Source organism: Curvibacter sp. PAE-UM, assembly GCF_001432305.1.
Classification (GTDB): domain Bacteria; phylum Pseudomonadota; class Gammaproteobacteria; order Burkholderiales; family Burkholderiaceae_C; genus Hylemonella.
Window position 1 is genome coordinate 2413200 of the sequence record NZ_KQ483358.1, and the last position, 112234, is coordinate 2525433.

Below are 112234 nucleotides of genomic sequence, written 5' to 3' on the forward strand. Positions count from 1 at the left end.
CATAGATGGTCTGGTTGCCCAGCGTCATGCGTCCGGCCGTGGGCTCGATGATGGCGCCCAGGCACTTGAGCAGGGTGCTCTTGCCCGAGCCCGAGGGGCCGATCAGGCCCACCACCTCGCCCGGTGCCACGCTCATGTTGACGTCCTTGAGCGCGTGCACGGCGGCGTCGCCTTCGCCGTAGCGCTTGCTCAGGCCTTCGATGCGGATACCCAGTTCACTCATGGTCTGTCCTTATCCAATCGCTGCGCCAGGGTCGACCCGCAGCGCCACGCGGATGGCCAGCGTGCTGGCCAGGGCGCAGATCACCATCACGGCGATCAGGCCGCGCACGGCGTCGCCGGTCTCCAGCAGCACGTACTTGGGGAAGAAGGGTGCCCAGACCGTGGCCGCCGTCTTGCCCACGATGAAGCCGATCAGGCCCAGGCCCAGGGCCTGCTGCAGGATCATGCCGGCGATGGTGCGGTTGCGCGTGCCGATGAGCTTGAGCACGGCGATCTCGCGCAGCTTGCCCAGCGTCATGGTGTAGATGATGAAGGCCACGATGGCCGCGCTCACGATGGCCAGGATCACCAGAAACATGCCGATCTGCTTGGCCGAGGTGGCGATCAGCTTGGCCACCAGGATCTCCTCCATCTGCTCGCGCGTGTAGGCCTCCAGGTGCTTCCAGCGGCGGATCGGTTCGGCCACCTGCTCCGGGTGGAAGCCCGGCTGGAGCTGCACCAGCACCGCGTTCACGTTGTGGTTGCTGCTTTGCGCGGCCTGCACGGCTTCCAGCAGGCCCGGCACGGCCGGGCGGTTCAAGGCAGGGTTGGCGGCGGTGCGGGCGCGATCGTTGAGGATGGCCTCGTTGTCTTTCAGGAACTGGGCTTCCTGCGCGTCGGCCAGCGGGATGAAGACCATGGGGTCGCCGCCGGAAGACACCATGCGCTGCGTCAGGCCGACCACGCGGTAGTCGTGGCGGCGGATGCGGATCTGGTCGCCCAGGCGAAACCCTGTCTTCACATCGGCCACGGCCTCGTAGTGGTTGCGCGTGAGGTGCCGGCCGGCCACCAGGTAACCGGCTTCGCCCGGCTGGCCGGGCACCATGCCCACCACCATGGCGCGCACGTCATTGCCGTCCCGCCGCACTTGCATGGTGAAGTAGGTCACGTTGGCCGCGCGGGCCACGCCGGGCATGCCCAGGATCGAGCGATAGACGTCGTCGCGCAGGCTGGACGACTCCGCATACGGCCCCTGCGTGTCTTTCTGCACCACCCAGAGCTCGGCGCCGCTGTTGTTGAGCAGGGCGCGCGCGTCGTCCACCATGCCGCGGTAGACCCCGGCCATGGTCAGCGTGACGCCGATCAGCAGGCCCAGGCCGATGCCGGTGAAGACGAACTTGGCCCAGGAGTGCAGCACATCCCGGCCGGCCAGGCTGATCATCGCGCTGGCTCCATGAGTGTCGGCACCACCTTGATGCGGCTGTCGGCACCGATCTCCTTCTCGCTGTACACGACGACCGCCGCGCCGGGCTGCAGACCGTCGAGCACACGCACCTGCCCATCGAGGCTGGTCTCGCCCAGCTGCAGCGGTGCGAAGCGCAGCTGGTCGTCCACCATCAGCCAGGCACCGGCCTGGCCCTGGTGACGGCGGATGGCGGCATTGGGCAGCACCAGTGCGCGTGGTGTTGCGGGCAGGCGCAAGGTGACCTCGGCCAGTTCGCCGACCGACAGGCCGGGGACCGGCTGGTCGAAGCTGATCTGCGCAATGCGCTCCTCCGTCACGCTGTCGCCCTGCAGCTCCACGCGGCTGACCTTGCCCGCCAGCGGGCTGTGTGGCTGCGAACGCAGCACGATCCCGGCGGCCAGACCCGGCGCCAGCCCGGCTGAACGGCCCTGATCGAAACGCGCCTTGATCCACAGGCTGGCCGGATCGATGAGCTTGAGCACGGCCTGGCCGGCCACCACGGTGGAGCCGGGCTCGGCATCACGCGACAGCACCACACCGTCCTGCGTGGCCAGCAGGCGCGTGTTGCGGCGCTGCTGCTGCAGGGCGGAGCGTTCGGCCTGCAGGCGGGTCAGGTCCTGCGCGGCAGCAGACAGATTGGCCTGGGCGGCGCGCACCTGCGCCTCGGCCGAGAGCAGTTCCTGCTGCCGGCCTTCCACCACACCCGGGCTGACGAAGTTCTGCTGTCCCAAGTCCTGGTAACGCCGTGCATTGGCCCGGGCCAGCTCGCGCCGGGCGCTGGTATCCGCCACCTGGGCCTGGGCCGCTTCATGCATGCTGGCCGCGCGGGCCAGCGAGGCCTCAATCCCTTCCACGCGCTGCTGCAGGTCCACCGGGTCCATCTCGGCCAGCAATTGCCCGGCCTTCACGCGCTCACCGGCGTCCACCAGCACTCGCAGCACCCGGCCGGCGCTGGTGGGGCCGATCAGGTAGCTGCGGCGGGCTTCCACCGTGCCGATGCCGTACAGCGCCGGGATGATGGATGCTTCAGCCGCGGTGACGACGGTTACGCGCACCGGGGCCAGCGGCCCGGAGCGGCGGATGATGAAGACCAGCGCCGCCAGCAGCAGCAGGCCCATGACGAGCAGCACCAGCAGCCGCGGCGGGAGTGACTTGAGTTTTTTCATACGGGGGTGCGCAGGCTGCGCAGGTAGAGATCGAAGACACGGGGCGCTTCGGAGCGCAGGGTGGAGACATGGCCACTGAGCATGGACTGCATGACCAGGCCCTGCATGATGCCGACGAACATCGTTGCCGCCGCCGGGGCATCCAGATCGGGGTCGCACTGCCCCGCCTGGATCGCCTGCTTGATCAGGTTCAGCAGCAACTGGCGGTAGCTTTTCATCAGGCCGCGCACGCTCTCCTTGAGGGGCGAGTCCGCCGGCTGCTGCAGTTCATGGAAGATCAACCGCGGCACGCCGGGATGGTGCGACACAAAACCCACATGCGCGTCGAACACCTTGCGCAGGGCCTGCAGCGGCTCCGGGCTGGCGGCTGCCGCCGTCTGGATTTCGTGCATCAGGTTCTCGCGCACCCACTCCATGGCGGCCAGCCAGATCGCCTCCTTGTTCTCGAAGTGCTTGAACAGGGCCCCCTGGGTCACGCCGACGGATTGCGCAATGTCCGTGGTGGTGATCAGGGCCGGGCTGCGCTCCTGGGCCAGGCGCAAGGCGGCCGAGACGATCTCGGCCTGCCGGGAAGCCGTTGCCAGTCGAGGGGTGGGAGAAGCCATGGAATGGTTTGGTAAGTAATAGACTACTTACCAAGTATACATGAGCGACAGGCCGACACGCAAGCCAGGGATAAACTGGGCCGATGCGCGCCCGTGTACACCCCAAGAAGCCTCAGCGCAGCCCCTGGCGGCGGCGCATGGACCTGACGCGGCACCGCGCGGGCCGGCTCGACCCGACGGTGCAGGGCCTGCTCTGGTCCGTGGCGGCCGGTCTGTGTTTTGTGCTGCTCAACACCATGACGCGTTACCTCACCACGCAGATCCCGCCGCTGCAGTCGCAGTTCCTGCGTTACCTCTGCGGGGTCATCGTGCTGCTGCCCCTGGTGCTGCGCAGCGGCATGGCGGCGTGGATGCCCCAGAACATACGCGGGCAGTTCGTGCGCGGTTTTGTCCACGCCACGGGCCTGGGCATCTGGTTCACGGCCATCCCGCACATCTCCCTGTCCGACACCACGGCCATGGGCTTCACCACCCCCATCTTCATCATGCTCGGTGCCTGGCTCTTCCTGCGCGAACCCATGCACTGGGAGCGCTGGCTGGCGGCGGGCATCGGCTTTGCGGGGGTGCTCATCGTCGTGGGGCCCAACCTGAGCGGCCAGGGCGGCTGGTGGAACCTGGTCATGCTGTCCTCGGCGCCCATGTTTGCGGCCTCCTTCCTGATCAGCAAGGCGCTCACGCGTTATGAGTCGGCCGGTGTCATCGTGCTCTGGCAGTCCATCACCGTCACCATCCTGAGCCTGCCGCTGGCCCTGCTCAACTGGCAGCCCGTCACGGCGGTGCAATGGGCGGGCTACATGCTCTGCGGTGTGCTGGGCAGTGGCGCGCACTACCTGCTGATGCGCTCCTACGTCGTGGCCGACATCTCGGCCACCCAGTCCGTCAAGTTCCTGGACCTGCTCTGGGCCGCGCTGATGGGCTGGCTGGTGTTTGCCGACGTGCCCACCAGCCACTCGCTGATCGGCGGCATCATCATCGCCGGCGCCACGCTCTGGATCGCGCGACGCGAAGCGCGCCGGGGTACCTGAGCGCTTGACAGGGGAAGGCGGCCCCAGATAAATTGGGCCGCATCCGGCCATCCCGCCGGTCGCTGCCCGAGGAGCGCCCATGGACCGTCGCCAGTTCGTCGAGACCTGTTCCACCAGCGTGGCCTGCCTCACGGCGGCTGTGGCCCTGCCGGCCTTCGGCGCCGACGCCAAACCCAAAGCCTACGCCCGCGTGCTGCTCACCGATGAGTTCGGCGACCCGATCAAGGCCAGCCAGCTCAAGCCCCAGACCAACTACGTCTTCCACTACCCCTTCGAGGCCACGCCGGTTTTCCTGCTCAATCTGGGCAAACCCGCACAGCCGCAGCCGCTGAGCACCAAGACCAAGGAGAGTTATGTCTGGCCCGGTGGCGTGGGGCCGCAACGCAACCTCGTGGCCTTCAGCGCCATCTGCGCACACCAGCTGGTCTACCCCACGCAGCAGGTGAGTTTCATCAGCTTTCGCAAGAGCAAGGCCAAGAAGGGCGTGGCCGACAACCTCATCCACTGCTGCGCCGAACACAGCCAGTACGACCCGGCCCAGGGCGCGCGTGTGCTCAACGGCCCGGCCGAGCAGCCCCTGTGCGCCGTGCTGCTGGAGCACGACGCCAAGGCCGACACACTGACGGCTTACGCCACGCTGGGCGGCGAACTGTTCGACGATTTCTTCCGCAAGTACGAGTTCAAGCTGAGCCTGGATGTGGGCCCGAAGGCGAAGAACGCGGTGGCCGGCAAGGCGGCGGTGCGGGAGCTGGAGAAGTTTTGCCGGAATCCGATTCAGTGTTAAGTGGCGCAGAACAAAGAGTCGTAGATTGCGAAAAACGAAGCGTGCTTAGCATCGGTGTCGAAGTGCATGGTTGGCATCATTTCGAAAGACCTGCCGATATTGCTGCGATAACAGCAATTCCAAAAACGGGGATAAGCATGTACGAGAGAGCCAATATCCGTTCGGCGCCCTTGGAGAGTCCATATGCGACTAGCAAAAAGATTGGATAAAAAAACCAGCTGCTCATCTCTCTTTGGGCAGGGCGATCAATGGCAAATGCATAGAGCATTAGCGCATATGCACCAATGAAAAATGCGACTTCGGCGACAAGCCGGACTCGCGGCAGATTGCGCAACAAGTGGCCACGAATCAGGCCTCCAAAGAACAACCCCATGACGATGGCATTGTCTACAAAGTTGGGAGGCAGAGGACGGCCGACGAGACCTTGAATAAGTTCGACTAGCGGGTGACTGATCCACGTCTGGTAGAACGTCAGTGCGTCAAGAATGAAGCCTTTCCATTTGAATACAGCTTCGGAAAGCGACGCTAGGGACGTCGTCGTAAGAAAGAGTGCTATGACGAGAAAGACCTTAATGCGCCACGGAGAACGATCCCAGTGCTGCACAGCCTCATCGATATCTGCTTTCAGTCCCATATTGGTCTGGAATGAATCAGTGCTGATCGGGTCGCTCTGGATCAATACACCCAAGGCACAAACCGCTTGGTCTGCTCCCGGTAGTGCACATACCCCGGGTGCTGCGCCAGCATCCAGCGTTCTTCCAGCGTGGACTTGAACCACAGTACCAGCGACAGTGTCCACCAGGCCAGCCAGGCTTCCTCGCTGGCGGCTGTCCATGCCAGGGCCCAGGTGCCGAGCAGGAAGGCGGTGTACATGGGGTGGCGTATCCAGCCGTAGGGGCCGCTGGTGACCAACGTGCCGCCCACGCGCGGGCGGGGGTGGATGTTGAAGTTGCCCAGCCGGTTGGCGCGCAGGGTCCAGCCGAAGAGCAGCAAGGCCCCCGCGGCCGCGGCCCAGGCGGCCAGCGGGATGGCCCCGTTCTCTGCGGCGGGCCAGGCCATCAGGGCCAGCACGGCCAGCAGGCCGAACTGCAGGAGCACCAGCCCCGAACCGAGCCATACACGTTGACGTTCGTTCATGTTCAATCTCACGGTTGGGCCAGGCACGCCCGTGCCGTGGTCAGGTTCTTGACAGTCAGGCGAACAGTTTAAGCCTGCTGTGCGGCAGAGACGCTGGGGTTTTGCGGCCGGCCACCGGTGCAAATATTTTTTCAGGCCCCTGCATCCATACGCCAATTCGCTCCGTTCTAAAGGTGGGACGCAATGGTGCGGCCCATCCATCCAACCTTTCAGGACGAGGACATCATGAAAAAAAGCTCTCTTTTTGCCGCCTTTGCGTTTTCCGTTTTGCTCGCCGGTGCGGCCCAGGCGCAGCCGGTCATGCGTGACGGTGTGCTGGCGGACGCGGCAGGCCGCACGGTCTACATCTTCGACAAGGACAGCGTGGGCAAGAGCAACTGCAGCGGTGGTTGCCTGGTGAATTGGCCGGCCTTCGTCGCCAAGCCCGGTGCGGCTGCCAAGGGCGAGTTCGGCCTGATCGACGCCAACGGCGCACGCCAATGGACGGTGAACGGCAAGCCGCTCTACTACTTCGCGGGGGACAGCAAGGCCGGTGACCGCAATGGCAACGGCATGGGCGGTGTGTGGCACGTGATTTCCGAGAAGCCGGTGGCCGTGCCCCAAGCGGCGTATTGAGAAGGCCGGGGGCGTGGCTGGAGCGCATACGGGTCGGGTATGCTCTCCAGCGCCACGTCACCCTGGAGAGTGCCCCTGATGGACGACCGTGATGAAGTAGCTTCGCTGCTGGCACGTATCGCCCTGCGTGATGCCAGGGCGTTTGAAGCCCTCTACCGTCTGGTGGCCAGCCGGCTGATGGCGGTGGCCTTGCGCGTGACGCAAGAGCGCGCCATGGCCGAGGACGTGCTGCAAGAGGTGTTCGTCACGGTCTGGAACCAGTCCGCGGCGGCAGCACCCGGGCAACAGCTGACGCTGGCCTGGTTGTGCGTGGTCACGCGCCACCGGGCCATCGATCTGCTGCGCAAACGCAAACCCGAACAGCCCTTGCACTGGCAGGACGAGAACGGCGACGAGCAGATGCACGACCTGCAGGATGAAAGCGGCTCCCCCATGGAGCAGTTGCTGGCGCATGAAGACGGCGCGCAACTGGGGCATTGCATGGAGACCCTGGAGCCCGAACCCCGGCGGGCGCTGCTGCTGTCTTTCTACGATGGCCTGACCCAGGCCGAGATTGCCCTGCGCATGCAGCGGCCCCTGGGGACCGTCAAGGCCTGGACACGGCGCAGTCTGATGCGACTCAAGGGCTGCATGGAGGCACTGGCATGAACTGGTACCGGAACCCGTCGGCCATCGAGCCACTGGCCGCGGCCTATGTGGCGGGCAGCTTGCGCGGCCGGGCGCGCCAGCGCTTCGAAGCCGTCATGCGGCACCAGCCTGCGTTGGTGGCCGCGGTGAACGAATGGACGCAACGCCTGGCGCCGCTGCACCGTGCCTTGCCGGCCCAGGCGCCCAGCACAGAGCTGTGGCGCCGGATAACACGGGCGACAGATACCGCGCCCGCGGCTGGGGCCACTTCCTGGTGGCGTCGCCTGCTGGCCCCGGCGCCTGCGGGCGCCCTGGCCCTGGGGCTGTTGATGGGCACCCTGGTGCCGGTCCTGTGGCAAGCCCACGGCGATAGACAGCGTGACATGGCCTTGCCCGACAGCTATGTGGGCGTGCTGGCGACCGCGCAGGGGCAGCCGGGCCTGATCATTTCCAGCTTGCGGCGGGGCAAGGTGGTGGACATCAAGCAGGTCACGCCGGTGGCCGTGCCGCAGGGGCAGACGCTGTACCTGTGGCGCATCGACAAGGCGGGCGTGGTGGAGGCGGTTGGGCCGCTGCCCGACGGCAAGTTCACGCACCTGGCACTGAGGGAAACCGCCGAGCAGGTGTTTTTCCCGGCGGTGGAACTGGCTGTGTCGCTGGAGCCTGTGGGCACACAACCCGGCGCACCCACACAGCCCTTTGTGTACCGCGGGCTCTGCGGCAAGCTCTGGCGTTGAGCGCCGCGGCCGCCCGGTTTTACAGGCGGGACTGAACGATTCAATCCGTATGCCAGTTCGCGTACTGCAGGCCCGGTACTCTGGAAAACTCGCGGACATTGCGTGTGATGAGGGTGGACTGATGACGCAGGGCCGTGGCGGCGATCAGCGTGTCGTGCGGGCCGATGGGGGTGCCTGCCGCTTCCAGATCAGCGCGGATGCGGGCTGCATGCTCGGCACATTCAGCATCAAATGGCAATTTCTGCATGGCTTGCAGAAATTGCGCCAAGGCCGTCAAACGCGGCGCGGCTGCAGCTTGAGGCAGGCGTAGCAGGCCGTAGCGCAGTTCGTATTCCACAATGGCCGGCACACCGAGATCAGCCGGCCGCATGGCTTGCAGACGCGGCACGATCTGCGGGTCGCCCCGGAAGTAGTAGCTGATGGTGTTGGTATCCAGGACCAGCATGGCTCAAAACCCGAGGCGCGGCGTATCGGGGGTCGTTGCGACGGGGTTTTCTTCGCGCAAGGGAAAGTCGGGAAAACGGCCAGCCAAGGCCAGGCAATCCGCCGTCCATTCATGGGACGCGTATTTACGGATGATGTCCGCCACCCAGCGGCTTTTCGAGACGCCATGGGCTTGCGCCGCCTGTTCCACCAGGGCCTGGGTGGCATCGTCCAGATACAGAGTGATTTGGGACATGGCTTGAACTCCTGCAGTGCTTATCAGGTCAACAAGTATACGTCCAAGTATATTTTCTTTCTGCCTGCAGTCAAGCTTGGCTGACAACCCGGGCTGAACGCTGATGGGGAAGGGCTACAGCTGCGCCAGGCGCTCCAGCGCGGTGTTCAGCGTCTCGTCCTTCTTCGCAAAACAGAAGCGCACCACCTTCTGGTCGAAGCCGTTGCCGTAGAAGGCCGAGAGCGGAATGGCGGCCACGCCAATCTCGCTGGTGAGCCACTTGCAGAAATCCGCCTCGTTCAGATCGCTCACGGCCGAGATGTCCACGCACTGGAAATAGGTTCCCTGGCCGGGCAGCATCTTGAAGCGCGTTTTCTTCAAACCTTCGCGGAACAGGTCGCGCTTGCGCTGGTAGAAGGCGGGCAGTTCCAGATAAGGTTTCGGGTCGGCCATGTAGGCGGCCAGGCCGTGCTGTACCGGGGTGTTGACGGTGAAGACGTTGAACTGGTGCACCTTGCGGAACTCTGCGGAGAGCGGCGCGGGCGCGGCGACGTAACCCACCTTCCAGCCGGTGACGTGGTAGGTCTTGCCGAAGCTGCTGACGATGAAGCTGCGCGCGGCCAGCGCGGGGAAACGCGCCGCGCTTTCGTGTTGTTTGCCGTCGAACACCATGTGTTCGTAGACCTCGTCGGAAATCACCAGGATGTCGGTCGGGTCCAGCAGCTCCTGCAGCTGCAGCATTTCCTCTTTCGTCCAGACCATGCCGCTGGGGTTGTGCGGGCTGTTGATGAGGATGGCGCGGGTCTTGGGCGTGATGGCCGCAGCGATCTTGCCGAAATCGGGGCGGAAGGTGCCGGGCGTGAGCGGCACGCGCACCACCACGCCGCCGGCCAGTTCGATATTGGGCACGTAGCTGTCGTAGCAGGGCTCCAGCACGATGACCTCGTCACCCGGGTGCACGATGGCCAGGATGATGGTCAGGATGGCCTGGGTGGCGCCGGCGGTGATGGTGATCTCGGTGTTGGCGTCGTACGTGTGGCCGTAGATCGCCTGGTTCTTTTTCGCGACGGCCTCGCGCAGGGCGGGCACGCCGGTCATGGGCGGGTACTGGTTCAGGCCGCTTTTCATGGCCTGGGTGACCGCGTCCACCAGGCGCGGGTCGCCCTCGAAATCCGGGAAACCCTGGCCCAGGTTGACGGCGCCTTTTTCGGTGGCCAGCGCGGACATGACGGTGAAGATGGTGGTGCCCACGTTGGGCAGGCGGCTCTTGAGGGCGGGTGTTCTGATGGTCATGATGAAAGGATACTCAAAGCTCGTAGTCGGTGTGTTCGCCGCGCATGACACGCGCCACCAGATCGCGCTGCAGGCGGTCGCTAAGCAGCTGGGCGAATTCGTAGACGAAGTTGCGCAGGTAGGCGCCTTTCTTGAAGGCCACGCGTGTGACGTTCTTGCCGAAGAGCGTGCCCAGCGGGCGCACCACCAGCTCGTCGCCCGTGCCCTGTGCCGGCAGGTTGCGCACGGCCATCTCGGCCACCAGGCCCAGGCCCATGCCCAGCTTGACGTAGGTAGTGATCACGTCCGAGTCGATGGCTTCGAGCACGATGCGCGGCTCCAGCTTGCGCTGGGCAAAGGCCTGGTCGATGCGGGTGCGGCCGGTGAAGGTGGGGTGGTAGGTGATGAGCGGTTCGCTGGCCAGGTCTTCCAGGCTGAGCCGCTCCTTGGCCGCCAGAGGGTGGTTGGCCGGCAGCACCAGCACGTGCTCCCATTCGTAGCAGGGCAGGGTGACCAGCTCGTCGTAATTGGCCAGCGACTCGGTAGCGATGCCGATCTCGGCGATCTCGTCGATGAGCATGCGCGCCACCTGGTCCGGGTTGCCCTGGTGCAGCGAGAGGTTGACCTTGGGCCAGGCCGCGCGCAGTTTGGCCACGGGCTCGGGCAGCACGTAACGCGCCTGGGTGTGGGTGGTGGCGATGGAGAGAGTGCCGCTGTCCTGCGCGCTGTACTGTTCGCCGATGCGCTTGAGATTGCCCACCTCGCGCATGATGAGTTCGATGCTCTTGAGCACCTGCTGCCCCGGCTCGGTGATGCGCTTGAGGCGCTTGCCGTGGCGGGCAAAGATGTCGATGCCCAGCTCTTCTTCCAGTTCGATGATGGCCTTGGACACGCCCGGCTGCGAGGTGTGCAGGGCCTTGGCCGCCTCGGTCAGGTTCAGGTTGTGGCGCGCCGCTTCCTGGACAAAGCGGAACTGGTGCAGGTTCATGGTGGATTCCGGATAAAACCGGGTTTTATTATGCCTTGCGGGTCTAAGTGCTGGCAGCTGCTTGCCAGTTGCCAGCCTGCACAATTGGAGGCGCAAACCATCTGTCAGGGAGCCGATCATGCTGAAAACCTACCGAGGCAGCTGCCACTGCGGGGCCATCCAGTTCGAGGCCGAGCTGGACCTCACGCAGAGCACCTACCGCTGCAACTGCTCGATCTGCCGGCGCACGCGTTTCTGGCCGGCCGTGGCCAGGGAGGGCGGTTTCCGCCTGCTGGCCGGCGAAGGCGAACTCACCCAGTACCTGTTCAACACCCGCAAGAACCAGCATTACTTCTGCCGGCACTGCGGCGTGCGTGCCTTCGGCATCGGCACCGAGACGCCCATCGGCAAGATGTACGGCGTGAACCTGGGCTGCATCGACGAGCTCGACGACGAGGCGCTCTCGCGCCTGTCCATCACCTATGTGGACGGCCGCGCGGACCGGTGGGGCAGCGCACCGGCCTTCTGCAGCCATCTCTGAGCGGCTGCGCCGGGCCGGCGCAGGCCCGGGCGGGATTTACTGCACGAAGCGGTTGCCGCGCGAGAGGATGGTCAGTTCCACCCAGGTGCTGCCGTGGCGCTGGTTGGGGCCGAAGGTGAGCGTGTAGCCGTGCAGGTCCATCCGGCCCAGCGTGCCCATGGCCTGCAGCACGCTTTCGCGCGTGGGCTGGGGGCCGGCCTTCTTGAGGGCCGTCACCAGCACCTTGGCGGCGATGCAGGATTCCAGCGAGGTGTAGTTCAGCCGGGCACCGTTGAGCGCCTTGAGCGCCTCGGCGCATTCCTTCACCAGCGGCATGGAGATCTGGTTGGAAGCGCGTGGCGAGGGAATGATCTGCGACACCACGGTACCGCGCGCCAGGTTGCCCACCGATTCGATCAACTCGTCGGGGTTGACGAAGGACAGCGCCGCCACCGGCACCGCCGCGCCCTTGTCGTTGGCGATCTTCAGGTAATCGCCGACCACGCTGAACTGCGTGGTGGCCAGCACGTAGTGGGGCCCGTCCTTGGTAAGCGCCTCGACGGCGGCCGCATCGAGCGCCGCGCCGCGCTTGACGGCCACGCCGCGCGGTTTTTCTGCGCCGGCGTCGGCAAAGACACCGGCCACGGCTTCGTAGTTGCTGCGGCCCACCTCGTCGTCGTAGTAGAGCACCACCGTCCTGCTCGCCCCGACGCCGCGCTTGGACTCCATGATCTTGAGCGTCTCGTCCTTGTAGGAGGCGCGGATGGTGTAGACGTTGGGGTGGCCGCGCAGGCTCAGCGAGCCGCTGAAGGGGGCGAAGAACAGCATGTTGTTCTGTGTCACCAGCGGCAGCGCGTCCACGCTGTTGGTGGCCGAGTTGTAGCCGAAGAGCACCATGGCGTTGTGCTGGCCCAGCAACTGCTGGGTGTTTTCGGCGGCGCGCTGGCGGTTGTTGGCGTTGTCCAGCGTCACGAGCTGGATCTTGCGGCCACCCAGCTGGTTGCCGGCGTTGACCCTGGCGAAAATGGCCTGTGCGCCGTCGCGCATGTCGCGCCCGATGTCGGCATTGGAACCGCTGAGCGGCACCGACTGGCCGATCACGATGTCCTGGCCCCAGGCGGCCGGGGTGAGGGCCAGGGTCAGCAGGGCCGTGGAAAGCAGCTTTCTCATCTTGTCTCCTTCGTAAACGATGGGATTCATGAGGCTGCCTCTGACGGGCGGCTCCCAACGCAACCCATTCTAGGGAGACAAGCGTGCCTGGCGCTGATGCAATGCCTGCGTGGCGCTTATGGGTTCAGCCGTGTTGCCAGGGTTTTTCGCGGTACCAGGCCACGCTGGCCAGGTGCAGCATGGGCCGGTCGCCCGAGGTGTCGCCATAGGCGTGCAGCACGGGCTGTGCCGCGCCGAACTCGGTCGCCAGCCAGGTCTGCAGCCGGTGCACTTTCTCCTCGCCGTGGCAGTTGGGCGTGGCCATGCGGCCGGTGTAGCGGCCGTCCACCACTTCCATCTCCGTGCAGAGCACGGCGTCCACGCCCAGGCTGGCGCCGGCCAGATGCATGTAGAGGCTGGTGGAGGCGCTGACGATGATGCAGCGGTGGCCCTGCTGCTGGTGCTCCACCAGATGGTGCATGGCCCAGGGACGCCACTGCAGGGGCAGATACTCGCGCACGAAAGCCTGGGCGCAGCGCTGCACCTCGGCTTGCGTGCGGCCGGCCAGGCTGGCCTGCAGCAGCACCGCCTTGGCGCGGTGGTTGCTGGTGAAGCGCAGGGCGTAGGCGGCCAGCCAGGGGCTGCAGATGAAGAGCACCCACAGCAGGGTGGGCGTGCCCAGCAGACGGCGCAGGAAGGGCAGCAGGGTGTCGCGCCAGGTCAGGGTGCCGTCGAAGTCGAAGGCTGCGACGATGGTCCCTGGCGCTGCTTCGCTCACGGTTTCGGACATGAGACCTGGCCGCAGTAGCGCACGCAGTAGGGGCAGCCGGTCATGGGCAGCCAGGTGGGGATGTTGTAGTAGCGCCGGAAGACCTCGGCCAGCACGCCCTGGCGATAGGCCTCGAAATTGAAGTTGCGGCCTTCGACGTAGTGGAAGGTGATGCCGCTTTGCACCGCGGTGTAGGCCTGCACGCTGTCGAAATAAGGGGTGAAGTCACCCATCACCGGCGGGTCGGACAGCAGCACGCGGATGGTCTTGCCCTGGTAGACGGAATAGTCGACCAGCAGGTCGTCCTGGCGTGCGTGGAACTTGCCGGGGCCGAAGACGGGCACGTACTGCCCGCTCACGTAGCCGTAGACGGCGGCGGGTGAATAACCGTCGGCCATGAGCACGGAATCCGGTGTGCGGACCTGGGCCAGCAGCTCGGGCGTCTTGAAGGCGCGCACGATGGCAAAGTAGCGTGGTTTGCCCGCCCATTGCTCCACATGGGTCAGCGCGATGCCGCCCAGGGGCAGCACATGCAGGGCGGTGAAGGCAGCCAGGCCCAGGGCGCAGTGGCGCAGCGCGGCCTGGGGCAGCGCGAAGGCCAGCAGCACGAAGACGAAGGGGTAGAAGGACAGCACCCAGTGCAGGCCCACCACCTTCTTGAGCGAGAGCAGCGCGAAGAACAGCAGGGGCACCACGATGAGCACGCTGACCAGGGGCAGCTGGCGCGCCGTGGCCGCGAGCACGCCGCGGTGCTTGAGACCCAGCCACAGCACGGCCGGCGTGAGCAGGTAGGCCAGCATGCCCAGGTAGGTCAGCGGCTTGCGCAGTTCGAAGACGGCGTCTTCGTTGCGATTGATGGCGTTGAACATGATGTTGGACCAGCCATGGCTCATGTTCCACAGGAGATTGATCAGGGGGCCGGGCAGCGCGCACAGCACCAGCAGCAGCAGGGCGGGCCAGCGCTCGCGGCGGAAGGCAGCGAAATAGACCAGGTAGGCCAGGCCCAGCACCACCGAGAAATACTTGGAGAGGAAGGCGCAGCCGATGAAGAAGCCCGAGAGGGCGTACAGGCCCCAGGCGCGGCCGTCCATCTGTGTGCGCCGTTCGGCGCGCAGCAGCATGGCGACCGACAGCACCGACCAGAAGAGCAGCGGGGTGTCGGTGGTGATCAGCGCGTTGAGCCAGTTGATCGGCGCCAGCCAGAACAGCAGCACGCCCCAGGCCGCGCGCTCGCGGTTCATCGGCTTGAAGGTCCACCACAGCAGGCCGCCCAGGGCCAGGGGCAGGAGCACCACCGGCAGGCGGATGGCCCAGGTGGCTTCGCCGAAGAGCGTGCGCATGAGCCAGATCAGCCAGCCCACCATGGGCGGGTGGTCGTAGTAGCCCCAGTCGGGGTAGACGCCCCACCAGTAGAAGAAGGCTTCGTCGCCCGTGATGGGCAGGGCGGCGGCGAGCCACAGGCGCACGGCCAGCGCGGCCAATGCGGTGACGAGCAGCCAGCGCGGCAGGTTGAAGGAGGCGTCGGTGGAAGAGGAGGACATCAGCGCAGGGAAATATCGCGGGAGACGGCCGCACTATATAGGAGGGCCAGCGCGCCGATGGCCACCGCCAGCCAGAGCGTGAGCAGGCGCACCAGCACGGTGATGGCGACGGCCGTGGCCAGCGCGCTGCCCTGCAGCACCAGCAGGCCGGTCAGCAGGGCTTCGGTGCCGCCCAGGCCGGCCGGCAGCAGCGAGAGCGCGCCGCCCACCATGGCCAGGGCGTAGAAGCCGGTGGCCAGCAGCGGATCGATGGTCAGCCCGAGTTCACGACAGACCAGCCAGGTGGCCAGGCCTTGCGCGGCCCAGGCCACGAGCGTGAGGCCCAGCCAGGTCCAGGGACGCGTGGCCAGGCAGCGCCAGGCGGCGTGCAGCCAGGGCAGGCGGGTGAACAGGACCTGCCTGAACTTGAAGAGCAGGATCAGCACGAACAGGCCCACAGTGGCAAGGACGGCCACGAGCTGCAGCTGCCAGGCCGCCGCGCCGGGCAGTTGCGCCAGCCACCACAGGCCCGGTAGCGTGAGCAGCAGCAGGGCCAGCAGGTCGGCCACGCGCTCGGCACCGAAGATGGCCAGGCTGTCGGCCGCGCCCAGCGGCTGGCGCAGCAGCAGGCCGCGCGCGGCTTCGCCCACATTGCCGGGGGTGGGCGTGAAGGTGTAGCCGGCGAGATAAAGGCGCAGGCCCTGGAGCGGCGGCAGCGGGCGGCCGTAGTGCGCCATCCACAGGCGCCAGCGCTGGCCGCGCAGGAGGTAGTTGAGCATGCACAGGGCTGCCGCCAGCGCGCCGGCCGGCGACCACAGCACGGAGAGCCGGGCGCCGGTGGCGGTGTCGCCGCTGAGCAGCAGCACCAGGGCGTAGACGGTGGCGGCGCCACCGATGATCAGCAGCAGGGACTTGAGTGGCAGTTTCAAGCGGGATGCCTGTTCGTGCTCAAGTGTGAACCGGCCCTAGCGCCAGAACCGCGAGCCCAGGAACAGCGCCAGCCAGGCGATGCCGGCGGCCAGGATCCAGGGGTCGCGCAGCAGGTCGCGCGAGACGTCCTCGCCGCGGCCGCGGTGCACCTGGTAGGCATAACGCAGCAGGCCGAAGACCACTACCGGCACGGTGTAGACCAGGCGCTCGCCGTGCTGCTGCAGCGCTTCGATGCTGGTGGCATACAAGCCGTAGGTGATGACGGTGGCCGTCATGGTGGCGGCGATGTAGGTGTCGAGCAGGGCAGGCGGGTAGTGTTCCAGCACGGCGCGCTGTTGCTCCGGTTCGTGGAAGGTTTCGGCCTTGCGTTTGGAGAAACCCAGGAAGAGCGCGATGAAGAGGCCGGTGAGCAGCAGCCAGCGCGAAGGCGGGATGCCCACGGCTACCGTGCCGGCCAGCAGGCGCAGCATGAAGCCGCTGGCGATGATGGAGACATCCACCACCGGCACGTGCTTGAGGCGCCAGCTGTAGGCCAGGTTGAGCACGACGTAGAGCGTCAGGATGAGCAGCAACGCACGGCTGCCCCAGGCCAGGCCCACGCCGGTCAGCAGCAGCACGGTGGCGAGGATCAGCGCCTGGCGCGGGCTGACGACACCGCTGGCCAGCGGGCGCAGGCGCTTGCTTGGGTGCTGGGCATCGGCGGCGCGGTCGCGCCAGTCGTTGAGGATGTAGACCAGGCTGGAGAAGCAGCAGAAGGCCAGGAAGGCGTACAGCACGCGCGAGACCAGCGGGCCGTTGTTCCAGGCCTGGCTGAACATCAGGCCGGCGAAGACGAAGACGTTCTTGAGCCACTGGTGCGGGCGCATCAGGCGGATCAGGGGGTGCAGGGCAGCCATGGGCTCACACCTTTCCGGGCGGCTGCCCGTATTTGTAGACGTAACTCAGGACCACCCAGACCAGCCCGCTGGCGAGCAGCGTGATGGGCAGGGCCCAGAGCGCATCACTGAGCCAGTGCGCCCCGACCGACATGCGCGCCACGCTCACCAGCGCGCCGGCGACCAGGCCGCCGGCGATCCAGCGCCAGCGGCGGCGCGGGTCGAGCAGCATGAGCGAGACGAAAAAGAAGCCGCAGGCCACGTGGCCGCTGGTGAAGGCGCAGTTGTCGCTGCACTGCTGGGCCTGCGTCAGGGCCGGGGTGAACTGGCGGTCGCCGCCGAACTGGACCACGTCGAAAGGACGTGCGCGCAGGGTGTGCTCCTTGACCGCCCAGGTGGAGAAGCCGGGGCCCAGCGTCAGGGCGATGCCCACGAAGGCCAGGGCGATGCCGGCGCGGCGCGAACGCCGCAGCAGGCTGATGACGATCCAGCCCGCGATGCTCAGCAGGGCCAGGCTGCGGAAGATGTCCGGGACGTATTCGTTGACCAGTTCAACCCACAGCCACTTGGCTGGGTTGATCGGCGGCGCGGCTTGCAGGAAATAGGCGGCGACGGCGATGTCGAGCTGCGGCCAGATCACGGGCAGCAGGGCTACGGCAAGGGAGGCGCCCAGGACGAGCAGGAAGACGGTGCGGTTGCGTAGAGGAGGTCGGGTCATGGGCGGCGCTTGAGTCCCGGCCGATTGTACGTAGGGCCGGCAGGCCCTTAGCTGTCGGCTAGTGCGATGCGTGCGAGCATGTCGACCACCCGCTCGTCCTCGCCGATGGCCGGACGCAATTCGAAGCCCACCTGCGGGTACAGGCGCCGCAATTCGGCCACCAGCAGGGGCAGGTCTTCGCGGGCATGACGGCCCACGCCGAGGAACATGGGCACGATGGTGATGGCCGTGACGCCCTGCGCCACCATCCCGGCGGCGCAGGCGGGGAGGTCAGGCTCCATGAGCTCCAGGTAGGCGCAGCGCACGATGGCAGCGGATTCGAGCGCTGCGGCGCGTACGGCCACGGCTTCCATGGGAGCGCGCCACTGCGGGTCGCGCGAGCCGTGCGCGAAGAGGATGAGGCCGCGTGACGGCACCGGGTGTTGCATGAAAGTTACCTTCTGAGCACCAGCCAACCGAAGGCGGTGAGGGAGATCAGCATGTAGATCATGCCGGGGGCGGCGGCCGTGAGCCAGGGAATCCAGTGCTGCAGCTCGCCGATGTAGCCGAACACGTTGTTGAGGAAGAAGAAGCTGATGCCGGCCATCACGCCGCCGAAGACGTAGAGGGAGATGCCCTCGTTGCGGAAGTGCAGGTAGGCAAAGGGCAGGGCCAGCATGACCATCACCAGGCAGCTCAGCGGGTAGAACACCTTTTTCCAGAACTCGATCTCGTAGCGCTCGGCGGTCTGGGCGTTTTCCTTGAGGTGGCGGATGTACTGGAACAGGTCGATGGTGCTCATGCGCTCGGGTCGCAGCACGGCGGCCGAGACCATCTCGGCCGAGATGCCCGTGGGCCAGCGGAACGCCGGCACGCGGGTGCGTTCGACCCGGCTGAGGGCCAGGCCGGGCGCGTTGAACTCGGTACGCTCGGCATTTTCGAGCTGCCAGGCGTCGTCGGGCATGAAGCGCGCCAGCGGCGCGTGTGTCATCGAGACCAGGGCACTCTGGTTGTCGAATTCAAAGATGCGCACATCGCGCATATCGCCGTCGGAGTTCAGCGAGCCGACGTTGACGGCGAACTGGGCATAGGGCTCGCGCTCGCGCAGCCAGGCGCCGGTCTGGCCCACGCTGAGCTTGCCTTCGTAGCGCGCCTTGAGCAGCTGGGCCGTGCGGTCGGCCCAGGGGGCCAGGTAGTCGCCGATGACGAAGGTCAGCAGGGCGAAGGTGAAGCCGGCGATGAGCAGCATGCGCAGCGCGCGCCAGGGGCCCAGCCCGCTGGTGCGCAGGATGGTGAATTCAGAACTCTGCGCCAGCCGCGTCATGACGTAGATGGTGCCGATCAGCACGGTGATGGGCAGCAGCTCGTAGAGGTGGTTGGGCACCAGCAGGGCCACGTAGCTGGCGGCCTGCGGCACCTGATACCCGGCGGACAGGCCCGGGCGGCCGATGGTGGGCAGCTGGTCAACGAAGTCGAAGAAGGCGAAGAGCGCCAGGAAGCCCAGCGTGACGAAGACCACGGCCGTGAACATCTCTGCGTGGATCAGGCGGCGGATGGTGTTCATGGGGTTGCCGCCTTGCGCTGGGGCAGGCGCAGGCGCCAGCCCCAGTTGTACTGGCGCTTGGCCAGCCAGAGCAGGCCGGCGGCCAGCATGCCGCCGTGCAACAGCACGTTGTAGGCCAGGAAACCGAACTTGCCGGAGGCGATCCAGGTCTGCCCCAGGGTCAGCAGGTTCAGATAGACCTGAAACAGCAGCAGCGAAAACATCAGGTTGCCCGAGCGCCCCACGCGCGGGTTGACGCGCGTGGCAGCCAGCGCGAGCACGGACAGGTTGAGCGCGGCCAGCACGAAACCCAGGCGCATCGAGATCTCGCCCAGGTAGGCCGGGGAGGTCGGGTTGCGGATCAGCGCCAGCGTGGAGATGTTGCCCAGCGGGACATCGATCTTGCCACCCAGCGGGTCCTGCGCCACACGCAGTTTGTAGCGTTCGAACTCGCCGATCTTCACCTCGCCTTTGCCCTGGGTGCTCTCCAGGCGCTGGCCGTTTTCCAGCACCAGGAAACGGTCGTTGCCGATCAGCTCGGTGTAGCCGCTGCGCGCCGAGGTCACCGTCTCCTTGCCGTTTTCGGTGGTGGCGACAAAGACGTTCCTGGCGCTGTACTCGTTAAGCAGGCTTTTCTCGACGAAGAAGACACGGGTGCCGCCAGCCGATTCCTGGAACTGGCCGGGCTGCACGCGTTCCAGGTCGCCGCGGCTTTCGTACTGGGCGCGCATGTTCTCAACCTGCTGGTTGGACCAGGGCAGCACGAACATGGCCAGGGTGGCGATGGCCAGCAGGATGGGCCAGGCGAAACGCAGCAGGGGACGCAGCAGGTTGAACAGGCCCATGCCGCTGGAGAACCAGATGACCATCTCGCTGTCGGTGTACAGGCGCGACAGCGTCATGACGATGGCGACGAACAGGCCCATGGTCATGATGTTGGGCAGGAAGGACAGCAGCGTGTAGCCCATGACCAGCATCACGTCCGACGGATTGAAGCTGCCGCGCGAGGCCATGCCCAGTGTGCGGATCAGCGTCATGGTCATGACAACGGTGACCAGAACGATCAGCGTGGCGCCAAAGCTGCGTGCCAGCTCCTTGCGGATGGAGGAATCGAATAACATTGCTCGTCAGGAAAACGCCATTATGAACTTCGAACTCAAGTCCCTGGACCTCGCCGGTGCATCCGCGCAGGTCTGCGATGCCCTCATCCTCCTGGTTCCCGCCGGTTTCAAGCCGGGCCGGGACCCCTTGGCGGCCCTGATCGGCCAGGCCCTCAAGGCCGGCGACCTCGATACCAAGGCCGGCAAGCTGCTGGCCCTGTACCGCCCGGCCCAGGCCAAGGCCGGCCGCGTGCTGCTGGTAGGTGCCGGCGACGGGACACCGCGCCAGGTCAGGCTGGCCGTCCATGCCGCGCTCGGGGCCCTGCGCTGCGGCACCCCGGCCGTGAAGAAGCTGGTGCTGGGTTTCACGCTGGCGCCGCAGGCCGGTGCTGTCCGGGCAGCCGTGCAGACCGTGGCCGACAACAGTTATGTCTACACGACGACCAAATCCAAGGCCGAAGGTCGCAGCCTGGCGCGCGTGACCCTGGGCGTGCCCAAGGCAGTTGAGGCCAAGGCCGAGTTTGCCCAGGCCAGTGCCGCCGTGGCCGGCATCGAGCTGGCCAAGGAGTGGGCCAACCGCCCGGCCAACCACGCCACGCCGACCGACCTGGCCCAGGCCGCTCGTGCGCTGGCCAAGTTCCCCAAGATCAGCTGCCAGGTGCTGGGCCCGCGCGAGGTGGCCAAGCTGAAGATGGGCGCCTTCATGGCCGTGGCGCAGGGCTCGGAGCAGCCGCTGCGTTTCATCGTGCTGCAGTACAAGGGCGCGCCGGCAGCCCAGGCCCCCACCGTCCTCGTGGGCAAGGGCATTTCCTTCGACACCGGTGGCATCTCCATCAAGCCGGCGGCCGAGATGGACGAGATGAAGTTCGACATGGGCGGCGCGGCCAGCGTGCTGGGGGTGTTCCGTGCCCTGGGCGAGCTCAAGCCGGCCATCAATGTGGTCGGTCTCATCCCGAGTTGCGAGAACATGCCCGACGGCCGCGCCGTCAAACCCGGTGACGTGGTGACCAGCATGAGCGGGCAGACCATCGAGATCCTCAACACCGACGCCGAAGGGCGCCTGGTCCTGTGCGACGCCCTGAGCTACGCCGAGCGCTACCAGCCCCAGGCCGTGGTGGACATCGCCACGCTGACCGGCGCCTGCGTGATCGCCCTGGGCGCGGTGCGCAGCGGCCTGTTCAGCCCCAGCGACGAGCTGGCGCAAAAGCTGTTGAAGGCCGGCGAGACTGCGCAGGATCTGTGCTGGCGCATGCCGCTGGACGACGATTACGCCGAGGGGTTGAAGAGCAACTTTGCCGACGTGGGCAATGTGGCCGGCCGCGCGGGCGGCGCCATCACGGCGGCCAAGTTCCTGCAGCGCTTCACGGCCAAGTTCCCCTGGGCGCACCTGGACATCGCCGGCACCGCCTGGAAGAGCGGCGCGGCCAAGGGCTCGACCGGTCGCCCCGTGGGCCTGTTGCTGGAGTTCCTGCTGGCCCAGCAGACGCCCGTCAAATCCGCGCGGCGCAAGGCCTGAAACACCGGGCGGACGCAGCAGCATGACCGAAGTGGCCTTTCATTTCAACGCGCCGGACAAGCTGGCCTACGCCTGCCGTCTGTTGCGCAAGGCGGTGGCGGCCGGTTCGCGCGTGGTGGTCACGGCGCCGGCCGATGCGCTGGCCCGGCTCGATACCCTGCTGTGGACCTTTTCCCAGACCGATTTCATCGCCCATGTGCGCCAGCCGGCCGAGCCCGGCCAGCTGGCCGTCTCGCCGATCGTGCTCACGGACAGTCCGGCCCAGGAGCTGCCGCATCGTCAGGTGCTGCTCAACCTGGGCACGCAGTTGCCTGCGGGCTTCGAGCGCTACGAGCGCCTGATCGAGGTCGTCAGCCTGGACGACGAGGACCGGCAGCTGGCGCGCGGGCGCTGGAAGCAGTACACCGAACTCGGTTACGACATCGTTCGCCATGATCTGAACCTGAAAGGCGCCAGCTGATGGCCGCGCTCTCCAAGAAGCTGCTGCGCACCCTGCCGACCCTGACCGAGGTGGTGGATGTGCCGGCACAGCCGACGGCCGCCTCCGGCGATTTCGAGGAGGCGCTGATCGAGCGCGTGCTCCAGCGGCTGGAGCTGACGCTCGATGCCCAGGTGCAGAAGGTGGTGGCCGATGCCCTGCAGGAACAGATGAAGGATCTGGCCCCGCGCATCCGCCAGCGTGTGGACAACGCCGTACGCAAGGCCGTGACCCAGGCCGTGACCGCAGAAACCAAGCCGCCGGTCGGCCGCCGCGCAGCTTGAGTGGTCACCAGCAGCATGGGGGTATGCAGCCGCACCGCAGAATTTGAGGTAGTCTTGCGTTCGTCAGTTTTTTTCACCAGCCCGTTTCTATATTGGAGATCGTCATGCCCGTGAATCAAGTGAATCGTGTACTGCTCGTTGTTGCCGCCGCGGCCCTGCTGGTCGCCTGTGGCAAGAAGGAGGAGGCGGCTTCCGGCGCCGCCGCGCTGCCCGTGGTGAAGATCGGCCATGTCGGCCCGGTCAGCGGTGCCATTGCCCACCTGGGCAAGGACAATGAATACGGCGCACGCATGGCGATCGACGAGCTCAATGCCGCCGGTGTCACCATCAACGGCCAGAAGGTCAAGCTCGAGCTGATGGCCGAGGACGACGGCGCCGATCCCAAGCAGGGCACGGCCGTGGCGCAGAAGCTGGCCGATGCCAAGGTGGTTGGCGTGATCGGCCACCTGAATTCGGGCACCACCATCCCGGCCTCCAAGATCTACAGCGACGCCGGCATCCCGCAGATCTCGCCCTCCGCCACCAACCCCAAGTACACCCGCCAGGGTTACAAGACGACCTTCCGCGTGGTGGCCGATGACGTGCACCTGGGCAGCACCCTGGGCAAGTACGCCGTGGGCACCCTCAAGGCCAAGAACGTGGCCGTGATCGACGACCGCACCGCCTACGGCCAGGGCGTGGCCGAGGAGTTCACCAAGGCCGCCGAGGCCGCTGGCGCCAAGGTTGTGGCCAAGGAGTTCACCACCGACAAGGCCACCGACTTCAACGCCATCCTGACCAGCATCAAGGGCAAGAAGCCCGACGTGGTCTTCTTCGGCGGCATGGACGCCGTGGGCGGCCCTATGCTCAAGCAGATGAAGTCCCTGGGCATCACGGCCAAGTTCATGGGCGGCGACGGCATCTGCACCGCCGAGCTGCTCAAGCTGGCGGGCGACGCGATCGGCCAGGAGCAGGTGTTCTGCGCCGAAGCCGGCGGTGTCGAGGGCGAGGGCAAGGCCGGCATGGACAAGTTCCGCGCCGACTTCAAGACCAAGTTCAACGTCGACGTGCAGCTCTATTCGCCCTACGTCTACGACGCCACCAAGGTGCTGGTCGCCGCCATGGTCAAGGCCAACTCCTCCGATCCGGCCAAGTACCTGCCGGTGCTGGCGGCGACGGCCGATTACAAGGGCGTGACCGGCCCGATCGCTTTCGACGAGAAGGGCGACATCAAGAACGGCGCGCTGACCCTGTTCACCTACAAGGCCGGCAAGCGCGAGCAGCTGGCCGTGGTCCGCTGATTCAGCGTTCCGCACCCCCGAAAAGCGCCTGCGGGCGCTTTTTCTTTGTCCGTCCCGGCCCCTTCCTGCCAGAGGCGACGCCAGGCTCGGCTACAATAGCGGGCTTCGGAGGGGTGGATGAGCGGTTTAAGTCACACGCCTGGAAAGCGTGCGTGGGGTAAAACCCACCGCGGGTTCGAATCCCGCCTCCTCCGCCAAAATGCAAAGGCCCACGCAGTGCGTGGGCCTTTTGTTTTGGCGGGGCAGGGTAGGTGAGAACAGAGGGACGTCCTCTCGCCTTTGCGCCTTGCGCGGGGGCGCAGCCCCGGGAAATTCGCGCCAGACGAATTTCGAGCCATCCCGCCCGCTGCTCGTCAACCCGTGCCGAACCCTTCTGCCTCGTGACTTTTTCCTGTTCTGCAATGGCGTGGGAGCGGTCCACAAGGCGAAATCGATTAACCTGTGCACAGCAAGGAAGCTCGTCTTTGCCATCCCCATCGACAAGAAACATGAGGAGACACGATGCGTGAAATGAAATCAACCCTTCGCTGCTGGACCCTGGCCCTGACGCTGGCACTGGGTGCCGGCCAGGTTCTGGCCGCCGGTGCGCTGGCCATCGACAGCAACCAGGGTGACCAGTACGGCTTTGCCTACAACCATCCGAGTTCGGGCCAGGCCGAGCAGCGCGCCCTGCAGGAGTGCGGAGGTGGCTGCCAGATTGTGCTGCGCTTCAGCAACAGCTGCGCGGCCTACGCGACTGACCAGTCGCGTGGCTCGAACGCTTACGGCTGGGGCTATGCCTCGTCGGCCGGGGCAGCCCAGAACCGCGCCCTCTCGGAATGTCGTGCGCGTGGGAATTCCTGCATGGTCCGGGTCTGGGGCTGCGATAACCAGTAGGCCTCACAGTCGGCGTTATTCAGCCTGAAGGCCTGCCATCTGGATGGCCTTGCGGCTGAGTTCGATGTCGCGCGTCAGATAGGCCTGGAATTCCTGGGGAGTCGTGGCGGATGCGACAGCGCCGTTGGTCTCAAACGCGGTGCGCAGTCGGGGCTGCTGCAGTGCGGCCGTCAGCGCACGGTTCAGTTTCTCCGTGACCTGTGGTGGCAGCCCTTTGGGTGCCATCAGGCCAATCCAGCCTGAGAATTCGAATCCAGGCACGGTGGTCGCCAGGGAGGGCGTATCGCCCACCGGCTTGCTCGTCGGGCCCATGCTGTGACCCAGCAGCCGCAAACGGCCTGCGTTCACCAGGCCCATTGCAGCGGGTGCGGGTGTCAATACCCAGTCGGTCTCGCCGGAAACGACGGAGGCCACACCCTGGCTGCCGCCCTTGTAGGGCACATGCAGCGATTTGAAGCCGGCGGCGGACTGGAACGCCACGCCGGCCAGGTGACTGGCCGAGCCGATGCCCGCCGAGGCCATGTTGCTCGACTCGCCTTTGGACCTGGCATAGGCGATCAGGTCAGCGGTGCTGCGCACGGGCAGGTTCATGTTGCACACCAGGACGTTGGGCAGCAGCGCGATCAGCGAGACAAAATCGAAGTCTTCCAGCGGCCGGTAGGTCACGCCTTTTTGCAGCAGGGGCGCGCCCGTGATGGCGCTGCTGGACGCAACAATCAGGGTATAGCCATCGGCGACCGCATTGCGGCCCATCTGGACGCCAATGGCGCCCGCCGCACCGGCCTTGTTATCGACGATCAGAGATTGGCCCAGCAGTGGCCCCATCTCATTGGCGACGATCCGGCCGACGGTATCGAGCGAGCTGCCGGGGGCGTTGGGCAGGATCAGGGTGATGGCGCGGCGCGGGTACGGATCCGTTTGCGGGAAGGCTGGAGCCGACCAGAACAGGGCGCTTGCAGAGCCGGTGGCGAGCAGTTGACGCCGGGAAATCCCGTGGCGGATGTCTTGCATGTGGTCCCCTCTGTTCAGTTGATTGATTCCGGCATTGAATCTATGTCAATTCGTCGATTGCCGCACTAGGGTCATTGCCGATGCCATCAGCGCCGGCACTTCGGACTATTTCCCGGAGCCATGAGCCGGCTTGTCATGCCTGCTGTCTGAACTGGCGTTGCACCGGGCGCCAGCTTGCGACTCAGGACGCTGGCGCGCGGTCGGGGCGCAGTTTGAGCAGCCCCTCGAGGACCAGCAGGCCGACGGCCAGCCAGACCGGCCCGTAGGTCCACCACTGGGTGGGTGCGATGCGTTCACCCAGCAGCAGCGCCACACCCACCAGCAGCACCGGCTCGACATACCCCAGCAGGCCGAACAGGCCCAGGGGGAGCAGGCGGCTTGAGAGGATGTAGCTGACCAGGGCCGTGGTGCTGATCAGGCCCATCACCGGGACCAATCCCCACAGGGCGGGACGCTGCGCATAGACGTCCAGGCCCGGTGCCACGCCCAGGGCGAACCAGGCCGCCAGTGGCAGCATGAGCAGCATGTCGAACCAGAGGCCGCCCAGATGGTCGGTACGGTAGCGCCGGCGCAGCATGAAGTACAGCGGATAGCCCAGGGCCACGACCGCGGCGGTCCAGCTGAAGCTGCCCACGCGCCAGAGCTCATGCAGCACGCCGGTGCCGGCGCAGAGGACGGCCAGGCGCTGCAGCGGGGTGAGGCGTTCACCGTAGACCAGGCGGCCGGTCAGCACCATGGCCAGCGGCAGCATGAAGTAGCCCAGGGAGACGTCGAGCGCGCGGCCGTTGGGTGGCGCCCAGAGGAAGAGCCAGAGCTGCACGCCCAGCAGGGCCGCCGAGAGCGGCAGCACCAGCCACAGCAGGGGCTCGGTACGAAGGCGGTGGCGGGTGGCCCGCACCAGCTGCCAATCGCCGCCAGCCAGCAGGAAGGCCGCCATCAACGGCACGGTCAGCAGCATGCGCCAGCCGAAGATCTGCTCGCCGTCCAGAGGCGAGAGCCAGGAGGTGTAGTAGTACATCACCCCGAACAGGGTCGAGGCGAGCACGGAGAGCGCCACCCCCTGGGTCGTGGGTGTCAAGGCGCCCGACCTATTTCTGCTGGCGCACCATGGCCATGGCCGAGGTGATCAGGGCCGAGACCTCGGTCATGTTGCTCGGCACGATCAGCGTGGTCGTCGCATCCGATGCCACCTTGCCATAGGCCTCGACAGCCTTCTCGGCCACCTTGAGCTGCACGGCCAGTTCGCCGCCGGGCTGGCGGATGGCGGCGGCCACACGCTCGATGGCGCCGGCCGTGGCGTCGGCCACGGCGGTGATGGCGGCGGCCTCACCCTGGGCCTGATTGATGGCCGCCTGCTTCTCGCCTTCGGAGCGGGCGATGAAGGCCTCGCGTTCGCCGGTGGCGATGTTGATCTGTTCCTGGCGCCGGCCCTCGGAAGCGGCGATCAGGGCGCGTTTCTCGCGCTCGGCCGTGATCTGGGCCTGCATGGCGTGCAGGATTTCCTTCGGGGGCGTCAGGTCCTTGATCTCGTAACGCAGCACCTTGACGCCCCAGTTCAGCGCGGCCTCGTCGATGGCCTGGACCACCTGGGCGTTGATGATGTCGCGCTCCTCGAAGGTCTTGTCCAGTTCGAGCTTGCCGATCACGCTGCGCAGCGAGGTCTGGGCCAGCTGGGTGACGGCCACGATGTAGTTGGACGAGCCGTAGCTGGCGCGCATGGGGTCGGTGACCTGGAAGTAGAGGATGCCGTCGACCTGCAACTGGGTGTTGTCGCGCGTGATGCAGACCTGGCTGGGCACGTCCAGCGGCACTTCCTTCAGGCTGTGCTTGTAGGCCACCTTGTCGATGAAGGGGAAGATGAAGTTCAGGCCGGGCGTGAGCGCGCCGTGGTATTTGCCCAGGCGCTCGACCACCCAGGCGTTCTGCTGCGGCACGATCTTGACCGAGCGGCTGACAAAGATGACGGCGATGACAAAAACGAGGATGGCGATTTCCATGGTGGTTCTCCCTGCTTCAGTTGGCGATTTTTTCGAGGATCAATTGGCTGCCACGCACCTCGACGATGCGGTGCGCACCGGTGGCACGGCTGCTGACATCCCGCGGCACGGCCAGCCACTGGGCACCACGGTACTTGATATGGGTGTTGCCGTCGGGCAGCCAGGACTCGACCTGCACGGTCTCACCGATGTCCAGGTTGACGTCCGGGTTGGTCCCGGCGTCCTGGCCGGCTGCCGCGCGCGGGCGCCAGAAGTGCCAGGCCAGCACGGCGCCACCGCCGACCAGCGCGGCGATCACCACCTGCGGCGTGGCCGCCAGCCCGGTGTGGGCCGCCACGGCCCCGGCCGCCAGGCCCCCGGCCAGCATGAGCAGGTAGAAGGTACCGGTCGTCAACTCGGCGGCCACCAGGATGCCGGCGGCCAGCCACCAGAGGGTCGAATCAGCCATGACTTGCTTTGCTCCTATCGGTGGGTGTGATTCAATTGCGACATTCTGCGGCAAATCCCATGACAGATTCGGGTCAGCCGCCAATTAATCCTTACACTTCGCGCTCGTTTTTCTTTTTTGTCAGCCCGGCTGGAGTCCACCGTCCATGAAGTTTCGCTTTCCCATCGTCATCATCGACGAAGACTTCCGTTCCGAGAACACCTCGGGCCTGGGCATCCGGGCCATGGCGCAGGCCATCGAGGCCGAAGGCTTCGAGGTGCTGGGTGTCACCAGTTACGGTGATCTTTCACAGTTCGCCCAGCAGCAGTCGCGTGCCAGCGCCTTCATCCTGTCGATCGACGACGAGGAGTTCACCCCCGGCCCGGACCTGGACCCGGCCGTGCTGAACCTGCGCACCTTCATCGAGGAAGTGCGTCGCAAGAACGCCGACGTGCCGATCTACGTCTACGGCGAGACCAAGACCAGCCGCCACCTGCCCAACGACATCCTGCGCGAGCTGCACGGTTTCATCCACATGTACGAGGACACACCCGAGTTCATGGCGCGCCACATCATCCGCGAGGCCAAGAGCTACCTGGAAGGCATCCAGCCGCCGTTTTTCAAGGCGCTGCTCGACTATGCCGAGGACGGCTCCTACTCCTGGCACTGCCCGGGGCACTCGGGCGGCGTGGCGTTCCTCAAGAGCCCGGTGGGCCAGATGTACCACCAGTTCTACGGCGAGAACATGCTGCGCGCCGACGTCTGCAACGCGGTGGAAGAGCTGGGCCAGCTGCTGGATCACGATGGCGCCATCGGCGAGAGCGAGCGCAATGCCGCGCGCATCTTCAACGCCGACCACTGCTATTTCGTCACCAACGGCACCAGCACCTCCAACAAGATCGTGTGGCACCACACGGTGGCGCCGGGCGACGTGGTGGTGGTGGACCGCAATTGCCACAAGTCCATCCTGCACGCCATCATCATGACGGGGGCGATTCCGGTCTTCCTCAAGCCCACGCGCAACCACTTCGGCATCATCGGCCCGATCCCGCAAAGCGAGTTCGAGCCGGCCACCATCCAGGCCAAGATCAAGGCCAACCCGCTGCTCAAGGGCGTGGACGCCAAGAAGGTCAAGCCGCGCGTGCTGACGCTGACGCAGTCCACCTACGACGGCGTGCTCTACAACACCGAGACCATCAAGAGCCTGCTCGACGGCTACGTCGACAACCTGCACTTCGACGAAGCCTGGCTGCCGCACGCGGCCTTCCATCCCTTCTATGGCCGTTACCACGCCATGGGCAAGAAGCGCGGGCGGCCGAAGAATTCCATGGTCTACGCCACCCAGTCCATCCACAAGCTGCTGGCCGGCATCAGCCAGGCCAGCCACGTGCTGGTGCAGGATGCCGAGAACACCAAGCTGGACCATCACCTCTTCAACGAGGCCTACCTGATGCACACCAGCACCAGCCCGCAGTACAGCATCATCGCCAGCTGCGATGTGGCGGCGGCCATGATGGAGCCGCCCGGCGGCACCGCGCTGGTGGAGGAAAGCATTCTCGAGTCGCTCAACTTCCGCCGCGCCATGCGCAAGGTGGACGAGGAATACGGCAAGGACTGGTGGTTCAAGGTCTGGGGCCCGGAGAAACTGACGGAAGAGGGCATCGGAAGCGCCGAGGACTGGATCATCCGCAGCGACGGCCGCAGCACCAAGAACGGCAGCAAGTGGCACGGCTTCGGCCAGCTGGCCGACGGCTTCAACATGCTGGACCCGATCAAGTCCACCATCGTCACGCCCGGCCTGAACTTGGACGGCAAGTTCGACAAGACCGGCCTGCCGGCTTCCATCGTGACCAAGTACCTGGCCGAGCACGGCGTGGTGGTGGAGAAGACCGGCCTGTACAGCTTCTTCATCATGTTCACCATCGGCATCACCAAGGGCCGCTGGAACACCCTGCTGACCGCTCTGCAGCAGTTCAAGGACGATTACGACAAGAACCAGCCCATGTGGCGTGTCATGCCGGATTTCTGCAAGAAGCAGCCCAAATACGAGCGCATGGGCCTGCGCGACCTGTGCCAGTTCATCCACGAGATGTACGCCAAGTACGACATCGCGCGCCTGACCACCGAGATGTACCTGAGCGACCTGACGCCGGCCATGAACCCGAGCGACGCCTATTCCCATATCGCCCATCGCAAGACCGAGCGGGTGGAGATCGACCAGCTCGAAGGCCGCATCACCGTGGGCCTGGTGACGCCCTACCCGCCGGGCATCCCGTTGCTGATCCCGGGCGAGGTCTTCAACAAGAAGATCGTGGACTACCTCAAGTTCGCGCGCGAGTTCAACGGCCAGTGCCCGGGTTTCGAGACCGACATCCACGGCCTGGTGGAAGAAACCGGCCCGGACGGCAAGCAGCACTACTACGCGGATTGCGTGAAGGCCTGAGCCAGCGCAGGGGTCTCACGGCCCAAAGAAAACGCCCCGCAGTGCGGGGCGTTTTTCATGGCGGAGCGCGGTGGCGCGAGGCTCAGGATTCCAATACCGCCACGGCGGATTGGCTGAAACCGCCGTCCACGTAGCTGATTTCAGAGGTCATGCCGCTGGCCAGGTCGCTCATCAGGAAGGCGGCCACGTTGCCGACATCCTCGATGGTCACGTTGCGCCGCAGGGGCGAACCATTGGCCGCAATGCCGAGCAGTTTGCCGAAGTCCTTGATGCCGCTGGCGGCCAGGGTCTTGATGGGGCCGGCGCTGATGCCGTTCACGCGGATGCTACGGCCGTCCGGCAGGTGGCCCACGGCCTCGGCCAGGTAACGCACCGAGGCTTCCAGGCTGGCCTTGGCCAGGCCCATGGTGTTGTAGTTCGGGATGGCGCGCAGGGCGCCCAGGTAGCTCAGCGTCAGCAGGGCCGATTTGTCCTTGAGGAAGGGCAGGGCCGCCTTGGCCATGGCCGGGAAACTGTAGGCGCTGATGTCGTGCGCGATGCGGAAGTTTTCCCGGGTCAGGCCGTCGAGGAAGTTGCCGGTGATCGCCTCGCGCGGGGCGAAGCCGATGCTGTGCACGAAACCGTCGAATTGGGGCCAGTGGGCCGACAGGTCCTTGAAGAGATTGTCGATCTGGGCGTCGTCACCGACGTCGCAGTCGAAGATCAGCTTGGAGTCGAAGTCGGCGGCGAACTCGGTGATGCGGTCCTTGAAGCGCTCGCCCACGTAGCTGAAGGCCAGTTCGGCCCCCTGTTCATGGCAGGCCTTGGCGATGCCATACGCGATGGAGCGGTTGCTCAGCACGCCAGTGATCAGAAATTTCTTGCCGGTCAGGAAGCCCATATTTTTTCTCGGTTAACCAAGGAAGGAAAGATTTGTGTGCAGAATTGTCGCATGCGGATGCGCCATTTTCTGCTTGCCCTGATTTCGCTGATCTTCTGCCTGCCGGGCTGGGCCGCGCATGCTTATGCCCAGTTCGGCGATATCAAGTATGCGCCGGGCTTTGCCCATTTCGACTACGTGAACCCGGCGGCGCCCAAGGGTGGCGAGATCACGCTGGTGCCACCCACCCGCCTGTCCAACTTCGACAAGTACAACCCCTTCACCCTCAAGGGCAGTGCCCCGCCCGGTCTCAATGGCCTGGTGTTCGAAAGCCTGCTGACCGGCACCCTGGACGAGCCGACCACGGCCTACGGCCTGCTGGCACAGGAGGTCACGGTGGCGCAGGACAAGCTCTCGGCGGTTTTTACGCTCAACCCGCTGGCGCGCTTTCAAAATGGCGATCCGGTGCTGGCGGCCGACGTCAAGCATTCCTTCGACCGGCTGACGTCCAAGGAGGCGGCGCCCCAGTTCCGCACCATCTTCGGCGAGATCCGGGGCGTGACCGTGGTGGCGGAGCGGGCGGTACGCTTCGACTTCAAGCGCGTCAACGCCGAGCTGCCGCTGATTGCCGGCAGCCTGCCCGTGTTCAGCCGCAAGTGGGGCCTGGACAACGGCAAGCTCAAACCCCTGGACCAGATCGTCACCGATCTGCCTATCGGCTCCGGCCCCTACCGCATCGGCAAGGTCAACTTCGGCAAGGACATCAGCTACGAGCGCGACCCGGCCTACTGGGCCCGTGATCTCAACGTGCGCCGCGGCCTGTTCAACTTCGATCGCATCACCTACAAGATCTACAAGGACAACACCGCGCAGCTGGAGGCCTTCAAGGCCGGCGAGTTCGACTACATCCAGGCCTTCATCGCGCGCGAATGGGCGCGGGCCTACACCGGCAAGCCCTTCGAGCGCGGCCAGCTCATCAAGAAGGAGCTGCAGCACGGCAATGCCGGCGACTTCCAGGGTTTCCTTTTTAATATGCGGCGCGACAAGTTCAAGGACGTGCGCGTGCGCCAGGCCATCGCCCTGGCCATGGACTACGAGTGGATGAACCGCCAGCTCTTCTACAACGCCTACACACGAGTGCGTGGTTATTTCGTCGGCAGCGACTTCGAGGCCAAGGGCAAACCCACGCCCGAGGAACTGGCCGTGCTGGCGCCGCTGCGCCGACTGCTGCCGCCCGAAGTCTTCAGCGAGGATGTGCCGCTGCCGCCGGTGGCCAGCCTGGACCCGGCCTCTGGCCACACCCTGCGCGACAACCTGCGCCGCGCGCGTGACCTGCTGGCCGCCGCCGGCTGGACCTACCGCGACGGTGCGCTGCGCAACGGCAAAGGCGAACCCTTCACGATCGAGTTCCTCGACAACTCGGGTTCCATGGGCCGCGTGGTCACGCCTTATGCGCGCAACCTGGAAAAGCTGGGCATGCAGGTCAACTACAAGGTGATCGACTTCGCCATCCTGCAAAAACGCATGGACGTGTTCGATTTCGAGATCATCAGCAACCGCCTGATTGGCAGCGAGGCGCCGGGCACCGAGCTGCTGGAGCGCTACGGCTCCAAGGCCGCCGATATCGAGGGATCGAGCAACGTCATCGGCCTCAAGGACCCGGCGGTCGATGCCCTGCTGGACCAGGTGATCTCGGCTCAGACCCGGCCGCAACTGGTGGCACGTGTGCGTGCGCTGGACCGCGTGCTGCGGCACGGCCACTACGCCGTGCCGCACTGGTACAGCGGCGTGCATCGCGTGGCCTGGCGCGCCGGCCGCTTCGAACAGCCGGCCGTGACGCCGCGTTATTACCAGCCCGAGGCCTGGGTCACCTCGGTCTGGTGGGCAACACCGGCCAATCTTGCGGCCAGCCTGGCCGCGAACGGGGGAGGGAAGTAAGCCATGCTTGCCTACATCCTCAAGCGCCTGCTGCTCATGATCCCGACGCTGTTCGGCATCCTGCTGCTGACCTTTGTCGTCATCCAGTTCGTGCCGGGCGGCCCGGTGGAGCAGATGGTGGCGCAGCTGCAGGGGCGCGATACGGGCGGCGAGGGCGCAGCGGCCAGTGGTGCGGGCTATCGCGGCCGCCAGGGTGTGGATGCCGCGCGCATCGCCGAGATCCGCACCTTCTACGGCTTCGACAAGCCGGCCCACGAGCGTTTCTGGCAGATGCTGGGGCAGTACGCACGCTTCGACCTGGGCAAGAGCTTCTTCTATCCCAAGAGTGTGTGGGAACTGGTCAAGGACAAGCTCCCGGTGTCGATCAGCCTGGGGCTGTGGACCTTCTTCCTGAGTTATCTCATCTCCATTCCGCTGGGCATCGCCAAGGCCGTGCGCGCCGGCACGCGTTTCGACACGCTGACCAGCCTGGTCGTGCTCATCGGTTACGCCATCCCCGGTTTCGTGCTGGGCGTGGCGCTGCTGGTGATCTTCGGCGGCCAGCTGCAGTGGTTCCCGTTGCGCGGCCTGACCTCGAGCAACTGGGAGACGCTGAGCTGGGGCGCGAAGATCGTGGACTACCTCTGGCACATCACGTTGCCGGTGACGGCCAGCGTGCTGGGCGCCTTTGCCGTGACCACCATGCTGACCAAAAACGCCTTCCTCGAAGAGATCCGCAAGCAATACGTGCTGACGGCCCGCGCCAAGGGCCTGGGCGAGAGGCGCGTGCTGTGGACACATGTGTTCCGCAACGCGCTGATCCCCATCGTCACGGGTTTCCCGGCGGCCTTCATCGGCGCCTTTTTCGCCGGCTCCCTGCTGATCGAGACCCTGTTCTCGCTCGACGGCCTGGGCCTGCTGTCCTATGAATCGGTGATGCGACGCGACTATCCCGTCGTGCTGGGCACGCTCTACCTGTTCACGCTGATCGGCCTGGTGACCAAGCTGATCTCCGACCTCTGCTACGTCTGGGTCGATCCCCGGGTGAAGTTCGACTGATGGCTGGCGTTTCCCTTTCCCCCTCACGGCGCGCCTGGCTGCGCTTCCGGCGCAACCGCCTGGGCTACTGGAGCCTGCTGGTCTTCTGCACGCTGTTCGTGCTGAGCCTGGGCGCCGAACTCATCTCCAACGACAAGCCGCTGCTGGCACGGCACCACGGCCAGTGGTACCTGCCCATCCTGCACAACGTGCCGGAGACGGCGTTCGGTGGGGATTTCGCGACGCCGACCGACTACCTGGACCCCTTCATCCAGCAGCAGTTCGCGAAAGAGGGCAACTTCGCGCTCTACCCGCCCAATCCCTACCACCACAGCACCATCAACTACTTCGCCAAGGAGCCCAACCCCTCGGGGCCCTCGGCCGACAACTGGCTGGGCACCGACGACCGCGGACGTGACGTGGTGGCCCGCCTGCTCTACGGTTTTCGCATCTCGGTGCTGTTCGCCCTGGCGCTGACCTTCATCGGCGTGCTGCTGGGGGTGATCACCGGGGCCGTGCAGGGTTATTTCGGCGGCAAGATCGACCTGGGGTTCCAGCGTTTCATCGAGATCTGGGGCTCCATGCCCGAGCTCTACCTGCTCATCATCTTCTCGGCCATGTTCGACCCCAGTGTGGCCCTGCTGCTGATCCTGCTCAGTCTCTTTGGCTGGATGGGCCTGTCGGACTACGTGCGGGCCGAATTCCTGCGCAACCGCCAGCTCGACTACGTGCGCGCGGCGCGCGCCATGGGCCTGTCCAACGGGCAGATCATCTGGCGCCACATCCTGCCCAACAGCCTCACGCCCGTGGTGACCTTCCTGCCCTTTCGCATGAGCGCAGCCATTTTGGCGCTGACCTCGCTGGACTTCCTGGGCCTGGGCGTGCCGCCGGGCACACCCTCGCTGGGCGAACTGCTGGCCCAGGGCAAGAACAACATCGACGCCTGGTGGATCTCGCTGTCCACCTTCGGCGTGCTGGTCATCACCCTGCTGCTGCTGACCTTCATGGGCGATGCGCTGCGCGATGCGCTGGACCCCAGGAAGGCTGAAAAATGAGCGGGTTCCTGTTGGAGGTGAAAGACTTGCGCGTCGCCTTCGGCGGCAAGGAAGTGGTGCGCGGCCTCGATTTCCAGATCGCCCCGGGCGAGAAAGTGGCCCTGGTGGGCGAGTCCGGCTCGGGCAAAACCGTCACGGCGCTGAGCCTGTTGCGCCTGCTGCCCGAGGCTGCCGTCAGCGGGACCGCCGGCTTCGCCGGCAGCGATGGCCAGGCCGACCTGCTGTCCCTGTCCGAGCGCGAGTTGCGCGGCATCCGCGGCCGCGACATTGCGATGATCTTCCAGGAGCCGATGACGGCCTTGAACCCGCTGTTCACCATCGGCGACCAGATTGTCGAAGTGCTGCAGCTCAAGCTGGGCCTGGGCCGCGCACCGGCTCTGGCGCGCGCCATCCAGTTGCTGGCCGACACCGGCATTGCCCAGCCCGAAGAGCGTGTCAAGGCTTTCCCACACCAGTTGAGCGGCGGCCAGCGCCAGCGCGCCATGATCGCCATGGCCCTGGCCTGTCAGCCCAGATTGCTGCTGGCCGACGAGCCGACCACGGCGCTGGACGTGGCCCTGCGCGGCCAGATCCTGGACCTGCTGGACGGCCTGCAGCAAAAACACGGCATGGCCGTGCTGATGATCACCCACGACCTGAACCTCGTACGGCGTTTTGCCAGCCGGGTGGTCGTGATGGAAAACGGGTGCATCGTGGAGCAGGGGCCGGTGGCCGAAGTGTTTGCGCGGCCGCAACACCCCTATACCCGCAGCCTGATCGACAGCCGACCGGTGCGCGACGTGCAGGAGCTGCCCCAGCAGGCCGGCGCGCCGGCACTGCTGCAGGCCCGGGGCCTGCGCGTGGGCTACCCCGTGCCGCTGCCCGGCCTGCGCGGCTGGTTCCGACGCGGCGAGTTCGTGGCGGTGCAGGGCGCAGACTTCAGCATTCCGCCCGGCCACACCCTGGGGGTGATCGGCGAATCGGGTTCGGGCAAGTCGACCCTCGCGCTGGCTGCCCTGGGCCTGCTGCCCTTCACAGGGGAATTGCAGGTGGACGGCCGGGCCTGGAGCCGCGACCAGGTGCGCAACAAGGCGCTGCGCCGGGTGGTTCAGGTGGTGTTCCAGGACCCGTTTTCCTCGCTCTCGCCGCGCCTGACGGTGGAGGAGATCGTGGGGGAGGGCTTGACGATCCATACGCCTGAGCTATCAAAAGAGGAGCGATCGGCCAAGGTCGAGCGGGCGTTGGAGGAGGTGGGCCTGACCGAGGCCCAGTTCCCTGGCCTGTTGCAGCGTTACCCCCATGAGTTTTCCGGTGGCCAGCGCCAGCGCCTGGCCATCGCCCGGGCGCTGATCGTCGAGCCGCGCCTGATCGTGCTGGACGAACCCACCAGTGCCCTGGACGTGACCATCCAGAAGCAGGTGCTGCAGCTGCTGCAGCGCCTGCAGCGTGAACGGGCCCTGAGCTACCTGCTGATCACCCACGACGTGGACGTGATCCGGGCCATGGCGCACGAGGTGCTGGTCATGAAAGGCGGGGAAATCGTCGAGTCCGGCCCGGTGGCGGCCCTGCTGGACGCTCCGGCCCATCCCTACACCCGGACCCTGGTGCAGGCGGCCACCTGAAAACCGCGGGGTTCGACAAGACCTGCGGTTTCAACAAAATCGGCCCACACGGGCTGGAATTTCCTTGAAAATCAAGGCTCTAGTCCCGATTTTCGAGTACAATTCGGCAATTCTCGACCAAACGGGCGGATTACCAACCGCCCTTTTTTTATGGTCGAACGCTTTTTGATGGCCAGGGAAGGGCAACGTTGACACTGCAGCAGATCGTCGAACAAACCGTGACCGGATTCGGTTACGACCTGGTGGAGATCGACCGCTCCGCCGGGGGCTTGCTGCGCGTGACAATCGACCTGCCCTGGGATCCGCAACTCGGTGAGCGTTTCATCAACGTCGAGGACTGCGAGAAGGTCACGCGCCAGTTGCAGTATGCGCTGGAAGTCGATGGCATCGAGTACAAGCGGCTCGAGGTGTCTTCGCCGGGCATCGATCGCCCGCTGCGACATGAAAAGGATTTCGAGCGTTTCGTCGGCCAGGTGGTCGACATCACGCTCAAGGCGCCGATGGGCGCGGCTGCGGCCGGCCAGGTCAGTGCCAGCCGCAAGAAATTCCGCGGCACGCTCGAACGCGTGAGCGCTGCCGACGGCAGCACGGGCTGGCAGATCGTCTGGAGCGATGCGCCAGCGCCCAAGCCGGGACAGAAGGTGAGCAAGAAGCGTGAGCCGGTGCCGCTGCAGGCACTGGGTTTCACGCTGGACGAATTGCGCGAGGCGCGTCTGGCGCCGATCGTGAGTTTCAAGGGCCGCAGCGATATGCACGCTGGGGCCACGGGTCTTTGAGGGTATTGGAGGTTAGAGGCATGAATCGCGAACTGTTGATGCTGGTGGAAGCCATTTCCCGCGAAAAGAACGTCGAGCGCGACGTGGTCTTTGGTGCGGTGGAATCCGCCCTGGCGCAAGCCACCAAGAAGCTGTACGAAGGCGACGTGGACATCCGCGTGGCGATCGACCGTGACACGGGCGTCTACGAGACGTTCCGCCGCTGGCATGTCGTCCCCGACGAGGCCGGCCTGCAACTGCCCGACCAGGAAATCCTGCTGTTTGAAGCCAAGGAACAGATCCCCGACATCGAAGTCGACGAGTACATCGAAGAGGGTGTCGAGTCGGTGCCGATCGGCCGCATCGGCGCCATGGCCGCCAAGCAGGTCATCCTGCAGAAGATCCGTGACGCCGAGCGCGAGATGCTGCTCAACGACTTCATGTCGCGCGGCGAGAAGATCTTCGTGGGCACCGTCAAGCGGATGGACAAGGGCGACATCATCGTGGAGTCCGGCCGGGTCGAAGGTCGTCTGCGCCGCGGCGAGATGATCCCCAAGGAAAACCTGCGCACCGGCGACCGCGTGCGCGCCATGATCATGGATGTGGACCTGACGCTGCGTGGCGCCCCCATCATCCTGTCGCGCTCGGCTCCCGAGTTCATGATCGAGCTGTTCCGCCAGGAAGTGCCCGAGATCGAGCAGGGCCTGCTGGAGATCAAGTCCTGCGCCCGTGATGCCGGTTCGCGCGCCAAGATCGCCGTGCTCTCGCACGACAAGCGCGTCGACCCCATCGGCACCTGCGTCGGCGTGCGCGGCACCCGCGTCAACGCCGTGACCAACGAGCTCGCCGGCGAGCGTGTGGACATCGTGCTGTGGAGCGAAGACCCCGCCCAGTTCGTGATCGGCGCGCTGGCCCCGGCCAATGTGCAGTCCATCGTGGTGGACGAAGAGAAGCACGCCATGGACGTGGTGGTTGACGAGGAAAACCTCGCCATCGCCATCGGCCGCGGCGGCCAGAACGTGCGTCTGGCGTCCGACCTGACCGGCTGGAAGATCAACATCATGGATGCCGCTGAATCGGCCGAGAAGCAGGCCACCGAGACTGGCTCGCTGCGCTCGCTGTTCATGGCCAAGCTCGACGTGGACGAGGAGATCGCCGACATCCTGATCGCCGAGGGCTTCACCAGCCTGGAAGAAGTTGCCTACGTGCCGCTGCAGGAGATGCTGGAGATCGAGTCCTTCGACGAAGACACCGTCAACGAGTTGCGTGCCCGTGCCAAGGACGCCCTGCTGACGATGGAGATCGCGCGCGAGGAGAGCGTCGAGGAAGTGTCGCAGGACCTGCGCGACCTCGAAGGCCTCACGCCCGAGCTGATCGCCAAGCTGGCCGACGGCGGCGTGCATACGCTGGATGACCTGGCCGACCTCGCGGTCGACGAGCTCACCGAGATCACCGGCCAGTCCGAGGACGAAGCCAAAGCCCTGATCATGAAGGCGCGCGAACATTGGTTCACCAATGAAGCCGCCGCTCAAGAGTCATCGTCATGAAAAAATAAGTTCAGTCAAGGCTGGCCATTGCCCTCCGGGCTGGTCATGCCGTAGCTAAAGGCCCCATCACAAATGTCCAGTACGACCGTCGCCGAGTTTGCAACCGAACTCAAGAAGTCAACCGATACCCTGCTTGAGCAGCTCAAGGCCGCAGGCGTGGCTAAATCCTCCGCCGCCGACACCCTGACCGATGCCGACAAGCAACGCCTGCTGGGTTTCCTGCAGGCCAGCCATGGCACAGCCACGGCTGAGCGCAAGAAGATCACCCTGACCAAGAAGTCGACCACCGAAATCAAGCAGGCCGACGCCAGTGGCAAGGCCCGCACCATCCAGGTGGAAGTCCGCAAGAAGCGCACCTTCATCCGTCGCGATGATGGCAGCGATGTGGCCGAGGGGGGCGTAGCCGAGCCGGTTGAAGAAGCTCCGGTGGCAAGCCAGGCGGCCCCTGCGGTCGACAATGCCGAACTCATGCGCCGCGAGGAAGAGGCTCGACGTCAGGCCGAGCTGATCCGTCGTCAGGAAGAAGATCTGGCAGAGAAGCGCCGCCAGCGCGAAGCGGCCGAGCAGCGCGAGCGTGAAGCCGCAGAACGTGCCGCCAGCTACGCGGCGACGGAGGACGAGAAAAAGGTTCAGGCATCGACCAGCAAGGCTGAAGCCACGGCCGAAGCCGCGGACGCTGCTGCAGCGCGTGCTGCGGCGCAGGCCGAGCTGCGCGAAAAGGCGGCCGCCGAATCCAAGGCCCGTGCCGACGAAGAGGCTGCGCGTGCACTGGACTTGAATGACCGCCGCCGCAAGGCCGAGGCGGAAGCTGCGGCCATCCGCTCCATGATGGCAACCCCGGCCAAGAAGGCCCCGCCACCGCCGCCGCCGCCCAAGAAGGAAGAGCCGAAGACGGCCATGAAGGGCACCCTGCACAAGCCGGCAGCCGGCAGCACGGTTGCCAGACCGGCCAAGCCGGCAGGTTCCGGTGCCGCTGCGCCTGCTGGTGCCGGCAAGGAAGTCAAGTCGGCCAAGCTCTCGAGCAGCTGGGCCGGTGATCCGGCCAAGAAGAAGGCCATTCCCACCCGCGGCGACACCAGTGGTGGCGTCGGCCGCAGCAGCTGGCGCGGTGGTCCGCGCGGCAAGCGCGGTCACGACCGTGATGACCAGCATACCCAGGCCGCACCGGTCGAGGCCCGCATCGTCGAGGTGCACGTGCCCGAGACCATCACCGTGGCCGAACTGGCACACAAGATGGCCGTGAAGGCTTCCGAGGTGATCAAGCACCTGATGAAGCTGGGCCAGATGGTCACCATCAACCAGCCGCTGGACCAGGACACGGCCATGATCGTGGTCGAGGAAATGGGCCACAAGGCCATCGTGGCGGCCCTGGACGACCCCGAAGCCTTCACCGACGAGGAAGTGTCGGAGCAGCACGGCGAATCGCTGCCGCGCGCCCCGGTCGTGACCGTCATGGGCCACGTCGACCACGGCAAGACCTCGCTGCTGGACTACATCCGCCGCGCCAAGGTGGCCGCGGGCGAAGCCGGCGGCATCACGCAGCACATCGGCGCCTACCACGTGGAAACGCCGCGCGGCATGATCTCCTTCCTGGACACCCCGGGTCACGAGGCTTTCACGGCCATGCGTGCCCGTGGCGCCCAGGCGACCGATATCGTGATCCTGGTCGTGGCTGCCGACGACGGCGTCATGCCGCAGACCCGGGAAGCCATCAAGCACGCCAAGGCGGCGGGGGTTCCCATCGTCGTTGCCATCAACAAGATCGACAAGCCCGATGCCAACGCCGACCGCGTGAAGCAGGAACTGGTGGTGGAAGAGGTGGTGCCGGAAGAATTCGGCGGTGACTCGCCCTTCGTGCCCGTGTCGGCCAAGACCGGCCAGGGCATCGATGCGTTGCTGGAGCAGGTGCTGCTGCAGGCCGAGGTGCTGGAACTCAGGGCCCCGATCGACGCCATGGCCAAGGGCCTGGTCATCGAGGCCAAGCTGGACAAGGGCCGCGGCCCGGTGGCTACCGTGCTGGTGCAGACCGGCACGCTCAAGACCGGCGACGTGGTGCTGGCCGGCCAGACCTATGGCCGCGTGCGCGCCATGCTGGACGAAAACGGCAAGCCGATCAAGTCGGCCGGGCCGTCCATTCCGGTGGAAATCCAGGGCCTGACCGAGGTCCCGCAGGCGGGCGACGAGTTCATGGTGCTGTCCGACGAGCGTCGGGCTCGCGAGATTGCAACCTACCGTGCCGGCAAGTTCCGCAATACCAAGCTGGCCAAGCAGCAGGCCGCCAAGCTGGAAAACATGTTCACCGACATCTCCGCCGGCGAAGTCAAGATGGTGCCCATCATCGTCAAGGCCGACGTGCAGGGTTCGCAGGAAGCCCTGGCCGCCTCGCTGCTCAAACTGTCCACCGACGAGGTCAAGGTGCAGCTGGTCTATGCGGCCGTCGGTGGCATCAGCGAGTCCGACGTCAACCTGGCAATTGCCTCCAAGGCCATCATCATCGGCTTCAACACCCGGGCTGACGCCGGGGCGCGCAAGCTGGCCGAGAACAACGATGTCGAGATCCGCTACTACAACATCATCTACGACGCCGTTGATGAGCTGAAGGCGGCGATGTCGGGCATGCTGGCACCGGAGAAACGCGAAGAGGTCATCGGCATGGCCGAGATCCGTACCGTTTTCGTGGCCTCCAAGATCGGCACGGTCGCCGGCTGTATGGTCACCGCCGGCTTCGTCACCCGCAGCGCGCATTTCCGCCTGCTGCGCGACAACGTGGTCATCTACACCGGCGAGCTGGACTCCCTCAAACGCATGAAGGACGATGTGCGCGAGGTCAAGGAAGGCTTCGAGTGCGGTATCAAGCTCAAGAACTACAACGACATCAAGGAAAACGATCAGCTGGAGTTCTTCGAGGTCAAAGAAATCGCCCGTACGCTGTAAACCATGCCGGCCAAGAAGTCATCCACTCCGAACCGCGGCTTCAAGGTCGCCGATCAGATCCAGCGCGATCTGACGGAGTTGATCGCGCGCGAGTTGAAAGACCCGCGCGTGGGCATGGTGACGCTGCAAAGCGTCGAGGTCACACCCGACTACGCGCATGCCAAGGTGTATTTCAGCGTGCTGATCGGTGACCCGCAGGAAACGCAGGACGCGCTGAACCAGGCCGCCGGCTTCCTGCGCAACGGCCTCTTCAAGCGCCTGCACATCCATACCGTGCCGACCCTGCACTTCCTCTTCGACCGCACCACCGAGCGGGCTGCTGACATGAATGCGCTGATCGCGCAGGCTGTCGCATCGCGTTCCAAAGACGAGGGATAAGCATGCAAGCGCCACGCACCAGGGTGCAACGGCGCCCTGTGCATGGGGTGCTCTTGCTGGACAAACCGCTCGGAATTTCGAGCAACAACGCTTTGCAGAAAGCCAAGTGGCTCCTGCGTGCCGAAAAAGCCGGCCACACCGGCACGCTCGACCCGCTGGCCACCGGCGTGCTGCCCATCTGCTTCGGCGCCGCCACCAAGTTCAGCCAACTGCACCTGGATGCCGACAAGACCTACGAGACCACGGTGCGACTGGGCGTGCGCACCAGCACGGCCGACGCCGAAGGTGAGGTCGTCGAAACCCGTCCGGTGACCTGCACCCTGGGCCAGGTGGTCGAGGTGCTGGACCAGTTCATGGGGCCGATCCGCCAGGTGCCGCCCATGCACAGCGCGCTCAAGAAGGACGGCAAGGCACTGTACGAATATGCCCGCGAGGGTGAGACCGTCGAGCGCGAGCCGCGCGACGTGGTGATCCACGAGCTGGAACTGCTGGAGGTCCAGTTGCAGGGCGATGAGCCGTTTCTGCGCCTGCACGTGAAATGCAGCAAGGGCACCTACATCCGCACGCTCGGTGAGGACATCGGCGAGGCCCTGGGCTGCGGCGGCCACCTGGTGGCACTGCGACGCATCGCGACCGGCCCCTTCGACCAGGCCCAGTGCGTGACCCTGGAAGGGCTGGAGAGCATGGACGAGGCGCAGCGCCCCGTGCAGCTCAAACCGGTCGATGCGCTGCTGGACGGTCACACCGCCGTCACCCTGGACACGGAGAATGCCGGTCGTTTCCTCAGCGGTCTGCGCCGGCGCGGCAGCTGGCCCGATACCGAACAAGTGGCTGTCTACGGCAGCCAACCCCATGCCTTGCTGGGCACCGCCCATGTCAAGGCGGGGGAACTCATACCCGGGCGTCTGTTGAGCCCGATCGAAATCCAACAAATCCTGGAAAGCCAACCATGAGCCATAAACAGATCCGCAACATCGCCATCATCGCCCACGTCGACCACGGCAAGACCACCATGGTGGACCAGCTGCTGCGTCAGTCCGGCACCTTTGCCGAACACGAGAAGGTCGTCGACACCGTGATGGACAACAACGCCATCGAAAAAGAGCGCGGCATCACCATCCTGGCCAAGAACTGCGCCGTGACCTGGGAAGGCACGCACATCAACATCGTCGACACCCCCGGCCACGCCGACTTCGGCGGCGAGGTGGAGCGCGCACTAAGCATGGTGGACGGCGTGGTGCTGCTGATCGACGCGCAGGAAGGCCCGATGCCGCAGACGCGCTTCGTGACCAAGAAGGCACTGGCCCTCGGCCTCAAGCCCATCGTGGTGGTGAACAAGGTGGACAAGCCGGGCGCCAATCCCGACAAGGTGGTCAACGCGGCTTTCGACCTGTTCGACAAGCTGGGCGCCAATGACGAGCAGCTCGATTTCCCGGTGGTCTACGCCTCCGGCATCAATGGCTGGTCCTCGCTGGAAGAGGGCGCACCGGGTGAGCAGTGGGGCCCCGACATGTCGGCCCTGTTCAACACCATCCTCAAGCACGTGCCCTCGCAGAAGGGTGACCCGGCTGCGCCGCTGCAGTTGCAGATTTCCGCGCTGGACTTCTCGACCTTCGTGGGCCGCATCGGCGTGGGCCGCATCAGCCAGGGCACGATCAAGCCCGCCATGGACGTGGTGGTGATGGAAGGGCCGGACGGCAAGGCCGTCAAGGGCCGTATCAACCAGGTGCTGACCTTCCAGGGCCTGGAGCGCGTGCAGGCCACGGAAGCCGGCCCGGGTGAGATCGTGCTGATCAACGGCATCGATGAAATCGGTATCGGCGTGACCATCACCGACCCGTCCAATCCGGCGCCGCTGCCCATGCTCAAGGTCGACGAGCCGACCTTGACCATGAACTTCTGCGTCAACACCAGCCCGCTGGCCGGCCGTGAGGGCAAGTTCGTGACCAGCCGTCAGATCTGGGACCGCCTGCAAAAAGAGTTGCAGCACAACGTGGCCCTGCGCGTCAAGGAAACCGACGAAGAGGGTATCTTCGAAGTGATGGGCCGCGGCGAACTGCACCTGACCATCCTGCTGGAAAACATGCGCCGTGAAGGCTACGAGCTGGCTGTGTCCAAGCCGCGCGTGATGTTCAAGGAGATCAAGGGCGAGAAGTGCGAGCCGATCGAGCTGGTCACCGCCGACATCGAAGAGCAGCACCAGGGTGGCGTGATGCAGGCCCTGGGCGAGCGCAAGGGCGAGCTGGTGAACATGGAGCCGGACGGCCGTGGCCGCGTCCGCCTGGAATACCGCATCCCGGCGCGGGGCCTGATCGGTTTCTCCAACGAGTTCCTGAACCTGACGCGTGGTTCCGGCCTGATCTCCAACATCTTCGACGGCTACGAACCGCACAAGGGCGACATCGGCGGCCGCAAGAACGGCGTGCTGATCTCCATGGACGCCGGTGAAATCTTCACCTACGCCCTGGGCAAGCTTGACGACCGCGGCCGCATGTTCGTCAAGGCCAACGATCCGGTGTACGAAGGCATGATCGTCGGTATCCACAACCGCGACAACGATCTGGTGGTCAACGCCACCCGTACCAAGCAGCTGACCAACTTCCGTGTCAGCGGCAAGGAAGACGCCATCAAGGTCACGCCCCCGATCGATTGCACGCTGGAATACGGCGTGGAATTCATCGAGGACGACGAACTGGTCGAAATCACGCCCAAGTCGATCCGGCTGCGCAAGCGTTACCTGACCGAGAACGAGCGCAAGCGCTTCGGCAAGAGCTTCTGAGCTTCGGGGCGGTCTGAGGGGTGATGAAGCTCACGCACCGGCGTGCCGTGTGGGTGATGGTGGCGGTGGCCCTGATGTGGTCCATCGCCGGTGTCGTCACGCGGCAGCTGGAGGCCGCGCGCAGCTTTGAAGTCACCTTCTGGCGCAGTTTTTTCACGGCACTCTCGCTGCTCGTGATCCTGCCGCTGTGGCACGGTCCGCACGCCGTCTGGTGTCAGCTGCGCAGCGCGCCGGCGGCCCTCTGGTGGTCCGGCCTGTGCTGGAGCGCCATGTTCACCTCCTTCATGCTGGCCCTGACCATGACCAGCGTGGCCGGGGTGCTGGTCATCTCCTCGCTCAATCCCCTGTTCACCGCGCTGCTGGCCTGGCTCTTCCTGCGCCAGCGCATCGCCTGGTTCACCTGGGCGGCCATCACGCTGGCTGGCGCCGGCATGGCCTGGATGTTCGGTGGGCAGCTGGGGAGCGACAGTGGCCTGGGCCTGTTCGTCGCGCTTTTTGTGCCGCTGAGCGCGGCGATCAACTGGATCGTGGTGCAGCACGCCCATGCCAAAGGCGAGGACGTGGACCTGGTGCCGTCGGTGCTGGTCGGTGGCATTCTTTCGGCCCTGGCCACCTTGCCGCTGGCGCTGCCCCTGCAAGCCACCGCGCACGACATCGGCCTGCTGGCAGTCCTGGGTCTGGTCCAGTTGGCCATCCCGTGCACGCTGCTGGTGATCTGCGCGCGCGTGCTCAAGGCACCCGAAATTTCCCTGCTGGCGCAGCTGGAAATCATTTTCGGCATCCTGCTGGTCTGGCTCGGTGCCGGTGAGCGGCCGGCTGCAACCGTGCTGCAGGGCGGTGCCTTGGTGCTGTTTGCTCTGGTCTCCAATGAGTTGATGGTCTGGAAGAAAAAACGATGACATTCCCCATTGCCTACACCTGTCCCGAGGTGCAAACCGAAGTTCGCGGGCATCTCGGCTGCATCACCCTGAACCGCCCACGCGCGCTCAACGCCTTGTCCCTGCCCATGATCCGGGCCCTGGCCGCGGCGCTGCTGGCCTGGCGCGAGGACCCGCAAGTGCAGGCGGTGGCGATCCGCGGCATGGGCAAGGAGGGCGCTTTTGCTGCCTTCTGCGCCGGTGGCGACATCCGCTTCTTCCATCAGGCCGTGCTGCGCGGCGATGCCGAACTGGAGGACTTCTTCACCGAGGAATACGCCCTCAACCACCTGATCCACCACTATCCCAAGCCCTATATCGCCTTCATGGATGGTGTCGTGATGGGTGGCGGTATGGGTCTTAGCCAGGGCGGTGCCCTGGCAGACCCTGCGGGTGAATGTGAAGGCACGGGCCGGGCGAGCCCGTCCGTGCGTGCCAAGGCGCCAAGGCTGCGCATCGTGACGCCGCGTACGAAGATGGCCATGCCGGAAACGAACATAGGCCTGTTCCCCGATGTGGGCGGCGGCTGGTTCCTGGCGCGTTGCCCGCGCCATGGTGGCGAGTGGCTGGCCCTGACCAGCGAAGTCATCGGTGCCGGCGACGCGCTGGCGCTGCAACTGGCCGATGCCTGCTTCGATGCGGCGCACATTGCTGAGGCCTGGGAGGCGTTGGCCGGCCTGGCGAGTTTTGATGCCACCAGCCTGCAGGGTTGGCAGCGCAACTACATCACCGCGGCACCCGCCGCGGCCCTGCCGCTGGACACCATCGCGCGCTGCTTCGAGCAGCCTGACGTGTTGCACATCGTGTTGGCGCTGGAAAAGGAGCCTGGCGAGTGGGCTGCGGCCACCGCGCGCGCACTGCGCACGCATTCACCGCTGATGTTGCAGGTGACGCTGGAGCAGATCCGCCGTGGCGCCGGCATGAGCCTGGCTGACGAACTGCGCATGGAGCGTGACATGGTGCGCCACTGCTTCAACACGCGCCACCTGGAACGTTACATGACAGCGACCGACACCATGGAAGGCATACGTGCCCTGGTGATCGACAAGGACCGGGCGCCGAAATGGAGCCCGCCGCGCCTGGAGGAGGTCACGCCCGCCATGGTGGACGGTTTCTTCGCCTCGCCCTGGCCGGCGCACGCGCACCCCCTGCGCGAACTGGACTGAGTCCCCTGTGTCAGAGCTGGTGGTAGACCGCCTGCGCCAGCTGCAGCAATTGGGGGCGCGTCAGCGTGCCTGACAGCGCGTAGGCAAAACCTTCTTCCACCCAGTAGAAGCCCGGGACCGGGCCATCCGCGCTGTAACGGAATTCCGTGCTGGCACCGCCGCCGCTTACCTTTCCAGGCGTGCTGCCCAGATAAAGCGTCACACGCTCGCCGCGCGCATTCTGGTACATGAACTGGGCGCGGGCGCCTTCGTCGCCTGGCAGCAGGCGGCCGCCGACCAGCTCGTACCCCTGTTCGTTCAGCCGGGGCAGCTTGAGCGGACGGCCCAGGCGTTTGGACAACCACTGCACCAGGTGATCTTCCTGCGCTGAACTCACCTCGACCGGATGGCGGACTTCAGGCACATAGACCGCATGTGCCAGCGCCGCCTGGTGCACGAATTCGCGCGCCGGCTGCTGGCGGGCCAGCAACGCTGCCGATGATCCCTGCTGCTGCCCATGCGTGAACCAGCCCAGGCCAAACGCCAGGGCCACGCTGGCGGCCATGCCCCCCCAGCGCCACCACTGCTGCACCTGCTGGCGGGCGTGCTGGGCCTGGCCAGCGGCGGCCAGCAAGGAGGCCGGGACCGGTTCAGCCAGCACGTCCCCATGCAGGCAACGCAAGGCGTCGCGCTGGCGCTGCCAGGCTTGCAGCGTGGCGCTGGCCTGCGGATCCTGCGCCAGCCGGCGTTGGATGTCGGCACGCTCGCCGGCATCGAGCCGGCCGTCGAGCAGGGCGTGCAATTCGGCTTCGGGGACGGGGTGCTCGGGGCGCTTATCCATGGCGGTCTTCAGTTTCTCATTTCAGGCGCCGCAGGGGCGGCGCCAGGGATTCGGTGGCCGCAACGCTGCGGGCCGGTGGGGGTGCCGATGCGTCCATCAGTTCCTGCAGCCGGCTGCGCGCCCGCGACAGGCGCGACATCACGGTGCCCACCGGCACGCCCGTGATCTTCGCGACTTCGGCATAGGACAGGTCTTCCAGGGTGACCAGCAGCAACACCACGCGCTGTTCCTCGGGCAGGCGCAGCAGGCAGCGTTGCAGGTCGATGGCGCTGTCCGTGGAGGACGCGGGTGCCGCGGGTTCCTGGTCCAGTTCAGCCAGGTCCAGAGGATGGGCCAGGTCACCCTGGCGCACGCGGTGGCGGACCTGGCTCACATACAGGTTGTGCATGATCGTGAACAGCCAGGCCCGCAGATCCGAGCCGACCAGCCACAGCCGCCATTTGGCGCAGGCACGCTCCAGCGTGTCCTGCACCAGGTCGTCGCAGGCCCAGGCCTCCCCGGTCAGCGCGCGGGCGTAGCGACGCAAGGCGGGGATGTGTGCGATCAGGGGTTGCCGGTTCATCGATGGACGAACTTTATACCGCTCACCGGGTCACCGGCCGATCAGGCTCAGGGACGGGCCAGTTGCCAGACCTTGTTGAAGCCGTCGCCGGTGCGGTCGCCCGGTTTCATGTCCTTGGCCCAGAAGTACAAGGGCTTGCCCTTGAGGGCCCACTGCTTCTTGCCGTCGTCGCGGGTGATGATGGTGTAGTCACCGCTGGCCTGGTCTGTGTCGCCGGCCATCAGGGGCGGCCAGTTGGTGGCGCACGGGCCGTTGCAGACGGATTTGCCGCTGCCGGCGGTATCACGGTCGAAGGTGTAGAGCGTCATGCCGTTGGGGCCGGTCAGCACGCCGTCGACCACCTTGGCCGGGCCGGCGGCCATCGAGGCACAGCCAGCGAAAAGGGAAGCGGACAGGGTCAGAAGCAGGAAGGCGCGCTTGGCGCGGGGAGCGGTCAATGCCATGGTCATCTCCGTCGGGTTGCGGCACAAAAGCGTGCTCAACGGGATAAACGCCGGCTGGCCCCGGTTTATTCCATACGCCAGAAAATAAATGAAATCAGCGGCTGCGGCTTTTCATGGCGCGCTCCACCTCGCGCTTGCCCTCGCGATCCTTGATGGTGTCGCGCTTGTCGTGCTCGGCCTTGCCCTTGGCCAGACCGATCTCGCACTTGATCTTGTTGTTTTTCCAGTGCAGGTTCAGCGGCACCAGGGTGTAGCCCTTCTGCTCGACCTTGCCAATCAGGCGACGGATCTCGTCCTTCTTGAGCAGCAGCTTCTTGGTCCGGACGGCGTCGGGCCGGACGTGGGTGGAGGCGGTCTGGAGCGCGTTGATCTGGCAGCCGATGATGTACATCTCGCCGTCGCGGATCACCACGTAGCCGTCGGTCAGCTGGACCTTGCCTTCACGCACGGCCTTGACCTCCCAGCCCTCCAGCACCATGCCGGCCTCGAAGCGTTCCTCGATGAAATAATTGAAGACGGCCTTCTTGTTGTCGGCAATGCGGGCGGGCGTTTCGGGTTTTTTGGCCATGGAGTCTCAAATGGGGGCGGGCAGCAAACTTACAATTCCGTTTGGGCCTGCGGGTCCAGCATTCTATGAAAACCGTCCACAAGTCCGTTCTGATCTGGTACAGCCCACAGGAAATGTACGCGCTGGTCGTCGGCGTGGCCGACTATCCGGAGTTCCTGCCCTGGTGCGATCACGCTCGCATCGTGGAGGCTCATGAGGGCGGCGCCACGGCCGAGGTCGGCATTGCGTTCAGCGGCATCCATCAGAGCTTCACCACCCGCAATACCCACGTGCCGGGCAGCGAAGTGCGGATGGAACTGGTCAAGGGGCCGTTCTCGCAGCTTGAAGGCCGGTGGAATTTCCTGCCTGTGGGTGAGGGCGGCCAGCGCGCCTGCAAGGTCGAGCTGACCTTGAATTACGGTTTTTCCAACGCGCTGCTGGGCAGGCTGGTCGGCCCGGTGTTCGACAAGATTGCCGCCAGCCTGGTCGATGCTTTCGTCAAGCGCGCCGAGCAGGTCTATGGGGCCTGAGATGGACATCGAGATACTGGTCGCCTATGCACCGGCCGCGCGCCAGGTGTGCGAGATCCCCCTGCGCCTGCCGGCTGGGAGCACCGTGGCACAGGCCCTGCAGGCCAGCGGCCTTGCCGGCAGGTATCCGGAACTCGACCTGTTGCATGCGCCGGTGGGGGTCTGGGGACGCAAGGCGACGCGTGAACAGGTGCTGCGTGCGCAGGACCGGGTCGAGGTCTATCGCCCCTTGCGCATCGATCCCAAGGTGGCGCGGCGCGAGCGTTTTGCCAAGCAGGGTGCCGGCAGGGCCGGCCTGTTCGCCCAAAAGCGGGCCGGTGCCAAGTCGGGCTACTGACTACTTGCAGTTCTCATTGATGATGCCCTGCAGGCGTTCGCCTTCGGCGGCGCGGGCGGCTTCGTCCATGAACTCGCGTTCGCCTTTTTCGTTCGTGCGTGCCATGCGCGCGCCGGAATCCAGACCGGTTTTGGCTTGCTGGGCACGGCTACATGTGTCGGCCATGGCGCGGGCGTTGCGCTCTTCATCGGCCTTGCGTTTGGCGGCTTCGGCATCCTCGGTCTGCTTCTTCCTCTCCTGCAGGGATTTGTCGACGCCAGCCGGGGCTGCTGCCGCACCAGGGGCCGCTGCGGGTGCCACTGCCGGCGTCGCGGCGGATCCGCGACCACCGGGGCGCTTGAGGATGCTTTTCTCCGGGATATCGGACGGCGGAGGACGGTCGCTGAAGACCTTGCGGCCGTCCTTGTCCATCCATTGCCATTGGGCGCTGGCCGCGAGCGCATAGAGGCACAGGGCCATGCAGATCAGGGGGCGGATCGGTTTCATGACAGCAGTGTAGCGCCGCCGGGCCGAGTTTTTGATTCCAGGGTGTGCTGGCTGTGGTGTCCCTGCAGCGGGCCAGCGGGGAAACCGGTCGCGAGGCGGGTACAATTCTTCTTTTGGAGCTTAGACATGCGCCTTCTAGGTAAAGCGCTCACCTTCGACGATGTGTTGTTGGTGCCGGCGTATTCCCAGGTCCTGCCCAAGGACACCTCTCTCGCGACCCGTTTCTCACGCAACATCTCCCTGAACCTGCCCCTGGTCTCTGCGGCCATGGACACGGTGACAGAAGCCCGCCTGGCGATTGCCATCGCCCAGGAGGGCGGCATTGGCATCGTCCACAAGAACCTCAGTGTGGCCGAGCAGGCCGCCCAGGTGGCCAAGGTCAAACGTTACGAATCGGGCGTACTGCGTGACCCGGTGGTCATCCCCCCCGAGACCACAGTGCGTGAGGTGATGAAACTCTCCGACGAGCTGGGCGTCTCCGGCTTCCCGGTGGTCGTCGCAGGCAAGGTGGTGGGCATCGTGACGGGCCGAGACCTGCGCTTCGAAACCCGCTACGAGCTGCCAGTGCGCGAGATCATGACCCCGCGCGAGCGTCTGATCACCGTGCCCGATGGCACCACCCCGGCCGAGGCCAAGGCCCTGCTGAACAAGCACAAGCTGGAACGCCTGCTGGTGGTCAACGATGCCTTCGAGCTCAAGGGCCTGATCACCGTCAAGGACATCACCAAGCAGCTCAATTTCCCGAACGCCGCGCGCGATGCCGCTGGCCGCCTGCGTGTGGGCGCGGCGGTGGGTGTGGGCGAGGGCACGGAAGAGCGTGTCGAGGCTCTGGTCAAGGCCGGCGTGGACGCCATCGTGGTGGACACGGCCCACGGCCACAGCAAGGGCGTGATCGATCGTGTGCGCTGGGTCAAGCAGAACTACCCGCAGATCGACGTGATCGGCGGCAACATCGCCACCGGCGCGGCTGCGCTGGCCCTGGTGGAAGCCGGTGCCGACGCGGTCAAGGTCGGCATTGGTCCCGGCTCCATCTGCACCACCCGCATCGTGGCGGGGGTGGGCGTGCCCCAGATCATGGCCATCGACAACGTGGCCACGGCGCTCAAGGGCACGGGTGTGCCTCTGATCGCCGACGGCGGCATCCGCTACAGCGGTGACATTGCCAAGGCCATCGCGGCCGGTGCCGGCACCGTCATGATGGGCGGCATGTTCGCCGGCACCGAAGAGGCGCCGGGCGAGATCGTGCTGTTCCAGGGCCGCAGCTACAAGAGCTACCGCGGCATGGGCTCCATCGGCGCCATGCAGCAGGGCAGCGCCGACCGCTACTTCCAGGAATCGACCGCCGGCAACCCGCAGGCCGACAAGCTGGTGCCCGAAGGCATCGAAGGTCGCGTGCCCTACAAGGGCTCGGTGGTCGCCATCATCTTCCAGATGGCTGGCGGTCTGCGCGCCAGCATGGGTTATTGCGGTTGCGCCACGGTCGAGGACATGCGCAACAAGGCCGAGTTCGTGGAAATCACCTCGGCTGGTATCCGCGAGAGCCATGTGCACGACGTGCAGATCACCAAGGAAGCGCCGAACTACCGCGCTGACTGAGACAAGCACAGCCCAGGCCCGAACCCCCATTCACGGCGTTCGGGCCTTTGCTATTCAGATGGACCGAACCGTTCCTGTACCGCCATGCAACACCAGAAGATCCTCATCCTCGATTTCGGCTCCCAGGTCACGCAGCTGATCGCGCGCCGTGTGCGTGAAGCGCATGTGTACTGCGAGGTCCATCCCTGCGATGTCACGGATGACTGGGTGCGGCAGTTCGCAGCCGACGGCCAGCTCAAGGGGGTGATCCTCTCTGGCAGCCATGCCAGCGTCTACGAGGAAAGCACTGACAAGGCACCGCAGGCTGTGTTCGAGCTGGGCGTGCCGGTGCTGGGCATCTGCTACGGCATGCAGACCATGGCGCAGCAGCTGGGCGGCAAGGTGGAAAGCGGCCACCAGCGCGAGTTCGGTTACGCCGAGGTGCGGGCCCATGGCCACACCGCCTTGCTCAAGGACATCGCCGACTTCACGACGCCCGAAGGCCACGGCATGCTCAAGGTCTGGATGAGCCACGGCGACAAGGTCACGGCCTTTCCGCCCGGCTTCAAGCTCATGGCGTCCACGCCCAGCTGCCCCATCGCCGGCATGGCCGACGAGCAGCGCCGCTTTTATGCCGTGCAGTTCCACCCCGAAGTCACGCACACCGTGCAGGGCAGGGCGATCCTGGAGCGCTTCGTGCTGGAGATCTGCGGCACCCGCGCCGACTGGGTCATGCGCGACCACGTCAAGGAGGCGGTGGAGGCCATCCGCCAGCAGGTGGGCGACGAGGAGGTCATCCTGGGCCTGTCCGGCGGCGTCGACTCGTCGGTGGCCGCGGCCCTGATCCACCGTGCCATCGGTGACCAGCTGACCTGCGTCTTCGTGGACCACGGCCTGCTGCGCCTGAACGAGGGCGACATGGTCATGGACATGTTCGCCGGCAAGCTGCACGCCAAGGTGATCCGGGTCGACGCCAGCGAGCTCTTTCTGGGCAAGCTGGTCGGGGTCAGCGATCCCGAACAGAAGCGCAAGATCATCGGCGGCCTGTTCGTCGACGTCTTCAAGGCCGAAGCCGCCAAACTCAAGGGTGAAGGCGCCAAGGGCGCCAAATGGCTGGCCCAGGGCACCATCTATCCCGACGTCATCGAATCGGGTGGCGCCAAGAGCAAGAAGGCCGTCACCATCAAGAGCCACCACAACGTGGGCGGCCTGCCGGAACAGCTGGGCCTCAAGCTGCTGGAGCCGCTGCGTGACCTGTTCAAGGACGAGGTGCGCGAACTCGGCGTGGCCCTGGGTCTGCCGCATGACATGGTCTACCGCCATCCCTTCCCGGGCCCGGGACTGGGCGTGCGCATCCTGGGTGAAGTGAAGAAGGATTACGCCGACCTGCTGCGCCGGGCCGACGCCATCTTCATCGAGGAATTGCGCTCGACCATCGACCCGATTTCCGGCAAGACCTGGTACGAGCTGACCAGCCAGGCCTTCACGGTCTTCCTGCCGGTCAAGAGCGTGGGCGTGATGGGCGACGGCCGCACCTACGACTACGTGGTCGCGCTGCGCGCCGTGCAGACCAGCGACTTCATGACCGCCGACTGGGCCGAACTGCCCTATGCACTGCTCAAGAAGGTCTCGAGCCGCATCATCAACGAGGTGCGTGGCATCAACCGCGTCACCTACGACATCAGCTCCAAGCCGCCGGCCACCATCGAGTGGGAGTGATCTCCCGCGGGCCCGCGCGGTGAACCGGCCCTAGCCAGTCCAGTACTCCTGTTGCGGCACCAGCAGCGAGGGCGACAGCGAGCCGCTCGACGGCTGCCGCTCGCGAACCCTGGCGAATTCCACGCGCTCGCGCGCCTGCGCGGCTTCCGAATAGGCCCGTGTCAGCTGGCCCGCCGCGTCCAGGAGGGCCGGGTCATGTATCGCCGTGTTGGCCTTGCCACGGATCTGGACCATGTGCCAGGAGCCGTCATGGCCGCGTTGCAGTTCGATGGTTGCGGCGCGCCGGCCGTTGTGGCGCAAGGAGAAAACCCGGGTGGCGCCGCTGGCACAGGCATTGGCATAGGTGCCGATGCAGTGGCGCTGTTCCAGACCTTCCTCGGCCAGCAAAAAACCTGAATCAAGTTCCACGGCGAGGAAGGGTCCCGTGGCATACACCGGTAGCAGGGCGGGCCAGCGCACATCCTTGTCGGGATCGACCGTGATCAACAGCGCCCGGTGCCACTCGTCCGAGCGGCGGCACAGCGAGCGCCAGGTCACCCCCTTGAGCACCGCTGTGTGGGCGTAGACGAAATCGGACACATCCTGCGCCTCATGGGCCAGATTAGCCTCCTCTTCCATGGACAGCCGGGCCCGCATGATGGCACGCAGGAAAATACGTGCATTGTCTTCGCGCAGCGGGCCAGGACGGCCGCGCGTACGGTCGAGGATGCGTTCGACGCCGCGCAAGGCTGGCTGGCAGCGCTCGATCCGCAGCGGTTCGCTTTGCAAGGCGCTCGCCAGCAGATTGATGAAATGGGTGAAAGATCCCAGGATACGGGCCGAAGGCGGGAAGAACTGCAGCACGAAACGCAGCACGGCGTTGTCCTGCTTGATCAGGAAACGCCAGCCTTGCGTGCTCATGCCGGCGGCCAGAAAGCGCGAGCGCACCGTGTCGAAGAAGCCGAACCCCAAGGCCAGCTTCAGCCCGGAGGCCGTGCTCAGGCCGAGGTCGAGCAGGGGCAGGCCGCCGTCGTCCGGCGCGTAGGGCAAGGCCGGCAGATGCGCCGCCACGTGGGCAACCTGCCCGAGATTCGCGTCCGGCCCGTAAATGGCTTGTGCCATCGCCAGCACGGGCGGGGCCAGCGCTTCGCGCAGCAGCGCTCCGCAGTGGGCATCGTCCAGCCTCAGCTCGCCGACCTGCCTGAGCTTGGCCCTGAGGGGGCCGCGCTCCAGCAACAGCCGGGCACGGCCGTGGGCCAGCTTGAGCCTGGACTGCCACGGCCCCGGCCCGGGAAAAGGCGCCGACACGGCATCCTGCAGGGGCAGGACCGGATCGATGCCGTCGGAGTAGGAATGCTGGTGCAGCAAGCCATGCAGGGCCGAGAGATCGTGCGAGGTCAACTGGCGTGCATGGGCCAGGGGCAGGGTGCAGTAGGCGGGCTGGGTGTCGGCCATGTCGCTCCATTGGAAGCGCGCGTGGCGGTTGACAAAGATCTGCAGCGTGCCGGTATCGAGGTCGATCAGAAAACCCCAGGACACGTCACCGCAACTCTTGATGGCCGCCGCCGGCATGAAAGGAAAGCCGGCATGCCAGCCCTCCAGTTCGGGCAGGGCATCAAAGGTCTCCGCCCAGGTGTGAAACGGGCAGGTTTCGCCGAAATGGTCTTCGAAGAAAGCCTGGATCACGGTCTGGTCGGTTTCCCCCGGAAAGGGGCCGTGTTCCGGCCCGACCAGCTTCAGCGTGCGGGCATAGGTGTCCAGACGGGCATCGCTGACGCGGTGCAGGTAGGCCAGCAATTCGGTGAGCACGCTTTCACAGCTGCGCTCGCCGTGCAGTCGGTGCAGCTTTTTCTCGCCGTCTATCCTGAATCCCACCAGCGCGCCGCTCATGCCTGTGCCTGTGTCGTGTCCTGAATTTGTCCCCGTTCCCGGTAAAGGTATCAGAAAACACGCATCGTGTGGCCTCCGCCGGCGCCGTCGGCTCAGGTGCGAGGCTAAACTAGCCGCAACATGTACCTGCCGCCCCAGTTCAAATCCGAGGAACGCGCGCATGCCCAGTCGCTGATGCGTGCGCATCCCTTTGCCAGCCTCATCAGCCCGGATGACGACGGCCTGCCCTATGTGACGCACCTGCCGCTGCACGTGCAGGAGGAGGGCGCCGAGCTCGTGCTGCTTGGCCATGTGGCCAAACCGAACCCGCACTGGCGCCATTTGCAGGCCCGGCCTCAGGCCGTGGTGACCTTCATGGGCCCTCACGCCTATATGTCACCCAGTGTCTACCCGGATCTTGCGCGGGTGCCGACCTGGAACTACCTGGCCGTGCATTGCACCGTGCAGGCCACCCTGGTCGAGAGCGCCGAGGCCAAGGACGGGCTGCTGAAGAAGCTCATCGGTGACCACGAGCCGGCCTACGCTGCGCAGTGGCGCAGCCTGGGCGAGGACTATGCGCACAAGATGCTGGCCGGCATCGTGGCCTTCGAGTTGCGGGTGACGGCGCTGCAGTGCAAGCTCAAGCTGAACCAGCACCGTCCCGAGGCGCATGCGGCGATGAAAGCAGCCTACGCCAAGGGCAACGCGAATGAACGCGAACTGGCGGCCTGGATGGAGCGCCTGGGGCTGCATGGCAACTGAAGCCGACTTCATGGAACAGGCCCTGGCGCTGGCACGCCAGGCCGCCGACGCCGGTGAGGTGCCGGTGGGCGCTGTGCTGGTGCACCAGGGCGTCGTGATCGCGACCGGCCACAACGCGCCCATCGGCAGCCACGACCCCACGGCGCATGCCGAGATCCGGGCCTTGCGCGATGCTGCATCCCGGCTTGGCAACTACCGGCTGGAGGACTGCGAGCTCTACGTCACGCTGGAGCCTTGCCCCATGTGTGCCGGGGCCCTGCTGCACGCGCGGCTCAAACGCGTGGTGTTCGGCGCACCCGATCCCAAGACCGGCGCGGCCGGCTCGGTGCTGGACCTGTTTGCCAACCAGCAGCTCAACCACCAGACGCAGGTGCGGGGCGGGGTGCTGGCCACCGAATGCGGCGCGCTCTTGCAGGAGTTCTTTCAGCGCAAGCGCCAGGACCATAGGCGCGCCAGCCAGCCGGTGCGCGAAGATACATTGCGTACCCCGGAGGAGCGTTTTGTCGACTTGCCTGGCTATCCCTGGCCGCCGCATTACCTCAGTGAATTGCCGGCCCTGGCCGGGCTGCGCCTGCATTACCTGGACGAAGGTCCGCATGATGCCCCGCTCACCTGGCTGTGCCTGCACGGCAACCCGAGCTGGAGCTATCTCTACCGCAAGATGCTGCCTGTTTTTCTGGCCGCCGGCCATCGGGTGGTGGCGCCGGACCTGATCGGCTTCGGTCGCAGCGACAAGCCCAAGAAGGAGTCTGCCCACAGCTTCAGCTGGCATCGCCAGGTGCTGCTGGAGTTCGTTGAACAGCTCGACCTGAACAACATCGTCCTGGTGGTGCAGGACTGGGGCGGACTGCTGGGCCTGACCCTGCCCCTGGCCGCACCGCAGCGCTACGACGGCCTGCTGGCCATGAACACCATGTTGGCCACGGGAGATCAAGCCCTGTCAGCGGGTTTCCTGGCCTGGCGCGAGATGTGTGCCAAAAAACCGGACTACGACGTCGGTCGTCTGCTGGCGCGCGGCAACCCGCAGTTGAGTGATGCGGAGTGCGCGGCCTACAACGCGCCCTTTCCCGATCGTGGGCACCGCGCGGCTTTGCGCGCCTTTCCGCCCATGGTGCCGGAAACCGAAGATGCCGATGGCGCCGCGATTTCACGCCAGGCCCGCGCCTTCTGGCAAAACGATTGGCAGGGCCGCAGCCTGATGGCCGTGGGCATGCAGGACCCGGTGCTGGGCTGGCCGGCCATGCAGAAGCTGCAGAAGACGATACGCGACTGCCCCGAGCCCATGCGCGTGGCGCAGGGCGGGCATTTTGTCCAGGAGCAGGGCGAGTCCATCGCACAGGCTGCGCTGCGCCATTTCCCGCCCCGATAATCAGCGCTTCATGAAGAAACACATCTACATCTTTTCCCCCTCGGGCGCCGTGCGCGACAAAGCCGCCTTCCGGCGCGGCGTCAAGCGCCTGCAGGCCCTGGGCCATGAGGTCGAGATCGACGAAGCAGCCCTGGCCAGCCATCAGCGCTTTGCCGGTGATGACGCCACCCGGCTGGCTGCCATCGACCGGGCGGCTGCCAGTGGTGCCGATGTGGCGATGATTTCACGTGGGGGCTACGGCCTGACCCGTATCCTCCCGGGGATCCACTACAAGCGCGTGGCCAAGGCGATTGAAAAAGGCACGCAGTTCGTCGGCCTGAGCGATTTCACGGCCTTCCAGCTGGCCGTGCTGGCCCGGTCAGGTTCGGTGACCTGGGCCGGTCCCTCGCTGTGCGAAGGCTTCGGGGTGAGTGACCGGGCGGACGTGGCCGATGGGCATGGTGCCGGTGGCCAGAACGGGCCGGACGACATCATGGAGGCCTGTTTCGACGACATGATCCAGGGGCAGGGGGAGGGCGCCGGCTGGCGTCAGGCCAAGGAGCGTGAATCCGATCTGGCCCAGGTCAGTGCTTTTCACGCCCGGCGTCTGGGCGATGCGGCCAACTTCAAGGTGGATGACGGCGTGCTGTGGGGCGGCAATCTGGCCGTGCTGTGCTCCTTGCTGGGAACCCCCTTTTTTCCGGCCGTGAAGGACGGCATCCTGTTTCTGGAAGACGTGGGCGAGCACCCTTACCGCATCGAGCGCATGCTGACCCAGCTCCTGCATGCGGGTGTCCTGGCTCAGCAGAAAGCCATCGTACTGGGGCAGTTCACAGGCTACAAGCTGGTGCCGCACGACAAGGGCTTCAAACTGCAGTCCGTGATCAACTGGCTGCGCAGCCAGCTCAAGGTGCCGGTCTTGAGCAACCTGCCTTTTGGGCACGTACCGACCAAGGTATTGCTACCCGTCGGCCAGGCCTGTGATCTGGTGGTGCAGGGGCGCGATGCACTGCTGCTGTGGGGCCACGCCCACGCGGATTGAAGCCCGACCGGGCGCCCAGTTCAGCGGCTCAGGCTACCTGGACGCGAAATCATGCCCCGGGGCAGCAAGCCTTCGAACATGCCGGTGATCAGGCGGATTTTCTGGTTGGCCACGCCTTCCCCCTGCAGGGAGGAAATGGCCACCATGATGTCGGCGCGAAGGTACCAAAGGCCGTGCAGATCCGGCGCAAACAGCACACGCCGCTCAATGTGCGGGTAGCTGCTGCAACCCTCGTCACCCAGAGAGTCGAGCATCGCCTGGCGGATGTCCTCAATGCGGACCGTGGCGTGAGCTTCCTCCGCCAAGGGGCGGCCCAGCAGTCCCTGCATGCTGCTGATGAATTGGCTGGCCAATTTGTTCATATGTTCTTGTATGTATTGATCGACAGACTCAACGACTTCCGCAGGGTAATTTCACTGCGGGTTTCCCACAACCGATTTATGCTCTGAATGTCATCGTAAAACAACATACAAATCAATAATTTACCCAAGATACATCAAGCAACACCGGAGGGCTGTATGCTTGTCCAGCCACTTGGACCGAGGGTTGAGCCGCGGTATCCAAGCGTTCGGGGATGCCCTAAACTGTCTACAGAAGAAATCAATCAAGTTCGCGCATGGGTGTCAACACCACCGTCGTTTTCACTGATCTGGCCGGCAGCACCTCCGTTTTCGAGTCACTAGGCAATATCAGGGCCACCCGAGCCGTCACGCAGTTGACGCGCTGGATTTGTGAGGTCCTGCAAGCCCAGGGCGGGCAGGTCATCAAGACACTCGGCGATGGCGTCCTGACCGTGTTCCAGGACGCCACCGTGGCGGTCAATGCCGTCGTGGATCTGCAGCGCCAGCACCAGATGAACCTCCTGCAGCAGCCCTTGGCCGAGCACCTGCCGATACGCGTTGGGGTGGCGACCGGCGAGGTGGAAATTGTGAATGGCGATTGCTACGGTGATGCCGTGAACATCGCATCCAGGCTCAGTGATCTGGCCGGCCCGCATGAAATCTGGGCGGAAAGCCCCGATCTGGACTATTCCAGCCGGGCCAACGGTATTCGCTACAGGCCTCTGGGTCCCATCAGCGTACGTGGCCGCGTCGAGCCCTGCAATGTTTACCAGGTGGAGTGGCACGAGGACCAGTCTACCGACTTCATCACCATGCAGGGAGACATCGATCCCATGAGCAAGGCCGCCAAGGCCGACGCCCTGGGGCAAGAGGTCCACCTGAGCTGGGGTGACCAGAAGCGCGTCTTTCGGGCCTTTGAGTTACCGGCGCACATCGGACGCATCCGCCATTGTGAATTTGTCGTAGCCGACCCGCGTGTGTCGCGCACGCATGCACGCCTTGAATGGCGCCATGGGCGCATCATGCTCATCGACATGAGCAGCTATGGCACCTGGATCCGTTTTGTGGGGGCTCGATCAGAACTGCTGCTGCGCAGGGAAGAGTGCGTCTTGCACGGTCGAGGCCAGATTGCTCTGGGCGCATCTTTTACAGATGCCAGTGCACCCACGCTAGGTTTTGAGGTGACCTGAAGCTGTTTTTTGGAATGCCTTTATTACTTAACATAATATACATCGTATAAAGTTAAAGAAATTCCATCAAACGACAATAAATTGAACAAAGTCTTTAAATATCAATTAACTCTGAGAAAAACCTAAAGTAATTAATGAGATTGAGTTTGAGCTGAAACCACCCTGCGGATGGACGGCACCTTGGACATGCGATCGACTTCCATGACGAATCCGGACGGGATGGCACGGACACAGAAATCGAGATCCCTGGGCTCGAATTCGCCGGCCGGCACGGCCAGAAATTTCGCGGCCGGCCTGGAGCGCAGGATGCGTTCCACCACATCGTCCGGGTGCAGCTGGCGCAGGCCCAGGATCTGGTCCCGGATGTATTCGGCACAGGCCAGATCGTCGTCGTCCTGGGGGTGCGACGCGATCACATTGACGGTCCGCAGCCCATTCCTGGCCAACAGATCGCGTACGTGCCCGGCGGTATCCATGGCATTGGAGTAGCCGGTGACAAAAACATGGCGGGCCGCCAGCGCCGCCAAGGTGGCCTTGACCCCGTTGGTGGTCTTCTGAACCAGGGTGCGGCCCGCCAATTCGGCTTGGGCCACGCGGTACGGCGAATTGTCGAGATCAAAGCCGGGAATGCCGAGGCCCTTGATTTCTCCAGCCAGCAGCAAGGAAGGCTCACGCGCCTTCAGGCTCATGGCCTCATCGACGGTGTTGACCAGAAGGATTTCCAGAACACCACGCAGAAAGGCGACGTGCGCCACCGTGAACGCGCGAATGACATCAATGACGATATTGATGTCGGCGTCGGGATAAGGCTGATCGGTCCCTCGCAGGATCCGGATATCAGGTGCCGGGCCGCTCATCTCGCCACGCCGGTGCATCAGGCCTTCCGATCAAGACGACGCCCTGTATTACTTGAGCCTCACCATGCCGGGGATCAAAGTGGCCGGCTGAGGCCACTCGTTCTTTCCCGCACCTTCGAGTTTGCGGCGCCGCTCCACGCCCGTACTGAAGCGGCTCGGTTTGGCCTCGGGTTCGACGAAGCGCCCGTCCGGCCCGTCGTAGAGGGAAAAGGTGTCGGACCGGATGCCCAGCCGCAAGGTTTCCAGGCCGATCACGTCGCCAAAGGCAATATTGCCCAGATTGACGTTGGGGCCGAGCGCAGCGATCAGTTTGGTCTGCAAGGCCTTGGTCGGCGCCTCCCAGATGGCATCGGAAGAGTTGAACTGGGCATTGCTGATGCTCTCTACCAGGTCGGAGCGCAGACGGCCCTGGGCATCGCAGATGCCGCTCTTTCCAGATTCCCGAGCTTCCAGGATGACCCGCTTCGCTCCGGCGGCCAGATCGGCGTGGATTTCGGCAATCCATTGGGAGATCGGCATGTTGTCGGCCTCGTCGATGTCCTTCTTTCCAACCTCGCTCAGGACGTAGAACTCCTCGGCGAAATCGGCGATGTGCTTGCCCTTTTCCTCGATGGAAAGCGGCAAGGTACCGTTGGAGATTTCGACGATCTGGCAGTTGTAATGCTTGAGGAAACGGTAGAACGCGTCCAGTTTCTTCTGGGCCAGCGCCTTTTCGAACAGGGTGCCGCCGAAATAGAACATCACGTCGTTGTCGATCAGGCACTGGATCTTCTTTTCCAGTTCACTGGTGACCATGGCCGTGCACCAGCCGAACTTGACGACATCGATCAAGGCAGCGTCGCTCTCCACCACATCCGTGAAGTAACGGGTCGGGACGCCGTTGTCGATCAAGGCGGTGAGCCCAAAATCCCGAGGCTTGGAGATGCGCTTGGGTGTATCCAGAAAGTTTTGCGACAGCATACGACCTCTTTCAAGGGGTGGCGGGGGAAACCGGACTCGTGAAAATGCGTGAAGGTTCAAGCACGGGAATCACCCTTCCCTGGTGCAAAAAACACGAGATGGCGATGCCGTCCCAGAACGCCTGGCCAACCGGCAGCGGGCACTGGTTGCTGTCGACCACCTCGACCATGCGGATGAGGAAGGGGGCACAGAATGCTCCATAGTCGATGGCTACACCGGGCGCCACCTGATAGGCCACCATGAGCACATGGCTGAAGGGCGGAGAAGCCGACGAATCCATGCCCCCCAGGTAGGCCTGGAGGTCGATCAGTGGCAGTTGCCTGCCCTGCCAGGCCACCAGGCCCCGGCAGAAATGCGCCATGCCGGGCACCGGCACAAGCCGGGGCGACTCGACCAGTTCGACGCCAGCATGAACCGGCAGCGCGATGAACGAGTCCGCGGCGTATTCCAGTACACAGGCCAAGGCCGGGGTTTCACGCCCTGCTTCAGCGGGGAGCGCATCGTCAACCAGAACGGGCAGTTGCATGTCCATGGTTCAGTCCGGATGCCTCAGCGTCTCGGGGAGCATGCGCTGCGCCGTCGTGCAAAAAGCAAGCTCCCTGTCGATCTCGACGTAGGCGTCGATCAACTCCACCTTGCCTTGCATGACGGCTGGCATGGCATGAAACTCGAGCTCCGTATCGATCAGGACGCGGACTTCGGTCCAGGCCAATGCGGCGCCCTGGCGGGAGCCCGTGAAACGGGTCAGAAGGAAGCGATCCGGCGGAAACATGTCCAGCAAATCCATCTGCGCCGACAGCGCCAGCACCGCCTGCGTCCCGCCCGGCTGGTTCCCCAGCACGAAAACGCCCGGCTCGGCGGTCGCGACAGGTGTCTGATCGATGTATTCGGTCGACGACACGTCGCGCTGAGGGATCAACAGGCGCAGCGAATCGGCACGCAACAGCACGAAGTCGCCGCGCATCTTCATGGTCCGGGCCTGGCCCGTGCGGCTCGGATCGCTCATGTTTTGCGGCTCCCCGGTTCCTTCATGCCACCAGCGCCTCGCGTATGGTCTGCAGAAGCTCGCCCTCGTTGTAGGGCTTGGTGATGTAGTTGCTGACGCCAGCCTGTTCGGCCAGCCGACGGTGCTTGTCCTGGGAGCGCGAGGTGATCATGATCACCGGCACCGCCTTGAGATCGTCGCGGTTGCGGATATGGGTGGTGAGCTCGATGCCGTTCATATTGGGCATTTCGAGGTCGGTCAGCACGATGTCCGCATTGAAGGACCCCAGGGTGTCGATGGCGTCGATGCCGTCGCGCGCCGACTGCACCCGGAATCCGGCGTCCTGGACCAATTGCATCAGGGAGGTGCGGACTGACAAGGCATCGTCGACGATCAGCACGCCCGGCGAGTCTTTCTGCGCCGCCGCCGTGGTACCGGACGAGCGCAGGCTCTTCACCTGACGTTGGACGCTTTCGCTGCCAAGCAGCTGGCTCGTGTCCAGGTTCACGGCCACGCTGCCATCCCCCAGGATCGACAGTCCGGCCACGCCGCGAATGTGGCGCGCAAACCGGCCCGGGTTCTTCACCAGCAACTCGCGCGAATCGATCAGGCGATCAACGCCCAGGACATGGGTCTTGTTGTCCGCCCGGATGATCACGGCATCGTAGTCATCCAGCGGTTTTTCGCTGTCCATGGCCAGCCCGGTCAGCTCGGCCAGCAGCCGGCCGCCCAGTACCCGTTTGCCGTGGTGGTAGACCAGCTTGTCGCCAGCGCGTTCGAACCGCCCGACTCCCCTCGGGACGGCCTGTTCGATATGCAGCGAAGGCAGCGCAAAGCGCTGGCCGCCGACTTCCACCACCAGCGATTGCATGGTCGACAGCGAGGCGGCGAAGCGCAGTTCGAAGGTACAGCCCTGCCCTTCCCGCGTGCTGATGCGGATGGTGCCATTCATGGCGCTGATCCAGTCCCGCACCACGTCCAGGCCCACGCCGCGCCCCGACACTTCGTTCACGGCATCACGCGTCGAAAAGCCGGGCAGCAGGATGAGGCGAGCCAGCTCGTCGTCCGTCAAGACCTGGTCCGGGTTGATGAGCCCCCTTTCCATGCCGCGCCGGCGGATGGCGGCCAGATCCAGCCCGAGGCCATCGTCGCTGCACTGGAGCACCACCTGCTGGCCCTGGCGCGAATACGCCAGTTCGATGCGACCCACAGGCTCCTTGCCGGCAACCCTGCGCTCCTCGGGCGATTCGATGCCGTGATCGACCGCATTGCGCAACAGATGCAGCAGCGGCTCCGCCAGGCGATTGAGCATGTCCCCGTCGATCAGTGCCTCGCTGCCCTTGATGGTCAGCGCCGCCAGTTTGCCGGTGGCCTGGCAGGTGGCACGCACATTGCGCTGCAGACGCGGCTCCAGTATGCCGGCCGGGCTCATCCGTGTGCGGATGACCAAGTGCTGCAGGTCTTTCGACAGGCGCTGTTGCAGCGACTGCACCCCCGTCAACTGGGAAATGTCTTCTTCGAGCCGGAAGGCGAGCGTGCGGGCATCGGCGGATTCTTCCATCAGTGCATGGGTCGTGCTGTGCAGTTCGCTGTACTGGTCCATCTCCAGCGGATCAAAAGCCTCTTCATTCTCACGGCGCGTACGGGCGCGCATCATGGTCAGGGCACGCACATCGACCAGGGTCTCCAGTTCGAACAGGCGCTTCTGCACCCGCAGATTCTGGTTGATCAGATCGCGGGCGTGCTCGGTCAGGCGCTTGATACGGGCCTCCAGCGCGGCGCTGTTGACCGAGACTTCGCCCGAGACGCGGAACAGTTCATCAACCTGCTGGACGCTGACACGCAGCGCCGTGGCGTTGCGCGCCGCAGACGAGGTGCCTTCATGCGCTTGTGCGACCGCCTGCAGGGATTGCGGCGCGTTGCTGCGGGCGGAGACCTGTGACGGCGCCGTGCTGGCCAGCGCAACGGAGGTGGAGCGTGACAGCGCCTGGTCGATCACTTCGCCGCGGTCGATGCGATTGGCCAGGTCCAGGACTCTCTGCAACACTTCCTGCGCCTGTTGAGGGTAATCGTCCGTGCCAGTGACATAGCCGACCATCTGCTCAAGGCAGTAAGCGGCGTCCAGCAGGGTATCCGCGGCGGGCCTGGCAACGACCCCGCCCTGGCTTTCGAAGTGATCCAGGATGTCCTCGAAATGGTGTCCCAGCGACGCGAGGCCGCGCAGGCCGATGATGGCGCCGGACCCCTTGAGGGTGTGCGCCATGCGCCGCGCGGCGATCAGATCCGAACTGTCGCCCTCCCCCTGTGCCATGTTGCGCGACAGGTCCACCAGATAGCGTGCCTGGTCGGGCGCCTCGTGGAAAAAGCCCTCCAGCAGCTTGGAATCCACATCGGCCGGAATCTGCAGTGCCACGTCTTCCGGTGTGGCCAGCACCGCGCGTGCCGGCTGGCCATCTCCGCCCGGCTGTTGCACCTGCAGCGGCATGGCGCCCAGCATGTGCATGATCTTCAGCGCCCGCTCTTCGTCCAGCGCATAGGGCGCATGCACCAGATGGTCGACCAGGCCCGCAGCCGTGGTCGGATCGGAGATGTTGCGCAGGTAGTAGATGATCAGCGGCGGCCACGCGCGCAGAAACCTGATCAGGTCCCCGCGTTCATGGTTTTGCAAGCCCGGCAGTGCCAGCGTGTTCTCGAGCACATGGTTGCAGACAGCCTGCAGACCGGGGAAACCTGCCATTTCGGCAGCCTCCCCCATCCGCTGCGCCAGGCTGCTGTATTCATCCAGCGCCACCAGAAAGGCCTGCTCGGCGGCATCCAGAGATGCCAGTTCGTCCAGGTCGCGGTCGAGCTGCGGCTGGGCGAGCTCGATCTCGGCGGCCAATGCATCGATCAGGTCGTTCAGCTTCACGGGCGTAGCCTCCTCGGGAAAACAATGCTGACGTCGGTCTCAGGCCATCTTCGGCAGCTTGAACACGTTGACCGATTCCACCAGCCGGCGCGCTGATTGCAGCAGCGACTCGGTTTCGCGGTTCTGGGCCGAGATCTGGTCTGCCGTGCGCTCCGTGCTCAGGCCGATGTGCTGCACCGAGGCCAGCAGGTTGGCCGACATCTCGCGCTGCTGCTCGGACATCTCGGCAATCCGCTTCACCTGGGCCACCAGTTCTCCGGTGATCTGCTGGGTCATGCGCATCTGCTCCCCTGCCTTTTGCGCCTGTTCGGAGCCCTGTACCACCTGGCCGATGGTGCGGTTCACCGTGCTGATGGTTTCATTGGTTTCGAGCTGGATGTTGTTCACCAGCGTGCTGATCTGCTGGGTGGCCGTCCGCGAGCTTTCGGCCAGTCGCTGCACTTCTTCCGCCACCACCGCAAAACCGCGCCCCGCTTCTCCGGCCACCGCGGCCTGCATGGACGCGTTCAGCGCCAGCACGTGGGTGCGTTCCGAGATGGTGTTGATCAGGTTCACGATGCCTGAAATTTCCTGAGAACGCTCGCCCAGGCGCTTGATGCGCTTCTCCGTCTCGGCGATCGTTTCGCGGATCGACTCCATGCCCTTGACCGTGCCGTTCACCGTTTCCAGCGCGGTATTCGTCACGGCCGTGGCCTTGCTGGCCGATGCATTGGACTGCTCCGCCAACTCCGCCACCTGGTTCATGGTCTGCGTTGCGTTGGTGAGAGATTCGATCATCTTGCCCACGCTGGTGCGCTCGTCCGCGGCCGTCTTGGACACCATCTCGGCCTGGGTGCGCACCTTGTCCGAGGCCTGGGCCACGTGGCCGGCGATCTGGCTCACGCCCTGCAGCACCTTGGAGGTCTCGGCCGTCAGGGAGTTGATGGAGTCGGACACGGTGCCGATCACGTCCTCGGTGACGGGCGCCTTCACGGTCAGGTCACGCTGCGACAGTTGATGCACCGATTCCAGGATCGAGATGACCGACTGGTTCAGACGGTCGTTTTCCGTCTCGGCCTTGAGCTGGGCATCTCGGCGTTCCTTCAGAAGACCGTGCACCGTGCGCCAGATGGCACCCAGTTCGTCCTGCGACTTGACGCCCTCGGCTTCCTTCAACTCCTCGCCTGCGCGCACACGCTCCACCGTGTTCTGCAGGTCCTGCAACGGACGGCTGATGCCGCGGTACACATACAGCGCCGTGCCGATGCCGAGCAATGCCAGCAGCAGGCCGGTCAGTCCCATCAGACGGTTGGCCGTCGCGTGGATCTGGGCAATGCTCTCTTCGTTGTTCTTCTGCGCCAGCTTGCGCAAATCCGTGATGCCCTTCACGGTGGCAATCGCCCCGGGGGTCGTCCATTTGAGGCGGATCTCCTGGACCTCATCCACCTTGCCTTCGTCGAACATGCCAAAAAGCAGCGGCTGCTTGGCCACATACTCCGCAAGAAACGCCCTCGTCTGCTTCAGCTTTTCAGCCTCTTCCTCCGTCAGGTTGGGCAGTTCCGAGTAGGCTTGCAGGCCCTGCTCGACGTCCCGGATGTGTTTCGGGTTGCTGTCCTTGATGCTCTGGCGCCGTTTCGCATCGGGACTGGTCATGTACAGCGGGAAGCCGGAACGCAGCTCCCAGACGGAGTTTTCCGCCTGCGCAATGATCGAGAACTTGGTCTCGGTCAGCGCCTGCAGACGCTGGAACGTGTTCACCTGCCAGGTGGCCACTACGGCGAACACGGCGGATAGGAGCAGCAGCAGGCTGAAGCCGGCCAGCACCTTGGTTCGGATCGTCAGGTTCAATTTCATCAAGGCTCTCCAGTCGTTGCAATCATCAAGGGGGCGGCCATGGCCCGGCTATGCGCCTGTGGCCGCCAGTTCGTCGCTCAATTTGCTCAGCAGCACCGGCACCTGCAAGTCCATCCAGGTACGCTCGGCGGCCCAGTAGGTCTGATGCACGCAGGCTTCCAGCACGGTCGGCACCGGCGCGCCCTCCGCACGGTCGCCGGGCTTGAACCGCAGACGCATGGGCAGACCATCGATGAGTACGCCCGCGGCATCCGCGCCATGCCCCAACACCAGCAGCATGGGTTTGGCGCCCTGCTGGTGCTCCAGCCCCAGATAGATCGCCAGGTCAAAGACAGGCACCAGCAGGCCGTGCAGGTTGGTTATGCCGATGAACCAGTCCGGTGCGTTCGGCAGGCGGTAGGTCGCAGGCATGTCGGACAGTTCGCTACCGTCCTCGTAACGGATCATCAGCCCGAGGTGACCAATGAAAAAGCCCTCGCGCTGCTGCAGCTCGTCGCTGGCTGCAACCCCGCCGGTGCTGGTACCGGAGGTGGCGTAGGCGGTCGCCAGTGCGGTGCCTGCCGGATCCGCTCCTTCGAACGTGAATCCGCGGCGCAACGCCTCGGTGGGCGGCATCAGCGCGCGAACCGGGGTCTGCGCATCGTTCATGGCCGGCTGCATGGTCTCGCCAGTCAAGCCAGTTGCGCCAGGATCTGCTCGCGGCTGTAGGGCTTGGTGACATAGCCCCTGGCACCCAGCATCTGGCCCCAGGCCATGTCGGCTTTCTGGTTCTTGCCCGAGACGAACACCACGGGGATATTCCTGGTCGACTCATCGGCCTTGAGCATGCGCGTGGCGGCAAACCCGTCCACTTCCGGCATGTTGATATCCATCAGGATCAGATCGGGCTGGTCGCGCCTGGCCCGCTCCAGCGCTGTGGCGCCGTTCTCTGCCAGCAGTGGCTGGTGGCCGGCCTCTGAGACGATGCGCTCGAGATGGGCGCGGTCGACCTGCGTGTCATCGACGATGAGGATTTTTCTTGTCATCTTTGCTCTCCCTTTGATCTGACGCGGATGTGCGAAGGCCGGCGCTCAATGCAGGGCACGGACCTGCGACAGCAGCTGCTCATCGCTGAACGGCTTGGTGACATAACCCTTGGCACCGAGCATCTGGCCCCAGGCCTTGTCGGCCTTCTGGTTCTTGGCCGAGACCAGGAGCACCGGGATGTCTTTCGTCTGCGCATCGCCCTGCAGCGCGCGGGTTGCGGCAAAGCCGTCCATTTCGGGCATGTTGATGTCCATCAGGATGGCATCGGGCCTGCTCCGTTTGGCGGATGCCACGGCCTGGACGCCGTCAGCGGCCGTCGCCACCATGTAGCCAGCTTCGCTGAGCAGCTTTTCAAGGCGCTGGCGGTCGACCGGGTTGTCTTCGACGATGAGGATGTTGCGGGCCATGGTGCGTACTCCTGGGATGGGGGATTCAGTTGGGCAGATGCACGGCAAGGACATCGCCGAGATGCTGGGGGTCGATGGGCTTGGTCAGGTAGGCATCACAACCGGCCATCTTTCCGCGGATGCGATCGAAAGGGGATGACTTGCTGGTGAGCATGACCACCGGCACGGCGTGGCTGCCGCGCAGCATGGACTTGATCTGGCGGCAACCTTCATAACCGTCGAGGCCGGGCATCAGCACATCCATCAGCACGCAATCCACCCGTTCATGCGACAGGATCTTGAGCGCAGACGTCACACTGTCGGCTTCACTCACGGCGAAGCCTCCCGCTTCCAGCAGGGAGCGCAGATGGTTGCGCACGGCCAGGCTGTCGTCGACCACCAGGATGGGACGATCGGAGAAGCGTCCAAGAAAAGTGCTATGGGCCGTGTCCTGCGCCGCAGCCTGCACCACGGAGGGGGCGCTCGGGCCGTTTTCCAGCGCGCGCGCCAGCAGGATGGGCAGGATGGACCATTGCACCGGCCGGCGGATGATGGTGTGACCCGCCGGCACCGGGCCGCTGCCACCGATCCAGATCACGGCCTTGTTTTCGATCCAGGGCTGCTGCCTCGCCCAGGTGACGGCCGTGCTGTCGTTGGCTCCGATCAGGACCACATCGGCCCGCACGGCCTCGTGTTCGTCCAGGATTTCAAGGCGCGGTGAGCGCCTCAGGGAAACCCGGACCAGACCGTCGAGCAGCTGGCGTTCGTCGCGTTCGAGCCCCCGGACCAGCAGCTTGAGCGCGGGGCCGGCGACCTCCTGCTTGCGTGCCGATGATGTCGCTTCAGACACCGGGGCTGAAGGGCACGGAGAAGTGCGCTCCATCCCCCCTGCGTGGATTTCACTGCTCACAGCCACCTCCCCGAGTTGACAGCCTAGACGTGACGAGCCTTTTTTCCTGTTGCCGCCGGCTCATCTGCGCAACAACATGAAAAAATCTTGCGCTACGGCTGAAGGGGGCTCAAGCAACACTACAGTTTTTTACATTTGCACGAACTTTGAAACGAAGGCCGTAACAAAACCTGCAATCTTGTTGCAAGACCGGGCGGAGTGGCCCAGGACAGGCCTGAGGTATCAGCGATTCAGCCTTGCGCTGCGTCGCGGGAGAAGGAGGAAAACAGGCGCTCGAAGTTGCGGCTGGTGATGTCGGCGATGGACTCCACCGTGCATTGCCGCAATTGCGCGATCTGCTGCGCGACGAAGGGCACGTAGGACGGGTTGTTGGTTTTCCCGCGGTGCGGCACCGGCGCCAGATAGGGACTGTCGGTCTCGATGAGCATGCGATCCATGGGCACGAAGCTGGCCACATCACGCAGGTCGGCGGCATTCTTGAAGGTCAGAATGCCCGAGAACGAGATGTAGAAACCGAGGTCCAGCGCCGCACGTGCCACGGCCATGGTTTCCGTGAAGCAGTGGAACACCCCGCCGGCCGCGCCGGGCGAGCCATCTTCGCCCTCCTCGCGCAGGATGGCCAGGGTATCGTCCGAGGCACTACGGGTGTGGATGACCAGGGGTTTGCCCAGCTGGCGTGCCGCACGGATATGGATGCGAAAACGCTGGCGCTGCCATTCCATGTCGGCCACGGTGCGCTCACCGAGGCGGTAGTAGTCCAGCCCGGTCTCACCAATGCCGATGACACGCGGCAGGCGGCCGCGCTTGAGCAGGTCTTCCAGCGTGGGCTCGGTCACATCATCGTTGTCCGGGTGCACCCCGACCGTGGCCCAGAAGTTGTCGTACCCCAGGGCCAGGCCGTGCACCTGTTCGAACTCCTCCAGCGTGGTGCAGATGCACAGGGCCCGGTTCACGCCGGCCTGGGCCATGGCTTCGCGGATGCGCGGCAGATCTTCGCGCAGCTCAGGAAAGGTCAGGTGGCAATGGGAATCGGTGTACATGGCAATGAGGCCACAGCTGCCCTGCGGTGCGCGGAGGGCAGCCCGGCAGCGCTCAGATGGTCTGGGTGGTGCGGTCGGACGACAGGTGGGAGCCCAGGATCTCTTCGATCTTGTTCTTGAGCAGGCGCGATTTCTCATCCGCCGGGAAACGCACGCCCACGCCCTGGGTGCGCGTGCCGGCCGCCTTGGCGGGCGTGACCCAGGCCACCTTGCCGGCGACCGGATAGCGCTGGTTGTCGTCCGGCAGGGACATCAGCACGTAGACATCATCGCCCAGGCGGTATTCGCGCGTGGTCGGGATGAACACGCCGCCCTCAGCGAACAAGGGAATGTAGGCGGCATAGAGCGCAGCCTTCTCCTTGATGGCCAGCTGGATGACGCTGGGGCGGGGTGTGCTGGTGGTGGGGGCTGTGGACATGGTGCGGGGCGATGCGAAGCTGCTAGTTTAGAGCGGTTTGGGCACGACTCACAAGCGCTTCGATCATCAGGCCGGTGTTGAATGGGTGTTCCGCGCTGCGACTCTCCTGCCCCAACTCGCGCTGCCAGGCGCTCAGCACCGGCAAGGCGGGCGGCGGCGGCAGGTCGCCAGCGTCGAAATAGCGTGGTGTTGCGCCGCTGCCCAGCGCCAGCAGGTCATGGCAAAGCTTGTGCAGCGCGTCGATCAGCTGGACCGGGCTCCAGTCGGCCACGGTGGCAAGCTCGCCGCGCTGCATGGCGCGCGGCAGGCTGCGCCAGCTCTTGGGCTCGCGCCCCGTGGCTGCAAACGCCAGGGCATCGTCGGGCCGTCCGCCCGCCGCGCGCAGCAGCGTGCGGGCATCGGCTGCAGCCAGGCCCTGCCCCTGCAACCACGTCAGGGCTTCGCTTTCGGACGGCCAGGCCATGGTGTGGGTCAGGCAGCGGCTACGGATGGTGGGCAGCAGCTGGTGCGCGGCTTCGCTGGCCAGCACGAAGCGCACGTCGCCAGGCGGCTCTTCCAGGGTCTTGAGCAGGGCGTTGGCGGTGACATGGTTCATGCGCTCGGCCGGGTAGACCAGCACGGCCTTGCCGCGCCCGCGCGCGCTGGTGCGCTGGGCGAATTCGATGGCGTTGCGCATGGCCTCGATACGGATTTCCTTGCTGGGCTTGCGTTTCTTCTCATCGATGTCGCTCTGTGATTTTTCGTCCAGGGGCCAGCCCAGTTCCAGCATGACGGTCTCGGGCATCAACACGCACAGATCAGCATGGGTGCGCACATCGATCGCATGGCACGATGGACAACTGCCGCAGGCGCCCTGCGCCGTCGGCTGCTCGCACAGCCAGGCGCGCACCAGTGCCAGGCCCAGGCTGTACTGCCCCAGGCCGGACGGCCCTTGCAGCAGCCAGGCGTGGCCGCGCTGGGCCAGCAACTGGCGACTTTGCTGAGCGAGCCAGGGTGCCAGGGTGGTTTCCTGCGTCATGCCAGCCATCCCCTTTGACGTACGGCGGCCAACACGTCCTGCCAGACCTTTTCCCGGACTTGCGCCGCGTCGATGCGGGCAAAGCGCTGCGGGTCATGGGCCAGGCGTTCCGCATAACCCTGTGCCACGCGGCGGAAGAATTCGACCGGCTGCGCTTCGAACTTGTCAGGCACGCGCGCGCCCGCCAGGCGCTGTGCCGCAATGACGGGGTCCAGGTCGAACCACACGGTCAGGTCGGGCTGACGCAGGGCCGTGGTGCCGGGTAGGGCCTGCACCCAGGCTTCCAGCACACGCAGCACGGCCAGATCGAACCCTCGCCCACCGCCCTGGTAGGCATAGGTGGCGTCGGTGAACCGGTCGCACAGCACGACGTTATCACGGACCAGGGCCGGCTCGATGAGCTGCTGCAGGTGGTCGCGGCGCGCAGCGAAGACCAGCAGGGCCTCGGTCATGGCGTCCATGGGGTCGTTGAGGACCAGGGCGCGGAGCTTTTCGGCCAGCGGCGTGCCACCGGGCTCGCGTGTGAGCGTGACATGGCGGCCTTGCGCGCGCAAGGCCTGGGCCAGGCCTTCGATGTGGGTCGACTTGCCAGCGCCGTCGATGCCTTCGAAGCTGATGAACAGGCCGGGCATTCAGCGCTGTCCCAGCTGGTATTTGCGCACGGCGCGGTTGTGTTCTTCAAGGGTGGCGCTGAACTCGCTGGTGCCGTCGCCACGCGAGACGAAATACAGGGCCCTGGTCTGCGCCGGCTGGACGGCCGCCAACAGCGCATCCTGGCCAGGCATGGCGATCGGCGTGGGCGGCAGGCCGGCACGGGTGTAGGTGTTCCAGGGGGTGTCGGTCTGCAGGTCGCGCTTGCGCAGGTTGCCGTCAAACTTGGCGCCCAGGCCATAGATGACGGTGGGATCGGTCTGCAGCCGCATGCCCATGCGCAGGCGGTTGTTGAAGACACCGGAGATCTGCCCGCGGTCCGAGGGGCGGCCGGTTTCCTTCTCGACGATGCTGGCCAGGATCAGGGCTTCGTCCGGGCTCTTGAGCGGGCTGTCGGGCGAACGCTGGGCCCAGGCGGCCGCCAGGCGCTGGTCCATCTCCTGCAGGGCGCGCCTCAGCAGGGCCAGGTCACTTGATCCCTTGGCATAGGTATAGGTGGTCGGGAAAAAGCGCCCTTCCGGGGGCACCCCCGGGCGGCCGAGTTTTTCCATGATGTCGGTGTCGCTCAAGTCCCTGATTTCGGGCTTGAGCCGATCGGCTTTTCCCAGCAACTCGCGCCACTGGGTGAAGGTCAGCCCTTCGACCAGGGTCACGTTGCGCTGGGCCACTTCGCCGCGCACCAGCTTGTTGACCAGCGTACGCGGGGTAGGCGTACCACTGATCTCATAACTGCCGGCCTTGAGCTGGCGGGCCTGCCCGGAGAGGCGTATCCACCAGTAGAACAGTTGCGGCTGCACCTGCACCCCTCCGTCCACCAGGGAGCGCACCACCGTGCGTGCGCCGGTGCCGGGCTCGATGGTCAGTTCCACGGTGTCAGCCGTGAGGCTCAGGGGCTGCTGCAGCCACCAGGCGGTGCCGGCAAACAGCAGGCTGGCCAGCAGGAAAAAAAGCGATGCAAGAAATTTCACAGCCCTAAGGAATTCATGTCTATGGCAGACGATGATAATTCACCCTCATGAACTCCATTCTGAACGGCCTGTCTTCCCTGCCCCATCTTGGGGTGATCCGCGCCGAAGGCGAAGATGCCGCCAAATTCCTGCATGGCCAGCTCACCCAGGACTTTTCCCTGCTGGGCCTGTCCGAAGCACGTCTGGCGGCCTTCTGCTCGGCCAAGGGGCGCATGCAGGCCAGCTTCATCGCTTTCAAGCGCAGCCACACCGACATCCTGCTCGTCTGCAGCCGCGACCTGCTGGCGCCCACGCTCAAGCGCCTGTCCATGTTCGTGCTGCGCTCCAAGGTGAAACTCAGCGATGCCAGTGCCGAGGTGGCCCTGTGCGGCCTGGCCGGCGAGGCTGTGCAGGCCCTGGCGCCCGGCGCGCACGCGCCCTGGAGTCGCCATGATCTGGGCGCCGCCACCCTGGTGCATCTCTACCCGGCCGATGGCACGCCCCGCGCCTTGTGGGTGGCGCCGGCCGGCACGCCGCTCCCGGCGGTTCCCGCCCTGAAACACGAGGACTGGCTCTGGGGCGAGGTGCGCAGCGGCGTGGCCACGTTGACCCAGCCCATCTTCGAGGCCTTCGTGCCGCAGATGCTCAACTACGAGTCCCTGGGCGGTGTCAATTTCAAGAAGGGTTGTTATCCCGGGCAGGAAGTGGTGGCGCGCAGCCAGTTCCGGGGCACGCTCAAGCGCCGCGGCTACCTGGCGCACAGCGCATCCGAGATGCAGGCCGGGCAGGAAGTTTTCGATGCGGCCGATGCCAGCCAGCCCTGCGGCACCGTGGCCCAGGCGGCCGCAGCTCCAGGCGGCGGCTTCGACGCCATCGTGTCGTTGCAGACGGCATCTGCCCAGGGGGCTCTGCAACTCGGCCAGCCCGGTGGCCAGCCCCTGACCCTGCTGCCCCTGCCCTACGCCCTGCTCGAAGACATCTGAGATCAGGTCAGGGACCGGACCATCTCGATGTGCGGGATGCCGGCCTCGTCGAAGGGCTGGCCGCGCGCGACAAACCCCTGCTGCGCGTAGAAGGCTTCGGCGCTGCGCTGGGCGTGCAGCATTACCTCGCGGTCACCGCGCTGCGCCGCGGCCCGCATCAGTGCCTGCAGGATATCGCGGCCCAGGCCGCCGCCACGCAGCACCCGCGTGACGGCCATGCGGCCGATGCGTGCCACGCCCGGGGCGTGTTGCAGCAGCCGGCCCGTCGCCACCGGCATGCCCAGGCGATTGATGGCCACCGCGTGCAGGGCGTCCGCGTCATCCTCGTCCCACTCCAGTTCGAGTGGAATCTGCTGTTCCTGGACAAAGACCTCTGTGCGCACGGCGCGCGCGGCTTCGCCGACCTGTTCCCAGCGGCCGAGGCGCAGGTCGAGCATGGGCTCGCCGGCCTCGAAGCCGGTCAGCGTGTCGCGCAAGGACTGCGGCACCGGCTGCGATTTCTGCGTCGCCGGATTGGCATACACGTACAGCAGTTCACCTTCCACCAGCAGCTGCTCACCGCGGAACACGCCGCCACGAAACAGCAGGGATGAATTGCCGATGCGCTCGCACTTCAGGCCGATGTCGACCTGGTCGTCGTAGCGCGCCGAGGCGTGGTACTCGACGCCGGCCTTCTTCACGTAGAGATCGCCGCCCAGCCGTTGCATGGCCGCCTCGTAAGGCAAGGCCAGCGCGCGCCAGTAGTCGCCAACGGCGGTGTCGAAGTACATCAGATAGTGCGCGTTGAAGACGATCTTCTGCATGTCCACCTCGGCCCAGCGCACGCGCAGGCGGTGGAAGAAGCGGAAGTCGGCGCGGGTGATGGAGTGTTTGGTCATGCTGTCCGGAAGGCGTGTCTCAGGGCCCGTGCGGCATCGGCGTGGGCCTGCAGGGCTTCAGGTATGGCGCGACCCATCTTGATGAACTCGTGGACCACGCCGCGGTAGATCTCCAGGTCGACGGCCACGCCGGCGGCACGCAGCTTGTCGGCGTACATCACCCCCTCATCCACCAGCGGGTCGCATTCGGCCAGGCCGATCCAGGCCGGCGCCACGCCGTCCACATCCGGCGCGTGCAATGGTGCGAAGCGCCATTCGTCGCGGTCGGCCGGGGTGTTGACGTAATGATGGAAGAAATACGTGATGTGCGGCTCCTCGATCACGAAGCCCTCGGCAAAGGTCTTGTGCGAGGGGGTGTCCTGGTGGGCGGCGCAGCCCGGGTAGAACAGCAACTGCAGGACCAGCGGCAAGCCGGCGTCACGCGCCTCGATGGCGCTCACGATGGCCAGCGTGCCGCCCGCGCTGTCTCCCCCCACGGCCAGACGGCTGCCGTCCAGGCCCAGTGCCCCGGCCTGTGCGGCCAGCCACTGCAGGGCATCCCAGGCGTCGTTGGAGGCCGTGGGGAACTTGTGCTCGGGCGCCAGCCGGTAATCCACCGAGACCACAGCGCAATGCGCCAGATGGCTCAGGTGCCGGCACAGCGCATCGTGCGTGGCCACGCTGCCGATGGTGAAGCCGCCGCCGTGGAAGTAGAGCAGCACCGGCAGTTGCTCCTGCGTGGGCGCATAGAGCCGGGCAGGCAGGGCGTGGCCGTCGTGTGCCGGGATGCTCAGGTCCTGCACGCGTGCCAGCTTGTGGCCCGGGATGTCCAGCATGCTGGAGCCCACCTCGTAGACCTGGCGCGCCTGCTGCGGGCTCAATGCATGCAGGGGCAGCTGGCGCGTGCGCGCCATGCGGTCCAGCACCTGGTGCATGGCGGGGGTCAGCAGGGCCCGCGGGTTGCGTTGGTGACTCATCGGTGGGGATTTGCTTGCTAAAGTGGCTGGATTCGGAGTTTTGATCGTACACCGCGGAGACAAAAAACCATGGCGCTTATCTACTACATCACCCAGGTCCAGTTCGATTTCGGCGCCATCAGGCTGCTGAAACAGGAGTGCGAGCGAAACGGCATCAGCCGCCCGCTGATCGTGACCGACGCTGGGGTCAAGGCGGCCGGCCTGCTGCAGAAGTCGCTCGACGCCCTGCCCGGCATGCGTGCGGCTGTGTTCGACCAGACTCCGTCCAACCCGACCGAGGCCGCCGTGCGGGCTGCCACCGCGATCTATCAGGCGCAACAGTGCGACGGCCTGATCGGGCTGGGTGGCGGCAGCGCCATCGACTGCGCCAAGGGCGTGGCGATCGCCGCCACGCACGCAGGCCCTTTGAAGACCTACGCCACCATCGAAGGCGGCTCACCGAAGATCACCTCTCAAGTGGCGCCGCTGATCGCCGTGCCCACCACGGCGGGCACCGGCAGCGAAGTCGCGCGTGGCGCCCTCATCATCGTCGACGACGGCCGCAAGCTGGGTTTCCATTCCTGGTTTCTGGTACCCAAGACCGCCATCTGCGACCCCGAGCTCACGCTGGGCCTGCCCTCGAAGCTGACGGCCGCCACCGGCATGGACGCCATCGCCCATTGCATGGAAACCTTCATGGCCCCGGCCTTCAATCCGCCGGCCGACGGCATTGCGCTGGACGGCCTGCAGCGCGCCTGGGCGCATATCGAGCGCGCCACCAAGGATGGCAGCGACCGCGAAGCGCGCCTGAACCTGATGAGCGCCTCCATGCAGGGCGCCATGGCCTTCCAGAAGGGCCTGGGCTGCGTGCATTCCCTGAGCCACAGCCTGGGCGGCGTGGACCCGCGCCTGCACCATGGCACGCTCAACGCCATGTTCCTGCCGGCGGTCATCAATTTCAACGCCGGTGCCGAGTCGATCCAGAAGGAGTCGCGCCTGCTGCGTCTGGCCCAGGCGATGAGCCTGGACTCGGCCGGTGACATCGCCTCCGCCATCCGGGACATGAACGCCCGTCTGGGCCTGGCCAGCGGCCTGCGTGAGATGGGCGTGAGCGAGAGCCAGTTCGACGCCATCATTGCTGGCGCCCTGGCCGACCATTGCCACAAGACCAACCCCCGCATCGCCAGTGCGGACGACTACCGGACCATGCTGCAGCAGGCGATGTGAGCCTGAGGACCGGGTTCTGCTTACTTGAACAGGCAGTTCTTGGCGTAGTCGGTCGCCTCGTTGGCCGTCCAGTCGCCCTTGGGCTTGGCCTGCAGTTGTTCACACCAGGCCTTGCTGCCGACTTCAGGCGAGCAGGCCGTCAGCAGCATGAAAACGGCGAGTGTGGCAATCAGCTTGTGCATGGGAAGCTCCTCGAAAGGGAATAGGCGCGGCCTTCAAAGCGGCTGCAGTTGCGCCAGGTCCGGCTGGTCCAGCCAGGCCTGGAACTCGTCGGCCAGCTGGCGGCTCATCTGCACGGCCTGGCTCCAGACCTGCACACGCGCGGCCAGGTCGTTGCCGTAGTGGGTGAAGTCCTTGCGGTCGGGCAGCTTGCCGTTGGGCAAGGTCCTGATCCATTCGGGGTTCGGCGCCAGCAGCAGCATGTTGTCCAGGTGGTGCGTGGCCCGGTGCCGCCACGGCAATCCTTTGTCCAGCCAGCCCGGCACCACGGCGCGCTGGAAATGCGGGTACAGCACCAGGCCGGGCCGCTGCGCCGCATCGGGGGCCGCGGCGTAGTTCAGGTGCAGGTGGTAGTCGGTGATGCCGCCGTCCCAGTAGGCGCCAGGCGGCGCGCCCGGGATGTCGTGCACGGCCTGCAGCGCAAAGGGGATGGAGCAGCTGGCCTGCAGGGCCGGATAGAAGTTGGCCGCATCCAGCAGCAGTTGGCGGGTGCGGTAGTCGTGGCTGTCAAACGGCAGCGCGGCACAGGGTGCGTCGGGCGCCGGGGCGCTGCGGGTGGAAAACACCACACGTTCCAGCCAGGCGCCCATGGCTTTGCGCTGTACCGTATTGGTGAGGAAGGCACCCAGGTAACCCAGCGGCGTGCGCAGGCCGTGTTCGCGTCGCAACATATGACGGCCGCGCGAGGTCAGGACATGCAGGTGGTAACGCGGATGCTGCAGCACTTGCGCTTCACGGCCGCCGTAAAAAGAGCGCAGGTTCTGTCCGAACATCTCGCTCACATGGCGGGCGCTGGGCAGCTTGTTGCCGGGCCGGAACTCGTAATGCTGGCGGATGTAGTCGTGCTCCAGCCGCTCGAAACCGACCACCGGATCGTCCAGGCAGGCGGTGGCCATGCGCCAGGCCCCGATCGAGGCGCCGACCAGGTCGACCGGCTGGGCCGATTGCGGCAGCCAATGGCCGAAGAGGTAGCGATCCAGTGCCCCCAGGATCAGTCCCTTGGGGCCGCCGGCCGCCGCCGGGATGGTGTGGATGTGCTCGGGCAACAGGCCATGCTGGCGGATGTGCTCGCGGGCCGCCGGCCCGGCGTACAGACTCAAGGCTTTCATGCGGGAAGAATCAGGGGAAACCGGCCATCAGGTATGGGCGGACCAGTCGAAGGGGTCCTGCTGCAGGACCATGTCGATATCCAGGTCCAGCACCTCGCCCACTTCGCCGGGAAAGGTCACGGCCAGGGCACGCTCGTTGAGCTGGGCTTCCCGGGCGCGGGCGCGCCAGGTGGCGAGGTGGATGACCCCGGCCAGCGGCTCATAGACGTTGTTGGAGAACGGTGCGTACTGGTGTTCCAGGGCGTCGATGATGGGCTGGGGAAAGTGCCACTGACGTGCATAAGCCGCCCCGACATGGGCATAGTTGTAGCCAAAGCGCTGGAACTCGGCCTTGGCGCGCTTGAGATCCAGCGGCCCGATCTCCTTGTTCAGCAGGGCCATTTCGGCAGGCATGCCGGCATGCATGACCAGTTCGCCGATCGCATGGATCAGGCCGCAGGTGAAGGCGGCGCCCTGGTTCTGCCGGGTCACGCCGGCCAGCGAACGCGCCAGCTTGGCCACGTTGAGGCTGTAGACCCAGAACTGCGGCAGGTTGATGCCGGGGATGCCCTTGAGCGAGGCGGCCGAGGCGGCCTCGGCCGCCATGTGGCGGATGTGGGAAAGTTCCAGGATGGCCAGGGCCTCGGCGGCGCTGTTGACCTTGCCCGAAAGCCGGAACATGGGGGTGTTGGCCGTCTGCAGCACACGCGTGGTCAGGGCCGGGTCGGTACTGATGAGCTGGGTGATGTTCTTCAGGTCGGTGACCCCGCGGTCCAACTCGCTGAGCAGCAGCGCGACGACCTTGGGGATGCTGGGCAGCACGATCGGAGACGCCAGCAGGGCATTCAACTCCATGGCTACGGTCTCCGGGCATCGTTCTGGCTCATGGCGCCATTATGTCCTGCCCTCACCCGCTACGTCGAGTGACGAGGCCCCCAGGCGACAGGGGCGTGAACCGGTCCACGCCACCCGCTGCCCCCTGCCCCGAGGCTCAGCGCTTGAGCTTGGCAAAGGCCGAGGCCATGGCCGATTGCGGCGCCGGGCCGTTGTCGCGGCGCGGTTGTTGCTGGCCCCGCCCTGCTCCTTCGTAGCGGTTCTCGCGAGGGGCGTCGCGGCGGGCCGGCGCGGCATCGAGTTTCATGGTCAGGCTGATGCGCTTGCGCGCCACGTCCACCTCCAGCACCTTGACCTTGACGATGTCGCCGGTCTTGACCACCTCGCGCGCGTCGTTGACGAACTTGTTGGCCAGCTGGCTCACGTGCACCAGGCCGTCCTGGTGCACCCCCAGGTCGACGAAGGCACCGAACTGGGCCACGTTGCTGACCGTGCCTTCGAGCACCATGCCCTCGGTCAGGTCCTTGATGTCATCCACGCCCTCGTTGAAGCGTGCAACCTTGAAGTCGGGGCGTGGGTCGCGGCCCGGCTTCTCCAGTTCGCCCAGGATGTCCTTGACGGTGATGACGCCGAACTGTTCGTTGGCAAACAGTTCGGGCTTGAGGGTCTTGAGCATCTCGGCGCGGCCCATGAGCTCGGCCACAGGCTTGCCGGTCTGCGCCATGATCTTTTCCACCACGGGGTAGGTCTCGGGGTGCACCCCCGTCATGTCCAGCGGGTTGTCGCCGCCGCGGATGCGCAGGAAACCCGCGCTCTGCTCGAAGGTCTTGGCGCCCAGGCCGGTGACCTTGAGCAGGTCCTGCCGGCTGCCGAAGGCGCCATTGGCCTCGCGCCAGCGCACCACCGCCTTGGCCACGCTGCCCGACAGGCCCGAGACACGCGAGAGCAGCGGCACGCTGGCGGTGTTGAGGTCGACGCCCACCGAGTTCACGCAGTCTTCCACCACGGTGTCCAGGCTGCGTGCCAGTTCGCTCTGGTTGACGTCGTGCTGGTACTGGCCGACACCGATGGACTTGGGGTCGATCTTGACCAGTTCGGCCAGCGGGTCCTGCAGGCGGCGCGCAATGCTGGCGGCACCACGCAGGCTCACGTCCACATCGGGCATTTCCTGGCTGGCAAATTCGCTGGCCGAATAGACCGAGGCGCCGGCCTCGCTGACCACCACCTTCTCGATGGGCTTGTCCACCTTGGCGGTCAGCTTGATCAGGTCGGCCGCCAGCTTGTCGGTCTCGCGGCTGGCCGTGCCGTTGCCGATCGCAATCAGGTTCACGCCGTGTTTCTCTACCAGGCGGCCCAGGGTGTGCAGGGAGCCGTCCCAGTCGCATCTAGGCTCGTGCGGGTAGACCGTGGCGGTGTCCACCAGCTTGCCGGTGGCGTCGACCACGGCCACCTTGACGCCGGTGCGGATGCCCGGGTCCAGGCCCATGACCACACGCGGCCCGGCCGGCGCGGCCAGCAGCAGGTCGCGCAGGTTGTCGGCAAAGACCTTGATGGCCACCTTTTCCGCTTCTTCCCGCAGGCGGGCGAACAGGTCGCGCTCGGTGGACAGGCTGAGCTTGACGCGCCAGGTCCAGGCCACGCACTTGCGGATCAGGTCGTCGCCCGGGCGGGCCTTGTGGCTCCAGCCCAGGTGCAGGGCGATCTTGCCTTCGGCAATCGAGGGTTTGCCAGGCTCCGGTTCGACCGGCAGCACCAGCTTGGCGTCCAGCATCTCCAGTGACCGACCGCGGAACACCGCCAAAGCACGGTGCGAAGGCACACGGCCGATGGGCTCGTCGTAGTCAAAATAGTCGCGGAACTTGGCCACGTCGGGGTGGTTCTCGTCCTTGCCACTGGCCAGTTTGCTCTGGAACAGGCCCTCCTGCCAGAGCCACAGTCTTAGCGACTGAACCAGGGCTGCGTCCTCGGCCCAGCGCTCCGACAGCAGGTCGCGCACACCGTCCAGGACGGCGGCCACGGTCGTGAAATCGTCGCCGGCCTCGGTTTTGTCCTTCAAGACAAAGGCTTCGGCCTCGGTGGCCGGGTTCAGGCCCGGATCGGCAAACAGCCTGTCGGTCAGCGGTTCCAGGCCCGCTTCGCGGGCAATCTGGCCCTTGGTGCGGCGCTTCTGTTTATAGGGCAGGTAGAGATCTTCCAGTTCCTGCTTGGTCGGCGCCGCCTCGATGGCAGCCCTGAGCTGGGGCGTCAGCTTGCCCTGCTCCTCGATGCTCTTGAGCACGGCGGCGCGGCGCTCTTCCAGTTCCCGCAGATAGGACAGTCGGGTTTCCAGCTCCCGCAACTGGATATCGTCCAGCCCACCGGTGACTTCCTTGCGGTAGCGGGCGATGAAGGGCACCGTAGCCCCCCCGTCCAGCAAGGCCACGGCGGCCTCGATCTGCTGCACACGAACCCGGATTTCCTGCGCGATCTGCGCGATGATTTTCTGCATGACTCTTGGGTAAACCACCGGCCAGGGAGGCCGGTCAAGGGAAACAAAGTCAGCGAGTGTGCCACAGCCGCAACAGCGCTTGTCAGGCAAATTCCTACAAAAGGATCAGGCAAAACCCGACTCAATTTTTTAACGGCAAAGGCATAAAGTGAGACATGTCCGTTGGGGGGCTGGACTCAGCCAGGCGGGCAACAACCTTATCCTGAGGTACCACTTATGTCGACCAATCTTCTTGGGACTGTAGTCTCTGCCCGATCCTTGGCCATCCCGCCTGCCTATCTGGAACCCGAAGAGGATCAGGCCGTGCCGGCTAACGTGCAATATCTGCCATTCACGGTGCGTCAGGTGACCAATACGGACGATCTGAAAAAGGTTATCGAAGTGCGTCAACGGGCCTATGCACGGCATTTACCCCTGGTCGCCGAGACGCTCAAGACGCCCGAACGGGACGACACGGAAGATGGGGTGGTCTTGCTGATCGCTGAATCGAAAGTGGATGGATCTGCATTGGGAACGGTGCGTATCCAGACAAATCGGATCAAGCCCCTGAATCTGGAGGAGTTTGTCGCTTTACCCGATGGGCTACGCAACACGACGATTGCGGAAGTCCGGCGCCTGGGGGTGGCCCAAGGCCTGCCCGGCCGTCTGGTCCGGATGTTGCTTCTCAAGGCGGTGTACCAGTACTGTGCGCACAATCAGATCGACTGGATACTGGTGGGTGCCAGGCCGCCACTGGACCGCATGTACGAACAACTCACCCTTGCCGACGTGCTTCCGGGCAAGACCTTCCTGCCCAAGCAGAACAACATCCCGCACCGCGTATTGGGACTGGAGATCCGGGCCTTTCATGACCGGCTGGTCGCAAGCAACAATCCGCTTCTGGAATTTTTCTTCTACACGCAGCATCCCGACATCCAGCGCACTTGCCTGGAGCCGCTGAGCTGGAGTGCCGATAGGGAAAAGATCAACACGACTTTCGCACAACATTCGGCAGGTGCGGAGGGCTGATTTTCTTGAAAACATAGCCAAACGCGTCGAGATCGCGCTATCCTAAGGGCCGGAATCCATCGATTGACGATGTGGACTTCTAGGCCAGTCCGTTCCTGGCGTTGGAATGGAACAATAAACAAGGGAACCGATCTTGACAGCACTGTCACAAGGGCTGCTATCCGTAGCGAACGCGATTTCCCGAGGCTTGGACCGTCTATCCAACGCCATTGCGTTCTACGTGGTTCCTCTTGCGATTGCCTTCTTGTCGTTTGCCGCGTTGTTCATTTGGCAAGATCTCTACCGCAGTGAATCCGAGCTCCAGCTTGAGCTGCGCGTGCTTGAGCCCACCAGGGCCCAGTGGACAGTGGAAGAGGCCAAGGACCGTCTGGCCACGGCGCCAACGAGCAGTTTCTACAGGACGAACCTGTCCGAACTTCCGGTCTGGTTTGGTTTTGAGATTCCGGACCGGGGTTCGAGCCCCCAGCCCCGACTGGTCGAATTCCCGTCCAAGCATGCGGTAGACATCCAATGCTGGGAGGGGCAAGGCCTCCGTCCTATCGGTGGCACAACGGGCCACAGCCCCGAGCAAACGATCTATCGCGCCATGGCGGGGCATGCAATGCCTGTCGCCGTGTCCTTGCAGGAAGTGATTTGCCGCAGTTCGTTTGTCGGTCCTGCCAGATTGAGTGCTGAACTGTGGGATCGCGACAAGTTCGACATCGCGATCCGTGACTACCATCGCAAGTCCGGCCTGATCGACGGCGGGATACTGGTCCTGGCCGTTTTCGTTCTGATTACCGCGATCCTGAATCGACAGCGTCTCTATCTGGTTTTCGCGGCGTGGCTGATCGTGACCGTACGGCTTAGCGCCACCGCCGGCGGCTGGGATCATCAGTGGCTGAACCATGCCGTCCCACCCGACTGGTTGTCCCAGGGACGTTCATTCACGCGCGCAGCGTGGGCTTTGCTGACGGTAACGCTCTTCAAAGAGTTGTTCATGGAGGACCTTCGCCGGTTGCGTTACGCGCTTCCGATCACGATTCTCCAGTGGCTGTGCGTGATGCTTTTTGTGGCGGCCGTTTTCCTGCCCCGAAACATATTCCTGCCCACGATGTGGGCTTTGGGCGCCGTGTGGGCGCCTTTCTTCGTTTATGTCCTGGCGCGAATTGTGATCGTGAATCGCAATCGGGTGGCCTTGCTTTATGCGGCTTCGCTTGGCGTCACCATGGTATCGACGTTGTTCGATATCTTTGCTGCATCCATGGGGCTCAAGGGACTGGATGAGTCCCTGAACACGGTGATTGTCACCTTGGCTTCGGCGCTGCTGATTTCTTTGGCCATTGCTGAACAGATGCGACAGGAACACCGTGCTCGACTGGCCGCACAGGCACAGTTGCAGCACACCTATGACGCCATCCCCATCGGCATGTTCACGCTGGATCTGCAGGGCCGTTTCACGAGCATCAATCCGGCCTTGCGAAAAATGCTGGGCGCACGGGCCTTCAAGACCACGCACAACACGTGGCAGCAATATTTCGGCGCTAACATCTGGAACGCGCTGCTCGATCTGGCACAGAACCAGCCCGACAGTGATATCGAAATCCGCAGCCAGATGGATGTGACCGGGTTCGAGGCGCCACGTCGCTACTTGGTCAAGGCCGCCCTGGCCGGCGACAAGATCGAAGGCTCCCTCCAGGATGTGACCGACAAGTCCATCGCCGCCGAGGAACTGAATTTCCTGGCCGACAACGATGCGCTGACCAAAGTGCTGAATCGCCGCGGTGTCGAGAAGGCGTTCAACGAAGCGGTGGCTGCCATCGACGATGCGCACCCCCTGGCCCTGGCCTACCTGGACCTGGACCGCTTCAAGCTCATCAACGACCTCTACGGCCACAACGCCGGCGACGAGGTGCTGCGACAGGTCTGCCACCGCGTCAACAGCCTGCTGGCAGGCCAGATGCGACTGGGACGTGTCGGTGGGGACGAGTTCGTCATCCTGCTGTCAGACACGCGCATGCCGCTGGCCACGGTGATCAGTCGCGGCATCATCGACAGCATCGACGAGAAACCCTTCCGCGTCGGCGAGAAGGCCTTCTATGTGCGCGGCTCCATCGGCCTGATCGAGGTCAGTCCAGGCGCTCCGTTCAAGGAGGTGCTCTCCACCTCCGATCGTGCCTGCCGCGAAGCCAAGACCGGCCAGTACCGCGGGCTGGTCGTGTACGAACAGGACTCCCCGGCCTTCCGGGAGCATCAGGCTGAAATCCGGCTGATCGGCGAGCTCTCAGCGAGCGAAACCATTGCCGGCCTCTTCCTCGAAATGCAGCCCATCATGTCGCTGACCCGACCGAACGATGCGCTCAACTTCGAGGTACTGCTGCGCATGCGGGATACCGCCGGGAACCTGGTCCCGGTCAGCCGCGTGATTGCCGCGGCCGAGGACAGTGGACGCATGAGCAAGATCGACCACTGGGTGCTGTCCACCACCGTGGCCTGGCTGGACCAGCATCGGGCCAAGCTGCTGCGCACACAGTTCGTCTGCATCAATCTCAGCGGCGCCTCGCTCAATGACGAGGAGTTCATGCAGGAGGTGTTCGACATCCTGCGCCGCAACAGCCACGTCTCCAGCTTCCTGTGCATCGAGATCACCGAGAGCATCGCCCTGCACGACCTCAAGAACACGCGCCGTTTCATCGACAAGGTGCGCAGCTACGGCGCCCGGGTGGCGCTGGATGATTTCGGGGCCGGCTACACGTCCTTCTCCTACCTCAAGGAGTTGCCCGCAGACCTGCTCAAGATCGACGGCAGCTTCGTGGTCAACATGAACCAGCACCCGGCCAATGTGTCCATCGTCGAGGCCATCGTCAACCTGGCGCGCAACCTGGGCATGAAAACCATCGCCGAATGGGCCGAGGATGCCGCCACGGTGCAGGCCCTGGCGGAAATCGGTGTCGACTATGTGCAGGGTTATGCCGTGGCGCGTCCCATGGCGCCAGAGAAGATCCTCGAGGTCAGCTCGGCCGCCAGCTTCATCAAGAACGTCGAGCTGCTGCATTTTGTCGAAGCTCAGGACCGGCAGAACAACCCGCTGGCCCAGCTTGACCTGCTGATCGACAACGACAAGCAGTCGCCCCCCAAGATCCACTGAGAACTTGCAAATAAATCTACTGCGCGGCCCGATCGCCGCGTTGGGCGGTGTTGGCTCCGGCCGCTGCGCTTAACTTTTGCATAGCAAAAGTTAGCCTACGCCGCAACTGCGTTGTCGGAATCCTCACGTACAGGAAGTACGTTCCGGTTCCTGCGCTCCGTCCGCCTTGCGCTCGGGCCGCTCGCTACGATTTCTTCACAAGTTCGGAGCCTCTGCCCTGCGCGCTCAGGCCGCGGCTGCGCGCAACGCCTGGCGCAGTTCCTCGCCCAGCTCGGGCTTGTGGGCAAAAGGATCGGTCGGGTTGCGCGCCTGCATGATGTCTTCCAGGCGCGTCTGCACCGAGGCGATGGCCTTGGGATGGCTGTAGATATAGAACTGCCCTGCTGCTGCCGCGTCGAAGACCTTCTGCGCCACCTCGGCTGCCGTCACCTTGCCCGAACTCACCGCCTTGTCGCTCATGGCCTGGCCGATGAGCTGGCTGCGCGTGGGCTTGGCCATGGCCAGTTCGCCCGGCCGGTTGCGTTCGCTCTGGTGGATGCCGGTGGGCACGAAATAGGGGCACAGCACCGAGGCACCCACCTGCTGCGTCACCAGGGCCAGGTCCTGGTACAGGGTCTCGCTGAGCGAGACCACGGCATGCTTGCTGACGTTGTAGACGCCCATATTGGGCGGGTTCAGCAGGCCGGCCATGCTGGCGGTGTTGACGATGTGACCACGGTAGCCTGGGTCCTTCTTTGCGGCCTCCAGCATCATGGGCGTGAACAGGCGCACGCCATGGATCACGCCCCAGAGGTTGACACCCAGCACCCACTGCCAGTCCTGCACGGTGTTTTCCCAGACCAGGCCGCCGGCGCCGACGCCAGCGTTGTTGAAGACGAGGTGCGGTGCGCCGAAGCGCTCCTGGACACGGCGCGCGAGATGCTCCATCTGCGCGGCATCGGAGACGTCGACCTGCTGGGCCAGCACCTCGGCGCCGGTCGCCTTCATCTCTGCCACGGCACGGTCCAGCGCATCCTGCTGCACGTCGGCCAGCACCAGTTTCATGCCCAGGCGGGCGCCGATGCGCGCGCACTCCAGCCCGAAGCCGGAACCGGCACCGGTCAGCACAGCGGTCTTGCCGGCGAAATCCTTGATCATGTCTCTTCCTTTTTCAATACGTAGCCGATGCGGGGGAAATGGACGTGGACCACGCCTGCACGCTCATCAACGCGGCGGATCGTGTAATGCATGCGGGTGGCAGCCACCAGCTCTCCGCTGCTCGGCTCGGGGCCGAAGCTGTCGCTGCTGATGCTCACGCGACTGCCCAGGGGAAAACCGTGCTCGTCCTGGAACGGCTGGTCAGCCAGCACGGCGCCCACACCCTGTGACGCCGCACAGTGCGCAATGGCAGCAGCGGCGTCCAGCTCAGTGCGACTGCCGTGCCCGATGGCGGCCAGACGCGCCATCCAGGCCTGGACCGCGGGCGTGGCTTCAAGGATACCGGCCATCGCCGGGGTCTGGGTCTGCGTGAACCAGAGCGGGTGGTAGGCCGCGAAGTCGGCCACGCAGGGTGTGTCACCCAGCAGGTAGCGCTGCGCGTGCAGCATGTCGGACAGCCGGCGCAGATAACTGCGATAGGCCGCCGCGGCGTCGGGCGCGGGCGCACGAGGCACGGCCGTGCGCATGCGCGCGCGGTCTTCGCCAAAGGTCTTGGCGATCGGGCCCCATTGCTCGGGTGCGCCACCGCCGAAGACCTGGGCGATGCCCTTGGGCTGGAAGTTGTAGCTCATGGCCGCCCAGAACAGGCGCTCGTCGGCCCACTGGGCCACCACACGCGCCAGGCCCTTGTGTGCGGCCGGGTAAAGCGCGGGTTCGGGCTGCAGGTGCTCCAGCACGTCGCAGATCAGGGCGGTGTCGCAATAGATGTGCGAGCCGATCTGCAGGAAGGGTGTCTTGCGGTAGCCGCCGGTCAGAGCCATCACGTCCGGCTTGGGCAGGATGCTCGGCACGATGACCGATTTCCAGGCCAGCTGTTTCCAGCCCAGGATCAGCCGGATCTTTTCCGAAAATGGCGACGAGGCGTAATGGTGCAGGATCAGTTCAGCCACGGGTTTTCCTCGGTGCAAAGATCCAGGACCAGGTCTCGCGGATATCGCGCACCTCGGCCTCGCCCAGCGCCCTCTTTTCTTCCAGCAGCCGGTGCAGGCGCGGCAAGTTGTAATGGGGCACGGCCGGGTACAGGTGGTGTTCCAGGTGGTAGTTCACGTGGTGCGGGAACAGGAAAAAGCGCCCGACCCAGTTGCCCACATTGCCCCAGGTCCGGTTGGTACGCGCTGCGGTCAGCGGTGATGTGAGATCGTTCACCGCGCCGTGTTCGCAGATGGCGCGCAGGCGCAGGATGGGCTGCAATGTCGTGAGCAGAGGCAGGGTCCACAGGGCCAGGTAGACCAGCAGGCCGTCGAGGCCGCCAATGAACGCGGCGCAGGCCGGCGCCAGCAGATGAAAGGCCACCACGCCCCAGCGATCACGCCGGGCCGCAGCGCGCAGCTGCGGCGAGGTGTCGTCCAGAGGGGAGATGCGCCGCTTCGTGTCCTCGTTGATCGCCGGCGAGCCGAAGAAGTAGGCGTAGGTTTTCCACGCGTTCCAGCCGATCAGGTCCTGCCCCAGCTTCTTCCAGAGATAGGCCTTGCCACGCGGGTAGCCGCCGTGGATGGCGGTGTCCGGGTCTTCGGGACCGTAGAGGTTGTTGTGGTGCAGGCGGTGCGTGACGCGGTAGGTGCACATGGAGACACCACCGCTCATGCCGATCAGGCGGCCCAGCCCATCGTTGAGCGCACGGTTAGACAGGAGACGGTAATGCGCTGCTTCGTGCGCCAGGATGAACAGGCCATGCTGGGCCACGCCGATCAGCACCAGGCCGGCCAGGCCCCCCAACCACCACCACCACGTTGCCCAGGCAAACCAGGCCAGGGCCATGCCGGCGGCGGCCTGCAGCACCGTCTGCAGGACGGCCAGCATCGAGCGGCCATCCGACAGCGTGGTGAGCGGTGCCAGCTCCTCGGCCGACAGCAGGCGTCGGGCATGGGCATTGCGGCTACCCGGTGCGCGCAGATCGTCGCGGAACTCCTCGCCCGCTTTGGCGAGGGCCCGCCCTGCTCCATCGCCTTGCTGCGGGTGCGGAGCATGGTTCATGGCAACGCCTAGATCAGCTTGACCAGTTGCTTGCCGAAGTTTTTGCCCTTGAGCAGGCCCAGGAAAGCCTCGGGTGCGGCTTCCAGGTTCGGGGCCACGCTCTCGCGCGGGCGCAGCTTGCCGGTACCGACCAGCATGCCCAGCTCCTTGAGCGCCTCGGGCCAGATTTCCATGTGCTCGCTGACGATGAAACCTTCGATCTTGAGGCGGTTGACCAGGATCAGCGCCGGGTTGGCCAGGGGCATGGGCTGGCCGTCGTAGCCGGCGATCATGCCGCAGACCGCGATACGGCCGAAGGCGTTCATGCGCAGCAGCACGGCGTCCAGCACCAAACCACCCACGTTCTCGAAATAACCGTCGATACCGTTGGGGCAGGCCTGCTTGAGCGCCTTGGACAGCGAACCCGCGTCCTTGTGCTGCTTGTAGTCGATGCAGGCGTCGAAGCCCAGCTCATTGACCGCGTAGTCGCACTTGTCCTTGCCGCCGGCAATGCCCACCACGCGGCAGCCACGTGCCTTGGCCAGCGCGCCATAGGCGCTGCCCACGGCGCCGGTGGCGGCGCTGACCACCATGGTCTCGCCGGCCTTGGGGTTGATGATCTTGACCAGGCCGTACCAGGCTGTCACGCCGGGCATGCCCACCGCACCCAGGTAGTGGCTCAGGGGCACATGGGTGGTGTCCACCTTGCGCACGGCGCCCGGCTGGTTGGCGTCGACCACGCTGTACTCCTGCCAGCCGCCCATGCCCACCACCTTGTCACCCACGGCGAACTTGGGATGGCGGCTCTCCAGCACCTCACCCACGGTGCCGCCGATCATGACCTCGCCCAGGGGCTGCGGCTGGGCGTAGCTCTTGCTGTCGTTCATGCGCCCGCGCATGTACGGGTCCAGGCTCAGGTAATGGTGGCGCACCAGCACCTGGCCATCCTGCAGCGCGGGCGTCTGGGTGGTGACGAGCTTGAAGTTGCTCGTGGTGGCTTCGCCCTCGGGGCGGTTGTCGAGCAGGATCTGGCGGTTTGCGGGCATGGTGTCTCTCAGTATGTCTAGGTCAGTCGGTGGAAATCACGTTGAGCGCGTTGCTGTCCCTGGGGCCGGTGGGCAGGCGCCTGACGTACTTGAAGGTGCCGGTGGCGTGCGAACAAGGCTTGCCCTCGGCGTCGAAGATCGTGGCCTCGGTGAAGGCCAGCGTGGCGGTGCGGTGGATCAGGCGGCCCTTGGCCGTGAGCTTGCCACGCGCGGCCTGCATGAAGCTGGTCTTCATCTCGATGGTCACCACGCCCATGTCGGGCTGAACGCTACGCGCTGCCGTGGCCATGGCCACGTCCATCAGCGTCATGGTGGCGCCGCCGTGCGTGACGGCAAAGGAGTTCAGGTGCTCGGGTTTGGGTTCGTAATGGAGTTCGGACTGGCCGCCCTCGAAGCGCTCGAGGGTGAAGCCCAGGTGATCGACAAAGGGAATGCGCACGCCAAAGGGAATCGACATGTCCTCAACCTCCGGTCACACAGCTCACGCCACCATCCACCGCCAGCCACTGGCCGGTGATGTGCTTGCCGGCAGCCGAGGCGTAGAGCACGCACAGGCCCTTGAGGTCCTCGTCGTCGCCCAGGCGCTGCAGCGGTGCGTGTTTTTTCAGGTTCTCCACGCCCCAGGCTTCGAGGGTTCCGGCCGTCATCCGGCTCGGGAAAAAACCCGGGCAGATGGCGTTGACGTTGATGCTGTACTTGCCCCATTCGGCGGCCAGCGCGCGCGTGAAGTTGATCACCGCGCCCTTGGAGGTGTTGTAGGCGATGGTGGTCATCTCGGGCGGGTTGCCGCCCAGGCCGGCGATGGACGCCACATTGATGATGCGGCCCGACTTGCGCGGGATCATGCTCTTCTTGCCGATCACCTGGCTCAGGATGAAATAGCCGCGGATGTTGAGGTTCATCACCTTGTCCCAGGCGGGAATCGGGTGGTCCTCGGCGGGCGCGCCCCAGGCGGCACCGGCGTTGTTGACCAGGATGTCCACCTCGCCCATGCGCTGCATGGTTTCATCGGCCAGGCGGTGGATGTCGTCTTCGCGGGCGCAGTCGGCGGCGATCCAGCGCGCGTCGATGCCGGCGGCCTGCAGGTCGGCCACCGCCACCTCCAGCTCGTCGGCCTTGCGGGCGCTGATCATGATGCGTGCTCCGGCTTCACCCAGCGCCTGGGCCAGCTGCAGGCCCAGGCCGCGTGAGCCGCCGGTGATCAGGGCCGTCTTGCCCTTGAGGTCGAAGAGTTGCTGGATGCTGCGTGTCATGGTGGTCTGCCTTGGTTCCTTGCTTATTTCATGCGGGAGCGGACCCAGATCAGCAGGGCCCCGGTGCCCGCGACGATGGTGCCGCCGATCTGGAGGATGTCGGCCAACAGCCTGTCGTAACGCTGCACGAACATGCCCAGGACCAGCGCCAGCAGCCCGCCGTAGACAAGTATCCAGACCAGCCGCTCGACGCGGAGTTTGTTGATTTCAGTTGCCATCAGAACGCCTCTTCGGGAAATTCCGCACACGTCATGTCACGGGATTCCACCACCTTAAGCCAGGCGCCAATTTTCGGCAATTCATATCGGAAGAAAAAGCGGGTCGCGAGCAGGCGGCCGCGCTGGGCCATGTCCTGACTGTCCGGCTGGGCCGCCAAGGCAACCTCCAGCCAGATCCAGGCCAGCACCGTGTGGCCGAAAGCCTGCAAGTAGGGCACGGCATTGGCGAGGGCCTCGCCGGGCCGGCCGGTGGACCAGGCTGCTCTCGTCGTCGTGCCGACCTGCTGCAGAGCCTGGGCCAGTTGCGCGGCGTAGGGCGCCAGTTCGGCCTGTGCCTGTGCCCGCTGGATCGTGGCCGTCATGCGCCCCGCCAGCAGCTGCAGGCCGCGGCCCTCCTCCATCAGCACCTTGCGCCCCAGCAGGTCCAGGGCCTGGATGCCATGCGTGCCCTCATGGATCATGTTCAGGCGGTTGTCGCGCCAGTATTGCTCCACCGGAAAATCGCGTGTGTAGCCGTAGCCGCCGTGGATCTGGATGGCCAGGGAATTCGCTTCCAGACACCATTCACTGGGCCAGCTCTTGGCAATGGGCGTCAGCACCTCCAGCAGCAGGCGCGCCTCGTCGGCGTCCTCGGGCTTGCCGCTGTGCTGCTCGTCGACCAGGCGCGCGCAATAGAGCTGGAGGGCCAGGGAGCCCTCGCAATACGCCTTTTGCGCCAGCAGCATGCGCTTGATATCGGCGTGTTCGATGATGCGGATCTGGGGTTGGGCGGCATCTTTTCCAGCCGGTCCCATGGGACGGCCTTGCGGCCGGTTCTTCGCGTACTCCAGGCTGGCCTGGTAACCGGCCATGCCCAGCATGGTGGCCGCCATGCCGATGCCGATGCGCGCCTCGTTCATCATGTGGAACATGCAGCGCAGGCCCTGGCCGGGTTGGCCGACCAGGTAGCCGACGGCCCCGGCCTCGCCGCGCACGGGGTACTTGCCTTCGCCGAAGTTCAGCAAGGTGTTGGTGGTGCCGCGCCAGCCGCATTTGTGGTTCAGGCCGGCCAGGGCCACGTCGTTGCGCTCTCCGGTCAGCTGGCCCTGGGTATCGACCAGTTTCTTGGGCACGATGAAAAGCGAGATGCCGCGTGTGCCGGGGATGGTCTTGCCATCCGGGCCGGGGATCTTGGCCAGCACCAGGTGGATGATGTTTTCGGTCAGCTCGTGTTCACCGGCCGAGATCCACATCTTGTTGCCCTTGAGGCGGTAGCGCGGACCCAGGGGGTCGTTCTGGTAATCGGTACCGTCGGGCAAAGCGCGCGTGGCGATGTCGCTCAGGGACGATCCCGCCTGCGGCTCGCTCAGGCACATGGTGCCGGAGAAACGCCCCGCGAACTCGTTCTTTGCGAAGACCTCTTTCTGCAGATCCGTGCCGTGTGCCATCAGCAGGTTGGCATTGCCCGAAGTCAGCAGGCCCGAGCCGATGCTGATCGAGGCCATGGCGAAGAAGGAATTGGCCGCGGCCTCCACGGTATAGGGCAGCTGCATGCCGCCCACCTCGTAATCCTGCGCCGCGCTGAGCATGCCCGAGGCCGCGTAGGCCTTCTGCGCCTCGTGGGTCGCCTGCGGCAGGATCACCTTCTCGCCGTCGAAGCGCGGCTCTTCGATATCGACCGTGCGGTTGAACGGTGCGTACTTCTCGCGTGCGATGCGTTCGCAGGTGTCGAGCACGGCGTCGAAGGTTTCGCGGTTGTGGTCCGCGAAACGCTCACGCTCATTCAGCGCATCGGCCGCGAGCCACTGGTAGAGAAGGAAGTCGAGGGTCTGCCGGTAGCTCATGGCGCGATGCGTCGGGTTTTACAGGACTTCGAAGACCCCGGCTGCGCCCATACCACCACCGATGCACATGGTGACCACCACACGCTTGGCGCCACGGCGCTTGCCTTCGATCAGGGCGTGGCCGGTCAGGCGCTGGCCGCTGACGCCGTAGGGATGGCCCACGGCGATGGCGCCGCCGTTGACGTTCAGGCGGTCGGCCGGGATGCCCAGCTTGTCGCGGCAGTAGAGCACCTGCACGGCGAAGGCTTCGTTCAGTTCCCAGAGATCGATGTCCGACACCTTCAGACCCAGGCGCTTGAGCACCTTGGGCACGGCAAAAACGGGGCCAATACCCATCTCGTCGGGCTCGCAACCGGCCACGGCAAAACCCAGGAACCGGCCCAGGGGCTTGAAACCGCGTTTGCTGGCCAGCTCTTCGCTCATGAGCACGCAAGCACCCGCGCCGTCGGAGAACTGGCTGGCATTGCCGGCAGAGATCACACCGCCTGGCATGGCCGGCTTGATGCCGCTGATGCCCTCTTTCGTCGTGCCTTCGCGCAGGCCTTCGTCGGCGCTGATCGTGACCTTCTTGGTGATGAGGCCCAGGGTCTTGTCGGCCACGCCGGCCGTCACCGTGATGGGAGCGATCTCGGCGTTGAACAGGCCGGCGGCCTGGGCCGCGCAGGCCCTCTGCTGGCTGGCGGCGCCGTACTCGTCCATCACGTCGCGACCGATGTTGTAGCGCTTGGCCACCTGCTCGGCGGTCTGCAGCATGTTCCAGTAGATCTCGGGCTTGGCCTTGAGCAGGGCCGGGTCCGTGATCATGTGGCGGTTGGCTTCGTTCTGCACGCAGGAGATGCTCTCGACGCCACCGGCAACAAAGACATCTCCCTCGCCGGCGATGATGCGTTGCGCGGCCATGGCGATGGTCTGCAGGCCCGAGGAACAAAAACGATTGACCGTGACACCCGAGACGGTGACCGGGCAGCCCGCAGCCAGGGCGATCTGGCGCGCGATGTTGGAGCCGGTGGCGCCCTCGGGCGTGGCGCAGCCCATGATCACGTCTTCCACCTCGGCGGCATCGATGCCGGCGCGCTGGATGGCGTGCTGCACGGCATGGCCGCCCAGGGTGGCGCCATGGGTCATGTTGAAAGCGCCCTTCCAGCTCTTGGCCAGGGGGGTGCGGGCGGTGGAAACGATAACGGCGGATGTCATGTCTTAATCTCCAGATCTAGGGCTCGGCTCAGCCGTTGAAGCTCTTGCCTTCGGCGACCAGCTTGGCCAAGAGGGGCGCGGGCTGCCAGAACTTGGCGTCGTCCAGTGGGTTCTGGGCGAAGCGTTGCATGCTCTGCGCCACGTTGAACAGGCCGATGGTGTCGGCATACTGCATGGGGCCACCACGGTGGATGGGAAAGCCGTAGCCAGTCAGATAGACCATGTCGATGTCGCTGGCGCGCGAGGCGATGCCCTCTTCCAGGATATGCGCGCCTTCGTTGACCAGGGCGTAGACCAGGCGCTGCACGATTTCCTCGTCAGAAATCTTGCGCGGGGTGATACCCATGTCCTTGCGGTGCTTCTCGATCATGTCCACCACCAGCGGGCTGGGGATGGCGTCGCGCTTGCCCGGTTTGTAGTCGTACCAGCCGGCGCCGGTCTTCTGGCCGTAACGACCCAGTTCGCAGAGCAGGTCGGCCGTCTTGCTGTACTTCATGTTCGGCTTCTCCACATACCGACGCTTGCGGATGGCCCAGCCAATGTCGTTGCCCGCCAGGTCGCCCATGCGGAAGGGGCCCATGGCGAAGCCGAATTTCTCGACCGCCTTGTCGACCTGCTCGGGCGTGGCGCCCTCCTCGATCAGGAAACCGGCCTGGCGGCTGTACTGCTCGATCATGCGGTTGCCGATGAAACCGTCGCAGACACCCGAGACCACCGCGGTCTTCTTGATGGTCTTGGCCACGGCCATCACGGTGGCCAGCACGTCCTTGGCCGTTTTCGCGCCGCGGATCACTTCCAGCAGCTTCATCACATTGGCCGGGCTGAAGAAATGCAGGCCCACCACGTCCTGCGGGCGCTTGGTGAAGGAGGCGATCTTGTTGACGTCCAGCGTGGAGGTGTTGGAAGCCAGGATAGCACCGGGTTTCATCACCTCGTCGAGCTTCTTGAACACGGCTTCCTTGACACCCATCTCCTCGAACACGGCCTCGATCACGAGGTCGGCGTCCTTCAGATCCGCGTAGTTCAGCGTGGTCGAGAGCAGGGCCATGCGCTGCTCGTACTTGTCCTGCTTGAGCTTGCCCTTGGTGACCTGGGCTTCATAGTTCTTGCGGATGGTGGCGAGGCCGCGGTCCAGGGCCTCCTGCTTCATCTCCAGCATCTTCACGGGGATGCCGGCATTCAGGAAGTTCATGGTGATGCCACCACCCATGGTGCCGGCGCCGATCACGGCGACAGCCTTGATCTCGCGCTTCGGGGTGTCTTCCGGCACGTCCGGGATCTTGGAGGCGGCGCGCTCGGCCGCGAAGATGTGGCGCAGTGCGCGGCACTCGGGCGTCCACATCAGGTTGATGAAGATCTCGCGCTCAAAGAGCAGGCCGTCGTCGAACTTCTTCTTGGTGGCGGCCTCGACGGCGTCGATGCATTTCAGCGGCGCCGGGAAATTCTTGCTCATGCCACCCACCATATTGCGGGCGAACTGGAAGTAGGCATCGCCCAGCGGGTGCTTGGCCGGCAGGTTGCGCACCAGCGGCAAGGGACGTACATCGGCCTTCTCGCGGGCCAACGCCATCGCCTCGTCCATCAGGGACTCGTTGGACTTGGCCAGCTTGTCGAACAGCTTCTGGCCCGGCACCATGAGCAGCATCTCGCTGGGCACGGGCTCGCCGCTGACGATCATGTTCAGCGCGGGCTCCACACCCAGCGCACGCGGCAGGCGCTGCGTGCCGCCGGCGCCGGGGATCAGCCCCAGTTTCACTTCAGGCAGCGCGACCTTGCAGCCCGGCGCGGCAATACGGTAATGGCAGCCCAGGGGCAATTCCAGACCGCCGCCCATGGCGATGGTGTGCATGGCGGCCACCACGGGCTTGGCCGAATTCTCGATCGCCAGGATGACGCTCAGCAGGTTCGGTTCCTGCAGGGCCTTGGGCGTGCCGAATTCCTTGATGTCGGCACCGCCCGAGAATGCCTTGCCGGCGCCCGTGATGACGATGGCCTTGACGGCGCCATCGGCGTTGGCCTTGGCCAGCGCCTCGGTGATGCCCTTGCGGGTTTCGTAGCCCAGGCCATTGACGGGCGGGTTGTTCAGCGTGATCACGGCGACGTCGCCATGCACCTTGTATTCAGCGCTCATGCTTGCGTTCCTCGGGTGGCTCAGAAAATAGAACGATCGTTCGATTTTTGATTGTAAAAGGTTTATGTTGCGATGCAACGAGGGTTTGTCACGGCTGGGACAAGCTCTCCACTGTGCCGGCGCACAGCCCTCCAAACTTGTGAAGAAATCGTAGCGAGCGGCCCGAGGGCAAGGCGGACGGAGCGCAGCCACCGGAACGTACTTCCTGTACGTGAGGATGGTGACAACGCAGTTGCGGCGTAGGCTAACTTTTGCACGGCAAAAGTTAAGCGCAGCGGCCGGAGCCAACACCGCCCAACGCGGCAATCGGGTCGCGCAGTAGATTTATTCACAAGTTTTCAGACTTCCAGCCACTCCTTGCGGGTATAGCTGTCGTTGCGCAGCGCTTCGGGGGTGCCCTCGAAGACGATGCTGCCGTGCCCCATGACCAGGGCGCGGTCGGAGATGGCCATGGCGATGGTCAGTTTCTGCTCGATCAGCAGCACCGAGATGCCGCGGTCCTTGAGCGTCTTCAGGTACTGGCCCACCAGTTCCACGATCTTGGGCGCCAGACCTTCGGTCGGCTCGTCGATGATGATGAGGTCCGGGTCGCCCATGAGGGTGCGGCACAGGGTCAGCATCTGCTGCTCGCCGCCCGAGAGCACGCCGGCCTCGGTGTGCTGGCGTTCCTTGAGGCGCGGGAACATGGCGTACATGTCGTCGAAACTCCAGCGGCTCTTGCGGCCCCGGCCCTTCTCGCCCAGCATCAGGTTCTGGTGCACGGTCAGGTCGGGGAATATCTCCCGGTTTTCCGGTACGTAGCCGACACCGAGGTGCGCAATCTCGAAGGCCTTCTTGCCCTGGATCTCCTCGCCCCGCCATTTCACGCTGCCCGCGCAGTCCACCAGGCCCATGACCGCCTTGGCCGTGGTCGAGCGGCCCGAGCCGTTGCGCCCCAGCAGGGCCACGATCTCGCCGGGCTGCACCTCGAAATGCACACCATGCAGCACATGGCTCTTGCCATAAAAGGCGTGCAGGCTCTCAACTTTGAGCAAAGCCGTCATATCAATGTCCCCCCGCCTGCGAATCGGCCACGGGCGAGCCCAGGTAGGCCTCCTGCACGCGCGCATTGGAGCGCACCGCTTCCGGTGTGTCGAAGGCCAGCAGCTCGCCATAGACCACCACGGCGATCTTGTCGGCCAGGCCGAACACCACGCCCATGTCGTGCTCCACCGTCAGCAGGGTCTTGCCCTCGGTGACCTCGCGGATCAGCTTGATGAATCGCGTAGTCTCGCTCTTGCTCATGCCGGCCGTGGGCTCGTCCAGCAGGATCACGCTGGCGCCGCCGGCGATGGTGACGCCGATCTCCAACGCGCGCTGTTCGGCATAAGTCAGGTTCACGGCCAGGATGTCGCGCTTCTTGTCCAGGCGGATCATCTCCAGCAGTTCCTCGGTGCGGTCGTTGGCGTCTTCCAGGTCGGCCAGGAACTTGAAGAAGGTGTAGCGGTAACCCAGGCTCCAGAGCACGGCACAACGCAGGTTCTCGAACACACTGAGCTTGGGGAAGATGTTGGTGATCTGGAAGCTGCGTGCCAGGCCCATGCGGTTGATCTCGTAGGGCTTCATGCCGTCGATGCGCTTGCCGTGCAGCAGGACCTCGCCGCTGGTGGGGCCGAAACGCCCGCTGATCAGGTTGAACAGCGTGGACTTGCCGGCACCGTTGGGGCCGATCACGGCCACACGTTCGCCGGCTTGCACCGCCAGATCGACACCACGGATGATTTCGGTCTTGCCAAAACTCTTGCGCAAATCCTTGAGCTCCAGTGCGGGCTGCTTCATGTGGTCTGCCCCGCTCATAGCGCTTCCCTCCGCTTGATTTCCTTCTCGATATCCTCCTGGACCTCGCCCCATTCATGCACATAGTGCCGGCGACAGAGCTCGAACAGGCCCAGCCCCGTCAGCATCACGAAGGCTCCGCCGAACCAGTGGTCCGGGCTGTGCGCATTGAGCGGGATGCCGATGAAACGCAGCTCCGGCCCCAGGGAAAGATTGAGCTGCAGGTGGTAGACCATCTCGATCAGCACCGCCGCCCCCACCAGCAGGACCAGGGCCGAGATGGCCAGGCCCAGGTAGCTGACCCAGAGCTTGCGCAGGAAACCGAAACTGGCCACGCGCAGGTTCATCATGAACAGGCTGGCGATGCCGCCTGGGGCGTACATCACCATGAACACGAAGATCAGGCCGAGGTACAGCAGCCAGGCCTTGGTGATCTCCGACAGCAGCACCGAGGCCAGCACCATCAGCACCCCGCCGATGATGGGACCGAAGAAGAAGGTGGCGCCGCCCAGGAAGGTGAACAGCAGGTAGGCGCCGGAGCGTATTCCGCTCACCACTTCGGCCGTGACGATCTCGAACAGGATAACACCCAGTCCCCCCGCGATGCCGGCAAAAAAGCCCGAGATGATGAAGGCCATGTAACGCACGCGCTGGGTGCTGTAGCCGATGAACTCCACCCGCTCCGGGTTGTCACGCACGGCATTGAGGATGCGGCCCAGAGGCGTGCGGGTGAAGGCGAACATGAGCGCCACGCAGACGAAGGTGTAGACCGCGATCAGGTAGTAGACCTGGGTCCCCGGCCCGAAGCTGATGCCGAAGACGGATGATCCCACGACCCGGTTGCCCGAGACGCCGGCCTCGCCGCCGAAGAACTCCGAGAACATCAGCGACATGGCGAACACCAGCTCGGCCAGGCCCAGCGTGATCATCGCAAAGGGTGTGCCGGACTTGCGTGTCGTCACATAACCAAAGAGCACCGCAAAACCCATACCGGCGAAGCCGCCAATGATGGGCAGCAGGCTCACGGGGATGGGCAGGGTTCCCTTGCTGACCATGTTCAGGGCATGGATGGCCATGTAGGAGCCCAGGCCCGAATAGACCGCGTGGCCGAAGCTCAGCATGCCGCCCTGCCCCAGCAGGATGTTGTAGGACAGGCAGGCGATGATGGCGATGCCCATCTGCGAGAGCATGGTCACCGACAGGCTGCTGGTGAACAGCTTGGGCACAAAGAGCAGCAGCAGGGCAAAGAAACCCCAGATGATCCAGCGGCCAACGTTGTAAGGCTTGAATTCGTAATATTGCTTGGCCATGACTTATTCGTCCCGTGTACCGAGCAGGCCCTTGGGCCGGAAGATCAGGATCAGGACCAGGAAGAGATAGGGCAGGATGGGAGCGACCTGCGAGAGTGTGAGCTTGAGCACCGAGTTGTTGCGTGTCGCCGCGCTGAGCTCCAGGCCCAGTTGTTGCGCCAGGGTGAGGAAGGAATAGTCGAAGGCCACGGCAAAGGTCTGGATCACGCCGATCAGCACCGAGGCCAGGAAGGCGCCGGAGAGTGAACCCAGCCCGCCCACCACCACCACCACGAAGATGACGGAGCCCACCGTGCCGGCCATGGCCGGTTCGGTCACGAAGGTGCTGCCGCCGATCACGCCGCCCAGGCCCGCCAGCGCGGCGCCGGCGCCGAACACCAGCATGAAAACGCGTGGCACGTTGTGCCCCAGGGATTCGACCATCTCGGGATGCGTCAGCGCAGCCTGGATGACCAGGCCGATGCGGGTGCGCGTGAGCATCAGCCACAGCGCCACCAGCATGAACAGCGCCACCAGCATCATGAAACCACGCGTGGCCGGGAATGGCGAGCAGGCAGCCGCCTCGCAAAGCTCGGCCGGCGCCACTCCCCAGACCAGGCTGATACCCTCGGATGCGTGATTGAGCAGCGTGAACATCGGGCCCTGCAGCAGCTCGGGCGGGCGGAATTCCACCGCCGTGCGGCCCCAGATCAGCTGCACCAGCTCGAGAATGATGTAAGACAGGCCGAAGGTGATCAGCAGTTCCGGCACGTGGCCGTACTTGTGGACCTTGCGCAGGGCCAGGCGCTCGAATACGGCGCCCAGCAGCCCCACCACCAGCGGGGCCATGATGAGCCCGGGCCAGAAACCGACCAGGCTGGCCACGCTGTAGCCGATGTAGGCACCGAGCATGTAGAAGCTGGCATGGGCGAAATTGAGCACGCCCATCATGCTGAAGATCAGCGTCAGCCCGGAGCTGAGCATGAACAGCAAGAGCCCATAGCTCAAGCCGTTGAGCATGGAGATGATGAAGAACTCCATCAGGGAACAACCTTCCGTGTCTGCATGGCAGACCTCATTACAAAGCTGTCAGACATGAAAAGGGCCCGACCTTTTCAGAGCAATCGGGCCCCTTGCCTGGCTGCAATCAGGAAAACTCAGGGACGCTTCATCTGGCAGCTGGTGGGCGTGCTGGAGACGTAGGACGGGAATTCCTTGACCAAGGCCAGGGTCATGCCGGTGTTTTCCGGGCTGTAGGGGAACTTCTTGTCCGTCTTCTGCCAGACCGTCAGGAACAGCGGCTGCTGCATCTGGTGGTCGGTCTTGCGCATTTCGACGTCACCGTTGTAGCTCTTGAACTTCAGGCCTTCCAGGGCTGCGGCCACCTTGACGGGGTCGGTGGACTTGGCCTTGGCCATGGCCTCACCCAGCGCCTTGTAGATGTGGATCACCGAGCCGGTGTAGAAGTCGTCCTTGAACTTGGCCTTGTATTCGGCCTGCCACTTGCCCATGTCACCACCCATGTTGTAGTGGTTGTAGGACACCTGAAAGACGCGGCCGGCGCTGGTCTGGCCCAGGGCGGTCGGTGTACCGCTCACGCCGGTGTAGTAGGTGTAGAACTTGCCGTTGTAGCCGCCTTCGTTGGCCGCCTTGACCAGCAGGGCCAGGTCGGAACCCCAGTTGCCCGTGATCACGGTGTCGGCACCCGAAGCCTTGATCTTGGCGATGTAGGGCGCGAAATCGCGCACCTGGGCCAGCGGATGCAGGTCTTCGCCGACGATCTTCACGTCGGGGCGCTTGAGCGCGATCAGCTCCTTGGCGAACTTGGCGACCTGGTGGCCGTGCGAGTAGTTCTGGTTCAGCAGGTAGACGCTCTTGATGTCCTTCTGGTCCTTCATGAAGGTCGTGATGGCTTCCATCTTCATGGAGGTATCGGCGTCGAAGCGGAAGTGCCAGTAGTTGCACTTGCTGTTGGTGAAGTCGGGGTCGACAGCCGAGTGGTTCAGGTAGATGATTTCCTTGCCGGGGTTGCGCTCGTTGTGCTTGGCCACGGCGTCGATCAGCGCGCCGGCCACCGAGGAGCCATTGCCCTGGGTGATGTAACGCACGCCCTGGTCGATGGCGGCCTTGAGCTGGTTCAGGCTTTCAGCCGGGCTGAGCTTGTTGTCGAGGGCGATGATTTCGAACTTCACGCCGGCGGGGTTGCCCGCGCCGCTGAACTTCTCGCCGAAGAACTGGAAGCTGCGGACCTGGTTGTTGCCAACCGGGGCCATCAGGCCGGACAGGGGATCGATCCAGGCGATCTTGACGGTCTCGCCCTTCTGGGCCAGGGCCGCACCGGCAAAAGCCAGCATGGCGGCGGCGGTCACAAGTTTCGTGGTGAACTTCATTTGAAATCTCCTCGTTGACAAAACCATTGCAGAGTAACCAAATTCAAAGTTTGCAGCGCTAGGGATTGCCCTAGAACTATCGCCTTTGCGACTCGACCTCTCCAGGCGGCCGCTCATTCAGCATGCCCTCAGGTGCCGGGCAGCCGGTAATCCTTGAGCGTCTCGCGCAGCCGTGCCTTGAGCATCTTGCCGGTGGCCCCCAGCGGGATGCTTTCCACGAAGATCACGTCGTCCGGGATCTGCCACTTGGCGGTCTTGCCCTCGTAGAACTTGAGCAGCTCCTCGCGCGTCACCTCGGCGCCGGCTTTTTTCACCACGACCACCACCGGACGCTCGTCCCACTTGGGGTGGCGCATGCCGATGCAGGCCGCCATGGCCACGGCCGGGTGGGCCACGGCGATGTTTTCCACCTCGATCGAGCTGATCCACTCGCCGCCGGACTTGATCACGTCCTTGCTGCGGTCGGTGATCTGCATATAACCATCGGGATCGATGGTGGCGACGTCGCCGGTGGGGAACCAGCCGTCCTGGACCAGCGGATTGCCGCCTTCGCCCTTGAAGTACTCGCGCAGGATCCAGGGCCCGCGCACCAGCAGGTCGCCGTAGGCCTTGCCGTCCCAGGGCAGCTCCTGGCCATCGCCCCCCACGATCTTCATGTCCATGCCATAGATGGCGCGCCCCTGCTTGAGGCGGATCTTCATCTGCTCGGACTCGGGCATGGTCAGGTGCTTGTTCTTGAGCGTGCACAGGGTGCCCAGGGGCGACATCTCGGTCATGCCCCAGGCATGCAGCACCTCCACGCCGTACTCTTCGCGGAAGGCCGTGATCATGGCCGGCGGGCAGGCCGAGCCGCCGATCACCGTGCGCTTGAGCGTGGAGAACTTCAGGCCGCCGGGTTTCATGTGGCCCAGCAGCATCTGCCAGATGGTGGGCACGCCCGCGGCATAGGTGACGCGCTCGGCCTCGATCAGCTCGTAGATTGATTTCCCGTCCAGCGCCGGGCCGGGGAACACCAGCTTGGCCCCGGTCAGCGCGGCCGAGTACGGGATGCCCCAGGCGTTGACGTGGAACATGGGCACCACCGGCAGCACCGAGTCGCGTGCGCTGAGGCACATCACGTCGGGCAGCGCGGCCGCATAGGCATGCAGGATGGTGGAGCGGTGGCTGTACAGCGCGGCCTTGGGGTTGCCCGTGGTGCCGCTGGTGTAGCACATGCTGGAGGCCGAGTTCTCGTCGAACTCGGGCCAGCGGTACTTCTCTGACTGGGCGCCGATCCAGGCCTCGTAGCTTTGCAGGCCGGGAATGCCGCTGTTCTTGGGCAATTTGTCGGCATCACAAAGAGCGATCCAGTGCTTCACCGTGGTGCACTTGGCGTGCACGGCCTGGATGATGGGCAGGAAGGACAGGTCGAAGCACAGCACCTGGTCTTCGGCGTGGTTTGCGATCCAGGCGATCTGCTCGGGGTGCAGGCGCGGATTCAGGGTGTGCAGCACACGGCCCGAACCGCTCACGCCGAAATAGAGTTCCAGATGGCGGTAACCGTTCCAGGCCAGCGTGGCCACGCGGTCGCTGAACTGCAGCTTCAGCGCGTCCAGCGCATTGGCCACCCGGCGCGCGCGCACGGCCACGTCACGCCAGTGGTAACGATGGATGTCGCCTTCGACCCGCCGAGAAACGATCTCGCCATCGCCATGGTGACGTTCGGCAAAGTCGATCAGGGAAGAAATCAGCAGCGGCTGGTTTTGCATCAATCCGAGCATGGACAGGTCTCCTTTTGCGTTCTGTGCTCTCTCTTTACCAGTATGGCGCAAGCAAATGGCCTGTCCACTGAGGGTAAGTCCCTGATCGGGACCGGAGATCGTCCACTGCGTGACAATCAGTCCATGTCTGTTGCCACCGAAGTTTCCCTGGACGGAAAAACCGCCGTCGATACCGGCCTGGGCTGGGTCAACCGCTACGCCGCCCTCGGCCCGGCCTTCCACACCGCCCTGCCCCCGCAACCCCTGCCAGCGCCCTACTGGGTCGGCCAGAGTCGCGCCGTGGGCCGGGCCCTCGGCCTGCCCGAAGACTGGACCCACTCGCAGGATTTGCTGCAGGCGTTCAGCGGCAACCGCCCGCTGGCGGGCAGCCAAAGCGTCGCCACGGTCTACAGCGGCCACCAGTTCGGCGTCTGGGCCGGCCAACTCGGCGACGGGCGCGCCCTGCTGCTGGGTGAAACCGAGAGCGGCCTGGAGCTCCAGCTCAAGGGCGCCGGGCGCACGCCCTACTCGCGCATGGGCGACGGCCGTGCCGTGCTGCGATCGAGCATCCGGGAATTTTTGTGCAGCGAGGCCATGCACGGCCTGGGCATCCCCACCACGCGCGCGCTGTGTGTCACCGGCTCGGACGCGCCGATACGGCGCGAAGAAATCGAGACCGCCGCCGTGGTCACGCGCGTGGCGCCCAGTTTCATCCGCTTCGGCCATTTCGAGCATTTCGCGGCCAACGACCAGCCCGAAGAGCTGCGTCGCCTGGCCGATTTCGTCATCGACCACTACTACCCGGCCTGCCGCGGCACGGATAAGTTTGCCGGCAACGCCTACGCCGCCCTGCTCGAAGCCGTCAGCGAGCGCACCGCCGCGCTGCTGGCGCAGTGGCAGGCCGTGGGTTTCTGCCACGGCGTCATGAACACCGACAACATGAGCATCCTGGGCCTGACCCTGGACTACGGCCCCTTCCAGTTCCTGGACGGCTACAACCCGGCCCACATCTGCAACCACTCCGACACCCAGGGCCGCTACGCCTATGGCCGCCAGCCCAACATCGCCTACTGGAACCTCTTCTGCCTGGGGCAGGCCCTGCTGCCGCTGATCGGCGAGCAGGAGCTGGCACTGGCCGCGCTGGAGTCCTACAAGACCGTGTTCCCGGCCGAACTGGAGCAGCGCCTGCGCGCCAAGCTGGGCCTGCAGGCGTCGCGGCCCGAGGACCGGGCGCTGGTCGAAGGCATCCTCAAGCTGCTGGCCCAGGAACGCGTGGACCACACCATCTTCTGGCGTCGGCTGAGCCACTACGCCGGCGATGCACAGGCTGCGCCGGTGCGCGACCTGTTCCTGGACCGCACGGCCCTGGACGACTGGCTCAAACAATACGACGCACGCCTGGCGCTGGAAGACGGCGCACGGGCTGCGGCCACCATGCTGGGCACCAACCCCAAGTTCATCCTGCGCAATCACCTGGGCGAGCTGGTCATCCGCCAGGCGCGAGAAAAGGATTTTTCCGGCGTTGCGCGTCTGCTCGCCCTGCTGGAAAATCCCTATGCCGAGCATCCCGGCCATGAGGCCGAGGCCGGTTTTCCCCCCGAATGGGCCACCTCGATCGAAATCAGCTGTTCCTCATGAGCGACGGCAACAAACCATGAGCTATTCCATCCAGAAAACTGCCGAAGAGTGGAAGGCCCTGCTGGCCGAAAAACATGCCGAGCCCGGCGCCTACCAGGTCACGCGCCACGCGGCCACCGAGCGCCCGTACACGGGGCGCTACGAGAACTTCTGGCAAGCCGGGCACTATGACTGCGTCTGCTGCGGCGCGCGCCTGTTCGAGGCCGAGACCAAGTTCGACGCCGGTTGCGGCTGGCCCAGCTTTTCCGCGCCGGCCGACCCCCACGCCATCGAGGAGCGGCGCGACGTCAGCCACGGCATGGTCCGCGTGGAAACCGTGTGCGCCCAGTGCGGCGCCCACCTGGGCCACGTCTTCGAGGACGGCCCCACGCCCACCGGGCTGCGTTACTGCATGAACTCGGCCTCGCTGGAACACAAGCCCTGAGCGGTCTTGCCCTGCCCCGATAATCCGGGCTGACTTGTCCCTACCCCCATGAAAATACTGATCGACTTCTTCCCCATCCTGCTGTTCTTCGGCGCCTACAAGTTCTACGACATCTACGTCGCCACCGCGGTGCTGATGGCCGCCACCGTGTTGCAGACCGGCCTGATGTACGCCATCGACCGCAAGCTGCAGACCATGCAGAAGATCACCCTGGCGCTGATCCTGGTCTTCGGCACGCTGACCCTGGCCCTGCACGACGACCGCTTCATCAAGTGGAAGCCCACCGTGCTCTACGCGGCCATGGCCATCGCCCTGGCCGTGGCCCTGTGGTTCATGAAAAAGAACTACCTCAAGCTGCTGCTGGGCAGCCAGCTGGAGCTGCCCGACGCCGTGTGGATGCGCCTGAACGTGGCCTGGATTGTCTATTGCGCCTTCATGGCCGCGCTCAACGGCTATGTGGCGGCCTTCTACAGCACCGAGGCCTGGGTCAACTTCAAGCTCTGGGGCTATGCCTTCCCCCTGATCTTCATCGTCGGCCAGGGCCTGTACATCGCCCGCTACCTGAAGACCGACCAGGCCTGAGCACCATGAGCGCTGCGCAGAACCGCTTCAAGCAAGCTCGCACCGCAGTGCGCAGCACGGAGGTACACCAGTGACACAGGACCTGTCCGGACTGGCCGGCCGCATGGCCGAACGCCTGCAGCAAAGGCTGCAGCCCAGCGTGCTCGACGTCATCGACGAAAGCGCGGCGCACGCTGGCCACGCCGGCTCCAACGGCACGGCCTACGGCACCCATTTCCGGGTGCGCATCGCTTCACCCTTTTTTACAGAACTGTCACGCGTGGCGCGGCATCGCCTTGTGTATGATGCGCTGCAAGATTTCATCGCCCAAGGCGTGCATGCGATCGCCATCGAAACGCTCTGAACGTACTCGGGCCTGTTTTCCCTCCCCCTGACATCTCCGTCGATTTCCTAGGATTCATGATGAACAAGCTGATACTCCCGGCCCTGGCCCTGGCCACGCTGATGGGCGCCCTGGCTGCTCCGGCCCAGGCGCAAAACCTGGCCATCGTCAATGGCAAGCCCGTCCCGCTGGCACGCGTCGATGCGCTGGCCCAGCAGTTCGCCCGCTCGGGCCGCCAGATCACGCCCGAGATGATGGACGAGCTCAAGAAGGCCGTGGTCGACCGCGAACTGCTGGTGCAGGAAGCACAGAAGCAGGGTCTGGACGGCAGCGCCGAATTCAAGGCGCAGATGGAGTTCACGCGCGACTCCCTGCTGATCCGTGACCTGGTGACCACCTTCCAGAAGAACAACCCGATCACCGATGCCGAGATCCAGGCCGAGTACGACAAGTTCGTCGCCGCCAATGCAGGCAAGGAATACCGTGCTCGCCACATCCTGGTCGAGAAGGAGGCCGAAGCCAAGGCCATCATCGCCCAGCTCAAGAAGGGCGCCAAGTTCGACGCCATCGCCAAGAAGCAGTCCAAGGACCCGGGCTCCGGTGCCAACGGCGGCGACCTGGACTGGGCCGCGGCCGGCAACTATGTCAAGGAGTTCTCCGACGCCATGGTCGCGCTGGCCAAGGGCAAGTTCACCGAGACCCCGGTCAAGACCCAGTTCGGCTACCACGTGATCCGCCTGGACGACGTACGCGAAGCCCAGTTGCCCAAGATCGAGGACATCAAGCCGCAGATCGCCCAGCAACTGGGACAGCAGAAGCTGGTGAAGTTCCAGGACGAGCTCAAGGCCAAGGCCAAGATCGAATAAACCCTGATGGCATCCCGGAAAAACGCGGCTACGGCCGCGTTTTTTCATGGCCCGGATGACACTCGCGGGGTTTGCTCGCTTGACGCCGGCTTGAGGCCTGTATTCAATCGGTGCAGCAAGTCCCCCTTCCCTCACGACCACAAACCTGGAGACTCCTCATGCCAACCCTGCTTCGCAAATTGTTAAAAGCCGCCCTCGCCACCAGCGTGCTGCTGGGCGCCTTGAGCGCCAGTGCACAACAAAGCGGCAAGACCGAGGTACTGTGGCTGGGCCAGGCCAGCGTGCGCATCACCACACCCGGCGGCAAGGTCATCGTGGTCGACCCCTGGCTGCGCACCAACCCCAAGACACCCGCCAACTTCAAGAACCTGGAAGCCCTGGGCAAGGTCGACCTGGTGCTGGTCACGCACGGCCACTTCGACCACGTGGCCGATGCTCCGGACCTGGCCAAGATGCACAAGATCCCGATGTACGGCCCGGCCGGCCTGAACCAGACTCTGAGCACCCTGGGCGTGCTGCCAGCAGAACTGTCCCCGCGCTTCGGCAAGGGCGGAACCATCATGCCCTTCGGCCCCAACGGCGTGAAGATCACCGCCACGCACGCCGAGCACTCCTCCGAGTTCGCCTGGAAGAACCCGGCCACCACCAAGGACGAAGTGCACGTGGGCGGCGAGCCGGTGGGTTTCATCATCGAGATGGAAAACGGCTTCAAGATCTACCACATGGGCGATACCGGCCTGTTCGGTGACATGAAGTTCATCGGCGAGTACTACAAGCCCGACCTGCTGCTGATCCCCATCGGCGGCCACTTCGTCATGAGCCCGGCTGACGCCGCCTATGCAGTGAAGAACTACCTCAAGCCCAAGTACGCCCTGCCCATCCACTACGGGACCATTCCGCAGCTCAAGGGCACCACGGCCGAGTTTTCTGCCGCACTGGGCAACGAGGCCAACAAGATGCTGGTGGTCAATCCCGGTGAGAAGGTGGACTTCTGATGCCCCCTCTGTTCCCGACCCTGCGCCGCGGCCTGGCCCTGGCGCTTTTTCTCACTTCATCCGTGTTCATGAGCGCCTGTTCCACCATTCCGCCGGCCGCCCGCGAGGCGCTGGCCCCCCAGGGCACCCTGCGTGCCGCCATCAACTTCGGCAACCCCATCCTGGCCGGCAAGGACGCCGCCGGCCAGCCCATCGGGGTCTCCGTCGACCTGGCGCGTGAACTGGCCCGGCGCCTGGACGTGAAGCTGGAACTGGTCACCTTCACCTCCGCCGGTGCGGTCGTGGAGGCGCTCAAGGCCAACAAGGTGGACATCGCCTTCGTGGCCATCGATCCCCTGCGGGGCCAGGACGTGCTGTACAGCGCGGCCTACGTGGTCATCGAAGGCGCCTACCTGGTGCGCCAGGGCTCCCCGATCCGGCGCAACGAGGAGGTGGACCGCCCTGGTATCCGCGTGGCCGTCGGCAAAGGCAGCGCCTATGACCTGTACCTGACCCGCGAGATCAAGCAGGCCACCCTGGAGCGCGCGCCGACCTCCCCGGCCGTCGTCGACTTCTTCCTCGCACAGAACCTCGAGGTCGCCGCCGGCGTCAAGCAGCAGCTTGAGGCCGACGCCAGGCGTGTGCCCGGCCTGCGCCTGCTGGACGGCCGCTTCATGGTCATCAACCAGGCCATGGGCACGCCGCGCGTGCGCGGCGAGGCCGGTGTGGCCTATCTGCGCGGCTTCGTCGAGGAGATGAAGTCCAGCGGCTTCGTGGCCCAGGCCCTGCAGCGCTACAAGATCGAAGGCGCGGCCGTCGCCCCGGCGGCACCCTGAACCCCCGCAGGGGGCCCGTCCCCCTGCCTTCTAAAAAAGGGCTCGTGCTGGGATAATCAGGGGCATGTCCCTGCCCGAACACCAGCTCGAACTCCTGTCCCCGGCCCGCACCGCCGACATCGGCATCGAGGCCATCAACCATGGCGCCGATGCCATCTACATCGGCGGTCCGTCCTTCGGCGCGCGCAGTTCGGCCGACAACTCCGTGCAGGACATCGCCCGCCTGGTGCAGCATGCGCACCGCTACAACAGCCGCATTTTCGTCACGCTCAACACCATCCTGCGCGACGACGAGCTCGAGCCCGCCCGCAAGCTCACCCGTCAGCTTTATGACGCCGGCGTCGACGCGCTCATCATCCAGGACATGGGCCTGCTGGAGATCGACCTGCCGCCCATCCAGTTGCACGCCAGCACCCAGACCGACATCCGCACCCCTGAAAAAGCCCGCTTCCTGCAAGACGCCGGCCTGTCCCAGATCGTGCTGGCACGCGAGCTGACGCTGCAGCAGATCCAGGCCATCCGTGCCCAGATCGACCCGACACGCTGCACGCTGGAGTTTTTCGTGCACGGCGCGCTGTGCGTGGCCTACAGCGGCCAGTGCTACATCAGCCACGCCCACACCGGGCGCAGCGCCAACCGCGGCGACTGCTCGCAGGCCTGCCGCCTGCCCTACCAGGTGCAGGACAGCCAGGGCCGTTTTGTGGCCCACGACAAGCACGTGCTCTCGATGAAGGACAACAACCAGAGCGCCAACCTGGCCGCCCTGGTGGATGCCGGCATCCGCAGCTTCAAGATCGAGGGGCGCTACAAGGACCTGGCCTACGTCAAGAACATCACGGCGCACTACCGCAAGCTCTTCGATGAACT

112 protein-coding genes and 1 tRNA gene (2 of these 113 only partly in view) are annotated in these 112234 nt (G+C 65.0%); 45 read left to right on the forward strand and 68 right to left on the reverse strand.

Annotated elements, in window-relative coordinates; all coding sequences use genetic code 11:
* The 4 genes in view from AO057_RS11660 to AO057_RS11675 are tightly spaced (at most 9 nt apart) and all read right to left on the reverse strand, a layout consistent with a single transcriptional unit that may run on beyond the window.
* On the reverse strand, positions 1-223 hold the start of the coding sequence (locus tag AO057_RS11660) for an ABC transporter ATP-binding protein (protein ID WP_057676070.1). The gene continues 485 nt to the left of window position 1, outside the view; the window shows 223 of its 708 coding nt (coding positions 1-223); the start codon lies at positions 221-223; the stop codon falls past the left edge of the window.
* Positions 224-232: 9 nt separating this feature from the next.
* Complete coding sequence (locus AO057_RS11665) at positions 233-1423, reverse strand: ABC transporter permease (RefSeq protein ID WP_057676072.1); 1191 nt, start codon at positions 1421-1423, stop codon at positions 233-235.
* Positions 1420-2613, reverse strand: a complete 1194-nt coding sequence (locus AO057_RS11670; RefSeq protein WP_057676075.1) for an efflux RND transporter periplasmic adaptor subunit — start codon at positions 2611-2613, stop codon at positions 1420-1422. Before AO057_RS11670 ends, AO057_RS11665 begins: the two co-directional genes overlap by 4 nt.
* Positions 2610-3218: a TetR/AcrR family transcriptional regulator gene (locus AO057_RS11675; protein ID WP_057676078.1), complete on the reverse strand. Its 609-nt coding sequence runs from the start codon at positions 3216-3218 to the stop codon at positions 2610-2612. Before AO057_RS11675 ends, AO057_RS11670 begins: the two co-directional genes overlap by 4 nt.
* Before the next feature lie 83 nt (positions 3219-3301).
* Here AO057_RS11675 and AO057_RS11680 point away from each other — a divergent pair, with 83 nt between their 5' ends.
* Positions 3302-4243 carry a DMT family transporter gene (locus AO057_RS11680; RefSeq protein ID WP_057676080.1) on the forward strand — a complete coding sequence of 314 codons (942 nt, stop codon included), beginning with the start codon at positions 3302-3304 and terminating at the stop codon, positions 4241-4243.
* Positions 4244-4322: 79 nt separating this feature from the next.
* Complete coding sequence (locus AO057_RS11685; RefSeq protein ID WP_057676082.1) at positions 4323-5027, forward strand: Rieske (2Fe-2S) protein; 705 nt, start codon at positions 4323-4325, stop codon at positions 5025-5027.
* Positions 5028-5103: 76 nt separating this feature from the next.
* Here AO057_RS11685 and AO057_RS11690 read toward each other — a convergent pair whose 3' ends face one another.
* Complete coding sequence (locus AO057_RS11690) at positions 5104-5715, reverse strand: hypothetical protein (protein WP_156404545.1); 612 nt, start codon at positions 5713-5715, stop codon at positions 5104-5106.
* Complete coding sequence (locus AO057_RS11695; RefSeq protein ID WP_057676086.1) at positions 5703-6164, reverse strand: methyltransferase family protein; 462 nt, start codon at positions 6162-6164, stop codon at positions 5703-5705. Before AO057_RS11695 ends, AO057_RS11690 begins: the two co-directional genes overlap by 13 nt.
* Positions 6165-6389: 225 nt before the next feature.
* On the opposite strand from AO057_RS11695, the gene AO057_RS11700 reads away from it, so the two are divergent.
* From AO057_RS11700 to AO057_RS11710, 3 genes are all read left to right on the forward strand, one after another.
* Entirely contained in the window at positions 6390-6779 is a 390-nt protein-coding gene (locus AO057_RS11700; protein WP_057677271.1) for a COG4315 family predicted lipoprotein, read from the forward strand.
* A gap of 78 nt (positions 6780-6857) precedes the next feature.
* Positions 6858-7427, forward strand: a complete 570-nt coding sequence (locus AO057_RS11705) for a sigma-70 family RNA polymerase sigma factor (protein ID WP_057676088.1) — start codon at positions 6858-6860, stop codon at positions 7425-7427.
* A complete protein-coding gene (locus AO057_RS11710; protein ID WP_057676090.1) occupies positions 7424-8143 on the forward strand; it encodes an anti-sigma factor in 720 nt (239 codons plus the stop codon). Before AO057_RS11705 ends, AO057_RS11710 begins: the two co-directional genes overlap by 4 nt.
* A 40-nt stretch (positions 8144-8183) precedes the next feature.
* Here AO057_RS11710 and AO057_RS11715 read toward each other — a convergent pair whose 3' ends face one another.
* From AO057_RS11715 to AO057_RS11730, 4 genes are all read right to left on the reverse strand, one after another.
* Positions 8184-8588 carry a type II toxin-antitoxin system VapC family toxin gene (locus AO057_RS11715; protein ID WP_057676092.1) on the reverse strand — a complete coding sequence of 135 codons (405 nt, stop codon included), beginning with the start codon at positions 8586-8588 and terminating at the stop codon, positions 8184-8186.
* A gap of 3 nt (positions 8589-8591) precedes the next feature.
* On the reverse strand, positions 8592-8822 hold the full coding sequence (locus tag AO057_RS11720) for a ribbon-helix-helix domain-containing protein (RefSeq protein WP_057676094.1): 231 nt from the start codon (positions 8820-8822) through the stop codon (positions 8592-8594).
* A gap of 114 nt (positions 8823-8936) precedes the next feature.
* Entirely contained in the window at positions 8937-10094 is a 1158-nt protein-coding gene (locus AO057_RS11725; RefSeq protein WP_057676097.1) for a pyridoxal phosphate-dependent aminotransferase, read from the reverse strand.
* A gap of 13 nt (positions 10095-10107) precedes the next feature.
* Positions 10108-11061 carry a CysB family HTH-type transcriptional regulator gene (locus tag AO057_RS11730; protein ID WP_057676099.1) on the reverse strand — a complete coding sequence of 318 codons (954 nt, stop codon included), beginning with the start codon at positions 11059-11061 and terminating at the stop codon, positions 10108-10110.
* 118 nt (positions 11062-11179) lie between these two features.
* Here AO057_RS11730 and AO057_RS11735 point away from each other — a divergent pair, with 118 nt between their 5' ends.
* Positions 11180-11581, forward strand: coding sequence for a GFA family protein (locus AO057_RS11735; protein WP_057676100.1), 402 nt, complete (start codon positions 11180-11182; stop codon positions 11579-11581).
* Between the two features lie 36 nt (positions 11582-11617).
* Here the strand turns inward: AO057_RS11735 and AO057_RS11740 are convergent, their stop codons facing one another.
* The 9 genes from AO057_RS11740 to lptF form a co-directional block, all read right to left on the reverse strand.
* The gene (locus AO057_RS11740; protein WP_057676102.1) at positions 11618-12730 is read right to left on the reverse strand and encodes an ABC transporter substrate-binding protein; all 1113 of its coding nucleotides are present in this window, start codon (positions 12728-12730) and stop codon (positions 11618-11620) included.
* 124 nt (positions 12731-12854) lie between these two features.
* Positions 12855-13499 carry an HAD family hydrolase gene (locus AO057_RS11745; protein WP_057676104.1) on the reverse strand — a complete coding sequence of 215 codons (645 nt, stop codon included), beginning with the start codon at positions 13497-13499 and terminating at the stop codon, positions 12855-12857.
* Positions 13484-15019: an ArnT family glycosyltransferase gene (locus tag AO057_RS11750; protein WP_057676106.1), complete on the reverse strand. Its 1536-nt coding sequence runs from the start codon at positions 15017-15019 to the stop codon at positions 13484-13486. The genes AO057_RS11745 and AO057_RS11750 overlap by 16 nt, the downstream gene beginning before the upstream one ends.
* The gene (locus AO057_RS11755) at positions 15019-15927 is read right to left on the reverse strand and encodes a lysylphosphatidylglycerol synthase transmembrane domain-containing protein (protein ID WP_057676108.1); all 909 of its coding nucleotides are present in this window, start codon (positions 15925-15927) and stop codon (positions 15019-15021) included. Before AO057_RS11755 ends, AO057_RS11750 begins: the two co-directional genes overlap by 1 nt.
* Positions 15928-15963: 36 nt before the next feature.
* Positions 15964-16824 (reverse strand): decaprenyl-phosphate phosphoribosyltransferase, encoded by an 861-nt coding sequence (locus AO057_RS11760; protein WP_057676111.1) that lies wholly within the window; start codon positions 16822-16824, stop codon positions 15964-15966.
* A gap of 4 nt (positions 16825-16828) precedes the next feature.
* Positions 16829-17521: a phosphatase PAP2 family protein gene (locus tag AO057_RS11765; RefSeq protein ID WP_057676113.1), complete on the reverse strand. Its 693-nt coding sequence runs from the start codon at positions 17519-17521 to the stop codon at positions 16829-16831.
* 47 nt (positions 17522-17568) lie between these two features.
* Positions 17569-17949 carry a sirohydrochlorin chelatase gene (locus tag AO057_RS11770; protein ID WP_057676116.1) on the reverse strand — a complete coding sequence of 127 codons (381 nt, stop codon included), beginning with the start codon at positions 17947-17949 and terminating at the stop codon, positions 17569-17571.
* Between the two features lie 5 nt (positions 17950-17954).
* On the reverse strand, positions 17955-19064 hold the full coding sequence (gene lptG / locus AO057_RS11775) for an LPS export ABC transporter permease LptG (RefSeq protein ID WP_057676119.1): 1110 nt from the start codon (positions 19062-19064) through the stop codon (positions 17955-17957).
* On the reverse strand, positions 19061-20164 hold the full coding sequence (lptF, locus tag AO057_RS11780; RefSeq protein WP_057676121.1) for an LPS export ABC transporter permease LptF: 1104 nt from the start codon (positions 20162-20164) through the stop codon (positions 19061-19063). Before lptF ends, lptG begins: the two co-directional genes overlap by 4 nt.
* A 22-nt stretch (positions 20165-20186) precedes the next feature.
* Here lptF and AO057_RS11785 point away from each other — a divergent pair, with 22 nt between their 5' ends.
* The 6 genes from AO057_RS11785 to AO057_RS11810 all read left to right on the forward strand — a co-directional run bounded on the left by AO057_RS11785 (position 20187) and on the right by AO057_RS11810 (position 24577).
* Positions 20187-21659 carry a leucyl aminopeptidase gene (locus tag AO057_RS11785; RefSeq protein WP_057676123.1) on the forward strand — a complete coding sequence of 491 codons (1473 nt, stop codon included), beginning with the start codon at positions 20187-20189 and terminating at the stop codon, positions 21657-21659.
* A 22-nt stretch (positions 21660-21681) separates the two neighbouring features.
* Positions 21682-22119, forward strand: coding sequence for a DNA polymerase III subunit chi (locus tag AO057_RS11790; protein ID WP_057676126.1), 438 nt, complete (start codon positions 21682-21684; stop codon positions 22117-22119).
* Positions 22119-22421 (forward strand): hypothetical protein, encoded by a 303-nt coding sequence (locus AO057_RS11795; protein ID WP_057676128.1) that lies wholly within the window; start codon positions 22119-22121, stop codon positions 22419-22421. Before AO057_RS11790 ends, AO057_RS11795 begins: the two co-directional genes overlap by 1 nt.
* 104 nt (positions 22422-22525) lie before the next feature.
* On the forward strand, positions 22526-23701 hold the full coding sequence (locus AO057_RS11800) for a branched-chain amino acid ABC transporter substrate-binding protein (protein ID WP_057676130.1): 1176 nt from the start codon (positions 22526-22528) through the stop codon (positions 23699-23701).
* 107 nt (positions 23702-23808) lie between these two features.
* Positions 23809-23898, forward strand: a tRNA-Ser gene (locus tag AO057_RS11805).
* A 313-nt stretch (positions 23899-24211) separates the two neighbouring features.
* Positions 24212-24577 (forward strand): DUF4189 domain-containing protein, encoded by a 366-nt coding sequence (locus AO057_RS11810; RefSeq protein ID WP_057677272.1) that lies wholly within the window; start codon positions 24212-24214, stop codon positions 24575-24577.
* 15 nt (positions 24578-24592) lie between these two features.
* On the opposite strand, the gene AO057_RS11815 is transcribed toward AO057_RS11810, so the two are convergent.
* The 4 genes from AO057_RS11815 to AO057_RS11830 all read right to left on the reverse strand — a co-directional run bounded on the left by AO057_RS11815 (position 24593) and on the right by AO057_RS11830 (position 28033).
* Entirely contained in the window at positions 24593-25588 is a 996-nt protein-coding gene (locus AO057_RS11815) for a Bug family tripartite tricarboxylate transporter substrate binding protein (protein ID WP_057676133.1), read from the reverse strand.
* 181 nt (positions 25589-25769) lie between these two features.
* Positions 25770-26666: an EamA family transporter RarD gene (gene rarD, locus AO057_RS11820; protein ID WP_205630020.1), complete on the reverse strand. Its 897-nt coding sequence runs from the start codon at positions 26664-26666 to the stop codon at positions 25770-25772.
* 10 nt (positions 26667-26676) lie between these two features.
* Positions 26677-27585, reverse strand: coding sequence for an SPFH domain-containing protein (locus AO057_RS11825; RefSeq protein ID WP_057676135.1), 909 nt, complete (start codon positions 27583-27585; stop codon positions 26677-26679).
* 16 nt (positions 27586-27601) lie between these two features.
* Positions 27602-28033, reverse strand: a complete 432-nt coding sequence (locus tag AO057_RS11830; RefSeq protein ID WP_057676138.1) for an NfeD family protein — start codon at positions 28031-28033, stop codon at positions 27602-27604.
* Positions 28034-28178: 145 nt separating this feature from the next.
* On the opposite strand from AO057_RS11830, the gene AO057_RS11835 reads away from it, so the two are divergent.
* Complete coding sequence (locus tag AO057_RS11835; RefSeq protein WP_057676140.1) at positions 28179-30455, forward strand: arginine/lysine/ornithine decarboxylase; 2277 nt, start codon at positions 28179-28181, stop codon at positions 30453-30455.
* Between the two features lie 82 nt (positions 30456-30537).
* Here AO057_RS11835 and fabI read toward each other — a convergent pair whose 3' ends face one another.
* Positions 30538-31335 carry an enoyl-ACP reductase FabI gene (fabI, locus tag AO057_RS11840; protein ID WP_057676142.1) on the reverse strand — a complete coding sequence of 266 codons (798 nt, stop codon included), beginning with the start codon at positions 31333-31335 and terminating at the stop codon, positions 30538-30540.
* Between the two features lie 57 nt (positions 31336-31392).
* Between fabI and AO057_RS11845 the strand changes: the two genes are divergently transcribed.
* The 12 genes from AO057_RS11845 (at position 31393) to AO057_RS11900 (ending at position 47401) form a co-directional block, all read left to right on the forward strand.
* Entirely contained in the window at positions 31393-33252 is a 1860-nt protein-coding gene (locus AO057_RS11845) for an extracellular solute-binding protein (protein WP_057676144.1), read from the forward strand.
* A gap of 3 nt (positions 33253-33255) precedes the next feature.
* Positions 33256-34290, forward strand: a complete 1035-nt coding sequence (locus AO057_RS11850; protein ID WP_057676146.1) for a microcin C ABC transporter permease YejB — start codon at positions 33256-33258, stop codon at positions 34288-34290.
* On the forward strand, positions 34290-35324 hold the full coding sequence (locus AO057_RS11855; RefSeq protein WP_057676147.1) for an ABC transporter permease: 1035 nt from the start codon (positions 34290-34292) through the stop codon (positions 35322-35324). The genes AO057_RS11850 and AO057_RS11855 overlap by 1 nt, the downstream gene beginning before the upstream one ends.
* Positions 35321-36925 (forward strand): ABC transporter ATP-binding protein, encoded by a 1605-nt coding sequence (locus AO057_RS11860; protein ID WP_057676148.1) that lies wholly within the window; start codon positions 35321-35323, stop codon positions 36923-36925. The genes AO057_RS11855 and AO057_RS11860 overlap by 4 nt, the downstream gene beginning before the upstream one ends.
* A 188-nt stretch (positions 36926-37113) precedes the next feature.
* A complete protein-coding gene (rimP, locus tag AO057_RS11865) occupies positions 37114-37701 on the forward strand; it encodes a ribosome maturation factor RimP (RefSeq protein WP_057676149.1) in 588 nt (195 codons plus the stop codon).
* A 20-nt stretch (positions 37702-37721) separates the two neighbouring features.
* Positions 37722-39227, forward strand: coding sequence for a transcription termination factor NusA (gene nusA, locus AO057_RS11870; RefSeq protein ID WP_057676150.1), 1506 nt, complete (start codon positions 37722-37724; stop codon positions 39225-39227).
* Positions 39228-39299: 72 nt separating this feature from the next.
* On the forward strand, positions 39300-42161 hold the full coding sequence (gene infB / locus AO057_RS11875) for a translation initiation factor IF-2 (protein WP_057676151.1): 2862 nt from the start codon (positions 39300-39302) through the stop codon (positions 42159-42161).
* 3 nt (positions 42162-42164) lie between these two features.
* A complete protein-coding gene (gene rbfA, locus AO057_RS11880; protein WP_057676152.1) occupies positions 42165-42539 on the forward strand; it encodes a 30S ribosome-binding factor RbfA in 375 nt (124 codons plus the stop codon).
* Between the two features lie 2 nt (positions 42540-42541).
* Positions 42542-43492: a tRNA pseudouridine(55) synthase TruB gene (gene truB / locus AO057_RS11885; protein ID WP_057676153.1), complete on the forward strand. Its 951-nt coding sequence runs from the start codon at positions 42542-42544 to the stop codon at positions 43490-43492.
* Positions 43489-45318, forward strand: a complete 1830-nt coding sequence (gene typA / locus AO057_RS11890; protein WP_057676154.1) for a translational GTPase TypA — start codon at positions 43489-43491, stop codon at positions 45316-45318. The genes truB and typA overlap by 4 nt, the downstream gene beginning before the upstream one ends.
* Positions 45319-45341: 23 nt before the next feature.
* On the forward strand, positions 45342-46217 hold the full coding sequence (locus tag AO057_RS11895; protein WP_057676155.1) for a DMT family transporter: 876 nt from the start codon (positions 45342-45344) through the stop codon (positions 46215-46217).
* On the forward strand, positions 46214-47401 hold the full coding sequence (locus AO057_RS11900) for an enoyl-CoA hydratase/isomerase family protein (protein WP_057676156.1): 1188 nt from the start codon (positions 46214-46216) through the stop codon (positions 47399-47401). Before AO057_RS11895 ends, AO057_RS11900 begins: the two co-directional genes overlap by 4 nt.
* A 10-nt stretch (positions 47402-47411) precedes the next feature.
* Here the strand turns inward: AO057_RS11900 and AO057_RS11905 are convergent, their stop codons facing one another.
* The 4 genes from AO057_RS11905 to smpB form a co-directional block, all read right to left on the reverse strand.
* Positions 47412-48221: an anti-sigma factor family protein gene (locus tag AO057_RS11905; protein WP_057676157.1), complete on the reverse strand. Its 810-nt coding sequence runs from the start codon at positions 48219-48221 to the stop codon at positions 47412-47414.
* Positions 48222-48237: 16 nt separating this feature from the next.
* Positions 48238-48783 (reverse strand): RNA polymerase sigma factor, encoded by a 546-nt coding sequence (locus tag AO057_RS11910; RefSeq protein ID WP_057676158.1) that lies wholly within the window; start codon positions 48781-48783, stop codon positions 48238-48240.
* Between the two features lie 47 nt (positions 48784-48830).
* Positions 48831-49226: a COG4315 family predicted lipoprotein gene (locus tag AO057_RS11915; RefSeq protein ID WP_057677274.1), complete on the reverse strand. Its 396-nt coding sequence runs from the start codon at positions 49224-49226 to the stop codon at positions 48831-48833.
* A 94-nt stretch (positions 49227-49320) separates the two neighbouring features.
* Positions 49321-49794, reverse strand: a complete 474-nt coding sequence (gene smpB, locus AO057_RS11920) for an SsrA-binding protein SmpB (protein ID WP_057676159.1) — start codon at positions 49792-49794, stop codon at positions 49321-49323.
* Between the two features lie 65 nt (positions 49795-49859).
* On the opposite strand from smpB, the gene AO057_RS11925 reads away from it, so the two are divergent.
* Positions 49860-50303 carry a type II toxin-antitoxin system RatA family toxin gene (locus AO057_RS11925; protein WP_057676160.1) on the forward strand — a complete coding sequence of 148 codons (444 nt, stop codon included), beginning with the start codon at positions 49860-49862 and terminating at the stop codon, positions 50301-50303.
* Position 50304: 1 nt separating this feature from the next.
* Positions 50305-50640 (forward strand): RnfH family protein, encoded by a 336-nt coding sequence (locus tag AO057_RS11930; protein ID WP_057676161.1) that lies wholly within the window; start codon positions 50305-50307, stop codon positions 50638-50640.
* Here AO057_RS11930 and AO057_RS11935 read toward each other — a convergent pair whose 3' ends face one another.
* The gene (locus AO057_RS11935; RefSeq protein WP_057676162.1) at positions 50641-51126 is read right to left on the reverse strand and encodes a DUF4124 domain-containing protein; all 486 of its coding nucleotides are present in this window, start codon (positions 51124-51126) and stop codon (positions 50641-50643) included.
* A gap of 126 nt (positions 51127-51252) precedes the next feature.
* On the opposite strand from AO057_RS11935, the gene guaB reads away from it, so the two are divergent.
* Both guaB and guaA read left to right on the forward strand, forming a co-directional pair.
* On the forward strand, positions 51253-52722 hold the full coding sequence (gene guaB / locus AO057_RS11940; protein WP_057676163.1) for an IMP dehydrogenase: 1470 nt from the start codon (positions 51253-51255) through the stop codon (positions 52720-52722).
* A gap of 84 nt (positions 52723-52806) precedes the next feature.
* A complete protein-coding gene (guaA, locus tag AO057_RS11945) occupies positions 52807-54420 on the forward strand; it encodes a glutamine-hydrolyzing GMP synthase (protein WP_057676164.1) in 1614 nt (537 codons plus the stop codon).
* Between the two features lie 30 nt (positions 54421-54450).
* Here the strand turns inward: guaA and AO057_RS11950 are convergent, their stop codons facing one another.
* Positions 54451-56289: a PcfJ domain-containing protein gene (locus tag AO057_RS11950; protein WP_057676165.1), complete on the reverse strand. Its 1839-nt coding sequence runs from the start codon at positions 56287-56289 to the stop codon at positions 54451-54453.
* 120 nt (positions 56290-56409) lie between these two features.
* Here AO057_RS11950 and AO057_RS11955 point away from each other — a divergent pair, with 120 nt between their 5' ends.
* From AO057_RS11955 to AO057_RS11965, 3 genes are read left to right on the forward strand one after another with little or no spacing between them, the layout of a single operon-like run.
* A complete protein-coding gene (locus tag AO057_RS11955) occupies positions 56410-57030 on the forward strand; it encodes an FMN-binding negative transcriptional regulator (RefSeq protein WP_057676166.1) in 621 nt (206 codons plus the stop codon).
* The gene (gene tadA, locus AO057_RS11960) at positions 57020-58399 is read left to right on the forward strand and encodes a tRNA adenosine(34) deaminase TadA (protein ID WP_057676167.1); all 1380 of its coding nucleotides are present in this window, start codon (positions 57020-57022) and stop codon (positions 58397-58399) included. Before AO057_RS11955 ends, tadA begins: the two co-directional genes overlap by 11 nt.
* A 10-nt stretch (positions 58400-58409) precedes the next feature.
* Entirely contained in the window at positions 58410-59420 is a 1011-nt protein-coding gene (locus AO057_RS11965) for an LD-carboxypeptidase (protein WP_057676168.1), read from the forward strand.
* A gap of 20 nt (positions 59421-59440) precedes the next feature.
* Here the strand turns inward: AO057_RS11965 and AO057_RS11970 are convergent, their stop codons facing one another.
* Entirely contained in the window at positions 59441-59782 is a 342-nt protein-coding gene (locus tag AO057_RS11970) for a hypothetical protein (protein WP_057676169.1), read from the reverse strand.
* Positions 59783-60036: 254 nt separating this feature from the next.
* Here AO057_RS11970 and AO057_RS11975 point away from each other — a divergent pair, with 254 nt between their 5' ends.
* Positions 60037-60951, forward strand: coding sequence for an adenylate/guanylate cyclase domain-containing protein (locus AO057_RS11975; protein ID WP_057676170.1), 915 nt, complete (start codon positions 60037-60039; stop codon positions 60949-60951).
* Positions 60952-61082: 131 nt separating this feature from the next.
* Here the strand turns inward: AO057_RS11975 and AO057_RS11980 are convergent, their stop codons facing one another.
* The 15 genes from AO057_RS11980 to mltG form a co-directional block, all read right to left on the reverse strand.
* Complete coding sequence (locus AO057_RS11980; protein WP_205630021.1) at positions 61083-61826, reverse strand: 2-phosphosulfolactate phosphatase; 744 nt, start codon at positions 61824-61826, stop codon at positions 61083-61085.
* Between the two features lie 30 nt (positions 61827-61856).
* A complete protein-coding gene (locus AO057_RS11985) occupies positions 61857-62768 on the reverse strand; it encodes a phosphosulfolactate synthase (RefSeq protein ID WP_082605538.1) in 912 nt (303 codons plus the stop codon).
* 10 nt (positions 62769-62778) lie between these two features.
* Complete coding sequence (locus tag AO057_RS11990) at positions 62779-63300, reverse strand: chemotaxis protein CheW (RefSeq protein WP_057676171.1); 522 nt, start codon at positions 63298-63300, stop codon at positions 62779-62781.
* A gap of 3 nt (positions 63301-63303) precedes the next feature.
* Positions 63304-63774, reverse strand: a complete 471-nt coding sequence (locus AO057_RS11995; protein ID WP_057676172.1) for a hypothetical protein — start codon at positions 63772-63774, stop codon at positions 63304-63306.
* Positions 63775-63796: 22 nt separating this feature from the next.
* Complete coding sequence (locus AO057_RS12000; protein ID WP_057676173.1) at positions 63797-66661, reverse strand: hybrid sensor histidine kinase/response regulator; 2865 nt, start codon at positions 66659-66661, stop codon at positions 63797-63799.
* Positions 66662-66700: 39 nt separating this feature from the next.
* Positions 66701-68494 carry a HAMP domain-containing methyl-accepting chemotaxis protein gene (locus AO057_RS12005; protein WP_057676174.1) on the reverse strand — a complete coding sequence of 598 codons (1794 nt, stop codon included), beginning with the start codon at positions 68492-68494 and terminating at the stop codon, positions 66701-66703.
* A 48-nt stretch (positions 68495-68542) separates the two neighbouring features.
* Positions 68543-69142 carry a chemotaxis protein CheW gene (locus tag AO057_RS12010; RefSeq protein WP_168163369.1) on the reverse strand — a complete coding sequence of 200 codons (600 nt, stop codon included), beginning with the start codon at positions 69140-69142 and terminating at the stop codon, positions 68543-68545.
* Positions 69143-69165: 23 nt separating this feature from the next.
* Positions 69166-69519, reverse strand: a complete 354-nt coding sequence (locus AO057_RS12015; protein ID WP_057676176.1) for a response regulator — start codon at positions 69517-69519, stop codon at positions 69166-69168.
* A 45-nt stretch (positions 69520-69564) separates the two neighbouring features.
* Positions 69565-69927, reverse strand: a complete 363-nt coding sequence (locus AO057_RS12020; protein ID WP_057676177.1) for a response regulator — start codon at positions 69925-69927, stop codon at positions 69565-69567.
* A gap of 25 nt (positions 69928-69952) precedes the next feature.
* Positions 69953-70756: a response regulator gene (locus AO057_RS12025; RefSeq protein ID WP_057676178.1), complete on the reverse strand. Its 804-nt coding sequence runs from the start codon at positions 70754-70756 to the stop codon at positions 69953-69955.
* Between the two features lie 290 nt (positions 70757-71046).
* Positions 71047-71856, reverse strand: coding sequence for a TatD family hydrolase (locus AO057_RS12030; protein ID WP_057676179.1), 810 nt, complete (start codon positions 71854-71856; stop codon positions 71047-71049).
* 52 nt (positions 71857-71908) lie between these two features.
* Complete coding sequence (locus AO057_RS12035) at positions 71909-72274, reverse strand: PilZ domain-containing protein (RefSeq protein WP_057676180.1); 366 nt, start codon at positions 72272-72274, stop codon at positions 71909-71911.
* A 22-nt stretch (positions 72275-72296) separates the two neighbouring features.
* Positions 72297-73292 carry a DNA polymerase gene (locus AO057_RS12040; protein WP_057676181.1) on the reverse strand — a complete coding sequence of 332 codons (996 nt, stop codon included), beginning with the start codon at positions 73290-73292 and terminating at the stop codon, positions 72297-72299.
* A complete protein-coding gene (gene tmk / locus AO057_RS12045) occupies positions 73289-73924 on the reverse strand; it encodes a dTMP kinase (RefSeq protein ID WP_057676182.1) in 636 nt (211 codons plus the stop codon). The genes AO057_RS12040 and tmk overlap by 4 nt, the downstream gene beginning before the upstream one ends.
* Positions 73925-74911, reverse strand: coding sequence for an endolytic transglycosylase MltG (mltG, locus tag AO057_RS12050; RefSeq protein ID WP_057676183.1), 987 nt, complete (start codon positions 74909-74911; stop codon positions 73925-73927). It lies immediately after the preceding gene.
* Between the two features lie 47 nt (positions 74912-74958).
* On the opposite strand from mltG, the gene AO057_RS12055 reads away from it, so the two are divergent.
* Positions 74959-75873: a CAF17-like 4Fe-4S cluster assembly/insertion protein YgfZ gene (locus tag AO057_RS12055; RefSeq protein ID WP_057676184.1), complete on the forward strand. Its 915-nt coding sequence runs from the start codon at positions 74959-74961 to the stop codon at positions 75871-75873.
* Between the two features lie 2 nt (positions 75874-75875).
* Here the strand turns inward: AO057_RS12055 and AO057_RS12060 are convergent, their stop codons facing one another.
* Positions 75876-76751, reverse strand: coding sequence for a YbgC/FadM family acyl-CoA thioesterase (locus AO057_RS12060; RefSeq protein ID WP_057676185.1), 876 nt, complete (start codon positions 76749-76751; stop codon positions 75876-75878).
* A complete protein-coding gene (locus tag AO057_RS12065) occupies positions 76748-77707 on the reverse strand; it encodes an alpha/beta hydrolase (protein WP_057676186.1) in 960 nt (319 codons plus the stop codon). Before AO057_RS12065 ends, AO057_RS12060 begins: the two co-directional genes overlap by 4 nt.
* Before the next feature lie 69 nt (positions 77708-77776).
* On the opposite strand from AO057_RS12065, the gene AO057_RS12070 reads away from it, so the two are divergent.
* A complete protein-coding gene (locus tag AO057_RS12070) occupies positions 77777-78913 on the forward strand; it encodes an iron-containing alcohol dehydrogenase (RefSeq protein WP_057676187.1) in 1137 nt (378 codons plus the stop codon).
* A gap of 20 nt (positions 78914-78933) precedes the next feature.
* On the opposite strand, the gene AO057_RS17535 is transcribed toward AO057_RS12070, so the two are convergent.
* From AO057_RS17535 to AO057_RS12085, 4 genes are all read right to left on the reverse strand, one after another.
* Positions 78934-79095, reverse strand: coding sequence for a DUF3012 domain-containing protein (locus tag AO057_RS17535; RefSeq protein ID WP_082605540.1), 162 nt, complete (start codon positions 79093-79095; stop codon positions 78934-78936).
* Positions 79096-79128: 33 nt separating this feature from the next.
* Complete coding sequence (locus tag AO057_RS12075) at positions 79129-80241, reverse strand: patatin-like phospholipase family protein (protein ID WP_057676188.1); 1113 nt, start codon at positions 80239-80241, stop codon at positions 79129-79131.
* A gap of 27 nt (positions 80242-80268) precedes the next feature.
* Positions 80269-81075: an HDOD domain-containing protein gene (locus tag AO057_RS12080; RefSeq protein ID WP_057676189.1), complete on the reverse strand. Its 807-nt coding sequence runs from the start codon at positions 81073-81075 to the stop codon at positions 80269-80271.
* Positions 81076-81211: 136 nt separating this feature from the next.
* Positions 81212-83542, reverse strand: coding sequence for a Tex family protein (locus AO057_RS12085; RefSeq protein WP_057676190.1), 2331 nt, complete (start codon positions 83540-83542; stop codon positions 81212-81214).
* A 216-nt stretch (positions 83543-83758) separates the two neighbouring features.
* On the opposite strand from AO057_RS12085, the gene AO057_RS12090 reads away from it, so the two are divergent.
* A complete protein-coding gene (locus tag AO057_RS12090) occupies positions 83759-84550 on the forward strand; it encodes an N-acyl amino acid synthase FeeM domain-containing protein (protein ID WP_057676191.1) in 792 nt (263 codons plus the stop codon).
* Positions 84551-84683: 133 nt separating this feature from the next.
* Positions 84684-87677, forward strand: coding sequence for a putative bifunctional diguanylate cyclase/phosphodiesterase (locus AO057_RS12095; protein ID WP_156404547.1), 2994 nt, complete (start codon positions 84684-84686; stop codon positions 87675-87677).
* A gap of 225 nt (positions 87678-87902) precedes the next feature.
* Here AO057_RS12095 and AO057_RS12100 read toward each other — a convergent pair whose 3' ends face one another.
* The 16 genes from AO057_RS12100 to AO057_RS12175 all read right to left on the reverse strand — a co-directional run bounded on the left by AO057_RS12100 (position 87903) and on the right by AO057_RS12175 (position 105746).
* A complete protein-coding gene (locus AO057_RS12100) occupies positions 87903-88814 on the reverse strand; it encodes an SDR family oxidoreductase (RefSeq protein ID WP_057676192.1) in 912 nt (303 codons plus the stop codon).
* Complete coding sequence (locus tag AO057_RS12105) at positions 88811-89764, reverse strand: glutathione S-transferase family protein (RefSeq protein ID WP_057676193.1); 954 nt, start codon at positions 89762-89764, stop codon at positions 88811-88813. The genes AO057_RS12100 and AO057_RS12105 overlap by 4 nt, the downstream gene beginning before the upstream one ends.
* Positions 89757-90848: a fatty acid desaturase family protein gene (locus tag AO057_RS12110; RefSeq protein WP_057676194.1), complete on the reverse strand. Its 1092-nt coding sequence runs from the start codon at positions 90846-90848 to the stop codon at positions 89757-89759. The genes AO057_RS12105 and AO057_RS12110 overlap by 8 nt, the downstream gene beginning before the upstream one ends.
* Before the next feature lie 8 nt (positions 90849-90856).
* Positions 90857-91873: an NADP-dependent oxidoreductase gene (locus AO057_RS12115; protein WP_057676195.1), complete on the reverse strand. Its 1017-nt coding sequence runs from the start codon at positions 91871-91873 to the stop codon at positions 90857-90859.
* A gap of 22 nt (positions 91874-91895) precedes the next feature.
* Positions 91896-92330, reverse strand: coding sequence for a PaaI family thioesterase (locus AO057_RS12120; protein ID WP_057676196.1), 435 nt, complete (start codon positions 92328-92330; stop codon positions 91896-91898).
* A 4-nt stretch (positions 92331-92334) separates the two neighbouring features.
* Entirely contained in the window at positions 92335-93126 is a 792-nt protein-coding gene (locus AO057_RS12125) for an SDR family oxidoreductase (RefSeq protein ID WP_057676197.1), read from the reverse strand.
* 23 nt (positions 93127-93149) lie between these two features.
* The gene (locus tag AO057_RS12130) at positions 93150-93344 is read right to left on the reverse strand and encodes a hypothetical protein (RefSeq protein ID WP_057676198.1); all 195 of its coding nucleotides are present in this window, start codon (positions 93342-93344) and stop codon (positions 93150-93152) included.
* On the reverse strand, positions 93344-95167 hold the full coding sequence (locus tag AO057_RS12135) for an acyl-CoA dehydrogenase (protein WP_057676199.1): 1824 nt from the start codon (positions 95165-95167) through the stop codon (positions 93344-93346). Before AO057_RS12135 ends, AO057_RS12130 begins: the two co-directional genes overlap by 1 nt.
* An 18-nt stretch (positions 95168-95185) precedes the next feature.
* Positions 95186-96361 (reverse strand): acetyl-CoA C-acyltransferase, encoded by a 1176-nt coding sequence (locus AO057_RS12140; RefSeq protein ID WP_057676200.1) that lies wholly within the window; start codon positions 96359-96361, stop codon positions 95186-95188.
* 28 nt (positions 96362-96389) lie between these two features.
* Positions 96390-98492 carry a 3-hydroxyacyl-CoA dehydrogenase NAD-binding domain-containing protein gene (locus AO057_RS12145; protein ID WP_057676201.1) on the reverse strand — a complete coding sequence of 701 codons (2103 nt, stop codon included), beginning with the start codon at positions 98490-98492 and terminating at the stop codon, positions 96390-96392.
* Between the two features lie 338 nt (positions 98493-98830).
* On the reverse strand, positions 98831-99526 hold the full coding sequence (locus AO057_RS12150; protein ID WP_057677277.1) for an ABC transporter ATP-binding protein: 696 nt from the start codon (positions 99524-99526) through the stop codon (positions 98831-98833).
* Between the two features lie 10 nt (positions 99527-99536).
* Complete coding sequence (locus tag AO057_RS12155; RefSeq protein WP_082605541.1) at positions 99537-100328, reverse strand: ABC transporter ATP-binding protein; 792 nt, start codon at positions 100326-100328, stop codon at positions 99537-99539.
* Positions 100325-101617, reverse strand: coding sequence for a branched-chain amino acid ABC transporter permease (locus tag AO057_RS12160; RefSeq protein ID WP_057676202.1), 1293 nt, complete (start codon positions 101615-101617; stop codon positions 100325-100327). Before AO057_RS12160 ends, AO057_RS12155 begins: the two co-directional genes overlap by 4 nt.
* Before the next feature lie 3 nt (positions 101618-101620).
* Complete coding sequence (locus AO057_RS12165; protein WP_057676203.1) at positions 101621-102637, reverse strand: branched-chain amino acid ABC transporter permease; 1017 nt, start codon at positions 102635-102637, stop codon at positions 101621-101623.
* 116 nt (positions 102638-102753) lie between these two features.
* A complete protein-coding gene (locus tag AO057_RS12170) occupies positions 102754-103986 on the reverse strand; it encodes a branched-chain amino acid ABC transporter substrate-binding protein (RefSeq protein ID WP_057676204.1) in 1233 nt (410 codons plus the stop codon).
* Positions 103987-104114: 128 nt separating this feature from the next.
* Positions 104115-105746 carry a 3-(methylthio)propionyl-CoA ligase gene (locus AO057_RS12175; RefSeq protein ID WP_057676205.1) on the reverse strand — a complete coding sequence of 544 codons (1632 nt, stop codon included), beginning with the start codon at positions 105744-105746 and terminating at the stop codon, positions 104115-104117.
* Between the two features lie 123 nt (positions 105747-105869).
* Here AO057_RS12175 and AO057_RS12180 point away from each other — a divergent pair, with 123 nt between their 5' ends.
* From AO057_RS12180 to AO057_RS12215, 8 genes are all read left to right on the forward strand, one after another.
* The gene (locus tag AO057_RS12180; protein WP_057676206.1) at positions 105870-107363 is read left to right on the forward strand and encodes a protein adenylyltransferase SelO; all 1494 of its coding nucleotides are present in this window, start codon (positions 105870-105872) and stop codon (positions 107361-107363) included.
* Positions 107364-107379: 16 nt separating this feature from the next.
* A complete protein-coding gene (gene msrB, locus AO057_RS12185; RefSeq protein ID WP_057676207.1) occupies positions 107380-107787 on the forward strand; it encodes a peptide-methionine (R)-S-oxide reductase MsrB in 408 nt (135 codons plus the stop codon).
* 48 nt (positions 107788-107835) lie between these two features.
* Entirely contained in the window at positions 107836-108369 is a 534-nt protein-coding gene (locus tag AO057_RS12190) for a septation protein A (protein ID WP_057676208.1), read from the forward strand.
* A 103-nt stretch (positions 108370-108472) separates the two neighbouring features.
* Complete coding sequence (locus AO057_RS12195) at positions 108473-108712, forward strand: BolA family protein (protein WP_205630069.1); 240 nt, start codon at positions 108473-108475, stop codon at positions 108710-108712.
* A 59-nt stretch (positions 108713-108771) separates the two neighbouring features.
* Complete coding sequence (locus AO057_RS12200; RefSeq protein WP_057676209.1) at positions 108772-109557, forward strand: foldase protein PrsA; 786 nt, start codon at positions 108772-108774, stop codon at positions 109555-109557.
* Between the two features lie 158 nt (positions 109558-109715).
* Complete coding sequence (locus AO057_RS12205) at positions 109716-110552, forward strand: metal-dependent hydrolase (protein WP_057676210.1); 837 nt, start codon at positions 109716-109718, stop codon at positions 110550-110552.
* A 68-nt stretch (positions 110553-110620) separates the two neighbouring features.
* Positions 110621-111367, forward strand: a complete 747-nt coding sequence (locus tag AO057_RS12210; RefSeq protein ID WP_057677280.1) for an ABC transporter substrate-binding protein — start codon at positions 110621-110623, stop codon at positions 111365-111367.
* A gap of 64 nt (positions 111368-111431) precedes the next feature.
* On the forward strand, positions 111432-112234 hold the 5' end (the start) of the coding sequence (locus tag AO057_RS12215) for a peptidase U32 family protein (RefSeq protein ID WP_057676211.1). 1192 nt of this gene lie beyond the right edge of the window; only the first 803 of its 1995 coding nucleotides appear in the window; its start codon is at positions 111432-111434; its stop codon lies off the right edge, out of view.

Bases quoted from the DNA above. Each gene is read 5' to 3' on its own strand.
- AO057_RS11760 (WP_057676111.1), bottom strand. From the start codon at position 16,824: ATGGCTGCCCTGCACCCCCTGATCCGCCTGATGCGCCCGCACCAGTGG.
- AO057_RS11765 (WP_057676113.1), bottom strand. From the start codon at position 17,521: ATGACCCGACCTCCTCTACGCAACCGCACCGTCTTCCTGCTCGTCCTG.
- AO057_RS12125 (WP_057676197.1), bottom strand. From the start codon at position 93,126: ATGACACGCAGCATCCAGCAACTCTTCGACCTCAAGGGCAAGACGGCC.
- AO057_RS11740 (WP_057676102.1), bottom strand. From the start codon at position 12,730: ATGAGAAAGCTGCTTTCCACGGCCCTGCTGACCCTGGCCCTCACCCCG.
- AO057_RS11850 (WP_057676146.1), top strand. From the start codon at position 33,256: ATGCTTGCCTACATCCTCAAGCGCCTGCTGCTCATGATCCCGACGCTG.
- AO057_RS12195 (WP_205630069.1), top strand. From the start codon at position 108,473: ATGGCCGAACGCCTGCAGCAAAGGCTGCAGCCCAGCGTGCTCGACGTC.
- typA (WP_057676154.1), top strand. From the start codon at position 43,489: ATGAGCCATAAACAGATCCGCAACATCGCCATCATCGCCCACGTCGAC.
- AO057_RS12100 (WP_057676192.1), bottom strand. From the start codon at position 88,814: ATGATCAAGGATTTCGCCGGCAAGACCGCTGTGCTGACCGGTGCCGGT.
- AO057_RS12090 (WP_057676191.1), top strand. From the start codon at position 83,759: ATGTCGACCAATCTTCTTGGGACTGTAGTCTCTGCCCGATCCTTGGCC.
- AO057_RS11720 (WP_057676094.1), bottom strand. From the start codon at position 8,822: ATGTCCCAAATCACTCTGTATCTGGACGATGCCACCCAGGCCCTGGTG.
- AO057_RS11785 (WP_057676123.1), top strand. From the start codon at position 20,187: ATGAACTTCGAACTCAAGTCCCTGGACCTCGCCGGTGCATCCGCGCAG.
- fabI (WP_057676142.1), bottom strand. From the start codon at position 31,335: ATGGGCTTCCTGACCGGCAAGAAATTTCTGATCACTGGCGTGCTGAGC.
- AO057_RS12015 (WP_057676176.1), bottom strand. From the start codon at position 69,519: ATGACAAGAAAAATCCTCATCGTCGATGACACGCAGGTCGACCGCGCC.
- AO057_RS11675 (WP_057676078.1), bottom strand. From the start codon at position 3,218: ATGGCTTCTCCCACCCCTCGACTGGCAACGGCTTCCCGGCAGGCCGAG.
- AO057_RS12140 (WP_057676200.1), bottom strand. From the start codon at position 96,361: ATGACATCCGCCGTTATCGTTTCCACCGCCCGCACCCCCCTGGCCAAG.
- lptG (WP_057676119.1), bottom strand. From the start codon at position 19,064: ATGAACACCATCCGCCGCCTGATCCACGCAGAGATGTTCACGGCCGTG.
- AO057_RS11895 (WP_057676155.1), top strand. From the start codon at position 45,342: ATGAAGCTCACGCACCGGCGTGCCGTGTGGGTGATGGTGGCGGTGGCC.
- AO057_RS11855 (WP_057676147.1), top strand. From the start codon at position 34,290: ATGGCTGGCGTTTCCCTTTCCCCCTCACGGCGCGCCTGGCTGCGCTTC.
- AO057_RS11665 (WP_057676072.1), bottom strand. From the start codon at position 1,423: ATGATCAGCCTGGCCGGCCGGGATGTGCTGCACTCCTGGGCCAAGTTC.
- AO057_RS12190 (WP_057676208.1), top strand. From the start codon at position 107,836: ATGAAAATACTGATCGACTTCTTCCCCATCCTGCTGTTCTTCGGCGCC.
- AO057_RS11975 (WP_057676170.1), top strand. From the start codon at position 60,037: ATGGGTGTCAACACCACCGTCGTTTTCACTGATCTGGCCGGCAGCACC.
- AO057_RS11770 (WP_057676116.1), bottom strand. From the start codon at position 17,949: ATGCAACACCCGGTGCCGTCACGCGGCCTCATCCTCTTCGCGCACGGC.
- AO057_RS12210 (WP_057677280.1), top strand. From the start codon at position 110,621: ATGAGCGCCTGTTCCACCATTCCGCCGGCCGCCCGCGAGGCGCTGGCC.
- AO057_RS11800 (WP_057676130.1), top strand. From the start codon at position 22,526: ATGCCCGTGAATCAAGTGAATCGTGTACTGCTCGTTGTTGCCGCCGCG.
- smpB (WP_057676159.1), bottom strand. From the start codon at position 49,794: ATGGCCAAAAAACCCGAAACGCCCGCCCGCATTGCCGACAACAAGAAG.
- AO057_RS11860 (WP_057676148.1), top strand. From the start codon at position 35,321: ATGAGCGGGTTCCTGTTGGAGGTGAAAGACTTGCGCGTCGCCTTCGGC.
- AO057_RS12040 (WP_057676181.1), bottom strand. From the start codon at position 73,292: ATGACGCAGGAAACCACCCTGGCACCCTGGCTCGCTCAGCAAAGTCGC.
- AO057_RS12085 (WP_057676190.1), bottom strand. From the start codon at position 83,542: ATGCAGAAAATCATCGCGCAGATCGCGCAGGAAATCCGGGTTCGTGTG.
- AO057_RS11815 (WP_057676133.1), bottom strand. From the start codon at position 25,588: ATGCAAGACATCCGCCACGGGATTTCCCGGCGTCAACTGCTCGCCACC.
- AO057_RS11900 (WP_057676156.1), top strand. From the start codon at position 46,214: ATGACATTCCCCATTGCCTACACCTGTCCCGAGGTGCAAACCGAAGTT.
- AO057_RS12205 (WP_057676210.1), top strand. From the start codon at position 109,716: ATGCCAACCCTGCTTCGCAAATTGTTAAAAGCCGCCCTCGCCACCAGC.
- AO057_RS12010 (WP_168163369.1), bottom strand. From the start codon at position 69,142: ATGAACGATGCGCAGACCCCGGTTCGCGCGCTGATGCCGCCCACCGAG.
- AO057_RS12145 (WP_057676201.1), bottom strand. From the start codon at position 98,492: ATGAGCGCTGAATACAAGGTGCATGGCGACGTCGCCGTGATCACGCTG.
- AO057_RS12160 (WP_057676202.1), bottom strand. From the start codon at position 101,617: ATGGCCAAGCAATATTACGAATTCAAGCCTTACAACGTTGGCCGCTGG.
- AO057_RS11745 (WP_057676104.1), bottom strand. From the start codon at position 13,499: ATGTCCGAAACCGTGAGCGAAGCAGCGCCAGGGACCATCGTCGCAGCC.
- infB (WP_057676151.1), top strand. From the start codon at position 39,300: ATGTCCAGTACGACCGTCGCCGAGTTTGCAACCGAACTCAAGAAGTCA.
- AO057_RS11795 (WP_057676128.1), top strand. From the start codon at position 22,119: ATGGCCGCGCTCTCCAAGAAGCTGCTGCGCACCCTGCCGACCCTGACC.
- AO057_RS11995 (WP_057676172.1), bottom strand. From the start codon at position 63,774: ATGAGCGATCCGAGCCGCACGGGCCAGGCCCGGACCATGAAGATGCGC.
- AO057_RS17535 (WP_082605540.1), bottom strand. From the start codon at position 79,095: ATGCACAAGCTGATTGCCACACTCGCCGTTTTCATGCTGCTGACGGCC.
- AO057_RS11700 (WP_057677271.1), top strand. From the start codon at position 6,390: ATGAAAAAAAGCTCTCTTTTTGCCGCCTTTGCGTTTTCCGTTTTGCTC.
- AO057_RS12065 (WP_057676186.1), bottom strand. From the start codon at position 77,707: ATGAGTCACCAACGCAACCCGCGGGCCCTGCTGACCCCCGCCATGCAC.
- AO057_RS11845 (WP_057676144.1), top strand. From the start codon at position 31,393: ATGCGCCATTTTCTGCTTGCCCTGATTTCGCTGATCTTCTGCCTGCCG.
- AO057_RS12130 (WP_057676198.1), bottom strand. From the start codon at position 93,344: ATGGCAACTGAAATCAACAAACTCCGCGTCGAGCGGCTGGTCTGGATA.
- AO057_RS11990 (WP_057676171.1), bottom strand. From the start codon at position 63,300: ATGGACATGCAACTGCCCGTTCTGGTTGACGATGCGCTCCCCGCTGAA.
- AO057_RS11825 (WP_057676135.1), bottom strand. From the start codon at position 27,585: ATGGAAATCGCCATCCTCGTTTTTGTCATCGCCGTCATCTTTGTCAGC.
- AO057_RS11970 (WP_057676169.1), bottom strand. From the start codon at position 59,782: ATGAACAAATTGGCCAGCCAATTCATCAGCAGCATGCAGGGACTGCTG.
- AO057_RS11685 (WP_057676082.1), top strand. From the start codon at position 4,323: ATGGACCGTCGCCAGTTCGTCGAGACCTGTTCCACCAGCGTGGCCTGC.
- AO057_RS11985 (WP_082605538.1), bottom strand. From the start codon at position 62,768: ATGCTGTCGCAAAACTTTCTGGATACACCCAAGCGCATCTCCAAGCCT.
- AO057_RS12110 (WP_057676194.1), bottom strand. From the start codon at position 90,848: ATGAACCATGCTCCGCACCCGCAGCAAGGCGATGGAGCAGGGCGGGCC.
- msrB (WP_057676207.1), top strand. From the start codon at position 107,380: ATGAGCTATTCCATCCAGAAAACTGCCGAAGAGTGGAAGGCCCTGCTG.
- AO057_RS11790 (WP_057676126.1), top strand. From the start codon at position 21,682: ATGACCGAAGTGGCCTTTCATTTCAACGCGCCGGACAAGCTGGCCTAC.
- AO057_RS11705 (WP_057676088.1), top strand. From the start codon at position 6,858: ATGGACGACCGTGATGAAGTAGCTTCGCTGCTGGCACGTATCGCCCTG.
- AO057_RS11935 (WP_057676162.1), bottom strand. From the start codon at position 51,126: ATGAAACCGATCCGCCCCCTGATCTGCATGGCCCTGTGCCTCTATGCG.
- guaA (WP_057676164.1), top strand. From the start codon at position 52,807: ATGCAACACCAGAAGATCCTCATCCTCGATTTCGGCTCCCAGGTCACG.
- AO057_RS11715 (WP_057676092.1), bottom strand. From the start codon at position 8,588: ATGCTGGTCCTGGATACCAACACCATCAGCTACTACTTCCGGGGCGAC.
- AO057_RS12055 (WP_057676184.1), top strand. From the start codon at position 74,959: ATGAACTCCATTCTGAACGGCCTGTCTTCCCTGCCCCATCTTGGGGTG.
- AO057_RS11980 (WP_205630021.1), bottom strand. From the start codon at position 61,826: ATGCACCGGCGTGGCGAGATGAGCGGCCCGGCACCTGATATCCGGATC.
- tadA (WP_057676167.1), top strand. From the start codon at position 57,020: ATGGCAACTGAAGCCGACTTCATGGAACAGGCCCTGGCGCTGGCACGC.
- rbfA (WP_057676152.1), top strand. From the start codon at position 42,165: ATGCCGGCCAAGAAGTCATCCACTCCGAACCGCGGCTTCAAGGTCGCC.
- AO057_RS11810 (WP_057677272.1), top strand. From the start codon at position 24,212: ATGAAATCAACCCTTCGCTGCTGGACCCTGGCCCTGACGCTGGCACTG.
- AO057_RS11750 (WP_057676106.1), bottom strand. From the start codon at position 15,019: ATGTCCTCCTCTTCCACCGACGCCTCCTTCAACCTGCCGCGCTGGCTG.
- AO057_RS12155 (WP_082605541.1), bottom strand. From the start codon at position 100,328: ATGAGCGGGGCAGACCACATGAAGCAGCCCGCACTGGAGCTCAAGGAT.
- nusA (WP_057676150.1), top strand. From the start codon at position 37,722: ATGAATCGCGAACTGTTGATGCTGGTGGAAGCCATTTCCCGCGAAAAG.
- AO057_RS12180 (WP_057676206.1), top strand. From the start codon at position 105,870: ATGTCTGTTGCCACCGAAGTTTCCCTGGACGGAAAAACCGCCGTCGAT.
- AO057_RS11695 (WP_057676086.1), bottom strand. From the start codon at position 6,164: ATGAACGAACGTCAACGTGTATGGCTCGGTTCGGGGCTGGTGCTCCTG.
- AO057_RS11955 (WP_057676166.1), top strand. From the start codon at position 56,410: ATGTACCTGCCGCCCCAGTTCAAATCCGAGGAACGCGCGCATGCCCAG.
- AO057_RS11735 (WP_057676100.1), top strand. From the start codon at position 11,180: ATGCTGAAAACCTACCGAGGCAGCTGCCACTGCGGGGCCATCCAGTTC.
- AO057_RS11680 (WP_057676080.1), top strand. From the start codon at position 3,302: ATGCGCGCCCGTGTACACCCCAAGAAGCCTCAGCGCAGCCCCTGGCGG.
- tmk (WP_057676182.1), bottom strand. From the start codon at position 73,924: ATGCCCGGCCTGTTCATCAGCTTCGAAGGCATCGACGGCGCTGGCAAG.
- AO057_RS12060 (WP_057676185.1), bottom strand. From the start codon at position 76,751: ATGACCAAACACTCCATCACCCGCGCCGACTTCCGCTTCTTCCACCGC.
- AO057_RS11925 (WP_057676160.1), top strand. From the start codon at position 49,860: ATGAAAACCGTCCACAAGTCCGTTCTGATCTGGTACAGCCCACAGGAA.
- AO057_RS12020 (WP_057676177.1), bottom strand. From the start codon at position 69,927: ATGGCCCGCAACATCCTCATCGTCGAAGACAACCCGGTCGACCGCCAG.
- AO057_RS12080 (WP_057676189.1), bottom strand. From the start codon at position 81,075: ATGGAGTTGAATGCCCTGCTGGCGTCTCCGATCGTGCTGCCCAGCATC.
- AO057_RS11670 (WP_057676075.1), bottom strand. From the start codon at position 2,613: ATGAAAAAACTCAAGTCACTCCCGCCGCGGCTGCTGGTGCTGCTCGTC.
- AO057_RS12165 (WP_057676203.1), bottom strand. From the start codon at position 102,637: ATGGAGTTCTTCATCATCTCCATGCTCAACGGCTTGAGCTATGGGCTC.
- AO057_RS12035 (WP_057676180.1), bottom strand. From the start codon at position 72,274: ATGTCCACAGCCCCCACCACCAGCACACCCCGCCCCAGCGTCATCCAG.
- AO057_RS11835 (WP_057676140.1), top strand. From the start codon at position 28,179: ATGAAGTTTCGCTTTCCCATCGTCATCATCGACGAAGACTTCCGTTCC.
- AO057_RS12075 (WP_057676188.1), bottom strand. From the start codon at position 80,241: ATGAAAGCCTTGAGTCTGTACGCCGGGCCGGCGGCCCGCGAGCACATC.
- AO057_RS11725 (WP_057676097.1), bottom strand. From the start codon at position 10,094: ATGACCATCAGAACACCCGCCCTCAAGAGCCGCCTGCCCAACGTGGGC.
- AO057_RS11905 (WP_057676157.1), bottom strand. From the start codon at position 48,221: ATGGATAAGCGCCCCGAGCACCCCGTCCCCGAAGCCGAATTGCACGCC.
- lptF (WP_057676121.1), bottom strand. From the start codon at position 20,164: ATGTTATTCGATTCCTCCATCCGCAAGGAGCTGGCACGCAGCTTTGGC.
- AO057_RS12170 (WP_057676204.1), bottom strand. From the start codon at position 103,986: ATGAAGTTCACCACGAAACTTGTGACCGCCGCCGCCATGCTGGCTTTT.
- AO057_RS12135 (WP_057676199.1), bottom strand. From the start codon at position 95,167: ATGAGCTACCGGCAGACCCTCGACTTCCTTCTCTACCAGTGGCTCGCG.
- AO057_RS11830 (WP_057676138.1), bottom strand. From the start codon at position 28,033: ATGGCTGATTCGACCCTCTGGTGGCTGGCCGCCGGCATCCTGGTGGCC.
- AO057_RS12005 (WP_057676174.1), bottom strand. From the start codon at position 68,494: ATGAAATTGAACCTGACGATCCGAACCAAGGTGCTGGCCGGCTTCAGC.
- AO057_RS12120 (WP_057676196.1), bottom strand. From the start codon at position 92,330: ATGTCGATTCCCTTTGGCGTGCGCATTCCCTTTGTCGATCACCTGGGC.
- AO057_RS12030 (WP_057676179.1), bottom strand. From the start codon at position 71,856: ATGTACACCGATTCCCATTGCCACCTGACCTTTCCTGAGCTGCGCGAA.
- AO057_RS11915 (WP_057677274.1), bottom strand. From the start codon at position 49,226: ATGGCATTGACCGCTCCCCGCGCCAAGCGCGCCTTCCTGCTTCTGACC.
- truB (WP_057676153.1), top strand. From the start codon at position 42,542: ATGCAAGCGCCACGCACCAGGGTGCAACGGCGCCCTGTGCATGGGGTG.
- AO057_RS11950 (WP_057676165.1), bottom strand. From the start codon at position 56,289: ATGAGCGGCGCGCTGGTGGGATTCAGGATAGACGGCGAGAAAAAGCTG.
- AO057_RS11930 (WP_057676161.1), top strand. From the start codon at position 50,305: ATGGACATCGAGATACTGGTCGCCTATGCACCGGCCGCGCGCCAGGTG.
- AO057_RS12175 (WP_057676205.1), bottom strand. From the start codon at position 105,746: ATGCTCGGATTGATGCAAAACCAGCCGCTGCTGATTTCTTCCCTGATC.
- AO057_RS12200 (WP_057676209.1), top strand. From the start codon at position 108,772: ATGAACAAGCTGATACTCCCGGCCCTGGCCCTGGCCACGCTGATGGGC.
- AO057_RS11965 (WP_057676168.1), top strand. From the start codon at position 58,410: ATGAAGAAACACATCTACATCTTTTCCCCCTCGGGCGCCGTGCGCGAC.
- AO057_RS11730 (WP_057676099.1), bottom strand. From the start codon at position 11,061: ATGAACCTGCACCAGTTCCGCTTTGTCCAGGAAGCGGCGCGCCACAAC.
- AO057_RS11710 (WP_057676090.1), top strand. From the start codon at position 7,424: ATGAACTGGTACCGGAACCCGTCGGCCATCGAGCCACTGGCCGCGGCC.
- AO057_RS12070 (WP_057676187.1), top strand. From the start codon at position 77,777: ATGGCGCTTATCTACTACATCACCCAGGTCCAGTTCGATTTCGGCGCC.
- AO057_RS12115 (WP_057676195.1), bottom strand. From the start codon at position 91,873: ATGCCCGCAAACCGCCAGATCCTGCTCGACAACCGCCCCGAGGGCGAA.
- AO057_RS11910 (WP_057676158.1), bottom strand. From the start codon at position 48,783: ATGAACCGGCAACCCCTGATCGCACACATCCCCGCCTTGCGTCGCTAC.
- guaB (WP_057676163.1), top strand. From the start codon at position 51,253: ATGCGCCTTCTAGGTAAAGCGCTCACCTTCGACGATGTGTTGTTGGTG.